Annotated in this window: 104 protein-coding genes, 1 tRNA gene, 1 pseudogene and 1 other annotated feature (2 of these 107 cut by a window edge); of the genes and pseudogenes, 23 read left to right on the top strand and 83 right to left on the bottom strand. The window is 39.6% G+C overall.

The features are described 5' to 3' along the window. Positions 1–553: the 5' portion of a sugar-binding domain-containing protein gene (locus PT278_RS07015; RefSeq protein ID WP_277131250.1), read on the bottom strand. The gene continues 479 nt to the left of window position 1, outside the view; only the first 553 of its 1,032 coding nucleotides appear in the window; its start codon is at positions 551–553; its stop codon lies off the left edge, out of view. A gap of 402 nt (positions 554–955) precedes the next feature. Continuing rightward, positions 956–2,482: an SH3-like domain-containing protein gene (locus tag PT278_RS07010; protein ID WP_277131248.1), complete on the bottom strand. Its 1,527-nt coding sequence runs from the start codon at positions 2,480–2,482 to the stop codon at positions 956–958. Between the two features lie 199 nt (positions 2,483–2,681). Between PT278_RS07010 and PT278_RS07005 the strand changes: the two genes are divergently transcribed. Further along, positions 2,682–4,121 carry an amino acid permease gene (locus PT278_RS07005; protein WP_277131247.1) on the top strand — a complete coding sequence of 480 codons (1,440 nt, stop codon included), beginning with the start codon at positions 2,682–2,684 and terminating at the stop codon, positions 4,119–4,121. A 246-nt stretch (positions 4,122–4,367) separates the two neighbouring features. Beyond that, on the top strand, positions 4,368–4,529 hold the full coding sequence (locus PT278_RS07000) for a hypothetical protein (RefSeq protein ID WP_277131245.1): 162 nt from the start codon (positions 4,368–4,370) through the stop codon (positions 4,527–4,529). 169 nt (positions 4,530–4,698) lie between these two features. Here PT278_RS07000 and PT278_RS06995 read toward each other — a convergent pair whose 3' ends face one another. Next, on the bottom strand, positions 4,699–6,435 hold the full coding sequence (locus tag PT278_RS06995) for an SH3-like domain-containing protein (protein WP_277131244.1): 1,737 nt from the start codon (positions 6,433–6,435) through the stop codon (positions 4,699–4,701). Between the two features lie 171 nt (positions 6,436–6,606). Here PT278_RS06995 and clpP point away from each other — a divergent pair, with 171 nt between their 5' ends. Continuing rightward, positions 6,607–7,191 carry an ATP-dependent Clp endopeptidase proteolytic subunit ClpP gene (clpP, locus tag PT278_RS06990; protein WP_277131243.1) on the top strand — a complete coding sequence of 195 codons (585 nt, stop codon included), beginning with the start codon at positions 6,607–6,609 and terminating at the stop codon, positions 7,189–7,191. A 303-nt stretch (positions 7,192–7,494) separates the two neighbouring features. Here the strand turns inward: clpP and PT278_RS06985 are convergent, their stop codons facing one another. From PT278_RS06985 to PT278_RS06900, 18 genes are all read right to left on the bottom strand, one after another. Further along, positions 7,495–7,827, bottom strand: coding sequence for a type II toxin-antitoxin system HicB family antitoxin (locus tag PT278_RS06985; RefSeq protein ID WP_277131242.1), 333 nt, complete (start codon positions 7,825–7,827; stop codon positions 7,495–7,497). A gap of 41 nt (positions 7,828–7,868) precedes the next feature. After that, the gene (gene whiA, locus PT278_RS06980; RefSeq protein ID WP_277131241.1) at positions 7,869–8,804 is read right to left on the bottom strand and encodes a DNA-binding protein WhiA; all 936 of its coding nucleotides are present in this window, start codon (positions 8,802–8,804) and stop codon (positions 7,869–7,871) included. Further along, a complete protein-coding gene (gene yvcK, locus PT278_RS06975) occupies positions 8,804–9,841 on the bottom strand; it encodes a uridine diphosphate-N-acetylglucosamine-binding protein YvcK (protein ID WP_277131240.1) in 1,038 nt (345 codons plus the stop codon). Before yvcK ends, whiA begins: the two co-directional genes overlap by 1 nt. A 9-nt stretch (positions 9,842–9,850) precedes the next feature. Then, positions 9,851–10,729 (bottom strand): RNase adapter RapZ, encoded by an 879-nt coding sequence (gene rapZ, locus PT278_RS06970; RefSeq protein WP_277131239.1) that lies wholly within the window; start codon positions 10,727–10,729, stop codon positions 9,851–9,853. Between the two features lie 103 nt (positions 10,730–10,832). Beyond that, the gene (locus tag PT278_RS06965) at positions 10,833–11,375 is read right to left on the bottom strand and encodes a DUF308 domain-containing protein (RefSeq protein WP_277131238.1); all 543 of its coding nucleotides are present in this window, start codon (positions 11,373–11,375) and stop codon (positions 10,833–10,835) included. Between the two features lie 51 nt (positions 11,376–11,426). Next, positions 11,427–14,279, bottom strand: a complete 2,853-nt coding sequence (gene uvrA / locus PT278_RS06960) for an excinuclease ABC subunit UvrA (protein ID WP_277131236.1) — start codon at positions 14,277–14,279, stop codon at positions 11,427–11,429. Continuing rightward, positions 14,269–16,311: an excinuclease ABC subunit UvrB gene (gene uvrB / locus PT278_RS06955; RefSeq protein WP_277131234.1), complete on the bottom strand. Its 2,043-nt coding sequence runs from the start codon at positions 16,309–16,311 to the stop codon at positions 14,269–14,271. Before uvrB ends, uvrA begins: the two co-directional genes overlap by 11 nt. 96 nt (positions 16,312–16,407) lie before the next feature. After that, positions 16,408–18,132: a phospho-sugar mutase gene (locus PT278_RS06950; RefSeq protein WP_277131301.1), complete on the bottom strand. Its 1,725-nt coding sequence runs from the start codon at positions 18,130–18,132 to the stop codon at positions 16,408–16,410. A gap of 112 nt (positions 18,133–18,244) precedes the next feature. Then, positions 18,245–19,171 (bottom strand): thioredoxin-disulfide reductase, encoded by a 927-nt coding sequence (gene trxB / locus PT278_RS06945; RefSeq protein ID WP_277131233.1) that lies wholly within the window; start codon positions 19,169–19,171, stop codon positions 18,245–18,247. A 57-nt stretch (positions 19,172–19,228) separates the two neighbouring features. After that, positions 19,229–20,248, bottom strand: a complete 1,020-nt coding sequence (locus PT278_RS06940) for an NAD(P)H-dependent glycerol-3-phosphate dehydrogenase (protein ID WP_277131231.1) — start codon at positions 20,246–20,248, stop codon at positions 19,229–19,231. A gap of 31 nt (positions 20,249–20,279) precedes the next feature. Continuing rightward, positions 20,280–21,116, bottom strand: a complete 837-nt coding sequence (lgt, locus tag PT278_RS06935; protein WP_277131229.1) for a prolipoprotein diacylglyceryl transferase — start codon at positions 21,114–21,116, stop codon at positions 20,280–20,282. Further along, positions 21,113–22,075 carry an HPr(Ser) kinase/phosphatase gene (gene hprK, locus PT278_RS06930; protein ID WP_277131228.1) on the bottom strand — a complete coding sequence of 321 codons (963 nt, stop codon included), beginning with the start codon at positions 22,073–22,075 and terminating at the stop codon, positions 21,113–21,115. Before hprK ends, lgt begins: the two co-directional genes overlap by 4 nt. Before the next feature lie 18 nt (positions 22,076–22,093). Further along, on the bottom strand, positions 22,094–22,363 hold the full coding sequence (locus PT278_RS06925) for a hypothetical protein (RefSeq protein WP_277131226.1): 270 nt from the start codon (positions 22,361–22,363) through the stop codon (positions 22,094–22,096). Between the two features lie 8 nt (positions 22,364–22,371). Next, a protein-coding gene (gene prfB, locus PT278_RS06920) for a peptide chain release factor 2 (RefSeq protein ID WP_277131224.1) occupies positions 22,372–23,488 on the bottom strand; the annotation gives its coding sequence in 2 pieces (ribosomal slippage) (positions 22,372–23,415 and positions 23,417–23,488; 1,116 coding nt in all). Positions 23,489–23,557: 69 nt separating this feature from the next. Further along, positions 23,558–25,957 carry a preprotein translocase subunit SecA gene (gene secA / locus PT278_RS06915; protein ID WP_277131223.1) on the bottom strand — a complete coding sequence of 800 codons (2,400 nt, stop codon included), beginning with the start codon at positions 25,955–25,957 and terminating at the stop codon, positions 23,558–23,560. A gap of 131 nt (positions 25,958–26,088) precedes the next feature. After that, a complete protein-coding gene (gene raiA / locus PT278_RS06910) occupies positions 26,089–26,637 on the bottom strand; it encodes a ribosome-associated translation inhibitor RaiA (RefSeq protein WP_277131221.1) in 549 nt (182 codons plus the stop codon). 84 nt (positions 26,638–26,721) lie between these two features. Continuing rightward, complete coding sequence (locus PT278_RS06905) at positions 26,722–27,411, bottom strand: ComF family protein (protein WP_277131220.1); 690 nt, start codon at positions 27,409–27,411, stop codon at positions 26,722–26,724. Next, positions 27,408–28,691 (bottom strand): helicase-related protein, encoded by a 1,284-nt coding sequence (locus PT278_RS06900; protein WP_277131219.1) that lies wholly within the window; start codon positions 28,689–28,691, stop codon positions 27,408–27,410. The genes PT278_RS06905 and PT278_RS06900 overlap by 4 nt, the downstream gene beginning before the upstream one ends. 45 nt (positions 28,692–28,736) lie before the next feature. Here PT278_RS06900 and PT278_RS06895 point away from each other — a divergent pair, with 45 nt between their 5' ends. Continuing rightward, on the top strand, positions 28,737–29,396 hold the full coding sequence (locus tag PT278_RS06895; RefSeq protein ID WP_277131218.1) for a YigZ family protein: 660 nt from the start codon (positions 28,737–28,739) through the stop codon (positions 29,394–29,396). Positions 29,397–29,414: 18 nt separating this feature from the next. Here PT278_RS06895 and PT278_RS06890 read toward each other — a convergent pair whose 3' ends face one another. The 13 genes from PT278_RS06890 to PT278_RS06830 all read right to left on the bottom strand — a co-directional run bounded on the left by PT278_RS06890 (position 29,415) and on the right by PT278_RS06830 (position 46,537). After that, positions 29,415–30,575 carry an MraY family glycosyltransferase gene (locus PT278_RS06890; protein ID WP_277131216.1) on the bottom strand — a complete coding sequence of 387 codons (1,161 nt, stop codon included), beginning with the start codon at positions 30,573–30,575 and terminating at the stop codon, positions 29,415–29,417. Positions 30,576–30,723: 148 nt separating this feature from the next. Beyond that, complete coding sequence (locus PT278_RS06885; protein WP_277131215.1) at positions 30,724–32,664, bottom strand: BspA family leucine-rich repeat surface protein; 1,941 nt, start codon at positions 32,662–32,664, stop codon at positions 30,724–30,726. A gap of 165 nt (positions 32,665–32,829) precedes the next feature. Beyond that, the gene (rny, locus tag PT278_RS06880) at positions 32,830–34,461 is read right to left on the bottom strand and encodes a ribonuclease Y (protein WP_277131214.1); all 1,632 of its coding nucleotides are present in this window, start codon (positions 34,459–34,461) and stop codon (positions 32,830–32,832) included. Between the two features lie 131 nt (positions 34,462–34,592). Next, positions 34,593–35,699 (bottom strand): recombinase RecA, encoded by a 1,107-nt coding sequence (recA, locus tag PT278_RS06875; RefSeq protein WP_277131213.1) that lies wholly within the window; start codon positions 35,697–35,699, stop codon positions 34,593–34,595. 274 nt (positions 35,700–35,973) lie between these two features. Then, positions 35,974–36,534 carry a CDP-diacylglycerol--glycerol-3-phosphate 3-phosphatidyltransferase gene (gene pgsA, locus PT278_RS06870; RefSeq protein ID WP_277131212.1) on the bottom strand — a complete coding sequence of 187 codons (561 nt, stop codon included), beginning with the start codon at positions 36,532–36,534 and terminating at the stop codon, positions 35,974–35,976. A 28-nt stretch (positions 36,535–36,562) separates the two neighbouring features. Continuing rightward, positions 36,563–37,636: a RodZ family helix-turn-helix domain-containing protein gene (locus PT278_RS06865; RefSeq protein ID WP_277131211.1), complete on the bottom strand. Its 1,074-nt coding sequence runs from the start codon at positions 37,634–37,636 to the stop codon at positions 36,563–36,565. A 67-nt stretch (positions 37,637–37,703) separates the two neighbouring features. Then, on the bottom strand, positions 37,704–38,432 hold the full coding sequence (locus PT278_RS06860) for an SDR family NAD(P)-dependent oxidoreductase (protein WP_277131210.1): 729 nt from the start codon (positions 38,430–38,432) through the stop codon (positions 37,704–37,706). Positions 38,433–38,605: 173 nt separating this feature from the next. After that, a complete protein-coding gene (locus tag PT278_RS06855; protein WP_277131208.1) occupies positions 38,606–41,086 on the bottom strand; it encodes a DNA translocase FtsK in 2,481 nt (826 codons plus the stop codon). Positions 41,087–41,105: 19 nt separating this feature from the next. Further along, complete coding sequence (locus tag PT278_RS06850; protein ID WP_277131207.1) at positions 41,106–41,498, bottom strand: DUF1149 family protein; 393 nt, start codon at positions 41,496–41,498, stop codon at positions 41,106–41,108. Beyond that, on the bottom strand, positions 41,498–42,055 hold the full coding sequence (gene trmL / locus PT278_RS06845) for a tRNA (uridine(34)/cytosine(34)/5-carboxymethylaminomethyluridine(34)-2'-O)-methyltransferase TrmL (protein ID WP_277131206.1): 558 nt from the start codon (positions 42,053–42,055) through the stop codon (positions 41,498–41,500). The genes PT278_RS06850 and trmL overlap by 1 nt, the downstream gene beginning before the upstream one ends. Positions 42,056–42,100: 45 nt before the next feature. Next, positions 42,101–43,303, bottom strand: coding sequence for an AI-2E family transporter (locus PT278_RS06840; protein WP_277131205.1), 1,203 nt, complete (start codon positions 43,301–43,303; stop codon positions 42,101–42,103). Positions 43,304–43,316: 13 nt separating this feature from the next. Then, positions 43,317–43,697: a PTS glucitol/sorbitol transporter subunit IIA gene (locus PT278_RS06835; protein ID WP_277131204.1), complete on the bottom strand. Its 381-nt coding sequence runs from the start codon at positions 43,695–43,697 to the stop codon at positions 43,317–43,319. Positions 43,698–43,771: 74 nt separating this feature from the next. Beyond that, positions 43,772–46,537, bottom strand: coding sequence for a cation-transporting P-type ATPase (locus PT278_RS06830; protein ID WP_277131203.1), 2,766 nt, complete (start codon positions 46,535–46,537; stop codon positions 43,772–43,774). Between the two features lie 126 nt (positions 46,538–46,663). Here PT278_RS06830 and PT278_RS06825 point away from each other — a divergent pair, with 126 nt between their 5' ends. Then, positions 46,664–47,689, top strand: a complete 1,026-nt coding sequence (locus PT278_RS06825) for a lactonase family protein (RefSeq protein ID WP_277131201.1) — start codon at positions 46,664–46,666, stop codon at positions 47,687–47,689. Between the two features lie 34 nt (positions 47,690–47,723). Here the strand turns inward: PT278_RS06825 and PT278_RS06820 are convergent, their stop codons facing one another. From PT278_RS06820 to PT278_RS06810, 3 genes are read right to left on the bottom strand one after another with little or no spacing between them, the layout of a single operon-like run. Next, positions 47,724–48,614 carry an RluA family pseudouridine synthase gene (locus tag PT278_RS06820; protein WP_277131200.1) on the bottom strand — a complete coding sequence of 297 codons (891 nt, stop codon included), beginning with the start codon at positions 48,612–48,614 and terminating at the stop codon, positions 47,724–47,726. Continuing rightward, entirely contained in the window at positions 48,601–49,407 is an 807-nt protein-coding gene (locus tag PT278_RS06815) for an NAD kinase (protein WP_277131198.1), read from the bottom strand. The genes PT278_RS06820 and PT278_RS06815 overlap by 14 nt, the downstream gene beginning before the upstream one ends. Then, the gene (locus PT278_RS06810) at positions 49,404–50,036 is read right to left on the bottom strand and encodes a GTP pyrophosphokinase family protein (RefSeq protein ID WP_277131197.1); all 633 of its coding nucleotides are present in this window, start codon (positions 50,034–50,036) and stop codon (positions 49,404–49,406) included. Before PT278_RS06810 ends, PT278_RS06815 begins: the two co-directional genes overlap by 4 nt. A gap of 73 nt (positions 50,037–50,109) precedes the next feature. On the opposite strand from PT278_RS06810, the gene PT278_RS06805 reads away from it, so the two are divergent. Together PT278_RS06805 and PT278_RS06800 are read left to right on the top strand one after the other, a co-directional pair. Continuing rightward, positions 50,110–50,733 (top strand): CYTH domain-containing protein, encoded by a 624-nt coding sequence (locus tag PT278_RS06805; protein ID WP_277131196.1) that lies wholly within the window; start codon positions 50,110–50,112, stop codon positions 50,731–50,733. A gap of 81 nt (positions 50,734–50,814) precedes the next feature. Further along, positions 50,815–51,453, top strand: a complete 639-nt coding sequence (locus PT278_RS06800; protein ID WP_277131194.1) for a DsbA family protein — start codon at positions 50,815–50,817, stop codon at positions 51,451–51,453. Here PT278_RS06800 and PT278_RS06795 read toward each other — a convergent pair. The 6 genes from PT278_RS06795 to PT278_RS06770 form a co-directional block, all read right to left on the bottom strand. Next, the gene (locus tag PT278_RS06795; protein WP_348636164.1) at positions 51,445–52,281 is read right to left on the bottom strand and encodes a competence protein CoiA family protein; all 837 of its coding nucleotides are present in this window, start codon (positions 52,279–52,281) and stop codon (positions 51,445–51,447) included. The genes PT278_RS06800 and PT278_RS06795 overlap by 9 nt on opposite strands. Positions 52,282–52,328: 47 nt before the next feature. Next, positions 52,329–53,072 (bottom strand): adaptor protein MecA, encoded by a 744-nt coding sequence (locus tag PT278_RS06790; RefSeq protein ID WP_277131191.1) that lies wholly within the window; start codon positions 53,070–53,072, stop codon positions 52,329–52,331. A gap of 107 nt (positions 53,073–53,179) precedes the next feature. Beyond that, positions 53,180–53,578: a transcriptional regulator SpxA gene (spxA, locus tag PT278_RS06785; protein WP_277131190.1), complete on the bottom strand. Its 399-nt coding sequence runs from the start codon at positions 53,576–53,578 to the stop codon at positions 53,180–53,182. Between the two features lie 208 nt (positions 53,579–53,786). Further along, positions 53,787–55,520: a phosphoenolpyruvate--protein phosphotransferase gene (gene ptsP / locus PT278_RS06780; protein WP_277131188.1), complete on the bottom strand. Its 1,734-nt coding sequence runs from the start codon at positions 55,518–55,520 to the stop codon at positions 53,787–53,789. Beyond that, complete coding sequence (locus PT278_RS06775) at positions 55,520–55,786, bottom strand: phosphocarrier protein HPr (RefSeq protein ID WP_277131186.1); 267 nt, start codon at positions 55,784–55,786, stop codon at positions 55,520–55,522. Before PT278_RS06775 ends, ptsP begins: the two co-directional genes overlap by 1 nt. A gap of 113 nt (positions 55,787–55,899) precedes the next feature. Continuing rightward, a complete protein-coding gene (locus PT278_RS06770) occupies positions 55,900–56,082 on the bottom strand; it encodes a hypothetical protein (RefSeq protein ID WP_277131184.1) in 183 nt (60 codons plus the stop codon). A 161-nt stretch (positions 56,083–56,243) separates the two neighbouring features. On the opposite strand from PT278_RS06770, the gene PT278_RS06765 reads away from it, so the two are divergent. From PT278_RS06765 to PT278_RS06755, 3 genes are all read left to right on the top strand, one after another. Further along, positions 56,244–58,436 (top strand): ATP-dependent Clp protease ATP-binding subunit, encoded by a 2,193-nt coding sequence (locus PT278_RS06765; RefSeq protein WP_277131182.1) that lies wholly within the window; start codon positions 56,244–56,246, stop codon positions 58,434–58,436. 123 nt (positions 58,437–58,559) lie between these two features. Further along, complete coding sequence (locus PT278_RS06760) at positions 58,560–58,841, top strand: DUF1827 family protein (RefSeq protein WP_277131179.1); 282 nt, start codon at positions 58,560–58,562, stop codon at positions 58,839–58,841. Positions 58,842–58,997: 156 nt separating this feature from the next. Continuing rightward, complete coding sequence (locus PT278_RS06755; protein WP_277131178.1) at positions 58,998–59,273, top strand: hypothetical protein; 276 nt, start codon at positions 58,998–59,000, stop codon at positions 59,271–59,273. A 27-nt stretch (positions 59,274–59,300) separates the two neighbouring features. On the opposite strand, the gene PT278_RS06750 is transcribed toward PT278_RS06755, so the two are convergent. Next, positions 59,301–60,872 carry a peptide chain release factor 3 gene (locus PT278_RS06750; protein WP_277131176.1) on the bottom strand — a complete coding sequence of 524 codons (1,572 nt, stop codon included), beginning with the start codon at positions 60,870–60,872 and terminating at the stop codon, positions 59,301–59,303. Continuing rightward, positions 60,872–61,741, bottom strand: a complete 870-nt coding sequence (locus PT278_RS06745) for a hemolysin family protein (RefSeq protein ID WP_277131174.1) — start codon at positions 61,739–61,741, stop codon at positions 60,872–60,874. Before PT278_RS06745 ends, PT278_RS06750 begins: the two co-directional genes overlap by 1 nt. Positions 61,742–61,842: 101 nt before the next feature. On the opposite strand from PT278_RS06745, the gene PT278_RS06740 reads away from it, so the two are divergent. Then, positions 61,843–62,304, top strand: a complete 462-nt coding sequence (locus PT278_RS06740; protein ID WP_277131172.1) for a hypothetical protein — start codon at positions 61,843–61,845, stop codon at positions 62,302–62,304. On the opposite strand, the gene PT278_RS06735 is transcribed toward PT278_RS06740, so the two are convergent. Next, positions 62,305–62,784: a hypothetical protein gene (locus PT278_RS06735; RefSeq protein ID WP_277131170.1), complete on the bottom strand. Its 480-nt coding sequence runs from the start codon at positions 62,782–62,784 to the stop codon at positions 62,305–62,307. Positions 62,785–62,794: 10 nt separating this feature from the next. Next, entirely contained in the window at positions 62,795–63,610 is an 816-nt protein-coding gene (gene recX / locus PT278_RS06730; RefSeq protein ID WP_277131168.1) for a recombination regulator RecX, read from the bottom strand. A 130-nt stretch (positions 63,611–63,740) separates the two neighbouring features. Between recX and rlmD (PT278_RS06725) the strand changes: the two genes are divergently transcribed. Then, a complete protein-coding gene (gene rlmD, locus PT278_RS06725) occupies positions 63,741–65,120 on the top strand; it encodes a 23S rRNA (uracil(1939)-C(5))-methyltransferase RlmD (protein WP_277131167.1) in 1,380 nt (459 codons plus the stop codon). 180 nt (positions 65,121–65,300) lie between these two features. Here rlmD (PT278_RS06725) and PT278_RS06720 read toward each other — a convergent pair whose 3' ends face one another. Beyond that, complete coding sequence (locus PT278_RS06720; protein ID WP_277131299.1) at positions 65,301–66,218, bottom strand: alpha/beta hydrolase; 918 nt, start codon at positions 66,216–66,218, stop codon at positions 65,301–65,303. Between the two features lie 113 nt (positions 66,219–66,331). Between PT278_RS06720 and PT278_RS06715 the strand changes: the two genes are divergently transcribed. Then, positions 66,332–66,616 carry a hypothetical protein gene (locus PT278_RS06715; RefSeq protein WP_277131166.1) on the top strand — a complete coding sequence of 95 codons (285 nt, stop codon included), beginning with the start codon at positions 66,332–66,334 and terminating at the stop codon, positions 66,614–66,616. Positions 66,617–66,644: 28 nt separating this feature from the next. Here the strand turns inward: PT278_RS06715 and PT278_RS06710 are convergent, their stop codons facing one another. The 6 genes from PT278_RS06710 to map form a co-directional block, all read right to left on the bottom strand. Continuing rightward, positions 66,645–67,808, bottom strand: a complete 1,164-nt coding sequence (locus tag PT278_RS06710) for a hydroxymethylglutaryl-CoA synthase (protein ID WP_277131164.1) — start codon at positions 67,806–67,808, stop codon at positions 66,645–66,647. Beyond that, positions 67,809–69,023 (bottom strand): hydroxymethylglutaryl-CoA reductase, degradative, encoded by a 1,215-nt coding sequence (locus PT278_RS06705; protein ID WP_277131162.1) that lies wholly within the window; start codon positions 69,021–69,023, stop codon positions 67,809–67,811. It abuts the gene before it with no gap. Continuing rightward, positions 69,024–70,175 (bottom strand): thiolase family protein, encoded by a 1,152-nt coding sequence (locus tag PT278_RS06700; RefSeq protein WP_277131160.1) that lies wholly within the window; start codon positions 70,173–70,175, stop codon positions 69,024–69,026. It lies immediately after the preceding gene. A gap of 170 nt (positions 70,176–70,345) precedes the next feature. Beyond that, positions 70,346–71,245, bottom strand: coding sequence for a UTP--glucose-1-phosphate uridylyltransferase GalU (gene galU, locus PT278_RS06695; RefSeq protein ID WP_277131158.1), 900 nt, complete (start codon positions 71,243–71,245; stop codon positions 70,346–70,348). A 68-nt stretch (positions 71,246–71,313) separates the two neighbouring features. Continuing rightward, a complete protein-coding gene (locus PT278_RS06690) occupies positions 71,314–72,231 on the bottom strand; it encodes a YihY/virulence factor BrkB family protein (RefSeq protein WP_277131156.1) in 918 nt (305 codons plus the stop codon). A gap of 6 nt (positions 72,232–72,237) precedes the next feature. Then, positions 72,238–73,065 (bottom strand): type I methionyl aminopeptidase, encoded by an 828-nt coding sequence (gene map, locus PT278_RS06685; RefSeq protein ID WP_277131154.1) that lies wholly within the window; start codon positions 73,063–73,065, stop codon positions 72,238–72,240. A gap of 135 nt (positions 73,066–73,200) precedes the next feature. Here map and PT278_RS06680 point away from each other — a divergent pair, with 135 nt between their 5' ends. Both PT278_RS06680 and PT278_RS06675 read left to right on the top strand, forming a co-directional pair. Further along, positions 73,201–73,647 (top strand): flavodoxin, encoded by a 447-nt coding sequence (locus PT278_RS06680; protein WP_277131152.1) that lies wholly within the window; start codon positions 73,201–73,203, stop codon positions 73,645–73,647. Beyond that, a complete protein-coding gene (locus tag PT278_RS06675) occupies positions 73,640–74,128 on the top strand; it encodes a GtrA family protein (RefSeq protein WP_277131150.1) in 489 nt (162 codons plus the stop codon). Before PT278_RS06680 ends, PT278_RS06675 begins: the two co-directional genes overlap by 8 nt. 52 nt (positions 74,129–74,180) lie before the next feature. On the opposite strand, the gene wecB is transcribed toward PT278_RS06675, so the two are convergent. Beyond that, a complete protein-coding gene (gene wecB / locus PT278_RS06670) occupies positions 74,181–75,323 on the bottom strand; it encodes a UDP-N-acetylglucosamine 2-epimerase (non-hydrolyzing) (RefSeq protein ID WP_277131148.1) in 1,143 nt (380 codons plus the stop codon). A 98-nt stretch (positions 75,324–75,421) separates the two neighbouring features. Here wecB and PT278_RS06665 point away from each other — a divergent pair, with 98 nt between their 5' ends. Together PT278_RS06665 and PT278_RS06660 are read left to right on the top strand one after the other, a co-directional pair. After that, entirely contained in the window at positions 75,422–75,610 is a 189-nt protein-coding gene (locus PT278_RS06665; RefSeq protein WP_277131146.1) for a hypothetical protein, read from the top strand. Between the two features lie 70 nt (positions 75,611–75,680). Beyond that, positions 75,681–76,037 (top strand): hypothetical protein, encoded by a 357-nt coding sequence (locus PT278_RS06660; protein WP_277131145.1) that lies wholly within the window; start codon positions 75,681–75,683, stop codon positions 76,035–76,037. A 422-nt stretch (positions 76,038–76,459) separates the two neighbouring features. Here PT278_RS06660 and PT278_RS06655 read toward each other — a convergent pair whose 3' ends face one another. Beyond that, positions 76,460–76,582 (bottom strand): hypothetical protein, encoded by a 123-nt coding sequence (locus tag PT278_RS06655; protein WP_277131144.1) that lies wholly within the window; start codon positions 76,580–76,582, stop codon positions 76,460–76,462. A 292-nt stretch (positions 76,583–76,874) separates the two neighbouring features. Between PT278_RS06655 and PT278_RS06650 the strand changes: the two genes are divergently transcribed. Together PT278_RS06650 and PT278_RS06645 are read left to right on the top strand one after the other, a co-directional pair. Next, positions 76,875–77,168 carry a type II toxin-antitoxin system HicB family antitoxin gene (locus PT278_RS06650; protein WP_277131143.1) on the top strand — a complete coding sequence of 98 codons (294 nt, stop codon included), beginning with the start codon at positions 76,875–76,877 and terminating at the stop codon, positions 77,166–77,168. A 21-nt stretch (positions 77,169–77,189) separates the two neighbouring features. Then, positions 77,190–77,447 carry a type II toxin-antitoxin system HicB family antitoxin gene (locus tag PT278_RS06645; RefSeq protein WP_277131142.1) on the top strand — a complete coding sequence of 86 codons (258 nt, stop codon included), beginning with the start codon at positions 77,190–77,192 and terminating at the stop codon, positions 77,445–77,447. Between the two features lie 113 nt (positions 77,448–77,560). On the opposite strand, the gene PT278_RS06640 is transcribed toward PT278_RS06645, so the two are convergent. The 10 genes from PT278_RS06640 to PT278_RS06595 form a co-directional block, all read right to left on the bottom strand. Next, positions 77,561–77,633: transfer RNA gene (locus tag PT278_RS06640), tRNA-Arg, on the bottom strand. Between the two features lie 53 nt (positions 77,634–77,686). Then, complete coding sequence (locus PT278_RS06635) at positions 77,687–79,015, bottom strand: PTS transporter subunit EIIC (RefSeq protein ID WP_277131140.1); 1,329 nt, start codon at positions 79,013–79,015, stop codon at positions 77,687–77,689. Then, complete coding sequence (locus tag PT278_RS06630) at positions 79,012–80,250, bottom strand: DEAD/DEAH box helicase (protein WP_277131297.1); 1,239 nt, start codon at positions 80,248–80,250, stop codon at positions 79,012–79,014. The genes PT278_RS06635 and PT278_RS06630 overlap by 4 nt, the downstream gene beginning before the upstream one ends. Then, positions 80,247–80,957: a GH25 family lysozyme gene (locus tag PT278_RS06625; RefSeq protein ID WP_277131138.1), complete on the bottom strand. Its 711-nt coding sequence runs from the start codon at positions 80,955–80,957 to the stop codon at positions 80,247–80,249. Before PT278_RS06625 ends, PT278_RS06630 begins: the two co-directional genes overlap by 4 nt. A gap of 144 nt (positions 80,958–81,101) precedes the next feature. Beyond that, entirely contained in the window at positions 81,102–82,103 is a 1,002-nt protein-coding gene (locus PT278_RS06620; RefSeq protein WP_277131137.1) for a D-2-hydroxyacid dehydrogenase, read from the bottom strand. Between the two features lie 112 nt (positions 82,104–82,215). Then, positions 82,216–83,694, bottom strand: a complete 1,479-nt coding sequence (locus PT278_RS06615; protein ID WP_277131136.1) for an MFS transporter — start codon at positions 83,692–83,694, stop codon at positions 82,216–82,218. Positions 83,695–83,826: 132 nt separating this feature from the next. Next, complete coding sequence (locus tag PT278_RS06610) at positions 83,827–85,008, bottom strand: amidohydrolase family protein (protein ID WP_277131135.1); 1,182 nt, start codon at positions 85,006–85,008, stop codon at positions 83,827–83,829. 110 nt (positions 85,009–85,118) lie between these two features. Next, on the bottom strand, positions 85,119–86,303 hold the full coding sequence (locus tag PT278_RS06605) for an amidohydrolase family protein (RefSeq protein WP_277131134.1): 1,185 nt from the start codon (positions 86,301–86,303) through the stop codon (positions 85,119–85,121). A gap of 44 nt (positions 86,304–86,347) precedes the next feature. Beyond that, positions 86,348–86,587 (bottom strand) — a binding site (T-box leader). 560 nt (positions 86,588–87,147) lie between these two features. Beyond that, positions 87,148–88,332, bottom strand: a complete 1,185-nt coding sequence (locus PT278_RS06600) for an amidohydrolase family protein (RefSeq protein ID WP_277131133.1) — start codon at positions 88,330–88,332, stop codon at positions 87,148–87,150. Positions 88,333–88,363: 31 nt separating this feature from the next. Beyond that, complete coding sequence (locus tag PT278_RS06595; RefSeq protein ID WP_277131132.1) at positions 88,364–89,563, bottom strand: amidohydrolase family protein; 1,200 nt, start codon at positions 89,561–89,563, stop codon at positions 88,364–88,366. A 184-nt stretch (positions 89,564–89,747) separates the two neighbouring features. Here PT278_RS06595 and PT278_RS06590 point away from each other — a divergent pair, with 184 nt between their 5' ends. Beyond that, a complete protein-coding gene (locus PT278_RS06590; protein WP_277131296.1) occupies positions 89,748–90,935 on the top strand; it encodes a hypothetical protein in 1,188 nt (395 codons plus the stop codon). Between the two features lie 70 nt (positions 90,936–91,005). Here PT278_RS06590 and PT278_RS06585 read toward each other — a convergent pair whose 3' ends face one another. The 12 genes and pseudogenes from PT278_RS06585 to PT278_RS06530 all read right to left on the bottom strand — a co-directional run bounded on the left by PT278_RS06585 (position 91,006) and on the right by PT278_RS06530 (position 99,101). Then, on the bottom strand, positions 91,006–91,482 hold the full coding sequence (locus tag PT278_RS06585; RefSeq protein WP_277131130.1) for a GNAT family N-acetyltransferase: 477 nt from the start codon (positions 91,480–91,482) through the stop codon (positions 91,006–91,008). A gap of 134 nt (positions 91,483–91,616) precedes the next feature. After that, positions 91,617–91,850, bottom strand: a pseudogene (locus PT278_RS06580) (DNA/RNA helicase domain-containing protein); the annotation flags it as partial. Between the two features lie 80 nt (positions 91,851–91,930). Then, positions 91,931–92,410 carry a hypothetical protein gene (locus PT278_RS06575; RefSeq protein ID WP_277131128.1) on the bottom strand — a complete coding sequence of 160 codons (480 nt, stop codon included), beginning with the start codon at positions 92,408–92,410 and terminating at the stop codon, positions 91,931–91,933. 156 nt (positions 92,411–92,566) lie between these two features. After that, the gene (locus tag PT278_RS06570) at positions 92,567–93,301 is read right to left on the bottom strand and encodes a hypothetical protein (protein WP_277131127.1); all 735 of its coding nucleotides are present in this window, start codon (positions 93,299–93,301) and stop codon (positions 92,567–92,569) included. Continuing rightward, positions 93,285–94,226 carry a hypothetical protein gene (locus PT278_RS06565; protein ID WP_277131126.1) on the bottom strand — a complete coding sequence of 314 codons (942 nt, stop codon included), beginning with the start codon at positions 94,224–94,226 and terminating at the stop codon, positions 93,285–93,287. The genes PT278_RS06570 and PT278_RS06565 overlap by 17 nt, the downstream gene beginning before the upstream one ends. Positions 94,227–94,313: 87 nt before the next feature. Further along, positions 94,314–94,586: a type II toxin-antitoxin system mRNA interferase toxin, RelE/StbE family gene (locus PT278_RS06560; RefSeq protein WP_348636163.1), complete on the bottom strand. Its 273-nt coding sequence runs from the start codon at positions 94,584–94,586 to the stop codon at positions 94,314–94,316. 38 nt (positions 94,587–94,624) lie between these two features. Next, positions 94,625–94,930, bottom strand: coding sequence for a hypothetical protein (locus PT278_RS06555; protein WP_277131123.1), 306 nt, complete (start codon positions 94,928–94,930; stop codon positions 94,625–94,627). Positions 94,931–95,048: 118 nt separating this feature from the next. After that, a complete protein-coding gene (locus PT278_RS06550; RefSeq protein WP_277131122.1) occupies positions 95,049–95,354 on the bottom strand; it encodes an addiction module toxin RelE in 306 nt (101 codons plus the stop codon). A gap of 8 nt (positions 95,355–95,362) precedes the next feature. Continuing rightward, positions 95,363–95,704, bottom strand: coding sequence for a type II toxin-antitoxin system Phd/YefM family antitoxin (locus PT278_RS06545; protein WP_277131120.1), 342 nt, complete (start codon positions 95,702–95,704; stop codon positions 95,363–95,365). Between the two features lie 187 nt (positions 95,705–95,891). Continuing rightward, complete coding sequence (locus tag PT278_RS06540) at positions 95,892–97,691, bottom strand: AAA family ATPase (protein WP_277131119.1); 1,800 nt, start codon at positions 97,689–97,691, stop codon at positions 95,892–95,894. Next, positions 97,688–98,125 (bottom strand): ABC-three component system middle component 2, encoded by a 438-nt coding sequence (locus tag PT278_RS06535; protein WP_277131117.1) that lies wholly within the window; start codon positions 98,123–98,125, stop codon positions 97,688–97,690. The genes PT278_RS06540 and PT278_RS06535 overlap by 4 nt, the downstream gene beginning before the upstream one ends. Beyond that, on the bottom strand, positions 98,112–99,101 hold the full coding sequence (locus tag PT278_RS06530) for an ABC-three component system protein (protein ID WP_277131115.1): 990 nt from the start codon (positions 99,099–99,101) through the stop codon (positions 98,112–98,114). Before PT278_RS06530 ends, PT278_RS06535 begins: the two co-directional genes overlap by 14 nt. Before the next feature lie 379 nt (positions 99,102–99,480). Between PT278_RS06530 and PT278_RS06525 the strand changes: the two genes are divergently transcribed. Next, positions 99,481–99,786, top strand: coding sequence for a hypothetical protein (locus PT278_RS06525; RefSeq protein WP_277131113.1), 306 nt, complete (start codon positions 99,481–99,483; stop codon positions 99,784–99,786). Further along, complete coding sequence (locus tag PT278_RS06520) at positions 99,779–100,105, top strand: hypothetical protein (RefSeq protein ID WP_277131111.1); 327 nt, start codon at positions 99,779–99,781, stop codon at positions 100,103–100,105. Before PT278_RS06525 ends, PT278_RS06520 begins: the two co-directional genes overlap by 8 nt. A 283-nt stretch (positions 100,106–100,388) precedes the next feature. On the opposite strand, the gene rlmD (PT278_RS06515) is transcribed toward PT278_RS06520, so the two are convergent. The 3 genes from rlmD (PT278_RS06515) to PT278_RS06505 form a co-directional block, all read right to left on the bottom strand. Continuing rightward, complete coding sequence (rlmD, locus tag PT278_RS06515; RefSeq protein ID WP_277131109.1) at positions 100,389–101,735, bottom strand: 23S rRNA (uracil(1939)-C(5))-methyltransferase RlmD; 1,347 nt, start codon at positions 101,733–101,735, stop codon at positions 100,389–100,391. An 80-nt stretch (positions 101,736–101,815) separates the two neighbouring features. Next, complete coding sequence (locus PT278_RS06510; RefSeq protein ID WP_277131107.1) at positions 101,816–102,082, bottom strand: helix-turn-helix transcriptional regulator; 267 nt, start codon at positions 102,080–102,082, stop codon at positions 101,816–101,818. Next, positions 102,072–102,437: a type II toxin-antitoxin system RelE/ParE family toxin gene (locus PT278_RS06505; protein WP_277131106.1), complete on the bottom strand. Its 366-nt coding sequence runs from the start codon at positions 102,435–102,437 to the stop codon at positions 102,072–102,074. The genes PT278_RS06510 and PT278_RS06505 overlap by 11 nt, the downstream gene beginning before the upstream one ends. A gap of 134 nt (positions 102,438–102,571) precedes the next feature. On the opposite strand from PT278_RS06505, the gene PT278_RS06500 reads away from it, so the two are divergent. Next, positions 102,572–103,279, top strand: a complete 708-nt coding sequence (locus tag PT278_RS06500; RefSeq protein ID WP_277131104.1) for a Bax inhibitor-1/YccA family protein — start codon at positions 102,572–102,574, stop codon at positions 103,277–103,279. A gap of 71 nt (positions 103,280–103,350) precedes the next feature. Here PT278_RS06500 and PT278_RS06495 read toward each other — a convergent pair whose 3' ends face one another. Together PT278_RS06495 and PT278_RS06490 are read right to left on the bottom strand one after the other, a co-directional pair. Then, positions 103,351–114,576 carry a DUF1542 domain-containing protein gene (locus PT278_RS06495; protein ID WP_277131102.1) on the bottom strand — a complete coding sequence of 3,742 codons (11,226 nt, stop codon included), beginning with the start codon at positions 114,574–114,576 and terminating at the stop codon, positions 103,351–103,353. A gap of 252 nt (positions 114,577–114,828) precedes the next feature. Further along, positions 114,829–115,343, bottom strand: the 3' portion of a protein-coding gene (locus tag PT278_RS06490; protein ID WP_277131101.1) for a diacylglycerol kinase family lipid kinase. Its footprint extends 406 nt past the window's final position; the window shows 515 of its 921 coding nt (coding positions 407–921); its start codon lies beyond the right edge, outside the window; the stop codon is at positions 114,829–114,831.

Below are 115,343 nucleotides of genomic sequence, written 5' to 3'. Positions count from 1 at the left end.
CAACATTCTCGCCCAGTGCACCACGTCCCGGTACAAATTCTAACTGCCGGTTATAACTCAAGTTCTTGGACAAATACTTTGCAGATTTAGCAAGGGCAACGCCACCTAAAACGGTAATAATTGACTTACCAAGCGGCAAAAACAAATTCAAAGCCGAACTTAGTTCTTCACCCATTCGCTCATAAACTCGTTCTTGCAAGTCGCTATCACCCGGAACAATAATTGTCCGGTCAATCCCTAACTTCTGAGCCAATTCGACCTCTGTTTGCCGAGCATTGTAGTGCCGGTCAATCAAAGGAGCCACGTCCTGCAAGGTTTTCTTACCCTTTTCTGTCATAAACATGCCAAAACTCTTAATTTCAATCAAGCCGAGATCACGAAGATATTCCGTCTCTGTTCGCACATTTCTTTCAGAAAGTCCCAAAGCCTGCGCTACACTTCTGCGACCAATTGGCGCATTAAGTGAAATCTGCTCAAGAACAAGATACCTCTGTCGAAACACTTTTAAGATATCAGGAACGAGAGCTTCTAGCACGGGGAATTCCGAGTACATAATCTTTTCTCCTCCCTGCTGGGACAATTATGACCCATAGTGTGTCACTTAATGTCCCAGATTGTCTAAAAATATAAGAGAAATATAGACTTGTTATACTAAAATCTCCTATTCCTCCATCGACACTTACAGTATAACAATGCTTTGCAAATAATTCAAGTGAAATATTAATTATTAAAATGGCATAAAATATAAGCATTTTTAGTGACAAGAGAACTTTTTAGCGAATTTTTGCAAAAAAGTTTTTATTTTTGCCTCCTTTCTGGTATACTTGTTGATGTACTTAATTGGGTCCTTAGTGTAATGGATCGCACGTAAGATTCCGGTTCTTAAAATCTGAGTTCGACTCTCAGGGGACCCATATTGAAAAAGCAGCTTCTCATGAAGCTGCTTTTTATTTTTCTATTTTGTTTTTCCTGCCGTTAACTCACCACGTTGGGCAAATTCAACGTAAAGTTTACTCCCAGAAACTGCCAAACCTTCAATTTCTCTTTTGACGTGTAATTTATTTTTTCCTTTATAAGTGCCGTCTTGACCAACACGGAACAGATAATCGTTAAAGCCAATATAAAATTGATTGTGACTTGCATCATAGGTAAAACCTTGGACTGGCGAACCATTGCCAATAAAGTTGCTTTGCGTAGCACCAACTTCAACCGGCGTCCACGTATCACCATCTCTAGTTACTTTCCAATATTCATAGCGACCATTGCTGCCATTATGGAATAAGCAGTACATCGTGTTGTCACCACTAAATGTTGCATTATGGATGTAGCGCGGCGAATTGCCGTTTACAATTCTAAACGACCAAATCTGATTAATCTGCATGTCAGACTTGCGAATTTGTAAGATTTCTTCAGAAGCACTGGAATTATGAAGCTTATTGTTATTAGCCATCACATAAAGATATTTACTGGAAGAGCCAAGCGACTGGCCATGGCCTAATTTAATGTAAGGACTCACCTTAATATGAGAAGCATATTTTTTAAACGTTGACCAACTTAATCCCGGTAAATTTTGAGCGCGATACTTATTAATATGGACTAAGTCATAAGATACCAGGTGCCCCTTGTCATCACTACTATTATTGAAAACCGCAACTGTAAAATTCTTGCCATTTACCGTAATTCCTTCTGGGATTACTCCTACCTGCCCCATCTTATCAGCGGCTTTATTGTAGTCCAAGCTAACAAATCGCGGTTGATAAAGCTGGGTTTTCAGTGTTAAATCACCAGCTTTAAATGTATTAGACTTAGTTTCAAAACCATAATGATGTTTGGCATTCCAATTACGTGATGATGATTTGGAACTACCCTTCCAAGTAGAAACCGGCGTCGGACCACTCTTTGGTATTTGGTCAGCTCGCGCAATTCCTTCATTTTGATTGTCACGCACAGTTACTTCAACGCTTGCCTTGGCACTGCCATATTGAAAATTAATCGTAGTTGTTCCTGGTCTACTTGTATTAATTTTAGCTGGCGAAGCCTTAACATCACTCGGATTAATTGCCGTTCCTTGACTATCTGCAGCAACGCTAATGGCATCCCGCGTTGGAAAATCATAACTGCTATTTTCAACTAGACTAACCTTTTTTGCCACTACAATTTTGTTCTTAGCAAAAAAGTTCTGGTTGACCCAACCGACAGTTCGCCCATCAACAATAATTTGCCAAAACTTCCCCTTTTTAGTTGTCACAGACCGCTTCGACTGCAGATTAGCATGCTTAAAATACTTGGTTGACGTAAATGCACCAGTTGGTCCCTTAGTTGAAGCATGATGATATATCGTATAATTGCCGTCTCCCGCTACTTTTGTCACAGCCTTACTGTAACTCTTGGCATTAACCACGCGATAATTACCATACACAAATAAGCTAGTTGCAGCGATTGCACCAACTAGTAGACGTTTCCCAATCTGGATCTTCTTCATAATTCTCCTACTCTCTAATTAACAGCATAATTACAGTTTTGCACAATTATAAGCTGCATTCAATGGTAACCGGTGTTATATAATTCATAATTTTCTCAGAAAGAATTCCTATACGGCTAACAACTTGCGAAAAACAAGAGATTTTTAATTCATCCTAGTGTACAATATTAATTATTATTTGAAAGGAGAATATTATTTCATGATTGAAACACACGACAATTCTAAGAAAATGTTGTGGACAACCCTAGCAACAATGGCCTTCTCCATCGTTTGGAGCTTTGGTAACGTTGTTAACGGGTTTGTTTATTTTGATGGAACTCACGTTATCTTTAGCTGGATTATGATATTCCTGCTATTCTTTATCCCTTACGCCTTAATGGTTGGTGAGCTCGGTTCCGTCTTCAAAGATTCCGAAGGTGGGGTTGCCTCTTGGGTCAACGCAACAATGGGACCAAAATGGGCCTATTACGCTGGTTGGACCTTCTGGGCCGTCCATATCGTTTATATTTCTAGTAAAGGAACAGGTGGTCTAAGAGGTATGGCCTGGGGTATCTTTGGTAATACCAACTGGTACGACAGCGTGCCAACTGCTTGGACGCAGCTTGCCACACTTGTAGTCTTCCTCTTCTTCTGCTGGGTTGCCAGCCGCGGTGTTCAGGTTATCAAGACCTTATCAACAATCGCTGGTACTTCAATGTTTGTGATGTCAATTTTATTCATCATCATGATGTTTGCAGCACCTTTGATTAACCCACATGCCAGCTACTTCAATATTAGCTGGAACTGGAAGAACTTCATGCCGACATTTAATATGAAGTATTTCACTTCATTGTCAATTCTAGTCTTCGCTGTCGGCGGGGCTGAAAAGATTTCGCCATACGTTAACAAGTTAAAGGACCCAACCAAAAACTTCCCGAAAGCAATGATTGGTCTAGCCGTAATGGTTATGGTTTCAGCAATTTTAGGTACTATTGCAATGGCAATGATGTTTGATCCTAAAGTTGTCAGCAGCAACCTGAATGAATATATTTCAAACGGTCCTTACATGGCCTTCAATAAATTAGGTCAATACTACCACGTTGGTGGTTTGTTCATGTATATTTATTCTTGGTGCAACGTTATCGGTCAGTTCTCAACTTTAGTTATTAGTATTGATGCGCCACTAAGAATGCTCTTGGGCAGTAAGGAAGCCAAAGACTTCATCCCTAAGAAATTGCTCAAATTAAATAAGCACGGTGCGTACATCAACGGTATTTGGTTGATTGTTGCCTTATCTGGTGGTTTAATTCTTCTTCAAGCAGTTATGCCAAACGCTCAAGCTGTTATGGCTCAACTGGTTAAATTAAACTCAATTGTTATGCCAATCCGTTACTTCTGGGTTTTCGCTGCTTACATTGCATTGCGTAAGCAATATAAGAAATTCGTTACCGACAACACTTATCAAATGACAACTCATCAAGGTCTAGCCTTTACGGCTGGTATCTGGTGCTTTGCCGTTACTGCTGCTTGTTGTGTCATGGGAATGTACTCGCCTGATCCATTTACATTAGCACTTAATGTTGCAACGCCAATTGTTTTATTCCTTCTCGGTTTAATCTTACCGGCTATCAAGCACCATCAAGAAGCTAAAATGAATTAATCAAATTATTTAATCGCCCCTTAAAAGGGCGATTTTTTGTTGCCTCAAAATTTGAACACTATCTCAAGCAATTAGCAGACATATATTAAAATTACCGATCCAATTTTAATATTATTTTGCTATAATTAATTAGTATGAGCAAAAGCTAGATTGCGGTGACTAATTTCTAAACTGAGGAAGTGGTATTTATGGTGTAACAACTGTAACGCTTAGAATTTTGCAGAAAGGATTAGTCAGGTATCCACCTTGGATATTGTTATTGCTTTTGGTTTATCATTTGCCGCAACTATTTGGGTGTTAGCAGAAATTATCAGTAGTTTAATTAAATTAACTGATAATGCCATCAAATTAGTCAGCGCACTTAATGAACTAAGAGCTGCTTTAAAGAATTTTAAAGTAAAAAAATAACCGCTCTAGTCTTGACACACTAACGGTTATTATTAACTAATAGTTAAGTCACCGCTTTTATGCGGAAACTCATGTAAGAAGTCCTGATACCAACAGGACTTTTTATTTATACAAGTATTATAACATGTAAAAACAAAAAAATAAGAGCTGTTAGCTCTTATTTTTTCTTTTAATTAATCTTCAGACTGACCAACAATTCTGCGCGTTGGGCCAAGTTAACGTATAATTGATTATCGCTGACTGACATCCCTTCAATTTCGCGACCAGTATCAAACTTATAAGCCTCTTTAATTGCACCGTTGCGGCTCATCTTAAAGATCAGATCATTAAAGCCTAAGTAAAACTTTTGATTAGTAGGATCATAGGCAAAGCCCTGAACAGGGGCACCATTATTAACAAAGTTACCATTGGTCTTACCTACAAGCGTTGGGTACCAATTATCGCCCTTACGCTGTAATTCCCAGTATTCATAACAATTATTCTTGGTATCGTGATAAACCGTGTACATATCATAATCTGACATTACAACACCATTTTGGAAATAACGTGTTTGGGTATCATCACCAATCCAAGTCTTAAAAGTCCAAATCTTGTTAATTTGCATATCGCTCTTACGGATTTGCATCAATTCAACTGAATCGGTACTCTTCTTTTGCGTATGATCGTTATTAATCACGTAAATATACTTCTTGCTTGCACCCATTGCTTGGCCGTGACCAATTGGGATGTATTGACTAACCTTAATGTGCTTTACGTAATTATTAAAATCAGTTTGCGACATATCAAGCAAGTGCTGTGCGTTATACGGATCCTTTAACTTGTTTAAATCATAACCAACAATATGACCAGACATTAAGTTAGTATGGCTCAACAAACTTGTGTAAGCCCAGCCGTTAGAAACCGTCATCCCTTCTGGAATATGGCCGACACGGTTAATATTATCATCCGACGGATCTTTAACACTCAAGAGTACAGGTTGATAAAACTTGGTCTTCAATGTCAAATCACCACTAGTTAACGTATGGGATTCAGTTTCAGGCGTGTATTCAGTTGGACTAATATAGTTAACTGATGAACCGTAATGCTTTTTCCAAGTCTGATAATCATTGGTACCAGGCTCGCCAGTTACAGCAGAAAAGTCATTTGGATCAACGACTCCTTCACTAGTACTCTTTCTCACCGTTATCTTAACTGTCGCCTTGGCTGAACCATAACTGTACTTAACGTTATAAGTCTTGGCCTTGCTGCAAGAAATGTCCGGCTTAGAAATTTTGACACTATCATTATCAATTACTGTTCCCATATCATTAGTTACATAGGAAATTGCATCAGATGAGAAGAAATCATAATTATCATTACGTACTAAAGAAATTGTCTTGGGTACTGAAATTTGATTCTTAGCAAAATAATTTTCGTTGACATAACCAACTTCACGGCCGTCAACATAAATTCTCCAGTAGCGAGCCTTTTTAGTTTCAATTAATTGATCTGATTGAATGTGGTTGTATTGGTAGATTTTACCATCAGCAACCTTAGTATGAACCTTACCATTAGTTACTGTCTTCCAAACCTTGTAATTCTTATTGCCGGCAACCTTGGTCATCATCGAATAACCGGTAACCTTTTGCTTTGGCTTAGCTTTCGGCTTCTTGTCCTTATCAGCATTGGCCGTATCCTGTGTATTATCAGGCTTAGCAGGATTATCTTCTGCCTGATTATCATCAGTTGTAGCGGTATTTGTATTTTGCGTATCGTCAGGCTTAGTCGCTGAATTGGTAGTATCTGAAGCAGGTGCATCAGAGTCAGTTGTAGCGGCCGTAACTACTGCCGCGGATGAGCTGGTTACGACCGATACGCCCAGCATTAAAGTCGTCATAATTGTTGCTATTTTAGTAAAATGCTTCAAAAATCTTTCCTCCAAAATTTAATATACTCCTTATATTGTAATATAAGTTGGGCATTACAAAAAATACAAAATTGATACACTTTCATTGACAGCCTCTCATGTAAGTGATTTAATTAGCACTGTACTTATTAGAGTGCTAATAATTAGAACTTAAATTTAGGAGGCAGAAACATGCTTGTACCTACAGTTATTGAACAAACTGCTCGTGGTGAACGTGCATACGACATTTATTCTCGCTTATTAAAAGACCGAATTATCATGTTAAGCGGTGAAATTAACGACGACATGGCAAATACTATTATTGCGCAATTACTTTTCCTTGATGCTCAAGACAACACCAAAGATATTTCGCTTTACATCAACTCACCTGGTGGTGTAATCACTTCTGGCTTAGCAATTATGGACACAATGAACTTTATCAAGTCCGATGTTTCCACAATCGCTATCGGAATGGCCGCATCAATGGCTTCTATCTTGCTCACCAGTGGTGCCAAGGGTAAACGTTTTGCATTGCCAAACTCAACAGTCTTGATCCACCAACCTTTAGGTGGTGCTCAAGGTCAGCAAACCGATATTCAAATCGCTGCTACTGAAATTTTGAAGAGCCGCGAAAAGATTAACAACATTATTCACGAGACTACCGGTCAACCATTAGACAAGATCCTCAAAGATACTGAACGCGATAACTACATGACCGCGCAAGAAGCTAAGGATTACGGCTTGATTGACGAAATTATGGTCAACAAGAAGAAGTAGTTAGTTGCTACTAAAAAGTTTATTTTTGAAAAACCCCGAAATTAGTTGTTATAATTTCGGGGTTTTACTATGTCCAAATTATCTAAGTGAGACAAAATAAAAAAAGTCTTTGACACCAAAGCCAAAGACTTTAACAAGAAAATATTCACAAGCTGGTTAGTGCTTGTAGGTGAACTATCTTGATATATTCCATAAGATAATTATATCGTATTTACTTTTTTATTACACCCACATTATTCAATTCGTTCCAATTTATCTTCCAGTGCTTCTGTCAGCAATTGTGAAAAATCAATTTTTGCTTCCTCACCTTTTTTCTGCAAGCCTAGCCGGAATTCTAACATTTTTATTAATCATTTTATCTTTTATATACTTTTTTGCTCGTAACATATCAGCAACAACATAATTAACAATTTTACCTGGATTGTTTTGTTGCACCTCATACAAAGAACTGTCCTTATACTCTCCACCAAAGGTTATTAGAAATCCTTCCAGACATTCTTCAGCTCGTATAATAGCTTCCGATATACCAACACCATCAGTAATTGCACCTGGAACATCAGGAAAAGTTACAGTATAAGTTCCTGGTTCATTTTCTGAATCATCAAAAATAGCTGGATAAACATAATACTTTTTCATTATTTTTCCTTTTTATTCTTCAGTTATATCGTATTTATTTTTTATTGTCTTAATTTTTCTGCTAATTCATGCAACTTCTTAAGTCGATGATTAACACCAGACTTAGAAATCGGGCCGTCGGGTACTTGCTCCGCTAATTCTTTTAGCGATAACTCCGGATTAGTTAAGCGCAATTGCGCTAAGTCCCGCAACTTTTCCGGTAAAGAATCCAAGCCCTTTTTTTGCTTAATTAATTCGATATCGTCAACCTGCTTAGCAGCTGCCGTCGCTGTTTTTTTCAAATTGGCTGTATCACAATTGACTAATCGGTTAACCGAATTGCGCATATCCCGCATAATCCGTAAGTCTTCAAAAGCGAGCATCGCATTCAAAGCACCAACAATATGAAGAAAATCGCCGATTTTTTCTGCTTCTTTTAGATAAACAATAAATCCGCGCCGCCGTTTAGTTGTTTTGGCATTTAAGAAAAAATAATGGTTCATTAATTCAAGCAAATCATCATTATGATCCTCATAAGCTGAATAAATCTCCAAATGATAACGGCTGGTCTCGGGATTATTGACACTGCCGCTGGCCAAAAAGGTACCACGCAAATAAGACATTGCCCCTTCTTTAGAGGTAATAATTCGCTTGGGAATGCGCGTGATTAAGCCAGATTCTGACGATAAAATCTCTAAGTTAGTCAGAATTTCGCGCACATGGTTTTGCAGGCGAACGAGGTATTGGTTGTTCTTCTTCAATTTCATCTTACGCGATACAATGAGCAACGGCTCAACTCGATAAGCAGTCTTAATCAAGGAAAAAATTCGTCGCGCAATCGCCGGATTTTCCGTTGTAATATCCAAACTAAATTGGTGATCGTGAAAGTTCAGCACACCGTTCATCCGCAAGAATGCCGCCAGTTCCGCCTTAGCATGTTCCGGATGAATTGGTAATGCTGTCAGTTCTTTTTTAACATTACTAGCATAACTCGCCATTACTTATTGGTCCTCTTTCTGCGGGACATCGCTTCATACGCTAAACTGATAATCTCGCGCGCCACCTTTTTACCATCATGAAAGACTAAGCCGCTGCGCTGATCGATAAAATCATCGGTAATTACGCGACTGCCTTGAGCCCGTAGTCCAGCAAAATCATTTCTAACGGGTTCCAAATAAGCATCATAATCCGCTGGATTAAACTTGCTCATATCAATCTTGGCACCATTAACCAGCGTCGTATCAATATAATGGCCGCCCAGATGATTATTAATCACTTCAACGTGCTCACTATCAGAGAAGTGGTCAGTCTCTCCCAATTGGGTCATGATATTACAAATATAAATTACTTCCGCGCTAGTTTCACGCACTGCTTGACCAAGATTTGGAATCATTAAATTAGGCAAAATCGAAGTAAACAAGCTGCCAGGGCCCAGCACTACCGCATCAGCCTGCATCACAGCAGCCAAAACCGGCAGCACGGCTTCTGGTTCAGCATCTGAATTGGTATCTGTCACCCAAATGCGCTTAATCTGCTTATCCTTATCGGTAATTTCCTTTTCGCCAGCTTGCGTTGTTCCATCAATAAACTCCGCATTCAAAGTTAGCGGTTCGTTAGATGCAGGAAAAACATGCCCGTCAACGTGCATCATTTTGGATAAAGACTGCACCGCGTCAAAGATATTGCCGTGCATTTCGTTTAAAGCCGCAATAATCAAATTGCCAATTGCATGTCCGGAAAAGAATGAGTCTGACGAATCAAACCGATATTGAAAAATGTTCTTCTCCTCTTGCGGAATGTCACTTAAGGCCACCAATACATTGCGAATATCACCAGGTGGCACAACGTTAATAAAGTTACGAATTGAGCCAGACGACCCGCCATCATCTGAAACGGTCACAATTGCCGTAATTTCCGCATTCTGGTCTTTTAATGCGTTTAAAATAACGGGCAAGCCAGTCCCACCGCCGATAACGACGACCTTGGGACGCCTGTTTTTAATTACCCGAATAATCTTTCCTTCTCCATACGCCATTCAATTCACCTATTTTCTAGTGTAGCGGCTGATTTCACGATGTGTAATATCTACTCGATAATCATTTTTAGCTAAGTCGCGAGCTAACTGCTGGGCAATTGCCACACTACGATGTTGTCCACCTGTACAGCCAATCGCAATTGTCAGTTTTTCTTTACCCTCTTTAATATAACCGGGCAAGGCGATCTTTAATAGATCAAGTAATTTGGCATAAAAAGTTTGCGTTTCCTTCTTATCCATCACGTAATCAAACACTCGCTTGTCCAAACCCGTAAACGGGCGCAATTCCGGCAGATAAAATGGATTCGGCAAGAAACGCACGTCCATCACAATATCGGCATCAATCGGCATCCCATACTTAAAGCCGAATGACATCACTTCAATCGAAAACGGCTGCTTTTGCAGGTCGCTAAATTCTTCGAGCAGCTTTTGCTTCAACTGCTTAGTCGTTAATTCAGAAGTATCAATAATGTAGTTTGCCCGATTGCGGATGCCTGTCAAGATCTGCCGCTCTTCCTCAATTCCGTCAAGCAACCGGCCGCTGCTGGCAAGTGGCGGCAATCTACGTGTTTCTTTATACCGAGCCACCAAGGTATCGTTTGATGCATCCAAAAAGACAATCGTCGTCTGCACCGTACCGTTATCTTCCAGCGAATTAACCTCATCAAGTAGGTCCCGGTAAAAATTTTTCACCCGCAAATCAATCACAACCGCGACTTTTGTAAAATCATCGGAACTCACAATCAAATCCCAAAAACTCCCCAGAAGTGTTGGCGGCAAATTATCGACTACAAAATAGCCCATATCCTCTAAGGCATGTGCCGTCACTGTTTTACCAGCACCACTCATCCCCGTGACAATTAACAATTGCTTTTTCTTGTCAGCCATTTTTGCCAGCCTCCTATCATCTAAATTATAACATACCGGGTGTTTCATAACCCTTTTTAGTAATAAAAAAAGCCCTTAACGGACCTTCTTTAATCATTATTAATTATCTGCGTGCAAATGCCGCCACAATTTCGTTAATTCCAAAGATGAGCAGCCACAATGAAATCAGCCAAATTAAAGTCAGCGCTGATAAAGCTGGGTTAAACATTAGACTCACCGCAATCAGTAAGCCAAAAATATTTAAAATTATAGTAAACCAGAAATAGAAACTCGATAGACGGCGCATATGCCACGAAACAATAATTCCCGAAATGGAATCAAATAAAAACCAAATCGCAAACAGGTAAGCAAGCGTCAGTCCACCAGCATCATATGAATACAGGAATAAAATACCGACTAAGATATCTAGCACCCCAGAAACAATCGACATCCAACTAATGGAAATATAATAATGAAAATGACTATAAAAAGCCAGCCACACAAATCCTTGGACAATCGACAAAATGGCAAACAATAAAACAAAGGCATGCAAAGCCCTACCCGGATGACGCAGCAGGAATAACCCCGCTATAATCATTAAAACGCCTGCAAGAAATGCAGCCCAATCAAAGCCGCGATGTTCTCTGTAACTAGAAAAATTATCCATTTTCAGTCCTCCTTGTGCTTTATTGTACACTTCTGAGCAAATAATTAAATGTTATTTAGCTTTCTTTTTAGCCGCTAATTTTGTCAATTCTGTATCGCGAACCAAGACTGGCTTGAGATATTGCCCAGTATAACTGTCTGCAACTTCAGCAACCTGTTCAGGAGTACCCGTGGCAACAATATTGCCGCCGCCTTCGCCGCCTTCAGGGCCAAGATCAATCAGCCAGTCGGCATTTTTAATTACATCAAGGTTGTGCTCAATAATCAGAACAGTGTTACCTTCATCAACTAACCGCTGTAACACTTCAAGCAGCCTTTTAATGTCATCCGTATGCAGACCCGTTGTCGGCTCATCAAGAATATAGAAGTTCTTACCCGTCGACAATTTCTGTAATTCAGCTGCTAGCTTCATTCTTTGGGCTTCACCACCGGACAGGGTTGTTGCTGATTGCCCTAATTTAACATAGCCTAAACCCACATCAACAATTGTTTGTAATTTGCGGGCAATCTTAGGGATATTCTTGAAAAAGTCACAGGCTTCGCTAATCGTCATATCTAATACTTGAGCAATATTCTTCTTGCGGTAAGTAACTTCCAAAGTTTCCGAATTATAACGACTACCATGACAAACTTCACACGGGACGTAAACATCCGGCAAAAAGTTCATTTCAATCTTAATAATTCCGTCACCATGACAGGCTTCACAGCGGCCGCCTTTAACATTAAACGAGAAACGCGCCTTATTATAGCCACGCAATTTGGCCTCATTTGTTTGGGCAAAAAGCGTCCGAATATCATCAAAGACACTGGTATAAGTTGCCGGGTTACTGCGCGGTGTACGTCCAATCGGACTTTGGTCAATATCAATCACTTTTTCAATATTTTGATAACCGCTAATACTCTTATACTTGCCCGGTTTCGTTTGATTGCGATTTAGCTTTTGTGCCAGTACCCGTTTCAAAATCATATTGATTAGAGTAGATTTACCAGAACCTGATACGCCGCTAACCACGATAAACTTGCCCAAAGGAAAATCAACCTTAATATTTTTAAGGTTATTTTCGCTAGCTCCCGTAATCGTGATTTTTTTACCATTGCCCTTGCGCCGCTCTAGCGGAACCGGAACAAACTTTTTACCAGTTAAATATTGACCCGTCAGCGATTTTGGATTAGCCTCAACCTCTTTTGGCGTACCAGCAGCCATTACCTCGCCACCATAAATACCAGCTCCAGGCCCCATGTCAATCAGATAATCTGCCTGCCGCATCGTTTCATCATCGTGCTCAACCACAATTAATGAATTGCCTAAATCGCGCATCCGTTTTAAGGCAGTAATTAAGCGGTCATTGTCACGCTGATGCAAGCCAATTGACGGTTCATCTAAGACATACATGACACCTGACAAGTTTGAACCAATTTGAGTTGCCAGCCTAATTCGCTGTGCTTCCCCACCGGATAAAGTATTAGCTGATCGCGATAAAGTTAAATAATCTAAACCAACACTATTTAAGAAATTCAATCGATCACGGACTTCTTTTAAGATTGGTTTGGCAATTATTGTTTCTTGTTCATCCAGCTTAACTCCATTAAAGAAGTCTAAGGCTTTATTAATTGCCAGTTCCGAAGCCTCAGCAATATCCTTACCCATTACCTTAACAGCCAGCGCCTTTTCGTTAAGCCGTTTACCATGACAAGTTGAGCAGGTCAGTTCGGTCATATACTTACCCATCACATCGCGCATAAATTTTGACATTGGGTGCTGATAGCGCCGTTCAACGTTTTCCATTGCGCCTTCAAATGGAGCGGTAGTATCATTAACGCCAAAATCACCGGTAACGTGAAATTTAATTTCTTTCGTTGAACCGTGTAAAATCGTTTCTTGCTGCTTTTTAGTTAATTTAGCAAATGGCTTGTCTAACGGAATTTTTAATACTGCACAGGCTTGTGCCAGCATTTCACCGTAATACTTGGAATTTTTCCACGGCGCAACTGCACCTTCAGCCAAGGTTTTGCTCTTATCGGGAATAACCAGATCCTCATCAACTGATAGCTTCATTCCTAAACCATCACAATCAGGACAGGCACCAAACGGCGCGTTAAAAGAAAAGAGCCGCGGTTCCATTTCGCCAACCGTAAAACCACACTTAGGACAAGCGTAATATTCCGAAAAGTTTAACATCTCGTCCCCAATGACATCAACGTTCATATAGCCGTCTGATAATCTGAGAGCTGCCTCAACAGAATCAAACAGTCGTGAGCGAATGCCCTCTTTGACAATTAGCCGGTCGACCACAATATCAATTGTGTGCCGCTTATTCTTAGCTAACTTGAAGCCCTCGCTAATTTCGTGCATCTCACCGTCAACAATCACCCGCACATAGCCAGCTCGTTGAACACGCTTGAACACTTCTTTGTGCTCACCACGTTTTGCCCTAATAACCGGTGCCAATAATTGAATTTTGGTCCGCTCGGGTAATGCCAAAATGCGGTCAACCATCTGCTGTGCAGATTGGCGCTCAATCAACGTCCCATCATTAGGACAGATTGGGTGACCAACACGCGCCCACAACAAACGCAGATAATCATTGATTTCCGTAACTGTTCCGACAGTTGAGCGCGGATTATGAGACGTCGTCTTTTGGTCAATCGAAATCGCTGGATTTAGGCCATCAATCGAATCAACATCAGGTTTATCCATTTGTCCCAAAAATTGCCGGGCATAACTAGACAATGACTGCACATAACGTCTGCGCCCCTCGGCATAGAGGGTATCAAAGGCCAGCGAACTCTTGCCAGAACCTGATAGGCCAGTGATGACCACCATTTTATCTTTTGGAATTGTTAAATTAATATCCTTGAGGTTGTGCTCACGCGCCCCCCGAATAACGATTTTATCATTTGCCATTTAATGTTTTTCCCTTTTTCTTAATCGGTTTTCTCGTTGAATTTTCTAATTCCATAATTGCATCCCGCAAGGTAGCTGCCCCCTCGAAGTCCAACTTCTTAGCAGCATCCTGCATTTGCTCACGCAAATCAGAAATCATGGTCTTCTTCTGCTTAGCAGTCAGCTCATCAAAGTTAAGGTCGGCAAAACTATCACTGTTAGGTTCATCGTCTGCCGTTTTAGTTGCCGAAATTGTATCCCGAATCGGTTTGACAATTGTTGTTGGGGTTATCCCGTGTTCCTCATTAAAGGCAATCTGCAACTTACGTCTACGCTGCGTTGCCTCGATTGCTTCCCGCATTGAATCTGTAATCGAATCCGCATACATGATAACTTCACCGTTCTGATTACGTGAAGCCCGACCCATCGTCTGTACTAGCGGTCGATATGCCCGCAAAAAGCCTTCCTTATCCGCATCCAGAATTGCTACCAAAGAAACTTCCGGCACATCAATTCCTTCACGCAAGAGGTTAATACCAATCAATACATCATACTTGCCTAAGCGTAAATCTCGTAAAATCTGCATTCGTTCCAGCGTTTTAACATCCGAATGCAGGTACTGGACTTTAATTCCCAGGTCCTTGAGGTAATCGGTTAAGTCTTCCGCCATCTTTTTGGTTAGCGTGGTCACAAAAACTCGTTCATTCTGGTCAATGCGCTTGTTAATTTCTGCGACCAAATCATCAATCTGACCTTCAATTGGTCGGACGTCAATCTTGGGGTCCAGCAGACCGGTCGGCCTGATAATTTGCTCAACCTTATGATCTGTTCGTTCCAACTCATAATCACCAGGAGTAGCTGACACATATAAAATTTGGTTAACGTGTTTTTCAAATTCCTGCAATTTTAACGGTCGGTTATCTAAGGCTGATGGCAGACGAAAACCATAGTCAATCAGCGTCTTCTTCCGATTACGGTCACCATTGTACATTGCCCGGATTTCCGGCATTGTGGCATGTGACTCATCAATCAGAATTAAAAAATCATCGGGGAAGAAATCAAGCAGCGTATAAGGTGGTTCACCTTCCTTGCGCCCTTCCATGTGACGCGAATAGTTTTCAATTCCGTTAGTGTAGCCAACCTCACCCATCATTTCCATGTCATAGGTCGTCCGCTGCTTAATCCGTTCAGCCTCCAGTAATTTGCCTTCACCTTCAAATTCCTTGACCTGTAATTTCATTTCTTGAGAAATTAATTTCAGTGCTCGCCGCATCTGCTCATCATTAGTCATAAAGTGGGTGGCAGGAAACAGTGAAATACTCTCACGCTCACTAATTACCTCACCGGTTAGCGAATCAACTTCCACAATCCGATCAATTTCGTCACCGAAAAATTCAATTCGATAAGCATGATTGGAGTTCCCCGCTGGAAAAACTTCCACGCTATCGCCGCGCACACGAAAACGCCCACGCTGAAAGTCAATATCATTGCGGTCATACTGAATATTAACTAGGTCACGCAGTAAAGTATTGCGGTCGTATTCTTCACCTTCATGCACAGTAATCACACTGGCCGCGTACTCATGCGGGTCACCTAACCCATAAATACAGGAAACCGAGGCCACGACAATCACATCGTTGCGTTCCATCAAGTCACTGGTGGCTTGGTGGCGCAACTGGTCAATCTCGTCATTAATCGCTGAATCCTTTTCAATATAAGTATCAGACTGCGGCACGTAGGCCTCAGGCTGGTAGTAATCATAGTAGGACACGAAGTAGTCAACGGCATTATGCGGAAAAAATTCTTTAAATTCGCCATAAAGCTGCCCAACCAATGTTTTATTGTGAGAAATAACTAAGGTGGGTTTATTTAAATTAGCAATAATGTTGGCCATGGTAAAGGTCTTCCCCGTACCAGTTGCCCCTTCAAGAATTTGTTCCTTATTGCCAGCTTTAAAGCCTTTAGTTAGCTCCTGGATCGCCTGTTCTTGGTCACCAGCAGGCTGAAATTTAGATACAAGTTCAAATTTACGCTTTTCTTGTCGCTTAATCATAAAAAGACTCCTCGTAAAAAAGTTGGACAAAAAGCCCAACTTTTATTAATGTATTCCATTTTACTACAGCGAACATATTTTCGCACGCTATTTAACTTATTTTAACAGTTCTGCTAAAGCCGTTTGATAATCCTCTGCGGCACTTTCAGCAATCTTAATATCAGGCTTGTTCACCCCAACATAGGCTTTAATAACCGGTTCAGTACCAGATGGTCTCAAAGCAAGCCAAGTCTCGTCAGCCAAGAAGTATTTTAAGACGTTAGACTTCGGCAAGTCCGTCATCGACTGCGTTTGCCCATTAACTGTTTCTTCCTGCAATAAAAAGTCCTGCGTTTTAATTACTGACACCCCATTAATCTCAGTTAAGTGCTCGTCACGCAGCTTACTCATTAACGATGCCATCTTCTTTTGGCCGCCAATTCCCGGCATTTCAATTGCACGCGTAATTTCATAAGACGTACCGTACTTTTGCCAAATTTCTTTTAAGCCATCTAAAACCGTCATCCCGCGCGAAGCATAATATGATGCAACTTCCGCAAACATCAACGCGCCCTGCATGGCATCCTTATCACGAGCAAACGGCTTAAACAGGTAACCATAGCTCTCTTCAAAGCCCATCAGGAACTGTCCGTCATGCTCTTTGTTCATCCGGTCGACTTCTTCACCAATAAACTTAAAACCAGTCAAAACTGATTTGGTTTTAATGCCAAAATTACGGGCAATCTTCAACGGCATTTGACTGGAAACAATTGAGGTAATCAATTCATAATCACTAGTCAACTTGCCGCTGTTTTTCAAATTAACCAGCAAATAATACGCCATTAACGTCGCAATTTGATTACCTGTCAAAACTTGAAAATTGTCATTTTCATCACGCACACATGCCCCCATCCTGTCAGCATCAGGATCGGTTGCAATAATCAAATCTGCTTGCTTCTGGTTGGCCAAAGCCACACCAGGATCAAACACATCACGATATTCTGGGTTAGGCTTCTTAGTAGTTGGGAACTCCGGATCAATAATCGACTGACTGGGAACAGGAATAATATTGGTAAACCCGCCCTGACGAAATGCCCGGTCGTAAATCATTTTTCCGGTACCGTGCAGCGGTGAGTAGATAATGGTTAACTTAGCGGCATTTTCCTTAATCATCTGCGGATTAACATTAACGTTTTTTAATTCAGCCAAGTAAGCTTCATCAAGGTCTTCACCAATTAACTTTAATAATTCTTGTGCACGCAATTGCGCTACTGGTGCTGCCTTAATCGCAAACATATCGTTAACTTGCTGTGCATGGGCAAATACTCGCGCTGCATTCTCTGGACCCATTTGAGCACCATCTGCACCATAAACCTTGTAGCCATTATACTGCTTGGCATTGTGGGAAGCCGTGATATTAATCCCAGCAAAAGTGTGCAGATAGCGTACCGCAAATGAGAGTTCTGGTGTCGGCCGCAAGTCATCAAACAAGTAAACCTGTATACCGTGTGCACCTAGAACACGTGCAGCAATTTCCGCAAACTCCCGCGAATGGTATCGGGAATCAAATGAAATAACTACACCGCGTTTTTGCGCATCATGACCATTTTCATCAATTAATCGCGCCAAGCCCTCAGTAACCCGCTCAATTGTGAACAGATTTATCCGGTTTGTCCCTGGCTCCAGTCTCCCCCGCATCCCCGCGGTACCAAAATTAATCTCTTGACCAAAAGCATCTTCAACCCATTTCGGATCCTGACCCAAAGTCGCCAGCTGCTGTTTTAAATAATCCGGCATATTTTGAACTTGTTGCCAATCCTTGAAAGTCTGCTCTGCATTCATTACTGTCATGTACCTCAATTTCCACACAATAAATTCGTTTTCATCTAGTCTATTTTAGCATTTATTACCATTGGTAAATAAAAAGAATTCATCTTCCGATGAATTCTTAAGATTAATCATTTAAATTTTGTAAGTAGTTGTATGCTTCTTGTCCAGCTACACTGCCTTCACCAACTGCATTAGCAATCTGGCGCAGGTCCTTTGCCCGAACATCACCTAAAGCAAATACCCCAGGAACCTTAGTCTGCATGTGTTCATCGGTTGGGATCCAACCCTTATCGTCTAAAACACCTAAGTCTTTAAATGCGGCAGTTTGCGGCAGCATCCCGACATAAATAAATACGCCGCGGGTAGCTAGCTCCTTTTGTTCACCAGTTTCCTTGTCCTTATAAGTTACACCAGTGACCTTTTGTCCGTCACCAACGATTGATTCAGTATCAGCATTCCAAATAAAATGCATCTTATCGTTAGCAAAAGCACGTTTTTGTAAAGTCGCTTGTGCCCGCAATTGGTCGCGGCGGTGAATAACTGTCACTGACTTTGCAGACTGCGCTAAGTAAATACCTTCTTCGATTGCGGAGTCACCCCCACCGATGACTGCAATATCTTCATCTTTGAAGAATGCGGCATCACAAACGGCACAATAAGAAACACCCTTACCCGAATATTCTTCTTCACCCGGGACACCTAAGTGACGGTGATCTGCACCGGTTGCAATAATTAAGGCCTGAGTAGTATATTCGCCAGCATCAGTTTTAACAATCTTAGTGTTGCCATCAAGTTCAACTGACTGCACATCACCATATTCAAATTCAGTACCAAAACGCATGATTGAATTGTACATCTTTTCGCCTAGTTCAGGACCCTTAATGTCACTGAAGCCAGGATAGTTGTCAATCGCATCAGTATTGTTCATTTGACCGCCATAAAGTCCGCGGTCAAGTAGCAACACTGACAAGTTGGCACGTGAAGCATAAAGAGCGGCAGTCATCCCGCCAGGGCCTGCACCAATAATAATTACATCATAATTCTTTGCCATAATTTCACCTCAAGTAGTTTCTTATTTTTAGTAAGTAAATTATACAACGGAAACCGCTTAAAGTCTAATTTCCTGCTTTGGACTTCGACCCATCATCTTGGTAATTTCATCATCCACGTTGGTATTTTCATATAAAACCCGGTAGATTGCCTCACTAATTGGCATGTCAATTTGCTTTTCTACACATAATTCGTGGACTGCTTTAACTGTTGTAGCACCTTCAACCACTTGTCCCATATTTTCAAGAACGTAATCTAAGCTCTTACCCTCACCAATTTGCTTACCGCAGCGCCAGTTACGAGAATTGACAGAAGTACAAGTAACAATCAGGTCGCCAATACCAGCCAGGCCGCTAAAAGTTAGCGGCTTAGCGCCAAAATAATTAACGCCAAGTCGTGTGATTTCTGCTAAACCTCTTGTCATTAGGGCTGCCTTGGCATCATCACCGTAATGCTTACCGACCAAAATTCCGGCGGCGATAGCAATAACGTTCTTAACGGCGCCAGCAACTTCAACACCAACTAAATCATCATTGGTGTAAAAGCGGACGTAATCATTAGACATCATCTTTTGCACTTTTTGGGCATTTTCCATACTGGTTGAAGCACAAGAAATTGCCGTTAGGTCCTTCTGCGCAACACTTTCGGCATGACTAGGACCAGAAATCGCAACAATTTTATCGGTATCATCTGGATAAACTTCTTCAGTCAAAATCTCCGAAATCAATTTTTTGGTTCCTGGTTCAATTCCCTTAGTTGCAGTAACTAATAATGGCTTATTGCCAGTTGCCGTCAAAACTTGGTGGACGTTCTTGGCAACACTGCGGATTGCACTAGTTGGCAAAACAAACAAAACAACTTCAGCGCCAGCCAAAGCTGCTTCAAGATCACCAGTTGCCGTAGCTGTTTCATTAACTTGCCAATTCTTCATGTAATGCAAGTTAGTGTGCTGCTCATTAATTTCGCGAATGACCTGTTCGTTATTGCCGAATAAGACAACTTCATTTCCATTATCAGCAAGCATTGAACCCAAAACGGTTCCCCATGAACCTGCTCCTAAAACTGCAACTTTTGTCATTTTTATTCCTAACTTTCTTTAATAATAACTTTTAATCTCGTGAATATGGGTACTTAAGGCCGCTGCCGTCAAGGTACCATTTGGGCTCAACTTTTACTCGGCGATAAATAAATAATGCCACCACCACTAAAAATAGCACCAAACTTAATAGTTGCGAAACGCGAATACCGCCTGCTAAATACAGACTATCAGTGCGCAGTCCCTCAACAAAAAAGCGGACAATTGCATACCAGCCAAGATAAAACATGAAAACTTCGCCCTGTTTAAAGAGGTGCTTGCGATGACGCAAACTTAAAAGGATTACCAGACCAACTAAGTTGAAAAATGATTCATACAAAAAGGTTGGCTGGTAATACACCCCATTAATTTTCATTTGCGTAATGATAAATTGCGGCAAATGAAGACTTTGTAAAAAGGCCAAGGTTGTTGGTCCGCCATGAGCTTCTTGGTTCATGAAGTTCCCCCACCGACCCAAAATTTGAGCCGCAAGAACTCCCGGAGTAATTACGTCAAGCATCAAAAACGGTGGCAAATTTCGCTTATGGCAAAAAATCAACAGGACAACTGCCCCAGCAATTAAGCCGCCATAGATAGCAATTCCGCCGTTCCAAATGGCAATAATCTGATCTGGATGCTGCGAATAATAGCCCCATTCAAAAATCACATAGTAAATGCGGGCACCAACATACCCCAGCGGCACGCCCCATAGCAGCAGGTCAATAAAGTCATCACTTGCAATTTGCCGACGCTTGCCTTCAATTATCGCCATTGAAGCTGCAAGCACAATTGCAACTGCCATGATAACGCCATACCACTTAATACTAATCCCACCCAATTGAAGGGCAACTGGATTAATTGCTAATGTCATTTATCTTTATCTCCTGACATATTTTTTTGGGAATTTTCGGCAATTAGGGCTGTTAAATTATTATCAAAAGTTTGCGTGGCATCATAACCCCACTTTTTAGCACGGAAATTCATGGTTGCAATTTCAATAATATCTTCCATGTTCCGGCCAACTTTAACTGGAATGGTAATTTGGGGGATTTCGACATTACAAATCTCGCGCTTGCTCTCCTCAAAGCCAAGACGATCATAATTCTCGTTATTGTCCCAATTAACCAGCTTAATTACCAAGCTAATGCTGGCGCGCCGTTTTACCGCGCCGACACCGAACAGATCCATCACGTCAATAATACCGATACCGCGGATTTCCATTAAATGCTTCAAAATCTTTGGCGCCTCGCCCACTACGGTTTCAACGTCTTTTTGGTAAACATCAACCCGGTCATCAGCAATTAGCCGGTGCCCGCGATGAATTAAACCTAAGGCGGTCTCCGACTTACCAACACCGGAATCACCGGTCAATAACACACCTAAGCCCTTAACTTCAACCAAAACGCCATGAATTGTATCACGCACAGCTAACCGCTCACGCAGATATTCAGTCAAAATACTCGAAACGTATGTCGTTGATTCCGGCGACGTTAAGATGGGAATTTGCGCCTTATCTGCAGCTTCAACAAGTTCTCGTGGAATCCGCAGCGACCGCGAAATGAAAAAGCAGGGCGTTTGCGGCGTGCACATTTTAGTAAAAACCCGCACAAGGCTCTCATGATCTAGCCTTGCTGAATAAGAAATCTCTGTTCGCCCTAACAGCTGAATCCGCTGCTTAGGATAAAAGTCAAAATAACCCGTTAACTCTAATCCCGGCCGGTAAATATCCGACACAGTAATTTCTGTATTCGCGACATACTGCTTACCATGAGCAACATGAATAATCTTGTTATCTCGAATTAACTTTTCTAATTTAACAGCATTTACCATTTTAACTGCCTCGATAGTTTATTTATCAACATCCTTGGTCTTGACATTGCGCGCTTTTTTTCGTTTAGTCTGATTCTGATTATCACGCCAGCCTGTCCAATTACTGCTAGTACCACTTGGCTTATCTTCATTATCATCGTTTTTAGTAAAATGATTAATCAGCCAAATAATCAAAGCAATTACAATAATTGCCGGCAGAAGCATAAATAAAATATGAAAGAATGCAAATAGCAGAATCAGGATGATTGCTGCACCTAATACTAAACCAACTATTCCCCAAAAACTCATTTTTTCACCTATTCTGGATTGTCTTGACTAAGCAGCCACTGCAAATATGCATAGACAAATGGCTGCAGCTTTCCATCCATTACACCACTAGTATCGGCAGTTTCATAGCCAGTACGCAAATCCTTAACTAAATTATAAGGATGAAAAACGTAGGAACGAATTTGTGAGCCCCAACCAATTTCTTTTTGGTCGCCTTTAAGCTCCTGTTTGTGCTGACGCTTCTTTTCTTCTTCTAGGTGAAAAAGCTTGGCACGTAATTCGTTCATCGCCGTTTCGCGGTTTTGCAGCTGTGAACGCTGTGCTTGTGAAGTTGTTACAAAGCCCGTAGGCAGGTGGGTAATCCGGACAGCACTAGAAGTCTTATTGATGTGCTGACCACCAGCACCACTTGAACGGTAAACATCAATTCGCAAATCTTTAGGATTAATGTCGATTTTGATACTGTCATCAATTTCTGGAATAACTTCAACTGAGGCAAACGAAGTGTGCCGGCGCTTAGCCGAGTCAAACGGGGAAATCCGCACTAAACGATGAACACCATTTTCGGACTTCAATAGCCCGTAGGCATTCTTCCCTGTTATTCGAACACTGACGCTTTTGACACCAGCTTCTTCACCTGGTTCATAATTATTGATTTCAAATTTAAAATCACGTGAATCGGCATACCGCTGATACATCCTGAGCAGCATTGCCGCCCAATCCATTGCTTCCGTACCACCCGCACCCGGATGAATTTCTAATAAAGCATTGTGATTGTCATATTTACCCGATAAGAGCAGATCCATTTCATAATCATGAAACTCATCCTGCAGTTTAACTAAGTCAGTTTCAACTTCTTCTTGCAAATCCTGATCGGGCTCAAGCCGCAATAATTCTAGAGCAGTTACTTCATTTTGGTAATTTTCTTGTAAATGAATAAATGAGTCACGCTTTTCCTTGAGCAGATTATTCTCAGCAATTAATTGCTGGGCCTTTTCTTGATTATCCCAAAAATCCGGCTCCTGCATCTTGCTTTCATTTACGGCAATACTTTCATCAATTGATTCAAGGTCAAAGAGACCCCCTAAAGTGATCTAGCCGCTTTTTTAATTCGTCTAGCGCACTTTGAATTTCGCTAATTTCCATTGTCTAGTCCTTTTCTTTTGTTTACCAGCAAAAAAGAGAAAGCACCTTTGCTTTCTCTTAAACCTGATATTACCGGCTAAGATTTTGTCTAATTTCAGCTTTCAGGAACAACCGAGTTACGTCAAATTCAATATTTGAAATCATTTCTTCAAACATGTTGTAACCTGAATCTTGATATTCAACTAACGGGTTAAGTTGACCATAACCACGCAAACTAATTGATTGCCGTAATTGATCCATGGCATCAATGTGGTCAGTCCAGCGGTCATCAACAACTCGCAGAATAACAACCTTTTCAAATTCAAGCATTTCTGATGGATCAGCTAAAGCCCGTTCCTTTTCTTCAAAGTTGGCTTCTACAATATCATAGAGTTTTTGCTTCAATTCCGGCACTGTCACAGTCTTAAAGTTAAACTTATCAGCCACTTCTTCACTGGTGATGCTAGAAACGATAAAGTCACGTAATGAATCCAGACGCCACTTCTTACGGTCACCCTGCGTGAACATATCAACTTGACTGTTAATTGTCCGCTTAATCATTGGCACCAAAACATCCTTCAGGGATTTTTCTTCACCAATTACCTGCATCCGTTCACCGTAAATAATTTCACGCTGAATCCGCATTACGTCATCATATTGCAGAGTTTGCTTACGCGTATCGTAGTTGTTACCTTCAACCCGCTTTTGCGCAGACTCAACTTGCCGTGTAATCAAACGGCTTTCGATTACCTTCTCGTCATCATTATCTGACAAGCGGTCCAAGAAGTCCTTAACTCGGTCGCCACCAAAGCGCTTCATTAAGTCATCTTCAAGTGATAGGTAAAATCTCGTTACACCAGGATCACCCTGACGACCTGAACGACCACGAAGCTGGTTATCAATTCTTCGTGATTCATGCCGTTCAGTTCCGATAACAGCCAGACCGCCTAATTCTTTAACGCCAGGCCCCAATTTAATATCAGTACCACGACCGGCCATGTTCGTCGCAATGGTTACGGCACCACGTTGACCAGCATTCATGATAATTTGGGCTTCTTTAGCGTGGTTCTTCGCATTCAACACTGCATGCGGAATACCAGCGCGATTCAGAAGATTACTCAAGCGTTCTGAACTTTCAACAGCTACCGTACCAACCAAAACAGGCTGTCCCTTTTCATGACGCTGTTGAATATCAGTAACAACGGCGCTGAATTTTGAATCTAAAGTTGGATACAAAATATCTGACTTATCAATTCTGGCAATTGGCCGGTTGGTTGGAATCGTGATTACCTGCATGTTGTAAATTTCACGGAATTCTTCTTCTTCGGTCTTAGCAGTACCAGTCATTCCTGACAGTTTTTTGTACATTCTGAAAAAGTTCTGGTAAGTAATCGTTGCCTGTGTCTTTGATTCTTCTTGAATCTTAACGCCTTCCTTGGCTTCGATTGCTTGGTGCAGGCCATCAGAATAACGCCGACCCTGCATTACCCGACCAGTAAATGAATCAACGATTAAAACTTCGCCTTCTTGAACAACATAGTCAATATCCTTGAGCATGATGTAGTTAGCTCGTAATGCTTGGTCAAGATGGTGAACCAATTTTTGATTTTCGACATCATACAAGTTCTTCAAGCCGAAATGCTCACAAGCCTTTTCAATTCCTGTCCGTGTCAGTGAAATTGTCTTGGTTGGCCAATCAATCTTGTAATCGCCGTAATCTTTGTCATCATCAGCGTCGTCATCACTTTTATCTTCTTGAAGCGTCTTAACAAACCTGTCGGCACGAATATAATCACCATTGGCTTGTTCAGCTTCACCGGAAATAATCAGCGGTGTTCTGGCTTCATCAATTAAAATTGAGTCGACCTCATCAATAATTGCGTAATTAAGCGGTCTTTGAACCATCTGTTCCTTGTAAACAACCATGTTGTCACGCAAGTAATCAAAGCCTAGTTCAGAGTTAGTTGAATAAGTAACATCGCAATTATAAGCAGCCCGCTTTTCATCTGGCGCCATTGAGTTCAGATTCAAGCCTACTGTCAGACCCAGCCACTTGTATAATTGACCCATTTCTTCTTCGTCACGGCTTGACAAGTATTCGTTAACCGTAACTACGTGAACTCCCTTACCAGTCAAGGCATTCAAATAAACTGGCATGGTGGCAGTTAAAGTCTTACCTTCACCAGTCATCATCTCGGAAATATTACCAAAATGTAAGGCAATCCCACCCAAAATTTGAACGTGGAACGGATATAAGCCCAAGACTCTCTTAGCACCTTCTCTGGCAACTGCAAAGGCTTCTGGCAAAATTGCATCTAGGTCTTCGCCCTTCTTCAGCCGTTCTTGAAATTCTGGCGTCTTAGCCTTTAATTGCTCATCAGAAAGTTTGTCGTATTCATCGGCGTGACTTTCAACTTGGCTTGCTATCTTTTCGAACTTTTTTAGTTCTCGTTTATCATTGTTATATAGTTTCTTTAAAATGTTTACCATTAAATCGATCCTTAAATTGTACTTAAGTATAAAAACACATGATAATTTTACCATGATTAACGCAAAATGAAAAATAAACAAAACAAAGACCTCACATTAAATGTGGGGCCCTCGCCAACAAATTATTATTTTTATTTAGTTTCAATTAAACCGTATCGACCATCATTTCTGCGGTAAACAACGCTTGTACCGTTAGTTTCGGCATCCTGAAAGACAAAGAAGTCATGTTCCAGCATGTTCATTTGCAAAATTGCTTCTTCAGGACTCATTGGTTTTAAGCCAATTTGCTTATTACGGACAATATCAAACTCGCTGACTGACTTTTCTTTTTGCTCTTCTTCTGGAGTTTCGACAAAGAAATCACTAATTCCTTTTTCACGGCCTTTACGGTTTACCCGTGTCTTGTATTTTCTAATTTGCCGCTCCAATTTTTCGGAAACAAAGTCGATACTGCGATACATATCATCGGTTGTATCTTCAGCTCTCAATACTAAGTATGGCAGTGGAATAGTAACTTCAACTTTAGCCGTATGGTCGCGATAAACTTTTAGATTAACATGAGCGACCATGTCTTGATTTAATTCAAAATATTTTTCTAATTTCTTCAGCCGCTTTTCCACGTAACTTCTTAAAGCGTCAGTTACCTCGATATTTTCACCACGAACATTATACTTTAACATAATGAGATTCTCCTTTCGAGCTGCTTAGCAGCCTTTCGTTATTTATATTATAACAAAACTTGAAAGCGCTAAACAAGAAATAACCTACCTGTAAATTGAAAAACTTTCAATCCTAGCTGCCGGAAAAACAGCCGACAGTGCATCCCGCGCATGATACAAGGTTCTCCCGGTAGTATAAATATCATCCAAAAGTAAAATTTTGCACTGATTAAAATCAAACGCCAAATCATGGTTAACTCCAAAAGTTTGCCCGCTTCTTAACCGTTCTATTCGATTTTTGGACCCTTGAGCACCACAATCACTAACTTTAAGCAAAGCTGGCGTTAATGGAACTATGTCACCATAAATGGCGCTAATTGTATCAAACTGGCGCTTGACAAGATGTGTGGCAGAGGTCGGAATCGAAACGTAATAATCTGCTTTAATTTGCCTTAGTTCTTGATAGCACAATTCCTGAAGTACAGCTCGTAAAGCATAATCGCCATAACGTTTATAATTAACCATCAGGTCATGAGCAGCACTGTTATAGCGTAAAACAGCATGGTGGTGCAGCAAGCTAGAGCCATAAATTTTTCGCCAAGTACGGCAATTTAGGCATACGTCATTTTGCGCTAATTCACCAGCACAAACTGAGCACCTGTGATCTGTTAAAGCTTGAAATTTAGCGCGGCACTGCATGCAGATGCGCTGCGCGTGCACTTTTCGCCATGAAAAAACCTGCCGTAAAGATATAGCTGGGGCAAATTGTTGTCCGCATAATAAGCAGCTGTTCATCGATTCATTTCCTTAATTTGTTTCATTGCACTGCGCAAATTTGCTGTATATTTGTGATAACAAAATAGCACTAAGCCATCAGTATCATCTTGTGCTCGCCCAACACGGCCAGCTATTTGCACAAGACTAGCCGGGGTGTAAATTTGGTCATCCGCGGCAAGAATAATTACCCAAACATGTTTAAATGTCACCCCGCGCTCCAAAATTGTTGTAGTTACCAAAATCTGCAGTTGCTGCTGGCGAAATTGCTCTACCTTTTCCAGCCGTTTTTTATCGGCAGCATAAACCCCCGCAATTGCAACATCAGCTAATTCTGTTTCGCATTTAAGCGCTGCTAGATAAAGGGAAATTTGCTCAATTCTGGGAACAAATACTAGCAAAGGATGTCCTTCTTCAATTACCGTCAAAATTGCCGCCAACAATTTAGTATGCAGCTTACCCCGATTTAAAAATGGCCGTAAAAACAATTTTTCTTTGGGGACTGGAAGTTTCCCGCCATGAAAACGCTGGTTTAATTTTAAAATTTGCAGCTGTCCTAACTTTACTTGTGTTAATAAATCTGCAGTTGGCGTTGCGGTCAAATAAACCCGCACGCCACTTTCTTTTACCGCCTTTTGTGCACCAAAATGAAGTTGGTCATTACCAGCATAAGGAAAGGAATCCACTTCATCAATCACTAACAAATCGAAGGCTTGATAAAACTTTAATAATTGGTGCGTCGTACAAATCGTCAACTGCTCTAGTCCCGGTTCTTGATACTTGCGGCCGTGATACACACCGATTTTGACTTGGGCAAATGCCGCCTGCAATCTGGGATACAACTCATTTACAACATCAATCCGCGGCGTAGCAATACACGCCCGCTGACCCAACTTCAAACATTCAGCCAATAGTGCAAATAGCATTTCCGTCTTACCCGCACCAGTTACAGCGTGAACTAAGGTATTTTGATGCCCATTAAAATTATTAACTAACTGCTGTGAAATTTGTGCCTGCAGACTAGTCAACTCACCAGTCCAAGTTAAGCCGCCAGTTTTGGAAACAGGAAAATCCACTTTCATCTGATTACGCCACAAATAATCGCCTTCAACAATTCGCCCAATATTTAAGCATTCGCGGCAGTATTTTTTACCGTTGGGCAATCGCGCCTCGACCTTTGCCCCGCAGCGATTACACCGACCAGCTGTGATTGCCGCAATTTTCGTCAATGCCGTATTTGTGCTAAAATCCTCTTGACCGCCAACCCATTGGCGACCCGCGAGGTTCGTTAAATCTTCCATTTCGCTGCCTCCATTAATAATTACGCAAAAAGAAGGTAAAATTTTTTGACTAACGAAAATTATTTAACAATTAAAGAAAACGGCGACCATGAAATTATTATCAAAAAAAGCCGCTTTATCGCCAGTTTAGCAAGAACAACGTCAGTTGATGAAGCCGAAGAATTCATCGCGGCAACCAGTAAAAAATACCATGATGCCACCCACAATACCTTTGCTTACACAATCGGTCTAAATGATGACCACGTCAAAGCCAGCGACAATGGCGAGCCGTCTGGAACTGCCGGAGTACCTGAATTAAAGGCACTGCAGCTAATGAACTTAAAAAACGTCACCGTTGTTGTCACCCGTTATTTTGGTGGTATCAAGCTTGGCGCCGGCGGCTTAATCAGAGCTTATTCCAACAGTGTCAGTGAAGGCGCCCAAGCAATCGGGGTTGTGAAACGCGTTCGCCAGCAAGAAGTGATTTTTCATGTTGCCTACAACCGTTTTGATGAAGTAGACCATTTTTTGAAACAAAAAGAGATTTATGTTGCTAAAATCGACTATGGTGTTGACATTGCTATTCATCTTTTTATCGACGAGCACGACCAAGCTAATTTAGAAAAAGCATTAACTAATCTGCTTGCTGGCAAAGTAACCTTTACTAATGGCGAAAAACGTTACAACGAACTACTAATTAATGCACATAATTATCATGAAAAATAAAAAAGACTAGATTCAATTCTAGTCTTTTTTGTCGTTTTGATGTTTTAATTGTTCCGGCTTATCCTGTCCCAGATGCCAAACCTCGACTGTTGGATCCTTAGTACTGCGCGCACTAATTATCTTTTGCGTCAAATGCAAGAACGGTTTATATTTCTCGCCCAATAGCCCAATTGATTCCACAAACAATTCTAGGGCAAGCAGTAGGCCAATAATTAGCAGCCACGTTCCCCAAGTCGGTGACAGAAGAAACAGCAGCGAAATAAAGGAAAAAATCAGCGACAAAGCATAAATTGTTAACACTGTTTGCCGGTGCGTTAATCCCATCCGCATTAACTGATGGTGCAAATGGTGCTTATCAGCCTGAGAAACTGGCCGCTTATTTAATTTGCGCCGGATCATTGCATAAATCGTGTCAGTAATCGGTACTCCCAAAATAATAATTGGCACCAGCAAAGAAATAAAGGTGACATTTTTTAATCCTTTAAGTGACAAAACTGCAATCATGAAGCCAATGTACAGCGCGCCTGTATCACCCAAGAACATTTTTGCCGGATGAAAATTATACGGTAAAAAGCCTAATAAACACGCCGCAAGCATAAAGCACGCAATTGGAATATATAACTGACGAGTATGCAAGAAGAAGTAGCCAACAATTCCCATTGTGAACAAGGAGATCATTGAAACCCCATCGGCTAGACCATCTAAGCCATCAATCAAATTGACGGCATTAGTCAAAGCTAAAATCCAAAAAATTGTAATCGGCAGGCTCCACCAGCCCAAATTAATTTGCTTATTGATAAACGGAACGTTAAGGACATTCATCTTAATACCGCCCAAAAAGTAAATTACTAGCGCGCCAACAAAAATACCAAACATTTTTTGCCGGGGTTTTAATTCTAAAATATCATCAATCATCCCGGTCAATACAACCACACTTGATGCCAGCAAAATGCTGAATGACTCATGAGTGGGAAATTGTTCCCGCAATAGCACGAAAACCCCAATATTAAAGGTTACAAAAATACCGAGCCCGCCTAAAGTTGGCATTGGAGTTTTATTTACGCGTCTGGCATTAGGATTATCAACCGCACCAAGCACAAAGGCCAATCTTCTGATGAACGGCGTAATGGCTGCCTGAATGATTACCAAAAAGAATAATTCAACAATAATTTTAAACATAATTTGGCTACTTTCATAATTTAGTTGCTTTTAATTATACAGGCTTGGGCAAAAATGCACAAATTAGGCTATCCAACGAAAAAAGCAAAAAATCTCTATTAGAAAAATTTTCTAATAGAGATTTGTATTTAAGCTAAAGATAAAAAAACTAATCGTTAGCTATTACCGTATTAAACATGTTGTAATGGTTACTTGCATTACCATTCAAACCATCATTAATTGAGCTAAAGTCAAAATGATCGATCCCAGAAATTGGACCTGGTACCTTATGGAACATTGCAACCATGCTCGTAACATTATGTGTATTAAAATTGCTGACATCAAGATTTCTTAAACTAATGTCATCATGGAACATACTTGCCATCGAAGTAACCTTACTAGTATTAAAACTACTTACATCAACACTAGTTAAGCTCTCATTAAACGCAAACATTTGATGCATATCAGTTACATTTGAAGTATCAAAGTTGCTTACATCTAAATTGGAAACCTGTTGATCATTAGCAAACATATCTGACATATCAGTTACATTACTGGTATTGAAATGACTTACATCTATATTAGTTACATGAATATTATCCACAAACATATGATCCATATCAGTTACATTACTAGTATCAAAACTGCTTAAATCTAAATTCTTAGAAGCTTTATACCCACAAAACATATAAGACATGTCTCTTACTTTACCAGTATTAAACTTGCTTACATCTAAACTAGTTAACGAATGATCAAAAGTAAACATGCTTGCCATATTAGTTACATTTTTTGTATCAAAGCTACTAATGCTTAAATTCCTCAAGCTTGTATCATGAGCAAACATATACGCCATATCAGTTACATTACTAGTATCGAAATTACTTAGATCTAGATTTGTTAAACTACCATTAATTGTACGATCATCATAATCAGCACCATTATCGGAATCCACCATATCAAACATACTGGACATATCTGTTACATTACTAGTATTAAAATTACTCAAGTCCAAACTTTGCAGACTAATATCTCCACCAAACATGTAGGACATGTCCGTTGTCTTACTAGTATCAACTTTATTTAAGCCTTTGATTTCAGTAACATTTTCTAAGCCTTCAAACATTTGACTTGCATCTGAAGGAAAGCTAACTTTTGAATCAATACTTATTGTTTGAATATCATTAGGATCAATTTTCATATTACTTACTGAGGTTGTAATAGTATCTTCATTAGACAAAGTATTGCCATCTTTGCCAGCAGCAATATGCAAGGCCTTGGTACTTGGATCATAAGTTAGATCACACTGACCACTTACACCCTTTTTAATATCAGAAGATGTTGAACTACTGCTATTTGATGAGCTCGAACTACTTGAACCACCGTTGTTTACTGGTGGTTGCGGCTTAGAATTATCTGACGAACCTGAACTAATTGATGAACCAGTACCTGTTGAACTACCATCATTTGTTACGTTTGAACTATTGGAACTACTTGAGCTAGGTGTATTACTTGGCTTCGAAGAATCAGTCTCAGCAGGATTTTGTGTAGACGTGTTGCTATTGCTTAATATTACATTCTCCATCAAAACATACTTACCATTTCCTAATGCATAGTATGTCTTTCCTTTAATCGTTTTAGTACCGTAAGTATAAACGGTCTTACCAGATTTTAAAACTGTTTTATCAGCACGCTTACCATTCTTAGTGTATAAATATGAATCTTTTGCAACTTTGGCACTCTTAGCTATTTTTACATGACTTGCTAGTACATACTTGCCATGACCTAAAGAATAGTATGCTTTTCCTTTAATAGTTTTATTCCCATAAATTTTAACCGTTTTACCATTCTTTAGAGCTTTTTTATTAGCACGTTTCCCCGACTTATTGTAAAGATAAGTTTTCTTGGTTACTTTCGCAATTTGAACCGAACTTGTAGCCTTTTTAGTACTTGCTTGTGTACTTGTTGGCACTGCTGCATGAACCTGATTAATTGTTGTCAGACCACCAATCGTACTGGCAATTACTGCTGCACCAACCATTAAGTTACGGCTAGACTTTTTACTATTCTTCAAAAAAGCCTTAATTAACCGTTTCCTATTATTAAACTGCATATTAGCATCCTCCTAAATTAAATTATTTTCTACATATTTAATAATAATCTTTTTTTTTTTTAATCAACAAGAATTAAGACTTTCATATAGCAAAATAATGAAAATAACAAATAAATAATTAATAGCACGAAAAAAGCTAGGTTCTTACGAATCTAGCTTTTAACTTTATTTTGCAACTGCTACAACCCGTTTTTCACGGATCACGGTAATTTTAATATTACCAGGATAATCGAGTTCTTTTTCAACTTGATTCCGAATATCACGTGCCAAAACGGTAATTCGATCATCTGAAATCTTCTCTGGCTCTACCATGACCCGAACTTCACGTCCAGCCTGAATGGCATAAGCCTGTTTGACTCCATCGTACCGTTTAGCAATCTGCTCAAGTTCGGTCAACCGTCTAATATAGTTTTCCAAACTTTCGCTTCTAGCACCTGGTCTTGCCGAAGAAAGCGTATCTGCTGCAACAACTAGTTCAGCAATAAACGACAACTTCGGCACATCCCCGTGGTGGGCTGCAATTGCGTTAACAACAACATCTGATTCATGATACTTCCGTGCTAATTCCACACCAATTTCAACGTGTGAACCTTCAATATCATGATCGATGGCTTTTCCAATATCGTGTAATAATCCCGCGCGTACCGCTAATTTTTCATTTAATCCCAATTCTGCTGCCATTGTGCCGGCAAGCTTAGCTACCTCAATTGAGTGACCCAGTACATTCTGTCCGTATGAAGTACGATACTTCAAGCGTCCAAGCGTCTTAACCAATTCAGGATTCATTCTGTGAATCCCAAGTTCCATTAATGCGCTTTCACCAGCCTCATAAATATCGTCATTGACTTCTTTACGCGCCTTGTCGACTGTTTCCTCAATGCGAGCAGGATGAATCCGACCGTCTTTAACCAGCCGTTCCATTGCCCGTTTAGCAATCTCACGTCTAATCGCGTCAAACCCACTAAGAGTAACAACCTTTGGTGTATCATCAATAATTAAATCAATTCCTGTTAGCGCTTCAAATGAACGAATATTCCGACCTTCACGTCCGATAATTCGTCCCTTCATCTCCTCATTAGGCAAATCAACCACAGATACAGTAGTCTCGGCAACTGTATCTGCCGAACTACTCTGAATCGCATCAATGATTATTTGACGAGCATAATGGTCAGCTTTAGCAGCCACCTCTTCATTACTGGTCTTAATCATTGTTGCCCGCTCCTTGACTAGCTGATCGGCTAATTGGTCCAAAACCAACTTCTTAGCCTGTTGCTTGTCCAGGTGCGCAACTTCATACAATTTCTGTTGTCTTTGATCGACTAATTCAGCAGCAGCCTTAACTTTGACATCAAGTTCTTCCTGCTGCTTCTGCAATTGATCCTTTTTTTGATTGAGTCCATCCTCTTGCTCTTTAAGTAAAGAATTCCGGTGATCGAGGGTATCTTCTCGTTGTTTCAAACGATTATTGTCACGCGCAATCTCATCACGCTTAACATTTAATTCGTCTTCTACTTTTTGCCGATAATCCTGAATTTTTTCTTGAGCTTCGAGAATTTTCTCTTTTTTAGAGTTTTCAGCACTCTGCTTTAAGGCTTCTGTTGCCTGCTTTTGGGCATTAACTTCAGTCCTTGCAGCAGCAACCTGTGCTTTTGCATCGGTTAAAATATGGTCGGCATCATTTTGCGCATTTTGGGCATTTTTCTCCCAAATGTTCTTACGAATTGCGTAACCAATTCCTAACCCAATTATAATTGAAATAATAGCAACCGCGACGGGAATCAAAATTATATTTGTCATGATTACTATCGCCTTTTTTATTTTTTAGATTATTCACACAATATTAATGATAAAGAACCACGGCACACATGTCAATGAACAAGAAAAAAACCTTGCCTCAAATTCCGAGGTCAAGGTCAATTTCTTCAACTCTATTCGCTTTTGTTATCGGCTTCTTTTTGAGAAGAATCCTTAGTTGCAGTTTCATCTTTTGGCTTGTTAGCCTTAACTTTTTCTGGATCTTCACGATCAGCGATTGATTTTTCATCAATACCATAAGCTTCTCGAACCTGATGTTGAATATCATCATAAATATCTTGGTGTTCTTCAAGATATTTTTTGGCATTTTCGCGACCTTGGCCGATCCGCTCATTATTGTATGAATACCACGAACCCGCCTTAGCAATAATGTCCTTATCAGCTGCCATATCAAGTAATTCCCCACTTTGAGAAATCCCTTGACCATACATCATGTCGACTTCAGCAACTTTAAATGGCGGCGCAACCTTATTCTTAACCACCTTAATTTTTACCCGGTTACCAGTAATGTCGCCGCCAGTCTGTTTAATCTTTTCAGCCCGTCTAATTTCCAAACGAATGGTTGAATAAAACTTCAGGGCGCGACCACCAGGCGTAGTTTCAGGATTACCGAACATAATACCAACTTTTTCCCGAATTTGATTAATAAAAATCGCAATGGTCTTGGTCTTATTAATATTACCGGAAAGCTTCCGCAATGCCTGACTCATTAATCGTGCCTGCAAGCCCACGTGACTGTCCCCAATGTCACCATCAATTTCAGCTTGTGGTACCAATGCAGCAACAGAATCGACAATTAAAATATCAATTGCCCCACTGGCGATTAAAGTATCCGCAATCTGCAAGCCTTCTTCACCAGTATTTGGCTGTGACAAAATAAGCGCGTCAACGTCAACACCTAAAGCTTGGGCATAAGCTGGGTCCATTGCGTTTTCAGCATCAATATAAGCAGCCGTACCGCCGCGTTTTTGCACTTCGGCAACAGCATGCAAAGCAACCGTCGTCTTACCAGAAGATTCAGGTCCATAAATTTCAATAATTCTTCCTCGTGGGTAACCGCCAACACCTAAAGCCGCATCAAGTGCCAGCGAACCGGACGGAACCGTCGAAATTTCAGTATCAGCCTTGTCGCCCATCCGCATTACGGCGCCTTTACCAAAATTCTTTTCAATTTTTTTCAATGCACTTTCCAGTGCTTTTTGTTTTTCGTCTTTGGCCAAGCGATTTTCCTCCTCTAATTAATACCCATTAATTATACTTTGATTTCTTGTTTATTTGCAAGGAAAACCGAACAAATGTTTATTCTTTTATCCCGCATTATTAAATACGCCAAAATTATCTTTTTTTGCGAAAAAAGTTGCCATTTTTACCAGTTCTAGTAATTTAATGCTAACAAGTAAGAATTAATTAAGCAAAAATGTTGCATCCTTAGGCGATTTTAAAAGCATACAAAAAGACGCTAACCAAGTCAGCGTCTTTTAAATTTATTTATAATTACATTGAGCCCTTAAAAACGCCCCATGAACTATGGAAGTAATCCCAACCTGAATAGATTGTAAAGATTAATGCCAAGTAGAGCAGAATCGTTCCAATATGGTAAAAATCACCAATCAGTAAGAAAATAACTGACAGCATTTGGCAAGTTGTCTTGATCTTACCAGGCATTGCCGCAGCCATTACCTGACCCTTGTTTTCTGCCAAAATCAACCGCAAACCAGTAACTGCAAGCTCACGACAAACAATAATAACTACCACCCAAGCTGGTGCTAATTTTAATTCAACCAGCATAATAAAGGCAGTCATTGTTAACATTTTGTCGGCTAACGGATCAGCAAACTTACCAAAGTTGGTTACCATATTACGCGAACGGGCAATGTGACCATCAAACCAATCAGTTGCTGAAGCTATGGCAAACACAACTGCGGCGATTACTAACCGCCAATAGACTGTACTGCCGGCAACTTGGACACTTGCATCACCGCCAAACATGACGATTAACACGAAGACTGGGATTAAAAATATTCTAAAAACAGTTAATTTATTGGGTAAATTCATTCTCTACTACTTCTCCTATATTCGATAATTATCTGCCATTGTTAGTGGTTGAAGAGTGAGTTGAACTATCAGACTGACTGCCATTATTAGTAGTATTAGTCTGGTTATTGCTCTGACCATTATTTTGGGTAGTTTGATTATGCTCTGCAGTATTATTAGTAGTCGTACTATGTGTAGTCTGATTGTTTGAACTATTAGTAGATTGACTAGAATTAGAACTTGAACCAGTTGTACCGCTATTGGTATTTGTCCGGTTACTTTGAGTTGAATTTGATTGACTTGTAGTTTGACTACGTTGTTTGCCAATCAATAATGTCAAACTCAAACTGCCATTTTGGGCATCATATGGTACTTTCTTGCCGCCAACAGTTACCTTAGTTCCTGACGCATTGCTCAGCGTAACGCTAACATTTTGGGCATCAGTAGGAATGGCAATTGTTTGCTTTTGTCCAGCTGCTAAAGTTTGAGATGCTTGTCTAACACCATTAACAGAAATCGTGACTGTAATACTTTGGTCACCAGCACGCACAACTAAATTACGATTATTCTTCAAGCCAGTAACTTGGAATTGGTTGGCAGCTAATTCCTTAATCTTGACTGGATTAACTGCAACTGGCTTCTTTTTCTTAGCTTTATTGGTATTTTCTGAAGAAATCGAAACCCCATTATCTGGGTTAGTAGTTTGATTATGACTTGCTGAAAAATGGGCGTACACCACATAACAAACCAAAATCACAACAATTACTCCCAGACCAACAATAATCCGTGGTAAATAATTCTTCCACAATTTCTTTTTGTTGCTGGTTGTCTTACGAACTTCTTCGCTCTTATTATCAATCGAATCTTCAACGTATTCGTCTGGTTGGGCTGCAGGAACTTCTTGATGGTATTCGCTTAATAACTGTTTACCATCCAAGCCGACAATCTGTGCATATTGTCTAATAAAGGCCCGCACATAAAAATCACCAGGGAGTTTATCAAAATCATTCTGTTCAATTGCCGTCAGATATCTACCTTGAATTTTGGTTGCTTTTTCAATATCTGCAATTGAAAGTCCCTTTGCCTCTCTGGCACTGCGTAATTTATCTCCGATATCTGCCATAGTTACCTCTTCAAAAATTCTCCACTAACAACTAGAGTATAACATATACTACTACTTTTTTTCACACTTATAACAGCCAGCCACCGCTGACATAAATCGTCTGACCTGTTAAATAGCCAGAACGAAGACTGAGTAAAGTCTTGACCCAAAATGAAATATCACTGCCTTCAGCTAGTCGGCCAGCAGGAATTTCACCTTTGACTTCCTCCATGGTTTCCGGCGCAAACATTGCATTCATCGGTGTATTAACCGCGCCGGGAGCAATTACATTAACTGTCAAATTAGCTGATGCCACTTCACGCGCGTAGCTTTGAGCAAAGCGTGTTAAGCCAGCCTTTGAACTGCTGTAAACAGACTCCATTGCACTGCCTTGACCGCCATAAACCGAACCGATATAGACAATGCGGCTAAAATCATTTTTAATCAAAAGCGGCTCAAGCAAGCTAGTCAACTTAATTGGCACTGATAGATTTACACGCATAATTTGGTCAATCTTATGTAAGTCTTGCCCACTGACAAAGTTGTAATCGGTAATGCCTTGGGCAAAAACAACCGCATTAATTGGCAGTAATCCTTTTACAAAAGTTTGTAACTCCCGATCATCAGCCAAAAAACTAAGTTTAATTGGAATAAAATCTTGCTGGGGATACTGCTTAGTCAAGTTTTCGCTTAACTCGCAAGCCACTTGCCAATTTTGACTGCAATGAATATAAAGCGACCAGCCATCTTGTGCCAAATCCGCACAAATAGCTTGTCCAATTCCACCAGTAGCGCCAAACACAATTGCTCGCTGCATTCTAACATTCCTTTTCTGCCCAATTCTGGGCCATTAATTTGTACAGTATTACAAATTATATAACAATTACTTGTCCAATTCTACACTTTTACAATCACAATGTTCGAGTTAATTTTAACATTATTCAACCGTAAAATTAGCTAAAATTGCCACATGCTAAACTTTCTTAAAAATTACTTCTCAGATGCATCTTCTGGCGGCAATAGAACCTGCCGCGGCTTTGAACCCTCAGAAGGCCCAACGACACCTTTAGCTTCCATGTCATCCACAATTCTAGCAGCTCGATTATAACCAATTCTAAAACGGCGTTGCAACATTGACACACTGGCTGTCTGCTGACGTCTAACCAGATCAACCGCCTGAGAATAAAATTCATCTTCTGGTTCATCGTCATCTGACGCATTATCACTACTCTTTTGCGGAATCATTTCTTCATCATATATTGGCTTCTGCTGGTCCTTAACCCAGGAGATAACTCGTTCCACTTCACTAGAAGCAACATAAGCTCCTTGAATTCGTTCCGGCTTTGAAGCACCGACTGGCATATACAGCATGTCGCCGCGACCCAATAATTTTTCCGCTCCTGTTTGGTCCAAAATTGTGCGCGAATCAACACCACTAGATACGGCAAAAGAAATCCGCGACGGCACATTCGCCTTAATCAGGCCGGTAATTACGTCGACACTCGGCCTTTGCGTTGCCAAGATCATGTGGATTCCGGCAGCACGCGCCATTTGTCCTAAGCGGACAATTGCACCTTCGACATCATGGCCGCCAACCATCATTAGGTCACTCAATTCGTCAACGACAACCAAAATATAAGGTAACGGCTTCATTGCTGGCTTAGTTTTATCTTGATTGTTCAGTCGAACCTTTTCGTTAAATTCCGCCATATTGCGCGCGCCACTAGCCGCAAATAATTTATAACGCCGCTCCATTTCTTTAACGGCCTTGCTTAACGCGTTAGCGGCTAGTTTAGCATCCGTTACAACTGGAATCAGCAAATGCGGTACCCCATTATAAACGGATAATTCGACCATTTTTGGGTCAATTAAAATCAATTTAACTTGGTCAGGCATTGCCTTCATCAAAATACTGGTTAGGATCGTGTTAATTGCCACGGACTTCCCAGAACCAGTCGAACCAGCAATCAATAAGTGCGGCATCTTAGCCAAATTAACCGAAATTGTCTGCCCTGTAACATCCTTACCAAGAGGCACGACCATTGGTTCCTGTTGCGCCTTGGCATCCTGGTTCTGCATTACATCCTTAAACGCAACAACAGACGTTGTTCGGTTAGGCACCTCAATCCCAATAAATGGCTTACCGGGAATTGGCGCCTCAATTCTAATATCTTTAGCAGCTAACGCTAAGGCCAAGTCATCAGCCAAATTGACAATGCGGCTGACTTTAACCCCAACTGCAGGCTGAACTTCATACCGAGTAATCGTTGGCCCCAAAATTGCCTTCTTAATGATGACATTAACGCCAAAACTCTTAAAAGTTGTCTGCAAAGTCTGGGTATTCTGCCGGATTAATGTTTTATCTGAACTCTGATCCGCATTCTTAACTGTATCAAGCAGCGAAAGCGGCGGCTTCCGATATTTAGGATTAGGTTCTTGTTTCTGCTTGGTTTCTAGTTCGCCGTGGTCCACATCTGCCAATTCCTGCAGCATTTTCTTATCCTGATCGGCAAAAGAATGTGACTTTGGCAACGTCGTTTCTTCTTTTTCGTCATCTTCTGATTCTGTCTGTTGGTCAAACTCTGCTTCCGGCTCATTTGAGTTAGGCTCTTCTTGACTAGCAATTTGAATTTGCGGCTCGGCATTCTGCTCATCCTCAACTGGTGCTTCAAACTCTGCTTCTGTTTCAGGAGGATTTTCTTGTGAAGTTGTCTCTTCTTCAATAGTATCTTTTTTAACCGCAAAATCATTAACATTAGGAAAAATCGGCGACGTCGAGTTTAACGGATCATTCAGATCACGTGCCTGCTGCTCCGCTATTTTCTGTAATTGTTTCTCGCGTAGAACTTCATATTTATCTTTGATTTTGGTTCCCGCTGCCTGATTTTTGACAATAAACAGCTGACTAAAGGACTGAAACTTTTCAATAATTGTTCTAAATTTAACATCGAAAAACATTAACAGGCCAATTGGTATCAACAAAACTGCGATCACGCGCAGACCAATATGGCCAAGTAGTTGGTAAAACAATTGATAGCAGATGGCGCCAATAATCCCGCCACCAACTGGCAGAGTCACCGCCGCACGAGCAAATTCAGCGGTCATTTCGTGCCAAAAGGCATTCATAAAAGCATTATTAACCAGCTCATGCTCAAAATAAATACTGCTCTGAATTACTAATACCCCTAAAATTGCCAAAAACAAGCCGCAACTGCGCTTAAACTTAAAGTGCATCGGCTTGTTATAAATTAGCATTACTAGACCGAACAGGCCGAACAAACCCGCTGCCAGTAAATAAGAATCGCCAAAAAACAAACGAAAACAGTTGGCAATCTGTCTGCCCAAGATACCAAATTTCACAAATGCCCAAACAGCAATAATAAGTTGAATCAGACCAATAACCGCCCAAGTTATCCCAGTATTCTGCGCCTTCTTACGTTTTTTAGTTGTCTTTCTCTTTTTCTTAGGCATAATTGCACCTAATTAGGAGCTAAAAATTAGCTTGGAAGTTCAAATTAACTGGTTGATCCAAGGTAATTTGCGTAACTTCATAAGTTAAGGTCTCAATATATTCAACTAATGGCCGGCTGAGTAATTTATAGTCAGTCTTATCAAGATCGCTGCCATCGCCAAAGTAATCCTTAATTTGCACAATTTGGCTAATCATCCCGCTAACAGAAAATTCTCCGGGATCTGGGGCAACATCAAAAATTACCGTGACATCAAAGTAGCTGCCATCTTGACCAGCATCAGTTGTACCGTCATCATTTTGTTTTTCAACTTTTTTCAAGCCAAAATTAACTTGATCTTTTGTTTCTGGTTCTTCATTAATGTCATAGTGAAAATTTTTAACCATGACTGGTGTTTCTTTAACAAAATCCATTATTCTTCTCCTAAATTTCTTTCATAACGTTCAGGGCGATTATAATCATCCTTTAACTTGTCATTTTCATAATGGTGCGCTGTTTCCATATTTGGAAAGCCCTGTTGGCGCAATGCCTCAAGCAAAACCATCGCTACAGAATTGGAAAGATTATAGCAGCGAATGTTAACAGACATTGGGATGCGCAAGTTGCGGTCATAGTATTCACGCATAAAAGTTTCCGGCAAACCTGTTGTTTCTTTTCCGAAAACAAAATAGTAATCTTTATCCTCATCAGTGTAATCAACTTCGGCATAATTTTTCGCTGAAAACTTCGAAATTAAGTACATTTCATCCTGCGGACCCAGTGTTTTCAAAAATGCCTCAAGGTCATCATGGCGACGGACGTCTACTTTATCCCAATAATCAAGTCCGGCACGCTTCATCTTCTTATCATCAATTTGAAAGCCCAATGGTTCAATCAAATCTAGCACTGTATTCGTTCCGGCACAAGTCCGAGCAATATTACCAGTATTAGCTGGCATCAGTGGTTCATACAATACAACATGGTTTGTCATTATTTTCTCCTTAACAAAAAAGTGCGGCCTATAACCACACTTCTTCTATTCTTTTGTTATTTTTTCTTTCTTAGGTGCAGCTTCTGTGGTTAAAGCAGCATTCTTATCCTCCGCAAAAACCTGCGAAACCTTACGGTAATAATTGTACACGCGCATGATAATAATTTTCAAGATTGCATAGATTGGAATCCCAAAAATCACGCCCCAAAGGCCCCAAACAGAACTGGCACCGATTAAGAGCAAAATCGTGGTAACTGGATGCATTGCCATCTTGTTGCCCAATACAAGTGGGCTAATTACCCGTGATTCAATTGTCTGCTCAACCGCAAACACAATGAGCACCTTGACTAACATTGGCACCGAGGTCATCACCGCAATCACTACAGCAGGTATAAAGGCAATAAACGTTCCAAAATACGGAATCAAGTTTAACACACCACTTAAAACCGCCAGAGCAATTGCGTATGGCTGCCCAATAATAGTGTAGCCAATTGCAAACATAATGCCCACCCAAAAAGCAACGGTAATCTGACCTCGAATATATGAAGCTAAGGCAGCATTGATTTCATATAATAATTTACTAAAACTTTTTTGCCAGCGTTTAGGCGCGAATTCTGTAATATATGGCCGCAATCGGTGTCCATCTTTAAGCATGAAGAACAAGATGAACGGCGCGGTAACGACCGTCATGAAAATAATCGTAATGATACTAATTGCTGATGAAATATTGTCTAGAGCCGCGTTAATTGCCGTTTGACTAGACTTAAATAACATGCTTTGTGCACGATTAATCGCATCATTAATATTATTTTTAACGCTATGAAATTGTGGGTCGCTTAACTTATCCTGCACGGCAACACTTGCTTCACGCCAAATGCGCGGCCAATGCTTAATTAGTGAATTAATTTGGGTTTGAACAATCGGCAAAAGCGTATTGATAATCCAGACAAGTAGTAAGGCTACTATAATAAACAGCCCAGCAATTGTAACAACCCGCGGCACTTTAAACTTGCGCTCAAGCGTGTCTACCAGCGGATTCATAATGTAAAATTGGATCACTGCCAACAAAAGCGGTGGCAAAATAGCACTAAAAAATAACCGCGCTGGATTCAAAACAAAAGAAATCTTATTGAACAACCAAATCACAAGGAAGAACAATAAGATATTAAGCAGTACAATACTAAAGCGATTATTCAAAAACCATTTTTCAAAAATACTGCGCTTCGAGTGTTTTCGTTGATTTTCCATTAAACCATCCTAATTATCTGTGTTCATAAACAATGTCATCATCTACCCTGAATTCCGGCAGCGTTTGCTTAGTGCCCAATTCAAGATAAATACCATTGGCTAGCGGATTTTGAAGTTTCTTCTGGTCAAAAAATAAAGTTGCATGTCCCAAAACCCGCATATTACTTTCAACCATGCTCCCGACAAAAGAGGCAACATAGGTTTGACCATCAATTGTGATTGTATCACCTTTTTTAAAAACAAACGTGCTAGCAGGTGTCTGCGAACCAAATTTTTGCAGAACCGATACATCTACTAAGCCTTTAGTAACATTTTCACCAAATAAAATAACCATCTTATCTTCGGGCTTAATTGCTTGTTGACCAATTTGCGTTATTGTAGATATCCATTTCATTTTTCTATGCTCCCTAATAATTAATTTTAGCATAATAAAAACCGCTTACCCAATATATAAGCGGCTTTTTATTTTCACTCTTTAACTTTTTTGTGGAAAAAGAGCCATTTACGTAATTCATCAATCAAGACCAGCGGAATTGGCAGGCAGAATAAGAATAACCAATCTGTCGGCAATAATCTCGTTGTGTTGAATAATTGCTGTAGTCCCGGAGTTACCGTCAAGACAAAGAACAGTAAGATTTCAAAAATAATCCCGTACCAAATGTTGTGGTTACTGAACAAACCCTTCTTGAAAATCGAAACCTTGTTGGTCCGGCAGTTCAAAACATTGGCAACCTGAGTAAAGACAATTGCACCTAGTACCATTGTCGTTGCCCGCATGTAAACAGGTCCACTAGCAGCTAAGGCAGCTTGCGGCCAGCCGTTCTGAGCATTGACAAAGAAGTATGCGCCAATCGAAATAATACTTGAGATAAGACCGTACCATAAGAAGGCATGAAGAATGACACTGCGGTTAAGCAAGTGCTCACTGCGCTTTCTCGGCGCCTGTTTCATCACATCTGGATCAACAGCTTCGCCGCCAAGCCCTAATGCCGGCAACATATCCGTACCTAAGTCAACCGTTAAAATCTGCATAACAGTCATTGGCAGTGGAATTAGACCACCAGAGAACAGGAACAAAATTGACGGAAAGGCTTCAGGGACATTGGAAGTCAAAATATATGTTAAGAACTTCCGGATGTTACTGTAAACGGCCCGACCTTCTTCAATTGCGGCAACAATCGAAGCAAAGTTATCATCGGTTAAGATAATGTTGGCAGCGTCTTTAGCAACGTCCGTACCGGTCATTCCCATTGCAATCCCGATATCAGCTTGCTTCAAGGCTGGCGCATCATTAACCCCATCACCAGTTGAGGCCACAATTTCACCATTTTCTTGCAATGTCTTAACAACTTTGTACTTTTGTTCTGGCGCAACCCGAGCAAAAATAACTTCACCCTTCAAGGCCTCACGTAAATCGTTATCGCTCATTTCTTCAAGTTCTGTTCCAGAAATAACGCGCGCTTTATCAGAAGTCAAGCCAATCTGAACCGCAACTGACTTGGCAGTCAATTTAGAATCACCAGTGACCATGATAATCTTAATCTTAGCTTCATGGCAGCGTTTAACAGCGTTGTAAATTTCTGGCCGCGGCGGATCACTCATTGTTGTTAGCCCAACAAAGACCAAATGCGTTTCAGCATCAGCGATTGTTAACTTAGAAACGTCAGTATCATCGCGGTCAACAATCCGGTAAGCCATCGCCATACTTCTCAATCCTTGAGCGGCATATTGAGCATTACTCTTATTAGCCCGATCAATATCATCTTGGGTTATTGACCGTACTTGACCATCAACTTGAACCTGGTCACACTGCTTAATCACGTCACTAAATGAACCTTTAGTGAAAATTATATACTGCTGATCGTTCCAGCGGTGAATGGTTGACATCCGTTTTCTGTCAGAATCAAACGGCAATTCCCGCATTCTTGGGTACTTCACCAGCACCTTTTGCCGGTCAAAGCCTGCCTTTTGCGCCATAATGATTAACGAAGCCTCGGTTGGCGTACCTAAAATCTTCGGCTTACCGCCCTTAACCTTGCTTGGCTGTACCGCGGTATCATTATCAAGAGAAGCAATCTGAATTAACTTATGCAAGTCTGGATTTTCTTCATACCATAATTGCTTACCGTTTAATTCAACTTGACCATTGTTAACATATCCATTACCCGTAACTTTGTATTCATTTTTCAAGGTCCAGATGTAATGGATTGTCATTTGGTTTTGCGTTAATGTCCCTGTCTTATCCGAACAGATAACGGTCGTCTCACCCAAGGTTTCAACTGAATTTAATTCTTTGACCAAGGCGTGCTTTTTCGCCATTCGACGAACACCTTGCGCCAAACTCAAGGTAACTGTTGGCAATAACCCTTCTGGGATAAAGGCAACAATCATTCCTAACGCAAAGATAAAGGCCTTAGCAAACGGATACTTAACAAAGAAAATCGCGGCAATTAAGAACAAGACCCCAATCGAAACCGCAATAATTGATAATTGCTTAGTCAAGCGGTTAAGTTCCTGCGTTAACGGACTATCAACCTCGTCCTGCTTTTGCGTCAATTGCGCAATTCGGCCAAACTCGGTATTCATCCCCGTCGCAAAGGCAATTGCCCGTGCTGTTCCAGCACCGACTGTCGTCCCAGAATAAACCAAGTTAGTTTCGGCATAACTGCCTTCACCAGGATCATACTTCGTTGTCTTTGATTCTGGCACTGACTCGCCGTTTAAGGCACTCTGATCGACCTGCATTGAACTAGCCGAGATTAGCCGCGCATCAGCAGGAATTGCATTCCCAGCCTGCAGGACAAATACATCACCCGGAACTAATTCCTTAGAATCGATCTGCACCTTTTTGCCATCACGAATGACCTGCACATAAGTCGGCAGCATATTATTTAACGCATCTGTTGCCCGTTTAGCCGCACGTTCTTGCCAGTAACTAAACAAGCCGTTGATAATATTCACCATCCAGATTGCAATTCCCAGCTCAAGTGTGCCGCTGAACATTGCAATTGCACCTGAAATCCACAACAAAATTGCCATCATACTGATAAAGTTTTTAAAAAATACTTTCCATTGTGATTCTTCTTGAGATTTTTTAATCTCATTAGGACCATATTTTTGCAGTCTTTTGGCAGCTTCTTGCGAACTCAGACCATCAGATGAAGAATTTAAATTGGTAAAAACTTCTGCAACGTCATTTTTTGCATAAAGTTCACGAATTTTATTTTCGTCCATTAACGGTACCTTCTTAACTAAAATTTTCTGCTTTTAATAAAGCTAACTACTCAAATTTAAATATAACACTTCGTGCTATACTTATTAAGAGTAATTATATTACAAAATTTAACTGGAGGTTAAAAAATGAGGCTATTAATTGGCGGCTACACTAAAAACACAGCCACCGGAATTTACGAATTACCGCTTGAAATCACGGATTCTACAGCTAAAATAGGTCAAGCAAAGGAAATCATTAAAGTTGGTGGACCAACTTATTTTGTCCAAGATCATGACCTGATTTTTACGATTAACAATGCAGGTGACAAAGGCGGAATTAGTGCCTACAAATTAATTAATGGTGCATACCAAGAAACTGATTCTTATTTAACAGCTGGCTCATCTCCTGCCTATATTGGCATCAATAAAGAGCAAAAGCTGCTCTATACAGCCAATTATCACACAGCTCAATTGGCAGTCTTTTCTTATACTGCAGACGGCAAATTAACCTTGCTGGATTCAGTCACCCATACGGCTGACACATTGGGACCGCAACCTGAACAAGTTGACGGCCCGCACCCCCACTTCTTTGACGAAACGCCTAATGGCAATTTAGTTAGCTGTGATTTGGGTAATGATCGTGTTGACTTTTACAGTTTTAACGACCAAAAATTAGCACACCTAGCAAGTTACCAAAATGAACCAGGATTTGGCAGTCGCCACATTGTTTTCAGTCCCGATGGCAAGTACTTCTACGTTGCCGGTGAATTATCCAGCAAAGTTAATGTTGTGAAGTTCGACGAAGATAACTGGACGTTTGAAAATATTGCAACTTATTCGACCATTCCTGAAGACTACACTGAACATAACGGTGCAGCAGCAATTCGAATGAGCAGCGACGGCAAATATCTTTATGTTTCTAACCGTGGTCATAATTCAATTACTGTCTTTGGTATTAAGCCTGACCATACTTTGCAATTGACCCAACGAGTTTCCACGTTCGGTGAGTTCCCACGTGACTTTAACTGGGACGAAAATGAACAATACATGGTGGTCGCCAACCAAAATACGGATAATGCGACACTCTACACTCGGGACGCTGAAAATGGTTGTCTTACCCCTGTGCAAAAAGACATTGCCGTACCAGAAGGTACTTGTGTCTTATTTGAATAATTAAAAAAGTTGTGTGTACACACAACTTTTTTGTTTATCCTTGTAAATTCTGCCACAATTCTTGCATATCAAGCGGCTCCGGAATTTTAATTTCTACTTGCTGATCCAAGAAGGGATCCGTAAAAGCCAAATAGTAGCAATTCAAGGCTTGTCTTGTAAAATTATCCGCTACACCATACAACGGATCGCCAAATAATGGGTGTCCAATCGACTGCAGATGAACGCGAATTTGGTGCGTGCGGCCAGTAAACAAGCGTAATTCGACTAAACTTGCACCTTTGACTTGGTCCAAAACACGATATTCTGTTGCTGCCGACTGACCATTGGCATCAATTTGACGGACGACGGTTCCTTCTTTTTGCGCAATTGGCGCCTTAATCATTCCGGTTAGCTCATCTGACGCAAAATTACCGTGAACCACAGCATGATATTTTTTTACAAAGTCATTCTTACTTAACTTAGCAAAGCGGGCATGGGCAATCGGATTCTTACCGATTAACACTAACCCTGAAGTATCACGGTCAAGACGGGTAATTACGTGCGGCTTAACTTCCTCCTGCTTGCTCTTAGCAAAGTATCCTAAAGCGCGATTAACAAGCGCATCATCGTCTTCATAACGTGAGGGAATTGACAAGACGCCAACTGGCTTGTTCACCACCAAATAGTTAGCTGTTTCCTTAACTCGCACTAGCGGCTTATCAGAAGGTCGCAGCCACGGATTGGCCTTTTCTTGACCCGGTACAAAAATAATTTCGTCACCATTATGCAGTTGGTAGCTAGTGTAGCGGCGCTTATGATTAACCAGAATTAGGCCATCATGATTTTTAGCATTATTAACCGCCTGCTTTGAAAAACCATGCTTCATTAAAAAAGCCCCTAACTTCTGGGGGCTGTTACTTGTAAACTTTAACTTAAATAGTGTCATTTTTATCACCAATGAAGGCACTCTGAACTCGCGACCAGAATCGCGTGTGGCCAAAGCGGTCAAACTGAATTACCTTTTGCGAAATCCGGTAAGTAATCTTTTTGGCATTGTAGACATCAATGTGCTGACCATCAACTGTCATTACCAAATGATTAGCATCTGGCACAATTGTAATCCACTGGTCAGGGGCAATAACAATTGGCGAAGAGAGAGTGCGAAACACACGATTATTAATCGAAGCAATCTCAGCCATTTGCAACGCCTTTAACCGCGGATGAATTACCGCACCGCCAAGTGACTTGTTGTAGGCAGTTGAGCCAGTTGGCGTTGAGACGCACAAGCCATCGCCGCGAAAGTTTTCAAATAATTTACCTTCAATATAGACGTTAGCTTCCAAGGTATGTGAAACCCGTTTGACTGCCGATTCATTCAGAGCCAAAAAATGCCGCTTTTCTCCTGCTTCAGTCTCAAGTTCAACTTCCAATAACGGATAGTTGGTCGACTCCGGCTGCCGCAAAAAGAGTGCATCCACCATCTTATCAACATCGTCACTGCGCCAATCAGTATAAAAGCCCAAATGTCCCGTATGAATTCCAATAAACCTGATTGAGCTAATCTGGGTTTCATAACGATGAAAAGCATTAATTAATGTACCATCGCCGCCCACTGTAATTACTACATCCGGATACTTGGCATCAAAGACAACATCATCTTTTTGCTGCAATAATTTTTTTAAATGCGCGACAACCCGCAACGTTTCCTCATTAGTATTATGAGCAATCGTTATTTTCATGATTTTTCCTTGCCCTTATTCTTGGTAAAAATCTTCTGCGCTTCCTGAACTTCATCCTTAATTAAAGACATTTCCTCGTCTAACTTGTATGCTGTTTCCGCTGTTGACTTTAGACGCTTGGAAATATCATCTGGATAAGAACCTTGATACTTATAATTTAGAGTATGCTCAACTGTTGCCCAAAAGTTCATTGCTAATGTCCGCACCTGAATTTCGGCCAGCAATTTTTTAGCACCTTCTGGCAAATAAACAGTATAGGAAATCACCATGTGGTAAGAACGATAACCTGATGGCTTGGCGTTTTGCACATAATCGCGCTCTTCCAAGACTTCCATATCTTGCCGCTCATGGATTAAGTCCACTACCTTATAAATGTCGTCAACAAACTGACACACGATTCGAATGCCAGCAATGTCCTGCATGTCAGTCTCAATCACGTCGGGACTGATTACCCGCCGGGTCATTTTTTCTTTAATCGAATCAACTGTTTTTACTCGGCCAACGACAAATTCAATTGGCGAGTGTTCTCCCTTAGTTAAAAAACTCTGTCTAAGGGCCCGAAATTTTACTTTTAATTCATTAACGGCCTCTGTATATGGCCATAAAAAGTTGTCCCAATCTATTTCCATTGAAATAATTCCTTTCTCAAACAGCAACTTCATTTTACCATATAATAAGAGTAAACAGATTGGAGTAATGATAATGACTAAAAATACTGAAATTGAAGCTAAAACATTGTTAACTGAGGCAACTTATCAACAATTATGTGCTGCCTTCCCTGTTAAAAGTGACTTTTTGCAGGCTAATTATTATTTTGATACGCCCGATGGCTTATTAAAGCAGCACCAAATCAGCTGCCGCGTGCGAATATTCAAAGACCACGCCGAGCAAACACTCAAAGTCCCCCACTCACAACTTATCCAGCATAACTTTCATGAAGCAGTTGAAATTAACGACGATTTAGAACTAGCTGCCGCGCAAAAGTTTGTCCAGCAGACAGAAAAGGGTACAGTTGCCGCATTTAATGGTAATGTTGAACAATACTTGAAGACTAACTTTGGTACACAGCTTGAGCTGTACCTCCAAACTTTTAGCAAAACGCGCCGCATTTTAGCTGTTGGCCCTGAAAATTGCGAATTGACATTTGACGCAACTACCTATCCAGATTCTTATGTCGATTACGAATTAGAAATCGAAAATTCTAATCCTACTTTAATCAAAAAGGTCCTGTTTTCCCTTGAAAACAGCTATAATTTTAAGCAAACTAAAACTAATACTAACCAGCCTAAAATCGCTCGTGCATACGCTCATCGTGTTAGAAGATAATTATGTGAGCGTATTCTTTGCCTATATATCAGTTATTTGGTACAGTAGTATTTAATTGGTAATTTGAAGGAAGGATTAAAGATGTTTGAGATTTTCCTCTTTGTCAATCCGATTGGCATCTACTGTTATGATACAGAACTTTTAATCAAACAAGCCACTAACGAACTTAATATTGATACTTGTTTTAATTACATTCCAATTACTAACACAAAAGTAATTTCAGCGGACATTGTCCGCCGCCGCAAAGACGGTCAGAAACTAACCGATATTTCAAAATATTCAATGGCTTCTTTCCAGACATTGCGGATCTATCACGCAATTAAGCTCGAATATGGTAACAAAAAAGCCCGTGCTTATATAGTTGAGCTGCAACAGGCATTGAACGTTAACTTTAATCTCTACTCTGAAAATTTACAACAAAAAATTGCCAAAAAATTGAATTTAGATTTCAAAAAAATCAATAATCCTAAAGCCGATAAGTACATTGATAAATCTATTAAGCAAGACATGGACCTTGCTGATAAGATGAATGTTCGCAACACACCAACAACAATCATTTATAACGAAAGCGGCAATTACAACGGTATTTTACTAGAAGGTACTGTTGCTCACGACAAATTAATCAATGTTTTAAAGCATGATTCCTGCTTTATCGAAAACTTTGAAGAGGAAACCAAGAATTGCAACTTACGCAAGACTAATCATTTGCGCTTAATTTAAATAGGTCAAAACATTATTTGGTTGACCTACATGGCGCATTTTACTAAAAATCTCATCAGGCAGATCATTAACAGTAATTTGCCTATTATACAGGGCAGTCGCAATTGACTGGCCTGTTTTTGTTTGTTGCATTAACTGCCGGGCCAAATATTCACGTTGGCCTATCGGATTAATCTGATATTTTTGAATTTGCGGCTGAAAGTGCCACAACTGCCTCAATCCTTGGGCGTTTATCGCAAACGTCATCTTTTGATAATGAACCCGTGTAGTAATCGGCTCAAGTAAGACATTATACTTGAGAATTAATTGCTGCTTTGCAGGATCAATTTCTAAATAATAGTCACGCCACAGTTTATTTTCACGGAAAAAAAGCAGCTGTGACTTTTTTATTTGCCTGCGTAAATAATGTCTCTGGCCCACAACCCAGACATCAACAATCCCAATTTCAGAATATAATTGATGCCTATGATTAAATTCTGCCAAACTTAATGGCGCGCACTGCACCTCAAAAGATAATCGCGGACTTGCCAGAACATCTGCTCGCAACTGCCCTTGCGCCAGCGGAATTTCAACCCGTGCATCAAAGCCGGCCGACCTCAATGCTTCTTTAAGCAGTAACTTGCTCTGTGCATGTTCTGCCCTTTCTCCCATCATATTAGCTGTCTTAGCTACATGCTTAAAATACGCGCCATCTGCCTTACTAATGAGCTGCACACGTTTATGACATCGAGGACATAAATAGTTTTTTACTACTTTACTTTTTTGCGCCGCTTCTGCTGTTGCCAATACTAACCGATTATTCAATAATGCTGCGTACAAATTTATCACCTAAATTTACATACGCAAAAAGGCAAGTAACCTACTTGCCTTTTTAATTAACGATTATTTTTATCAAAATACTTACGCAGTTGTCCTAGTGCATCACAGGCAATTAGACATTTACCCGTTGTGCGTACCCGCGCCATTTCACTGGTTTTGACTTTAATGCCATATTCATTGGCAATTGCCCAAGCATCTGCGGGTTTAATTTCTGCATAATTTTCATTATTGAATGTTAACTCTAAGAAGAATTCTCCCCGTTCAAAGTAAAGACTTGAAGACAGATCACTAGCTCGCAAATTATCGGCTAATTCAGTTAACGGATCAAGATCCTTAAAGCTATATGCCTGCTTCTTTTGAAACTTCCAAAACGGCTTCTTAACATGCGGCTGTGAATCATCTTGAGAACTGCTGACAGGCTCTTCTTCAGCTTCAGGGTCATCTGATTCATCCAGTTCCTCATCAGAATCCAAATCAATAAACGTTTTGCGCGAATCTTCCGTTTCTTCCTCGTCTTCAGCTTCGCCGCCAAACATTTGCGTCAAATTATCACGGTCCTTGTTCGTTACCTTGCTAATCAACAAATCTAAACCGCCATTATTCGGCATTACCTGGAAGGTTACTGGCGCATCCTGACTAAAAGAATGATCGGTATCAACTTCATCCAAAATCGAATAAAAGAAATGCTGGATCTTATCCCGATCACCCAATAAATCTAAAACTTTTAAGCCGCGACTAGCTAACTCATTTTTATCTATTCGGACGCGAATAGTATTTTCATTAATATGATCAACTTGCACGAGTTTTCACCTCCATTGGATTCTTTTATCCATTGTAGCGTACTTTGTAGATAAAATAAAAGCGTTAGTCTAAAAAACTAACGCTTTTTATTAAAAATATAGCCTGATTATAAGTCTGCAATCTTTTGCATTTCCTCTAGCTCAAGCCGACGAACTTTCCGCGGCAAGAACCGACGAATTTCATCTTCATTGTAGCCAACTTGCAAGCGCCGATCATCCATAATGATTGGCCGTCTTAACAAACTTGGATTCTTCTCAACCAAATTAAGCAGTTGGTCGATTGATAAATCATCAAGGTTAACTTTTAACTGTTGAAAAGCTCTTGAACGCGTTGAAATAATTTCTTCGGTACCATTTTCTGTCATCCGCAAGATTTGAATAAGCTCGTCCTTAGTAAGAGGTTCAGAAAAAATATTTCTTTCTTTGAAAGCAATGTCATGTTTCTTTAACCAAGCCTTAGCTTTACGACATGAGGTACAACTTGGAGATATATATAAATTAACCATATATTTCACGCTCCTTTGAACAAATACTACTTCTATCTATAATCTATTATAGCATATTACTTCTTTTTTGTAAGTAGTATTTTGTAATTATCTATATTTTTATCTTACAAATAAAAAGTGAATAAATTATGACTTTTTTATCAAGAAAGATTAAAGGTAAATAAAAAATAGTACATCACCTATGATAATGCACTATTTTTTTATTCTATTACTTGTCAACTTGATTCATCAAGTCAGCAACTAATTGTTCATTTTCTTCAGCAGTTTCGGAAATATAACATGCCTTATTTGCCAATTCCTTGAGATCCTCTGTGTTAAGCTTCTTCATTAAGCTTCTAATCCGCAAAATGGAAGTTGCACTCATTGAGTATTCATCAAGACCCATTGACAATAAGATTGGGAACATGGTGCTGTCGCCAGCGGCTTCACCACACATACCACACCAAATACCATTTTCATGAGCTGCATCAATTGTATGCTTAATTAACCGCAATACTGATGGGTTAGCGGGTTGATACAGATAAGAAACATTGTCGTTGCCACGGTCGGCAGCCATTGTATATTGGATCAAGTCATTAGTTCCAATTGAGAAGAAATCAACTTCTTTGGCAAATTGGTCGGCCAAAACTGCAGCAGCCGGAACTTCAATCATCATCCCAACTTCTAAGTTATCGCCAACTTTGACACCATCATTAGTTAATTTAGTCTTTTCTTCAGCTAAGATTGCCTTGGCCTTGCGTAATTCATTCAAGGTACCAATCATTGGGAACATAATGCCCAACTTACCATAAGCAGAAGCTCTAAGCAATGCTCTTAATTGGGTCCGGAAAATGTCTTCATTCTTCAATGACAGTCTGATGGCACGAATACCCAAGAATGGGTTCATTTCGTCTGGTAAGTCCCAATAATCAAGGTGCTTATCGCCACCGATATCCATTGTCCGAATGATTACTTGCTTGCCATGCATTCCTTCGATAACTTCTTTATAAGCCTCGAATTGTTGGTCTTCTGTTGGGAAGTCCTTAGAATCCATGTACAAGAATTCGGTCCGGTACAAACCAATAGCTTCGGCACCATTGTCATTAACACCTTGCATGTCGTTTGGTGTACCAATGTTAGCTGCGATTGTGAACTTCTTACCATCAGCAGTAACTGAAGGTTCGTTCTTCAACTTTTCCCATTCAGCCTTTTGTGCCAAGAATGCTTCGCTCTTTTGCTTGTAATCAGCTACTTGAGCGTCGCTTGGCTCAATAACAGCATCGCCATTTAAGCCGTCGACTACTAAAAGTTGACCATTCTCAACATCAGTAGTAATTGACTCGGTACCAACAACAGCTGGCAATTCAAGTGAACGAGCCATAATTGCTGAGTGCGCAGTCCGACCACCAATATCGGTCACAAAGCCCTTAACAAATTGCTTGTTTAATTGAGCAGTGTCACTAGGGGTCAAGTCGTGCGCAACTACAATAACTTCATGGTCAATTGCAGCTGGATTAGGCAATTCTTTATTTAAAAGGTGGGCCATGATCCGCTTAGAAACATCACGTACATCAGCAGCACGTTGTTGCATATAAGCGTTGTCGGTCATTCCTTCAAAAATTGCAATAAACTTTTGTGCAGTTTCATCAAGTGCGGCTTCACTATTAATTTTTTGGTCTTTGATTTCAGTTTCAATTGCTCCTGTAAATTCAGGATCATTTAAAATCATCAAATGGGCTTCAAATACTTGAGCTTCGTCCTCGCCTAAACTCTCTTTAGCACTGTCACGAATTGCTTCAACTTCAGAAGTCGAAGCAGCGATCGCATCTTTAAAGCGGTCTAATTCACTAGCAGCATCGGAAACAGTGGTCTTCGTAAATGAAAGATCTGGTTCTACCAAGAGATAAGCGGGTGCTACAGCGATACCATCACTTGCAGCAATTCCTTTTAAAGTCTTGGTCATTATTCAGCTAAACCCTCTTTTTTCATTGTTTCTGAAATAGCAGCAATAGCGTCTTTTTCATCATCACCGTCAGCAGTAATTGTAACATCGGCACCCTTGCCAACACCAAGTGACATTACACCCATGATTGACTTCAAGTTAACTGACTTGCCGTTATACTCCAAATTAATATCTGAACCAAACTTCGAAGCAGCTTGTACTAAAAGTGTAGCTGGACGAGCATGAATACCTGTTTCTGCAACAACGTGAAAATCGCATTTTTCCATTATAATTATCTCCTTTTAAAATTGAAAAATCAAAACGGTAGTAAATACCTACTCGAGTATTAGACTATCATTTTTTTGTGAATTAGACAACATAAATGTAACAGTTTACATCATTAATTTTCAGACTTTGACTGTGAATAAACTATTTTTCCACCACGCAAAGCGCGGCCAGTAATATTTTGCCGTTTGCCGAACGCGCGCAAGGCCGCTTGAAAATCAAAGGCATCCTGGGGAGCAACTTCATATTGGTCAAGTTCCCCTTCTGCCAACTGTTCAAGAATTTTTTGATAATCCACTAAATATCACCGTCTTTTTCATCTTTTTTATTTAATGACCACTGTTATTTTAACATATTTATTGAGCTTACAAAAAATAAGTTTTCAAGTTTTAGCACTTGATTATTGAGAGTGCTAATTATATAATTTAGTAAACTTGAAATGAAAGGCGGTAAGTATAATTGCTTTGTCAAAACTGTCAAAAGCGGCCTGCTTCCATTCACCTTTACGCCAAGGTCAATGGTCAAAGTCGCGAAATTAATTTATGTGGACAATGTTATCAACAACTTAAACAACAAGGAAATATTAATATGAATAATGACAACAACGGTTTCTTCGGAGACTTTGATGACTTATTTAATAGTATGAACGCAAATAACGCTGCATTTAATAATGCTAATCATGAACAACCGCAACGGCCAAATAATGGTGCCGGCGGCGGCCGTTCACTACTTAACCAATATGGTACTGACTTAACAGCACTAGCTAAAAAGGGCAAAATCGACCCAGTTATTGGTCGAGATAAGGAAATTGCGCGCGTAATTGAGATATTAAATAGAAGAACTAAAAATAATCCAGTATTAATTGGTGAAGCCGGTGTTGGTAAAACAGCGGTTGTCGAAGGACTGGCGCAACAAATTGTCGACGGCTCAGTACCTGCTAAATTACAGGACAAGCGCATTATTTCACTAAACGTCGTTTCACTTGTTCAAGGAACTGGCATCCGTGGTCAATTCGAACAGCGCATGCAGCAATTAATTAAAGAATTGCAACAGCACGACGATATTATCTTATTTATTGATGAAATTCACGAAATTGTCGGTGCTGGTAACGCTGAAGGCGGCATGGATGCAGGTAATATTATTAAGCCTGCCCTAGCCCGCGGCGACTTACAACTGGTCGGTGCAACAACCTTAAAAGAATACCGTGAAATCGAAAAAGATTCCGCACTTGCTCGGCGATTCCAACCTGTTGACGTTAAAGAACCATCAGTTGCGGAAACTATTCGCATCTTAAAAGGCATTCAAAAACGTTACGAAGATTACCACCACGTTCACTATACTGATGATGCAATCAAGTCGGCAGCCGAATTATCAGAACGCTATATCCAAGATCGCTTCTTGCCTGACAAGGCCATTGACCTGCTTGACGAGGCTGGTTCAAGAATGAACTTAACCATTCCTTATGTTGACAAGGACAAGCTCAAGGAACGCATCACTGCTGCTCAAGAATTAAAGCAGGAATCATTAAAAAATGAGGACTACGAAAAGGCCGCATATTACCGTGACCAGATTGAGAAGTACAACAAGGTAAAAGACCAAAAGATTGATCCCGATAAGTCACCAGTTATCACCAGCAAAATCATGAACAAGATTGTTGAAGAAAAGACTGGTATTCCTGTTGGCGACCTGCAAAAGCAAGAAGAAAATCAATTACAAACTTTGGCCCCTACTTTAAAGGCTCACGTCATTGGTCAAGACCAGGCCGTTGATAAGGTTGCCCGCGCAATTCGCCGCAACCGAATTGGCTTTAACAAGTCCGGTCGTCCAATTGGCTCCTTCCTCTTTGTTGGTCCAACTGGGGTTGGTAAGACAGAACTAGCTAAGCAATTAGCTAAGCAAATGTTTGGTTCAGAAAATGCCATGATTCGTTTTGATATGTCAGAATTTATGGAATCCTACTCTGTTTCCAAATTAATCGGTTCTGCTCCCGGCTATGTTGGCTATGAAGAAGCAGGTCAATTAACTGAACAGGTCCGTCGTCACCCTTACAGTCTAATTTTACTTGATGAAATCGAAAAGGCTGACCCATCAGTAATGAACTTATTCTTACAAATATTAGACGATGGTCGCTTGACTGACTCACAAGGTCGGACAGTTTCCTTTAAAGATACGATTATCATCATGACTTCTAATGCCGGTCAAGGTATTAAGAACACCAGCGTTGGCTTTGCGGCTGAAAATACAGATGAAGAAAAAGATTCTGCAAGAAGCTCAATGAGTCAATTCTTCAAGCCTGAATTTTTAAACCGGCTTGATGATGTCATTGAATTCAACGAGTTATCAAAGGAAGACTTAGTTAAGATTGTTAACTTGATGCTTGATGAAACCAACAACATGGTTAAGAACCAAGGTTTGCAAATTACGGTAACTGATGATGCCAAGAAGAAGTTAATCGAGGAAGGTTACAATCCAGCAATGGGTGCGCGGCCTTTACGCAGAATTATCCAAGAAGAAATTGAAGATCGGGTAGCTGACTTCAAACTTGACCATCCAGATGCCAAGAATTTAACTGCCAGTGTTGCTGGCGACCAGATTGTAATTAATGAGCAACCTGCCACTATTGAAACAACTGATGCAGACACTGAACTTTAATTAAAATATGAAGAAAGCATGATTACTGTAAATTACGATAATCATGCTTTTATGTTGGGAAAAAATGATAATTTAGCGTTATACTAGAGTTAATAAAACTACTACAAGAAACGGGTGAAATCCATGCATTTAATAGATGTAACCAATAGCTATCGGGATTTAGTTCACAGTCAGCTTAACTCAACTGATGTGAACTATGTCAAAGTTTATTCTTTAGGTAATACTTCTGTTATTTATACTGAGAGTGATAAGGCAATCGGGATTGCGATCGAGAACCATGACCGCCGCGTCCGTAAGGATGAGGTCGAGTTCATTATCAAACGCTTGATTAAAGAGAACGATCCTTCATATTTGCTAACCTTTGATAAAGATCAACGCGTGGTCGAAATTCACGTTGATAAATAAGATAGTTATTGCTAGTAAACAGCACTTTAAGATGATTCTTAAAGTGCTGTTTTTATTTATTCTAACTTAGTGCAAAATCCAATTAACAATTACAATAAATAATGCTAATATTGTTTTAATTTTTAAATAAATAAATTTAACTATAGGTAACGACAAATGAAAAAGAAAGAAATCAAAAATTTAAGTGAAGGTAGATTTTTCCACTTGATTAATCTTGAACGCAAGATTAGCAGAATTGTTGGTGTTATTTCGTCATGTTATGTCTGCTTCTTAATCTGGACAGTCATGACTAACTTCGGCGTTTTTGCCAAAGCAATTTCCGTTACTTTTGTTGTTTTAGCTATTTATTTTTCAATCTGCGCCATATTAGACATTAAAGATAGAATTAACCGCCGTAAACAAGAAAAATTAGAACGTAAGAAAAATGGTTGACATTAATTGCCAACCATTTTTTGAATTTTAAAGTTTTTCAGTTAATTTAACATCCGGATACTTGTCCTCAAAGAAGCGTTCCGCAAATTGATTTTCAAATAAGAAGAGCGGCTGATCGTAGCGGTCCTTAACCAGCAGATTACGGCTGTTCGACATTGCCGGATCAAGCTGGTCTGGATCAATCCAGCGAGCTACCCGATGACCAATACTGGTCATTTCAACATCTGAATTGTATTCATTCTTCATTCTGAATTTAAATACTTCAAATTGCAATTGACCAACCGCACCTAAGATATATTCATCAGTCTGGTAATTGCGGTAAAGCTGAATGGCGCCTTCCTGAACCAATTGCGTCATCCCCTTATGGAACGACTTCTGCTTCATCACGTTTTTGGCAGTTACCCGCACAAACAATTCCGGCGTAAATTCCGGCAGCGCAGGATAGACAACTTTGCGCTTACCCGCGTAGATACTGTCCCCAATTTGAAAATTACCGGTATCGTATAACCCAACGATATCACCAGCAACGGCATCAGTAACTTGAACACGTTCACTAGACATAAATTCCGTAGCGTTATTCAGCCGAATTGGCTTGTCTGTCCGTGCTAAAGTAACATCAAGTCCCTTCTTGAACTCGCCGCTGCCTACTCTGACAAAGGCAATCCGGTCACGGTGATGGGGATTCATGTTAGCTTGGATTTTAAAGACAAAACCAGAAAATTCTGAATCATCAGGACTTAACTCTTCATCCCCATTAACCAAATGACTTTCAGGAGCCGGAGCTAATTGCACAAAACTCTTTAGGAAGGTTTCCACACCGAAATTAGTTAAAGCTGAACCAAAGAAAACTGGTGTCTGGTCACCTTTGATAACTTTATCAAGGTCGAAGGTGTTGCCGGCTTCCTTAATCAAGTCAATCTCATCCAAAGTATCTTGGAATTGTGAATTTTGACTAAATGGTTCACTTGCTGGCAGTTTTCCGTCCTTATCTAATGGCAAAAAGCGGTCTTCGCCATCTTTACGGTACAATTCAACCTGATTATTGGCAATATCATATAGTCCTTGCAGAGTTTGACCTGAACCAATCGGCCAGTTCATTGCGACCCCTTCAATACCAAGTAAGTCTTCTAACTCCGCAATTAAGTCTAACGGCGGGCGGCCATCACGGTCAAGCTTGTTCATAAAGGTAAAAATCGGAATTCCTCGCTGCTTAACAACCTTGAACAGCTTTTTAGTCTGCGGTTCGATACCTTTAGCAGAATCGATAACCATTACGGCTGAATCGACAGCCATTAATGTCCGGTATGTATCTTCTGAGAAGTCTTGGTGTCCTGGGGTATCAAGAATATTAATTCGTTTGCCCTGATATTCAAACTGCATTACGGAACTGGTAACGGAAATCCCACGTTGCTTTTCAATTTCCATCCAGTCACTGGTTGCATAATGACCAGTCTTACGTGCCTTAACCGTTCCGGCATTGCGGATTACCCCACCAAAAAGAAGCATTTGTTCCGTAATCGTCGTCTTCCCGGCATCGGGGTGCGAAATAATCGCAAATGTTCTTCTTCTTTTTACTTTATCTAAAAGTCCTTCACTCATTAATTACTTTGCTCTTCTTCCTTTTGTTTTTCATTTGGAATTGTCAATAATACCGTCAATAGCCGTGACCGCATCATTCTCCTAGTTGTTAATACCATTCCGTTATCAAGTTTAACCGATAACTTTTCACCCTTAGCTGGGATAATCCCTAACTTGGTAATCATAAAGCCAGCAACAGTATCAACATCCTCCATCTCAAGGTCAGTGCCGAATTGTTCATTAAAATCAACCAGCGGCATCTTCCCATAAATGACGTACTTATTGGGGGCAAGCTGGTTAAACAAGACTTCGGCGTGATCGACCTCATCGTCAATATTACCGACAATTTCTTCAATCAAATCTTCAATCGTGGCAATCCCAACCACACCACCGTATTCGTCCGTCAAAATAGCTAGTTGCTGCTGCGTCTGCTGCATTTCAACTAGTAGTTCACTCAGATCAGTTGTTTCCGGTGCAAATAACGGCGGGTTCATCACATCATCATAATCAATGTTGTCAAAACCCTTCTCTCTTGCCTTACGCAACACCGTCCGAATATGGATTACACCGATGATTTTATCCTTGTCCTGCTGATACACAGGAATGCGCGAATAAGGCTCACGCAAAATGTCATCAAGATTATCCTGAAAGCTATCACAGCAATCCACCATATACGCGTCAATCCGCGGGACCATTACCTCGCGGACCATCCGCCCTTGAAAATCCAAAACATTGTTTAACATGGAAGATTCCGTCTCACTGATTTGCTGATGCTCAAGCAGTGTCGTAACTTCCTTAGCTAAATGTTCTTTGGTTTCTTCATCACTTGCAGGGGAAAATTTATTCTTAAATCGCTTAAATAAATTCCCCTTGGCAGGGTCGCTAGTCATAATTTTTGCTCTCTTTCTTAAAACATCAATATAAATAATAACATTATATCATGTACGCCCGTGATATGTTAGAATAGCACGTAAGAAACGAGGTTAATTTAATGAAAAAAAGTCACGTTCTACTTGTTTTTACGTTTTTACTGTTAATTCCCTACCTATGCAGTCTCTTAATTATCGGTATCGGCTACGATGCGCTAGTTCTGCATTCTGCTGACTTATTCAGAACAACTATCGGCGCACTAGTTGGCGCGATTATCATGTTTGCCATCAAGGCAACAATCCAACGTCCCGTTGACTTATTAGCAGTAGCCGTTGATGACGGCTTCTTCAAACAATTACTGCGTTTTTTCAGTATTAGGCGGCGCTACTTGCTACTGTTTGCCAACATGGTTCTTGACTTTATTCTCTGCTTTGCGGCAACATTTTTAGTCCGCAATTGCCTCACGCTTGACCAGATTGTCGGCAAATCTGTCGGCATCGTCTTTTTGATTATGCTTTTGTCAACCTGTCTTGGCGCATACGTCGAATACGATAACTTATCCATCGACCCCAAGCAGCATTAATTAGATACTGTCCTCGAGATACAAGTCTTGGGACAGTTTTTTTGTGTCTAAATCCAGACTTTGCAAAATGTATGGCGTGGTACTATCACCCATATTTTCATAAACCTGAATCCCTTCTTCTGTTACTTCCTGAATTAATTTCGGTAAGACAAAGTTAAGCGGCTGATTGAAAAAGGCTAGACTTTGCTTAGGCAATTCAACTCGGGCAACCTGAGTTTGTGGCAGGACAAACTTCATTAAGGTAGCTGGGACTTCAACTCCCTCAGGAACAATTACACCGTACCAATACATAAAGTTTTCTGGGCCAAACACGACTAAGCTGCTGCGCTTATTGCTTAAATGGTTAGCCTTCAAAAACTTCCGAAAAACAGGATCATTTTCCATTTTTAAGTTACAGCCAGAGAACGATTTTTCCTGATCCATCATTGCGTCAGGAAATGGTCTTCCAACAAAAGTTAATTCTTCTTGTGCTTGTTTCATTATTCTTCTCCTAATATTCAGCTAATTCAGCCAGTGGAATAATTTCACCAGCTAAAAATGCATCAATTTCATTACTGGCAAAGCCATGAGTAAACAGATAATTGCGAATTTTGCGGTCACGTTCACTTTCTGGCAGCCTGCGAAAACGTTTATATGCTTTAACACCCTGCTTTTTGAGTGCTTCGACCTGTGCTTCATCGTCTGGCTCTAAATCAATTTCGGCAATAACTAGTGAGGCGATACCACTAGAAAAGCCATGACTCATGAGCTTGGAATTCATCTTACGCTGCAATTCACGCTCGGATACCTTGCCGACCTGACTTTTCAAGGACTTTAATACCCGCAAGCCCGTGTCCAGCCAATCCTCATCGGCTATTGCAGATAGTTCTTCTTGAATAATTGCCGGATCAATTCCCTTCTGGGTCAACTTACGCGTTAAGGTTAACGGGCCGTCAGTCCCGCTGCGCAGACTTTGCTTAATTGACAAGGCGGTATACTTGCGATCATCCAAAAAGCCCATTGCACTCAATTGCGTGACCGCACTTTGCGCAGCTTCATCATCAATCTCGTGCTTTTTTAAATACTGTAAGACCTCATAAACCGTACGTGCTTGGTAACTTAGATAATTTGAAGCTAAATTTGTCGCCTTGCTGTCGGCATCAAACTTTTTAACCGTCGCTAATTTTTCAGGCGTTAATTCTTGCCCTTTTAATAACATAAATTCGGCAACGGTCTGCTCACTAGCTGAAAAAGCATACTGCCCATCTAAAAAAATATTGTAGCGTCCCGGTCGTTTTTGACTGCTGACTTTAGTAATGACTGGCATTTTAACCTCACCTTTCTAATTCTTAACCTTACCTTATATGCTAGCAAATTTTCGTGTTTCTTGCTAAAAACTTTTTCTGAGGAGTACAATAAATTATTAATAGTTAATTATTTATTGTAGAAAGAACATTATGTACAAAAATTTCAAACGAAACCAACCAAAAGAAAAAGACGTAATTATTACCATTAAACGTCTTGGTATCAACGGCGAAGGCATCGGCTACTACCGTAAGAAGATTATTTTTATTCCCGGAGCTTTACCAGATGAGGTAGTAGTTGCCAAAATCATCAAAGATTTTCCGCACTATATTCAAGCTGAGCTTGTCCGCGTTAAAGAACAAAGTCCTGATCGCGTTGCCTTTCCGAAAGGCGTTAATCCCGCAATCGGCGGCCTTGAGCTGGCACATCTAGCCTACCCTAAGCAATTAGAGTTTAAGCGTGACAACGTGCTCGAGGCTTTAGAAAAATTCCATCCCCGCGGCTATCGCAAATACAAAGTTAAGCCGACCATCCCAGCACCAAATGAATGGCACTACCGCAACAAGGCCCAATACCAAATTGAGCAGGATCACGGTAAAACTAACTTAGGTCTGTTTGCACCCAATTCACATCATCTTTATGACTTGCCAAACATGCCAACCCAAAGTGAGGCTACTCAAAAAGTTGAACGGCAAATCAAGGCTTTAGTTGAAAAAATGCACGTGGCTATTGCCAATCCATACCGGCATACTCCCGGTTTAAAGACCATCGTTGTTCGCGAAGCCGAGGCAACCAAAGAAATTCAGGTGACCTTAATTACCGTTGGTCATGAAATCAAGAATTTGTTGCCGCTAAGCCAAGAAATCATGAAATTACCTGGCGTAATGAGCGTTTATCAAAATGAAACTGACTGGCGTAACCCACAAGTTTGGGGGAACAAAACCGAAAAACTTGCCGGTAAAAATAAGATTACTGAAGAAATCTTAGGTAAAAAGTTTGCCTTGTCACCGCGGGCCTTCTTCCAATTAAATCCGCAGCAAACCACTAATTTATATTCGGAAGCACTGAAATTTTTAGATCTTGACCAAGATGCAACCTTAATTGACGCCTACAGCGGTGTTGGTACCTTAGGTATCTTAGCCGCAGAACACGTTAAACAGGTAATCGGCATTGAGACCATTCCAGAGGCCGTTGACGACGCTAAGCACAATGTCGAACTCAACCACATCAAGAACGCCGATTATCTTCAAGGCAGTGTCGAAAAAGTTTTGCCGCGCTTACAAGAGACTGGCGTAGCAATTGATGCCTTAATCGTTGATCCGCCAAGAACCGGCTTAGCCAAAAGCCTAATTAAAACCCTGCTCAAGATTAAGCCTCAGACTTTTGTTTACATTTCTTGTAACCCATCAACTTTGGCCCAAGACCTCGTCTTACTATCGGAAGTCTATGATGTTCGCTTAATTGAAAACGTTGATATGCTGCCGCAGACACCACGGTGTGAATGTATTGCCAAATTAACTTTGCGTAAATAAAAAACAGTTGCCGTGATTGGCAACTGTTTTTTTGTTTGCGGATAAGGTATATTTCTACTATTTACTACATTATTAGCAGAGCATTTTGACAATATACAATTTTAGAGATTAAATTTTTGCTGATACGCTATCCACGTAGTTATCATAGCAATTATTGTAATCGCTTGCAAATATTAGATATTATTTGATATATTGCGCTAAGAACTGACTAACGTGAGCTTTGTAAGCTGCGGGATGATCCTCATAAGAATGAGCGTGCTTCGATTTTGGTGCAATCCAGAGCTGCTTAGGACCTTTAGTCGCACGATAGTTACGATAAACCATCTTAGTTGGCACAAAAGTATCATTACCGCCGTGAATAAACAGCATTGGCCGGTGATTTTTGTGCAGCTGGTTGATACTTGACCCATCCTTAAGGAAATAACCAACCTTGACGCGGTTAATTCCACTTAAGATTTCAACTAATGGGAACCTTGGGAAGGCTGGCATATTATATAAGACGCCAGCTTCATGCTCAATTTCATCTTTGACACTAGTATAACCGCAGTCTTCGACAAAGGCCTTAACCTGCTTAGGTAGTTGCAAGCCGCTGACCATCATTGTCGTGGCCCCACCCATACTGACGCCAAAGACAACAATTTGCTGGTTAGGGCCGTTTTTAGCAAGTACGCGGTTAATCCATTTCTTGATATCTGCTTTTTCGACCCAGCCGTAGCCAATATATTTACCTTGGCTCTTTCCTTGAGCACGCGGATCTGGAGTCAAAGTGTTATAGCCTAACTCATGAAACAGCGCGTCGTACTTGCCCATATCTTCCTTAACATTCATGTAGCCCGGCAGAATGATTGCCGTCTTGTGTGAATTTTTGCTAGGAATATAATTAGCATCCAGACGATACTTGTCATCAGCGGATTGCATGTACCATTTTTCTTTATCAACCTGCTTGAACCATTTCTTTTGCTTGTAAAGTGGGTCAGACTTCTTTAAGACCTTGCTTGAGGAAGATAAAAAACTCTTATGTCCGGGAACACAGGCAACCTTAAAGAAATAAAAGCCTGCACCAGTAAATATCAGGCAAATTAACACAACAACGGTAATTAATGAAAGCCATAACTTTTTATGTTTTAATTGTTTCAAGGAATATAGCCAACTTTCTATCAAAAATACAATATCATTAGTATAACATCTTGGCTTTTGTATAGGTTAATAATATGAGACTGACAGATTTACTACAATTAACTAACGACTTAAATGCCCAAACAAATTTTTATTTAACAATCAAGGAGCAAGTGCTGCCGCTCGGGCAATTAAAGATTACGAGCAGCAATTGTTTGCTTTACCCAGGCAAAGTTCCAATGACTAAAGCAAAAATTACCCACTTGGTCAAGCACCTGCACGGTCGCGCCATCCCGCTATGGATACAATACGATAGCGAACGGTTGCCTATTTATGGTATCCAAATTTTACCGGAAACTAATTCGGTCAGATTAACTTAAAAAGCAGACTGTTACCAGTCTGCTTTTATTATTTTTGCCGATATTGGCGAATATGATTTTTCGTGCCGGAAAAGTACCAGTAACCCTTAGCTTCATCACTAACTAAGATTAAATCATCGACTGGATCACTAAGAGCCATTGTAAAAATTTGCTCATATTCCGGAATAGTTAATTTTTGTTGCCTGTTTAGCAACTTTTGCGTTGCCGTAGGATTAAGCATTTTTTGATAATCCGTAACCGTTCGTCCCGAGAAGAACTCGCCCATTGCACCAGAACCATACGAAAAAAGACCGACTAAGGCATTGCCTGTTAACGAACCATTTTCTAATAAACTCAATAAGCTTAAATAAAGTGACGCCGTGTAAATATTCCCTACCACTCTGCCATATTGCGCCCCAGCCGTAAAATTAGCTGCCAAACGATTACTCGTTGCTTCATCTTGATTGGCAATTGCTAGCCGGTTAGCCTTCAATCCCATCTTGGTAAAGGGCAAATGATAGATTAGCGCCGCAAAATCACTTGTCTGCCAATTTTTCAATTTTTGATAATCCGTAAACGTTCTTTGAAAAAAGTCCAAGTAGACCTGAGTCGAGTACTTACCGTCAACTAACGCGGTCGCAGAATTATTAGGCCGCCAAAAGTCATTGATGTCCTGACTAAAGGTACTGTGACCGTCATTTAAGGTCAAAATACGCGGCTGTGCCTTAATCAACAAACTAACACTGCCTGCGCCCTGGGTAACTTCTCCTGCAGTCGCAATGCCGTAGCGTGCAAGATCGCTGCCGATTACAATCGCGCTATGATGGGGATGCAGGCGAACATAATCGCGGGCAATCATCACACCAGCAGTCATGCCAAAACAAGCTTCCTTCACCTCAAAAGTTCGAACTTCTGGGGGTAAATTCAAAGCACTTTTGACAAATAAGGAAGCAGACTTTGATTGATCGACACCACTCTCAGTCCCAAAAACCAGCAGTCCAACCTGCTCGCGATCAATTTGCGCCAGATAACTCTGAGTGGCATTAATCCCCATTGAAACGGCGTCTTGCGTCTGATCGGCAACGCTCATCTGACTTTGGCCAATGCCAATTAAATATTTATTGGGATCCTCATTACGCGCGTGGGCCAAATCCACCATGTCAACATACTTATTGGGCGTATAAAACCCTATCTGGTCAATTCCAATCTGCATTTAGTCTTCCCTTTCTCTAACTTGATGCAAAAACTTACTGGCTGCAGCTTCTGAATACTCACGATTTTGCGTCAATAAATGCAAAACCTGCTTTTTTTCTTGCGCAGTCGCGGATAAATTAGCTACTAAATTGCGAGCCTGCAGCTTCATGTGGCCCTCTTGAATGCCGTCAGTTGTAATTGCCAATAAGGCGGCCAAATTATTGGCCAGCCCCACTGCCGCAATTACATCAGCTAATTCCGCCGCGGTAATCTTTTCTCCTAAAATCCGATAATTTTGTTGGACATCGGCGCGTGTCTTAATTGAGCCGCCAACCGTCCCAATTGCTAGGGGTAAAGTCAATTCACCAGATAAATAATCACCTTGAACTTCCCACTTGCTTAAGCTTGTGTACTGACCAGACTGGCTAGCGAGAACGCCAGAAGCAGCCGCAACCGCACGTTCATCATTGCCCGTTGCCATTAAGACGGCATTAACCCCGTTCATAATCCCTTTATTGTTAGTTACGGCGCGATACACATCATGTTGGCCAATCTTGCTTAACAATGCAATCTTGTCGGCAACTTCTGCTCCGCCAACCGCATTTACTGGCAGTTTAACTTGGGCCGTCGTTAATTGGCTGGGATAATTTGATAAAATCGCAAATAATTTCGAATTAACTTCCGGCATTTTTGCCAATTGGTCCGCTAAGAATTCCACAATTGCATTTACCTTGTTGGCTCCCATGGCTTCAGCAGGGTCAACTAATACTTGCAAATAGACCAATTCGTCCTCCTGCCGCATCTCAATCTCTTTCACGCCGCCGCCATGCTTAACCAAGCTCGCAAATTCTCGGTTAGCTAAGTTAATCAATTGGGGAAACTGCTCGCGTAAACTTTCTGGCCTAAAGTCAGTTGTGACTTGTAAAACGATTTGACCATATATCCCCTGACGTTTGCTTTGAGCAATAACACCGCCGCATTTACTAAAAATATTACTGCCGTGATTGGCAGCTGCCACAACTGAAGGTTCCTCTGTTGCCATTGGCACCCAATAGGAGTGTCCATTAACCAGCAGATTTTGCACTAAGCCCACTGGCAAACGCAATTCGCCTACAACGTTTTCACTTAATTGATTAAGCTGATTTAATGTTGCCGCGTCAATTTTATCCAATTCTATCCCTTGTTTTACAAGTACGTCCCGCCGCTGCTGCGGCGTTAATCGATAAAACTTCATTTAATTCATCCCGATTAATTCACAGGCGATTGCTTGACCGCCGCCAATACACAACGTTACCAGTGCCCGCTTGCCATTAACATGATTGAGTGCATTAATTGCGGTTGTCACTAACCGCGTGCCTGTAGCTGCTAGGGGGTGCCCTAACGCAATGGCACCGCCGAAAATGTTTAACCGCGCCATTGGAATTGCCAATTCCCGAGCTAAGGCAACACTCGGTGCCGCAAATGCTTCGTTGACTTCAATCACATCATAATCCGTAATTTGACTAGCCGTTTGCTTCAATAACTTTTGCACAGCATAATACGGTGCATAACCCATATAAGCCGGATCAGTCCCCGACTCCGCAAATGCGCCGAGGCTAGCTAATGGCTTAAGCTGCAGTTCTTTTACTTTTTCAGCCGTTGCCAAAAGCACCATGCTGGCACCATCGCTGAGCGGCGAAGCATTCCCCGCCGTCACTTGCCCGTCTAGAGTAAAAGCAGGCTTGAGCTTACCCAATACTTCAAGGTTAGTATCCGGACGAATATTTTCATCTTGGGCAATTTGGTGCCCATTAATATTGGTTGTAATCAGTTCCGATGCAAAATACCCCTGTTGAACAGCTTTTAGAGCCTTTTGATGTGACTGGTAACTATACTCATCCATTTCTTGGCGAGAAACATGGTATTTTTCGGCAACATTTTCGGCAGTTATCCCCATGTGCTGCCCAGAAAAGGCATCAGTCAAGCCATCAGTCAACATGATGCTCTCAACTGCCGGCGTATCTTTGGTGCTACTAAAATATGCGGCATTAGTCATGCTTTCACTACCGCCAACGGCAACCAAGCCAAAGTCCCCCAATTCCATCTGCCCTTGAGCTAGACGTAGAGCCTTCAAGCTCGAACCGCAGACTTCATTCACAGTCACACTGCTGCTGGTAGGCTTCATCCCAGCATTGAGCGCTACCTGCCGCGCCATATTTTGTCCTAAGCCGCTTCCTAAAACATTACCCATAAATAAGGCATCAAGTTCGCTTGCTTCAAGATTAATACTACGCAAAGTCTCAGTGAGTGCCAATTGTCCCAAAAAAACTGCATTCTGGTCAGCCCACTGTCCGCAATAACGACCAAATGGTGTCCTTTTTGCGGCAACAACAAAAATCTCTTTCATTAACAGATTCTCCTACTAAAAGATTTATTTCCAAACCTTAGCAAATTTCGCCAAGTTTAACTAGCAGTTTGAATGCTGTTAAGAAAAAGTTTAAAGTCGTTTTCACAAAATTTAGACAAAATTAAAAGCATCCTAAGTCTAATGCTTAGAATGCTTTCAAATCATCTTGCTTATTTCTTTTTCTTATCCTGAGTCGCTAATTTTTGTCCCAAATTAATAATATATTTGCGCAAATCGTCCTTAATTTCAGGATGATTAAGACCATATTCGATAGACGTTTCCAGGTAACTTTCCTTATTGCCCACATCGTGGCGTTCACCCTTAAAGACGTGAGCAAAAACGCGCTGCGTCTTATTCATCGTATCAATGGCGTCAGTCAACTGGATTTCACCACCGCGGCCCGGCTCTTGCTTAGCCAAAATATCAAAAATTTCTGGGGTTAACAAGTACCGGCCAATAATTGCGTAATCGCTAGGAGCCTTATCAATATCCGGCTTTTCCACAAAGGACTTAACATTAATCAATCCCGGCATAATTTCATTTTCCGGCTCAATAACACCGTATTTAGAAACTTCCTTGTGTGGCACTGGCATTACTGCAATTGTTGAAGCATGGGTTTCATTATAGCGGTTGATTAATTGCTGGGTCAGCGGCACTTTGTCCAACATCAAGTCATCACCCAGCATGACAACAAAGGGTTCATCCCCAACAAAACTGCGCCCGCGAGCAATCGCATCACCTAAGCCAAGAGGATGGGGCTGTCTTGTGTAGTAAATATTAATCCCCAATTGCGTAATTTCTCGCGACATCTCAAGCAAGCTGGTTTTACCTGTTTCTTGCAAGTTCTGTTCAAGTTCGGGATTAGAATCAAAATGATCTTCAATTGTCCGCTTGTTTTTACCAGTAACAATCAAAATGTCTTCAATTCCTGAATTCTTAGCTTCCTCAACAATAAATTGAATGGTTGGCTTATCAACAATTGGCAACATTTCCTTGGGCATTGCCTTAGTTACAGGCATAAATCTCGTCCCAAGACCAGCTGCTGGTATAATTGCTTTCCTTACTTTCATTTTTTACACTTTCTTTTATCTATGTTTTAAAATCCAATATAACAGATTTTGTACAATTGTGCTAATTTTTACTGGTGGCGTTTTCTTTGGATATATTCTGCCAAATGACCGGCAGAATACTGCACTTTACCAACACGCAATGAAACAATTGCTGAATTGACACAGGTACCAAGTAACAACAAAACCGAAGAAATGTTGAGCCATAACATGAAAATAATAAAGGTACCGATGATGCCATAATTTTCCCAACTAATATGGAAATGATGCAAATAAAAACTAAATAAATAAGATAATAGCAGCCAGCCAATTAAGGTTGTAAAGACTCCTGGCCAGATTACCCGCTTTTTTAGCTTGATATTAGGTAACACATAGTTCAAATAAAACAATGTTCCAAGCAAAATAATCCCAACAACTGGATAACGGTAACTGAAGATCTTTTCAATTTCACCAACCGAAAAAGAAAAAATCGGCCGTAAAAATTCCAACACCTGCTGCCCAAAAATCAAGGTTAAACTGAGCAAAGTGAAAATTATAATCATTAAGTTAGTTAACAAAATTGTGATTGACCGTGTCCAAACCGTTACCTGCCACTTTTGCTTTAATTCTGTGGTCCGCACCCCATAAATCCGATTCATACCAATTCGAATCGCATTGACCAACGATGACACCGACCATAAAGCCAAAATAATACCAAAGGAAATATAGCCAGTTGACTTACGCCTTAACAGCGAGTCAATAATCGGCATAATAAATTTAGCAATCTTATCTGGAAAAATTAGGTCAAGGTAGCTGGCGATCGGCGTTGTATCAATATGGAACAGTGGCAAAATGTTTCCGATAATAATAATTAATGGAAAAATCGAAAACAAAACATAATAAGCGATGACAATCGCGCTAGTTAATACTTCACCTTGGGAGAATTTGAGTGATAGTGTTTTATAAAATAAGGCAACACGATTCGGTGCTGCCTCTTTTTTTCTATTCATGCAACCTTAATCATCCATTTCATCAAAATGTGGTAGGTATTTTTCATAGCCAGCGTAAGGTTTTTGCAAAGTTAAAATCTTGGGACCATCCTTGGTAATGGCAAAAGTATGTTCAAACTGTGCCGACTTAGAACCATCTGGTGTCGCATAATAAACCCAATCATCGTTAGGATCACTAACTGTCTTTTGTTCAATGCGCCAGTCGCCGCCGGCTTCAACCATTGGCTCAACAGTGATTGTCATGCCTTCACGCAAGCGTAAACCATGACCAGCCTTGCCCCAATGCGGTACTTCTGGATCTTCATGGATACTTGGCTGGATGCCGTGGCCAACTAACTCTTTAACATCGCCGTAGCCGTGTTCGTCTTCGACAAAATGTTGGATTACTGCACCAATATCACCAATTCGGTTACCCAAAACCGCTTGATCGATTCCGAGGTACATTGCCTTTTTGGTTGTTTCCATCAAATCACGGTCGACATCCGAAATTTTACCAACTGGGTAAGTGGTACAAGAATCAGTTTCATAACCATTGAGATTGCAAGTGACGTCAACTTTAACAAGGTCGCCTTCATTTAAAATTGTATCTTTACGCGGTGTTGCGTGGGCAATTTGGTCATTTACTGAAATACACGTCCCATACTTATAACCTTCAAAGCCCTGCTCAGATAGACGGCCGCCGCGGCTTTTGACAAACTTTTGACAAAACTCTTCAATATCCCATGTTGTAATTCCTGGCTTAATCACATCACGTAAGCCTTCAAACATCGATGCCAGTAACCGACCCGAAGCCTGCATCCCTTTAAGTTCTCGAACGGATTTTATTGTAATCAAAACTAAACTCTCCTCTTAAAAATCATCTTTAGTTTACATTATAGCGTTTTTTAAAAGTTTACTAAAGAATTTCATCAATCTGCCTAAATTATGTATAATAATATGATGAATTAAAATAGGAAAGGTATGAAAAGCATGAAGGCAAGGATTGTCTACGCTAGTATGACTGGCAATGATGCGGATATGGCAGAAATTCTAGAAGAAGATCTGCAGGATTATGATTTTGATGTAGAAACTAGCGAGGCCGAATTTACAGACGCTAGCGACTATTTGGCAAGTGACCTATGCATCTTTGTGACCTACACTTACGGTGAAGGTAAGATGACCGACGATGTTGCTGACTTCTATGAACAATTGCAAGAACTAGATTTAAGCGGCAAATATTTTGCGGTAATGGGCAGCGGCGATAAGACTTACAACGATCATTTTTGTGAGAATGTTTTTGACTTTGAAAAGATGTTCAAGCAAGTTGGCGCTAAAGAAGTTGTCTCACCAGTGACAATTGAAAATGCACCAGATGATGACGCAATCGCCGCAATAGATAAGGCAGCAGAAGAAATGGCTGATCGGTTAAATGGCTAACAGGATTAATCCATGGCGTCACCCCATAAAGTTTGTTAAACGACACCGCAATCTTTTCGTTTACATGGTTTTCGGGTTTATCGCTGCACTAATTAATACGGTTGTCTTCATGGCTCTGCACAAGTGGTGGCGTGGAGCCGTTTTCTTTTCTAATATTATCGCGTTTGTAATTTCTAACTTGGCTTCTTACTTCTTTAACCAAAAAGCCGTCTTTATCAACAATGTTGACCAAGATCACTCAACATGGCATAAGTTGATTGTCTTTTTCACTTACAGGATTATCAGCTTAATCCCTGACCAGATGATTATGTCGGTTGGTATTTCATGGCTGCACCTTAGTCCCTTGCCGGTTAAGATTATCGATCAAGTATTAGTAGGAATTTTCAATTACTTAACCACACGGTCGGTTTTCCAAGCACAGGAAACAACATTGATTGAACGCGCTAAACAGCGAATTCAAAAACATAAGAATAATAAATAAAAAAGCCAAAAATTCTTAATTGAATTTTTGGTTTTTTGTTTTGACTAGTTTTTTATTCAAAATCTGCTGGCTTCTGTCCCTGCGGCTTCGCAAAATAATAAGCAATATCATCCATAATTCGGTCGGAAGCATGACCATCACCATATGGATTTTTAGCACTAGCCATTTTTTGATATGCCGTTTTATTTTCAAGCAAATCAAGCATCGCCTCACGAACCGCGTCAACTTCAGTTCCCACAAGCTTAAGTGTACCAGCCTTAACCCCCTCAGGACGTTCGGTTGTATCACGCAACACTAAGACGGGCTTATTAAGTGAAGGTGCTTCTTCTTGCACACCTCCAGAATCCGTCATAATAAAGTAACTGCGCTTAGCTAGATTATGAAAATCGACCACATCTAATGGAGCAATCAAATGAATGCGTGGATCATTACCCAAAATTTCTTGAGCAACTTGTTGAACGCGCGGCGACAAGTGGACAGGATAGATAATTTCCACATCTTCATGACTGTCAACTACCTGCTTCATCACCTTAAACACGCGCCGCATCGGTTCACCCTGATTCTCACGGCGGTGCATCGTTACTAAAATAATTTTGTGATCTGGTTCAATTAAGTCAAGAACATCATGATGATAATCTTTTTGGACCGTTTGCTTAAGTGCATCAATTGCGGTATTTCCCGTGACAAAAATATTATCGGCACGATGATTTTCTTTTAATAAATTCGCTTTACTTAATTCAGTTGGCGCAAAGTATAAGTCAGCTAAATCGTCAGTCATTTGCCGGTTCATTTCTTCAGGATAAGGTGAATACTTATTCCACGTCCGCAAACCTGCTTCGACATGCCCGATTGTGCTCTGCTCATAAAAACTAGCCAAACCAGCCGCAAAACTGGTCGTCGTATCGCCATGTACCAATACAATATCCGGCTTTTCTTTTTTAATTACCTTAGCTAAGTCAATCATTACCTTGGCCGTAATTTCTTCGAGTGTTTGGTTCTGCTTCATAATATTAAAGTCGTAATCCGGTTTGATTTTAAAAATTTCCAGAACTTGGTCAAGCATTTCACGGTGCTGCGCGCTAACCACTGTCACTTCATCAAAGCGCTCATCAGCCTGTAATTTCAACACCAGTGGTGCCATTTTAATTGCTTCAGGTCTAGTGCCAAAAACCGTCATTACCTTAATTTTCGTCATAAATGCCTCCATCTTGATATAATCATACCCGATTTAATAGGCGAAAAACAAGTTCGTATGGTTTAATTAAGACAGAATTTAGAAAAGGTGTCGTTTAAATGAATCACAGTTTTATTCTCTTATTAATTGCTGGCCTGCTAATTGTTTTTGCTAGCTTTAGTCTAGTTTACAGCTTCGATAAAAAGCAAAGTCAAAAAACCAAACAAATTTTGCTCATAATTGGAATTATTTGTCTGTTAATTGTTGCCTTTTTAGCAGTACAGATTATTAAAAATCCGTTGAATTAAAAAATAAGCATTCTACATACTAGCAACTTCAACATTATTTATTTTTAGATTTTATCATGGAGAAAAATAAATGAGAAAAAAGAGCAAATGTATTCTGCTAACCATTGGAATATTAATCATTGTTGGAATATGTTTATCAAAATTAATAATAGACTATCATAGCAACAATTTAACAGAATCTTTGCACTCAGGGTTAATAAATAATAAAAATAAATATAGCGCCAACAAAGAAACTTATTATAGGCTCAAGAAAAGTCCTGGAAAAATTGTACAAATAACTACAGATAATCAAGGTTCTGACAATGATCTATATTATGCTGCTAGAATTGATAATTCATACTATGGAATATCATTTAAATATGCAGGATTATTGCAACGTCCAAAATTAAAGTCAATAACTTATATTAGCCATGTAAATTATAATTAAAAAATATTCCATAATAATTAGTAACTATTATGGAATACCTCAATTAATTCAGCTAGGTCTTCTAATAACTCTAGCGCTCTATTAGATAAAAGTAATTAAAGTTGGAGCTTAATAGCACTCTCCTTAATTCAAGATACTATAATTCTTAAATATTTTATTTAATCAATTAGCCTTTTGCAATTATTTTTCTAATTATATCTAATATGATTGCCAATACAATTGCTATAACAGCAGATCTATAATATTTCTTTTCTTTTTTAGTCAATTTTCAAAAGTACCTTTCTAATATATGTAAGAACTTTACGGTAACAGTCTAAAAATTATTGTTATTATTGAACAAACGAATATTATTGTCTGAGCCATACATTTACTCATTGTTTTCTCCTTTACTAAAATTTTAGATGCTCAATGACTTTCTTTAGTTAGGGTTTAATATTGAAGTGCATAAGAATTGCAATTACTGCTGAAATAATTGATGCAATTGCGGCAGCCATATCTAACACCGATGCTTTATCTTTTTGTTTTTTCATGTTTTTACTTTTCATTTTTCTTTGCTCTAGTTATTTTAATATTTTTATTACTCCTGCAATTACCACAATCATTAACCCTGCTAAAACTAATTTTTTAGGTCTTAAATCAATTGTTGTATTAATGATGACATTGCCTTTTTTATTTCGGTAGTGATATTTGTATATTTTCACTTGTTTATTTTCCTCATCATTCTTAGACTACTCACATATTATCAAGAATTATTATTAGCTAAAAATAATAAATACTTTCATTACTTAATCATTATACACGTTTATTGTATATAATGATTAGGAAAGGGTGATAGATATGAAGAAATTAATTTATCCAGTTATTATTACTGAAGTAACTGATGAAGATGGTCATTATTTTTGTGTAAGCTCGCCAAATATAAAAGGTATGGTTACTCAAGGAGACACTTTCGAAGATGCAGTGTATTGGACAGAGGACGCCATTGCTACTATGATTGAGGGTGAAGAATATCCTAAACCTCAAGACCCAAAGAATTGGGAATTGGAGCCTAATGAAAGCATAGTGTACGTTACTGTTGATATGGAACGATGGTTACAGGATAAGTCATATAAAAGCATAAACCGTACCTAAAAGTTAAGAAGGGTCGTATATATGCAGAATTTATTAACTTATCCAGTAATTATTTGGCCAGCTGAAAACGGCTATAATGTTCTAGTACCTGACTTGGGCAAAAATGGCTTAGCTACTCAAGGAACTGACTTAGATAATGCTATCTATATGGCGCACGACTTAATTGGTTGCATGCTATCCGACACTACTAATTATCCTGAAGCTACGCCGCTTGATAAGGTTGTAATTCCCCATGAAGCTAAAAACGCTATTACAATGATGGTGGCGATTAATGTTTAAAAACAGATTATTAGAAAACTAACCTAAATTCCCTATAGCTAAGAGTAAAACCCAGAAGCTAGAACAACTAACTTCTGGGTTTTACTATATTCTTAAAATTATTCATATTCCAATGACCCCGGTGAGATTCGAACTCACCTCTACGGTTTAGGAGACCATTGTTCTATCCAGATGAACTACGGGGTCATAACAAATTAACTTTACCAAATTTACGTGATAAAAGCCAATTTTTTTAGTAATTAATATTGTCTTGTATAATATGGGCGCGGGCCATTAGCATCTGCCAATTTATCCGCCGCAAAGACAAACGGCGTCCAGATTGCCAAGGCAATCAACATATTAACAACACACAGGACGATAGCTCGCCAATCATAATTGCAGGCTAAAAATGGTCCAATAATCGGCGGCAAAATTCCCGGCACAGCAGCCTGAACAGGATTAACCAATCCCAACACACTCACCCAATACGAAAAGGCAACATTAACTAACGGTGCCACAATAAATGGAATAAAATACACAGGATTAAGAACAACTGGCAAGCCCAAGACAACCGGCTCATTAATGTTAAAGATAGCTGGTGCTAAGGCTACTTTGGCAATTGTTCGATAATCACTGCGCTTAGAAAAGAGCAAGATTGCAACAATCAACATCAGCGTTCCGCCAGCACCACCAAACCAGGCAAACACATCAAATGACCCCCGCACCCACAACATTGGTGCTGGTTTACCATTACGCACGGCCGTAATATTAACATTTTGTGCTGTCATCCAGATTGAATCCAAGATGGGGGCCATCACACTTAACCCGTTAATGCCAAAGAACCAAAAGATTTGAACAAGCAGAGTCACGAGCATTACCATCCCGAACCCCTGCCCCATCTTGACTAATGGCCATTGAATTGTATGCAGCAGCCAGTTGCCAAAGTAAGTACCGGTTACTACTTGAAAGATAAAATTAATTGCCCCAACAACAAAAATTGCAATCGTTGCTGGTACCAATGAATCAAAAGCCCTTTGCTCGGCATAAGGTAGATTAGTCGAAAGATGAATCATTATTCGTGCCTTAACACAAAAGGCATAAATCAAAACACCAATCGTCCCAAACAAAATTGCGGTAAAAATCCCGGTAGTTGAAAATTGCTGAATGTTAAAGACATGACTCATGACAACTTCATGACCAGCAACCTGCACTTTCGTCAAATTAGCAATACTCATGGCTAATGACGACAATGCAACTAACGCTCCAGCAAGCGGGTCAACCTCTAAGCTTTTCGCAAAATGATAGCCAAGTGATAATGCCAAAAAGAGCGCAAACAAGGCAAAGGTACCACGCCAAACCACATTACAAATTAAGACCAGCGGCTGCATCGTCCAAGCAAAAGTTGTCCAACCCAAGTTAATCTTCGCTGCTGCAATCAGGCTTTTAATCAATACAGCAGCTGAGCCAGCAATTGTAATTGGCATGACAGAGATAAATGCATCCCGCAATGCCACAAGCCAGCCCACTTGACCAATTTTATTGGCCACCGGCAGTACATAATCTTCCAGCCAAGCTACTAATCGACTCATTGCTCCCCCTTTTGCTTTAAATAATGTGGGTGATAGCCCTTGTTTTTATTCTTCTGTTTTTTATGTTTTTTCTTCTTGCTTGGTGCCAACACACTATTTTCTTCGGTAACTGCTTTTTTAGCCTTTTTCTTACGTGGTAATTGCGTTACCAACTTATATCCAGCAAAGTAAACTCGTTCCAAAGTAGCACTATCACCAAGCAGCTTCTTCAAATCGCGAAAATCATGGTCGTCGCCAAGCGTTACTACATAACCATTTGCACCCATGCGACCCGTCCGGCCAGCACGATGCAAGTAAGTGTTAACTTCGCTCGGAATATCAAAGTTAATGACGTAAGTCACACCAGGAATATCCAAACCGCGAGCTGCCAAATCCGTTGCCAGAAGCAATTTAGTTTTTCCGACCTTCAAATCATGGAGTGCCTGCTCACGCTTTTCCTTGCCAAATTCATTTGCCAACAAAGTAAACTTAGTTTTAGTATGTGCAAAAATCCCGGCAAACCGCATCATTGTTTGGTTAGAATCAAAGAACAAAATTCCTTTAAAATGATCCAACCGCGTCAAACGCTGCACAAAGTCAATCTTATGTGTATTGTCAATTTGCAAGAAATAATTCTTAACGGTTGTTGTCTGCTGCGAGCGCACATCAACCAATAAAAATACGCGCCCGAAAATTTCTTCGGCTTTTTGTGTAATTTCTGATTCCGTCGCACCAAACAATAGAATTTGCGCGTCAGAAGACAGGTTTTGTCCTAAGGAACTAAGCAATTCCATCTTGCTAAACTCTAAAATATCGTCAGCCTCGTCAATGACCAAGGTTTTAATCTGCTCTATCTTGATGCGATTACTGGAAAAGAAGTCAAAAAAGCGTCCTGGAGTAGCAACAACTACTTCTGGGTGCTTCTTCTTTAAATTATCTTCCTGCCGCTGTCTATTACCTGCACCGACTAAACTAACCCCCTTCAAGCCTAACGCATGAATAAAAGGATTAATCGCGTGCCGAATTTGCACCGCCAATTCAGTCGTTGGCGCAATGATTACTAAGCTATTCGGCATGCCCTTCTCGACACGCTCTAGAGCTGGCAACGCATAAGCCAGCGTCTTGCCCGTTCCTGTCTTAGCAAGCGCTACCAGACTAGCTCCATTTAAAATCGCGGCGCGTGTTTCTTTTTGAATTAACGTCGGCTGTTTCAAGCCGAGTTTAGTTAAAACTGTTTCAATTTCTTGTTTCATTATTGTGTTAACTGCCCATATTTCTGTTTATACTGTGTTACTGTGCCGTTATAAGCCAGCATGATAACTCCGCCGTCTTCCAATTCGCGAACATTTTTAACCCGACCATTGGTCGTGTACTGCCAAAAGGCATATTGAAGTTTATTAGGCTCACGTTTGCTGGCCGTAATAAATAAAACACCAGCTGGAAAATACTTTTTATACTTAACTGGCAGGTCAATCATTACCCGTTTACCCGTATTTACAAGCATACCCGTGAACTGCGCCATCTGCTTAATGTAGCCTAGTCGGCGCTCACTCACTGCTGGTACCACCATAATTGGTAAACTGCCCATGTTAGTCCCTACTTTTTTCATAAAATAAGCATAATGCTGCTGCGGTGTCGATTCATCACTATACGCCACACTTGTGCCAAACGCCAGCTTGGTTCCTAAGATCTGATCACGATAAGACAGGTAATCATCATCAAAATATGACCGTCCCTGCGTACTGCGCAAGTAGACAAAGGATATTCCGTTTGCCTGCAATTCATGCATTGAGACATAACCATAATTTTGATTTAATTCCACACCAATTGCACTTGAATTAGCATCTGGTGGCAGCGTCGTTTGTTTTTTTAAGTTAAACAGCCCATTAAACAAGAGCGCGAGCGCAATTGCCAGCATAAGCAAAATCGCCGGCAATGTGTACTTATGATGAAATCGTTTCATCTAATTCTCCATCATTTTTATCAACGCCATCAATTATACCAATACTCTCATTATAAGCGAATAAACCGAATTTTGATAATTTTACCGCAAAAATAAGCGATTAACTTTTTTAAGTTAATCGCTTATTCAATCTAAAATTCACAATTACATTTCAACAGGATAAATTGGCTTTTGCCCGTTCAAAACCCGCTTAACATCAGTCATACTATGCTCAATCATATTCTTAACTGATGTCTTCGTGTAGTAAGCAGAGTGCGGTGTAATTATAACATTTGGCATCTTTGCTAATTCTTGATAAGTCTCTGGCAATTCAGCAAGATCATCAAATTTTTTCATGAAGAAATCATTTTCTTCTGTCAAAACATCTAATGCTGCACCAGCAATTTCATGATTCTTCAAAGCATCGACCAGCTCTTCGGTATTAACCAGTGGTCCCCGGGCATCATTAATAATAATTGCCGTATCTTTCATTTGCTTAAATTGCTTGGCACCAATCATATTCACAATTGATGGATCAAGCGGCGTGTGCAAAGTCAAAATGTCAGATTCCTTAATAACTGTATCAAAATCTGTATATTCCATGAAAGCTTCATTGGCCGGATTTTCAATCAAATCATTACCGATAACTCTAGCACCCAAAGCACTAAAAATTTCCGCAGTTGCCGAACCAATTCGGCCCACACCAATAATCCCAACGGTCTTATTATAGATTTCGTCACTCATCAGATTTTCTTCACGGACAAAGTTCAGGTCACATTTTTCATTGTGCAGAATTTGTCCCCAGTTACGCAACAAGTACATGGCTGACGTCAACGTATTTTCCGCAACGGCTCTTGGCGAATATGCTGGCGTGTTGGTAACAAACATATCATATTTATGAACATAATCCCAATTGATAATATTATAGCCAACTGACCGCAAAGCTAATTGCTTAATCCCAAAGGAAGCCAACTTTTTATAGACCTCTTCCTGGTCTATATTCTCGGACTGTAACATGCTAACACAGTCAAAGCCCTTAGCGAGATCAACTGTTGACGCATCCAAAATATCCTCACTTGTCTGTAAGTCATCTTCTGGATGGTTTTTGCGCCACTTGTCAACGTAAACCATTTGTTCAGGTGTCATATTGTATAGTAAAACTTTCATTTAGGATAAATCCTCCTTTAAACCAAAAAATCTTTGCTTATATTTTAACTAATATTAACAAAGAATTAAAGATTATTTTAGAATTTATTTAAAATTAAATTAGATTTATTCACTATTCACTAACTTCGACTGATTCTCGTACATCAGTATGCCAATTAAAGTAAAAGTTAAGTCCAAATGCAATTACCAGTAATAGCAGTGATACCAACATAATTTCCTTGATGCCATTATGGAAAATTATCCGCATTGTCGGCAATAATTTTGCTGGTAAATGTTTTGCCGTTTGTGCATCACTTAGCTCATTCATCATGTGCATGGTAATGCCTGGATGTTGCTCTACTCCACGTGCTAGTGCCATGTTCATAATGACACCATACACAGCTGACATTACTGTCTGCGCCAAAATCCTAATTAAATATGAAGTTGATGTGGCGGTTGCCATGTTGGCCATACCCGCGTCGACTTGTACTTTGACTTGCAGTGCCACGAAAATAAAGCCAACACCAATCCCTGAAAAGGCACAGACAAAAGTTAACCATTGCAAGGGCGTCTGTAAATCAGCTAAAAATACCCCACCTACTGAAACGGTCATCCCTAAAATGCCGATTAGCACTAGCATAAAAGTACGCACCCGATCACTAATAAAGAAAACACTCTGTGAAGCAGTAATATCAACAATTGAGTTGGGTACTAGAGTTACCCCACCAATAAGTGCTGTCGTTCCTAAGAGTGCTTGTGCCCACATCGGCAAGTAAGTATTAACCGCTAAATAAGCTCCCCAAGTAAATGCGAAGAGCAAAAAGTCACCATTTAACGCCTTATTTTTGAAAATTGACAGCGGAATAATTGGGTTAGTCGCCCGCTTCTCTCGCCATAAAAAGCCACCAATTAAAATCAGACTAACCGTAATTAGTAACGCGACAACTAAGTTACTGGTCAAGCCCAGCAGCTGGATGCCCATTAAAAATGTTAATAAACCTAACGCCAATAATAATGCGCCAGAAAAATCAAACTTACGTGTCGATTTAGGTGTTATTGGCCGGAAGTAAAGCATGCTCAAGATAACCGCAATAATACCAATCGGTACATTAAGGTAAAAGACCCAGTGCCACGACATCGTATCAATAATGGTGCCGCCAACAAGTGGTCCCGTAATCGCTGCAACGTTAAAGCTCGCGGTCAAATAACCCAAAATTCGCGTCCGTGTTTTAATATTAGGATAAATATAACCAACAATGATATACGGCAGCGACCCCATTCCACCGGCACCGATGCCCATCACTAGCCGAGCAGCCAAAAAGAAGAAGATATTTGGTGCTAATCCTTCAAAAATCGAACCGATAATGAACAAAACTAATGACAATTCAAAGGCTAATTTGTTAGTAATCTTTTCACCGATTTTTGTCCACAAGGGAATTGAAATTGACATCCCTAATAAAAAAATGGCAACAATCCACCCCATAAACTGAATACCATGCAATGCCGCGACAATTGCCGGAATCGCGGTATTAATTATCGTCCCATCCAATCCCGACATAATGTTACCCAGCATCAATGCCAGCGTGACATACTTAATCTGCTTCTTAGTCATTCTTACTCCTCAAAATTAAATCACACAAAAATTCCTATCACTGCAGAGTGATAGGAATTTATTTTTCTTGTTACAATTATGAAACTATCTGCTAAAAAAGCAAGGGGTATAAATACAGTTTTTTAATTAAATTTAATATGCCCGATGGCCCTTCTTATAAACAGCCTTATCTTCTTGGGCAACTGCTTTAATATCAGCTAACGGATCGTTATCCAAAACCAAGAAGTCGGCATATTTGCCAGCTGCTAACGTGCCGTATTCATCATCAATTTGCATCAACTTGGCTGAATTAACACTGGTTTGTAAGGCTTCAAAAGTACTAAAACCATCGTCAACCAATAGTTGCAATTCGACAGGAGTCTTCGAAAAATCGTTAAAGGTGGTCCCGGCGTCTGTTCCCAATGTGATTTTGACACCGCGGTCCTTGGCATGAGCGATATTTTGGCGTAAATCAGCCAAAGCCTTCTTGGCCTTGTTCATTTCCCAGTCTGGTGCAATTCCAGCCGCATATTCAGGAAAGGCCCAAGCCGCAATAATTGTTGGTGTTAGGTAGGTCCCTTTTTCTAGCATCAAATCAATGGCTTCATCATTAACGTAAAATCCATGTTCAATCGAATCGACACCAGCTTCAATTGCATTCATAATACCGGCAATTCCTTCCGCATGAGCCGCAACCGTGATCCCTTTGTGGTGCGCTTCATCAACTGCTGCCTTAATTTCAGCAACACTAAGTTGGGGATCATCCATGAAGTCACGCTCGGTCATAATCCCACCAGTGGTCATCACCTTGATTACCTTGGCGCCGCGCTTTAAGCCTTGACGAACTGCCTTGCGCATTTCATCTGGTGAATCAACAACATAGCCAAAATTAGGAATATCCCCGTGACCACCAGTCATTGAATATGGCCGTCCTGATGGCATTACTTCAGGCACATCCGTAATTTTGCCTTCATTAATCATTTGCGCAATTGTTAAATCAATGTCAAAAGTTGAGCCGCATTCACGCACATATGTAACGCCGGACTTGAGCATTTCATGTAAATGCTTAACAGAATCAACTGTCGTCTCCACAACGTTAAAGTCAGTTACCCCGCGTGGGTCAGTTGGATCCATCACCATGTGGTCGTGACAATTAATCAGCCCCGGCATAACATACTTGCCTTGCAGATCGACTACTTTATCAGCTTGCGGTGCGTCGCCGCTGCCTAGAGCCACAATTTTACCAGTTTGCTCATCAACTTCCAACCAAGAATTTGCTTGGATACTATCTTGCTCACCATCGAATAAATTTAAATTTTGATATAGAACCTTCATGCTGTTCTCCTTTTTCTTTATTAAATACATATATTTTATGCCCTTTTAGATGCGAGAACAACTCCAACATAAAAACGCCTTTTCTTCCGAAAAAAGACGTTTTTAAAAATTTAATATGTGCGTTGACCCTTCTTGTAGACAGCCTTATCTTCTTGAACAACTGCAGTAATGTCAGTCAACGGGTTTTTATCTAAAACCAAGAAGTCCGCATACTTCTCAGCCTCTAGCGTGCCGTATTCATTATCAATCTTCATCAACTTGGCATCATTGAGGCTTGTTTGCAGAGCTTCAAAATTGGTGAACCCTTGCTCAACTAACAGCGGCAATTCTTGCGGTGTCATCGTGAAATCATTGAATGGCGTGCCGGCATCAGTACCCAAAGTAATCTTAACACCGGCGTTTTTGGCTTTAGTAATATTGCCCCGCAAGTCTTTCCAAGCGGCAGAAATTTTAGCCATTTCCCAATCAGGAATCTTACCCGGAGCATATTCAATAAAGGCCCATGCACCAACAATTGTTGGCGTTAAGTATGTTCCCTTTTCCAGCATCAATTCAATTTCTTCATCATTAACATAAAAACCATGTTCGATTGAATCAACGCCTGCCTTAATCGCGTTCAAAATTCCCGGATTACCTTCAGCGTGTGCCGCAACAATCAAGCCCTTATGATGAGCTTCCTCAACTGCTACATGCATTTCAGCTTCACTTAATTGCGGCTGATCTAGTGCATCACTTTCGGTCATGACACCACCAGTTGCCATGATCTTAATTGCTTTTGCCCCTTCTTTAATTCCCTGACGAACGGCCTTGCGCATTTCATCAGGCGAATCAACCAGACGACCAAAGTTTGGCATATCACCATGGCCGCCAGTCATTGAAAAAGGATGGCCTGCAGGCATAATTTCAGGCACCTTGCTCAACTTGCCTGCCCTAATCAATTTATCTAATTCAATATCAATATTATAAGTGCTGCCGCATTCACGAATATAAGTAACACCGGACTTCAATAAGTCATGTAAATGCTGGACGGCACGAACAGTTGAGGGAACGACACCAGCACTCGAGCCGCCATCGGGAGTTGTCGGATCCATAAAAATATGTGTATGACAATTCATTAATCCCGGCATCACATACTTACCGCCCAGATCAACAATCTTATCAGCTTGTGGCAGCTCACCAGAACCAACTTGGACAAGTTTGCCCGTTTTGTCATCGACCAACAAGTAACTATCTTCTTTAATTTCATTATCCTTGCCATTAAATAAATTAATATTGGTAAAAATCGTCTTACTCATCAAAATACCTCCTATTTTGGCAATTAAAAAAGCACCCGTCCTAATTCAAGGACGAGTGCTCGTGTTACCACCTTTAATTTGTTCGCCATTCACACGGCAAACCTTACTAGCTATCTAACAATAGCTTGCATTGATAACGGCTGCAGCACCGCTGCTGGCTAAATATCACCAGCAGTCACCAATTCAAAGCCCATGTTCACTATCGCAAGCCTAACGACTTTCATCATAACATCGTCTCGCTTTAAAGACTGGCAAATAGTTACTCTGCTTTTCAAGATGTTTTATCTTTATTTATAATTAATTTATCATCATGATTTAATCATGTCAACCTGAAATTGCAAAAAGGCTGAAGAGGAACTCGATTACTAACTTACTTTTTTATATACAAAAAGTAGTTAAACCATATTAGGTTTAGCTACTTTCATAGTTGCTCAATCCGTGTTATCATACCAATGAAGATATTAATAATGATAGTCTATGAGATTGAACTTTTAGGCACTGCGTTCCGAGGTACATGCCAGTGTACCCCATAGCCAGTGCCAAACACCAAAAGGTTTGTCAAAATAAGACTTCCTTTCATAATAAAAATAATAGACATCTGCTTTAGTGGCAGGTGTCTATTTTGTTTAATTCATTTTTTCATTCTGAGACAGATTACCCAATTAATCTTAAGTTATCAACAGCTGCAAATTTAATGAAAACTTGTGATTTAGCCGTGATGTATTATTTTTCATTTTACTCACAATTTATGTATCAATTGATATAAATATCTGTCCCAAAAACTTCAAGCCATAAAAAACGTCTTTTTACATTATAGTAAGAAGACGTTTTTATTCAATTAAGCTTAATATGCACGTTGCCCCTTCTTGTAAACAGCCTTGTCTTCTTGGGCAACGGCCTTAATATCCTCCAGTGGATTGCCATCAAGTACTAAGAAGTCAGCGTACTTGCCCTCTGCCAAAGTGCCGTATTCATCATCAATCTTCATTAATTGTGCAGAATGGACACTAGTTCTCAAAGCTTCATAGTTAGTGAAGCCTTGCTCTGCCAACAGTTGCAATTCAACTGGCGTCATTGAAAAGTCATTAAATGGCGTACCGGCATCAGTACCCAAAGTAATCTTAACACCGCGATCTTTGGCATGAGTAATATTCTTACGTAAATCACTGAGTGCATCGCTGGCCTTCTTGATTTCCCAATCAGGGACCTTGCCTTCAGCGTAAGTTGGAAAGGCCCAGTCTGCAATAACTGTTGGTGTCAAGTAGGTACCTTGCTTGAGCATCAGGTCAATTTCTTCATCATTAACGTAAAAGCCATGTTCGATTGAATCAACGCCAGCCTTAATCGCATTCATGATTCCAGGATTGCCTTCGGCATGCGCTGCAACAATCAAGCCCTTGTGGTGAGCTTCTTCAACTGCAGCGTGAATTTCAGCAACACTCAATTGTGGGTCGGTCATAAAGTCGTTCTTGGTCATAACACCACCAGTGGCCATGACTTTAATTGACTTAGCACCCTTCTTCAAACCTTGACGAACTGCCTTACGCATCTCGTCTGGTGAATCAACCAAATGACCAAAGTTTGGCATGTCACCGTGACCACCAGTCATTGAATATGGGCGACCAGATGGCATAACTTCTGGCACCTTGGTAATTTTACCTTCATCAATCATGTGAGCGATTGTAATATCGACGTCATAAGTTGAACCACATTCACGAACGTAAGTAACACCGGATTTAAGCATCGTGTGCAGGTTTTTGACAGAATTAACAGTCGTCCGGACAACATCAGTTGCCGTACCACCGGTTGGATCATCTGGATCCATTACCATATGATCGTGGCAGTTAATCAATCCTGGCATGACGTATTTGCCAGCTAGATCAACTGTCTTGTCGGCAGCAGGAGCAACTCCTGTCCCTATTTCTGTAATCTTGCCGGTTTCATCATCGACAACCAAATAACTATCGGTGGTAACTGCTTCTTGTTCACCATCATAAAGGTTCATGTTAGTATATGCGGTTTTAGTCATTTAAAAGACCTCCCAAAAATTACTTCTTTAATTATTTTATTAATTTACCATTCTGGTAAACTTGCTTATCTTCTTGAGCAACTGCCTTAATGTCAACCAGCGGATTATCCTTCAAAACAAGGAAGCTAGCCTTCTTGCCGGCAGTCAAAGTACCATAATCCTCACTAAGTTGGATTAATTCTGCAGCATACTTAGTTGCACCAAGCAAGGCTTGCAGTGGTGTTTCACCAGCCTCAACCAGCAATTCCATTTCTGTAGTTGTCCCATTGTCAAAACGGTTAAATGGCGTCCCAGCATCAGTACCGACAACAATTCTGACGCCCTTCTTGATGGCTTTGCCAATATTCTTAAAGAAAATATCCTTAACTTCAATATCCTTTTTAATCATGTAATCAGGAATTGAACCCTTTGGCGCATCAAAGATACATTGGCAGGCATTCAAGGTTGGTACTAGGCAGGTACCCTGCTTAATCATCAGATCCATCTGTTGTTCGTCAACGTAGATCCCGTGTTCAATCGAGTCAACACCAGCTTCAAGTGACAATTGGATGCCGCGGTTGCCTTGGGCATGTGAAGCTACCGTCATGTGCTTAGAGTGGGCTTCCTCAACTGCCGCATTTAATTCCTCAGCTGTTAATTCAGTGTCATCGACACGATCAGTTGGCGACATAACACCACCAGTAGCCATAACCTTGATATTCTTAGCACCATGCTTGAATTCTTCCCGCACACTTTGGCGCATATCAGCGGCACAAGTAGTCAAATGACCCCAAACTTCCTTACCATCATCACCTTCTGGGAAATCACCATGACCACCCAAAATACTCATTGGTCTGCCGGAAGGAACAATTTCTGGGCCTTCAACTCGACCTTGGTGCATTAACTTCATTAATTTAACGTCCGTGTCACTAACCGCACCACAATCACGAATGGCCACAACACCATTACATAACAACGTCTTCAAGTTTTTAATTGCATTAACAGTCGCTTCAGTTTCCGTTAAGTAAGCTGTCCGGTTGTCCATTGGATCCATCATAATGTGGGTATGGGCATTAATTAATCCAGGAATGACATATTGTCCCTGCAAGTCTACTGTTTGATCGGCTTTAGGAGCAGAACCTGTGCCGCTAGCTCCGACTAAACCCTCATCGTCTACTAATAACCAGGCATTATTTTGCAATTCTTCATTTTCTGCATCGAACAAGTTGCAGTTTGTGTATAAAGTTGTCATCTTCTACTCCTCACTTAAATCTTTTTATTTATTTTTAATTTAATGAGTATATTCTATGATTATTTTCGATGTTTGACAACATTATTTTCGCAAAAGTTGTTGCGAAATTTGAAAATCTCTTTTATAATCTATCTCATACAAATTTAATTTATTTTTTAGGAGTGAAAAATTTATGAGTCCAGCAATGTATGCATCAATTTCTTTCGCAGTTGTTATGCTGTTTATTATGATCGGTGAGTGGGTCTCCTCTTTGACTAACGCTTATGTGCCGTCTGTCTTTATTACGGCGGTCCTGTTTGCCATTGGCTTCTGGACTTTTCTGCCTAAAAATACCGTTGCTAAGGCATCATTTGGTCCTGACTTCGCTAACATTTGTATTTCATTGCTGCTGGTTCACCTTGGTACTCTAATGAACTTGAAGGAATTAATCCAACAATGGAAGGCAGTATGTATCTCCTTGTTGGGAGTTGCAGGGACACTCTTGTTAACCTTGACTATTGGTACTAAAATCTTTGACTGGCACACAGTTATCGCTGCTGTCCCGCCATTAACTGGTGGTCTTGTTTCCGCACTGCTGATGACTAACGGATTAAAGGCCGCTGGCATCACTACTTTAGTCGCACTGCCAATTGCCATGTTTGTTATGCACTCAGTTGTCGGTTACCCACTAACAGCTTGGATGCTTAAACGTGAAGGTCGCCGGGTTGCTGGTGAATACCACAAAGGCAATATTCAAGCACCAGTTTCTGTTGAAGAAATTAAGGAAGAAAAAGGCAAAAAAGGCGGCTTCAAATTGCCAGAAGAATACCATACTGCTGCCTTTATCTTGGTTAAGGTTGCACTTGTTGCTTTACTAGCTAACTGGTTCTCTTCCTTCTTAAAGACAACCTTCAATTTTGACTTGAACGCTAACGTCGTTTGCTTAATCTTCGGTGTTATCGCCCACCAATTAGGCTTCTTGGAAGACAGCGCCTTAAACAAAGCTAACGTCTTCCAATGGTTAATGTACGGTCTGCTTGCTTATGTCTTCTCTCAATTAAGCATCACCACACCACAGATTATTGGTAAAGTTTTCGTTCAGATCATTGTCTTAATGTTACTCGGATTATTAGGAATGTTCCTTGCATCTATCATCTTGGCTAAACCATTCGGCATGAGCCCAGAAATGGCCTTCGCCTGTTCGTTAACTTCGCTGTTCGGCTTCCCAGCTGACTACATTTTGACAACAGAAATTTGCCATAATGTAGCTAAAGATAAGGAAGAAGAAGCAGTTCTAGTTGACCAAATCTTACCTAAGATGCTGGTTGGCGGTTTCGCAACTGTATCCGTTGCTTCAGTTATTATTGCATCAATCTTCTTGAAGCTACTGTAATTTTGAATAATACCAATTTATTAAAAAACGACTTTCCACAAATTTGTGAAAAGTCGTTTTTGTTATGTCATTAATATTCAACTTTGAAATGGTAAAAGCCTGAACTCATCTGTTTTAATGTTGCAATCACAGATGCAGTGTTGAGCTTTTTACCCGTTGTTAAAATCTGAAATTCGCCGTCAGCATCCATTAATTTGGCTGATGTCTGGTGAAAACCATTCCGCTCATAAAAGTGCAGTCGGCGGACACGCTGTGAATAATTTTTAGCAGTCTTAGTTACCGGCTCAATATCCAGCGTTAATTGCTTATCTGGAAACTTAGCTTGAAGATGCTGCAAAATCTGCGTGCCATACCCTTGCGCGCGCAAGTCAGGATTAACCGCCAAGTAAAGCAGATAAACAGTTTGCCTGCCGACAGTATAATAGACCAAGCCGCAAAACTTTTCATTATCATAAAGTGCTTGAAAATGCACATTCTTATGCAGTGCCATCAAGTTAAGCTGCCACAATGGAAATCGTTCCCACTTGGGAAATGCTAATAAATACAAACTTTTGGCTTCACGATAAGCTTGATTAGGATAAATAGCAGATTTAGAAATTAAAATAAATAGTCACCTTCACTGAGAAAATAATACTATTTAATAGTATAACTTACTTGGTCGGTAATGCCAGAGACTTATTTCTAACTTTCTGCTCGTTTCAAGGCTTCTCTTAATTCCTCATCTACTGCATAAATATACAAGCCATGCACTCCACGCGTCATTAAAACATTGAACTCATTTCTTAAAAGCTTTTCTGCATAACTTTGCGTTGAATGTAATTTATTAGTAGCTTTACTATTTTCACTAGCACTGGAATCATGAATTATTTTGCCATCACGATATTTAACAGATGGTCCTAAAACCACGCCAACATAGACAGAATAGGTCTTCTTCGTCTGTGACAAAGGAGAATTAATTTTCTTACTTAATAGGCTCCTACAAATATTATCAATTATTACTTACCTAGTTGTTCTAGATATTTACTGCCATTAACTTCATAGTTATATTTATGTTTCAATTTGTTACGTGTATAAACTTGAAAATATCCCATATTATAGTAGCTCTTCATTACCCGTTTACCGTGTATCTTTCGTTTTGACAGCCAATTAGCGCCAACTTCCTGATAATGAGAGTTAAATTTATTGAAATCATAAACTTTACCGCCTTGTTCTTGGCTTTGGGTTACGTATAACTTTTTAACACCCTTTTTATTACTGCTACAAATTGTTTTTCCATTTATTATATAAGCATGCTTAGTAATTTTTATATGAATCCATTTATTGTTACCTTCATATTGATACCAGTTCCCTCTTAATTCAGTTGGTGTAGCATAATGTCCTACATACTTAGCCTGAACCTTTGTCAGATTTGCTGATCCAATAATTACCAGCACTATTGCTGCGATCATTACACTCAATAATTTTCTGACTTTCATTGTAAAACCCACTTTCATAATAAGTTATTCAACTAATTATACTTTTTTAAGCAAGCGCTAGCAATATTGATTAATAAGGAAATTAGCAGAAAATCACCTTACTATTATAGACCAACCTAGCCGATCCTTATTATTTAGTCATAACTAATAACTAATTTAAATTAATCCACACTTTTCAAAGTAGGCATACAATTCCTCGCAAAAATTAGAACTAGCAATACTTTCTGCTCTTTCTTCAATCATCTTTGTCATTCTAAAAATAATTTCTTCAGGATTTTTACTAGAGCTGTAATTATTAACTTGATAATTTTCTTTTATATAACTTTTATAAAGAAAATGCTGATTAACAAAATCTTGCCAACTAGTAAATTGGTCAAAATATTCTTCTCTCTTTAAAGTATCCCAATTTTCATAAAGATAATTCAAATACTGATCCATATAATCCTGATAACGTCTATTTCCTTTAGAATATCGAGTAATTGTTCTACCTACTTTCATAGGAACAAGCCAAAAATTAGCCAAACAGTGATAATTATTATAGTAGTTTAACAAATATTTCTGCCAGTTATTTTCTAATTCCCCTAATTTGTTTTTCTCCTCAATAATTTGATTAGCAATATATTTAAAGCTATTCATTGTATCACCATCAAAATTTTCATTTATTAATTGCCCATTACTAGTTAATAGATGATTTTCAGGAATAATATTTTTATACAAAATTTCATAAAAGCCCACAGCAAAATCAGACATATCAGGATCAAAGCCAGAACTATAGCTCTGACCTGAATAAATTTTGTTTTGATACTTACAAATAAAATTACTATGTGATATCACTTCTATTGGCATTAACAATATTTTTCGCACTTGATTCTTTTTATTTATTGCCTTCATAATTATCCTTATTTTTTATTTCAATAGCAGAATTAATAATTCCAATCAAAAAATTAATGAGATCACTCTCTAATTTCGACAAAATATATCTTTTAATAAACACAATAAGAATACAAATAAGAAAATAAATAACATAAGTAGCCAAAACATTTTCTGCTTTAAAAGAAATATGTTTTAGTATCTTAACAATATAATTTAATGCATAACTAACAATAGGTGTTACTATATAGCTTAATACATAAGATATTAATCCGTTTAAATATGATTTCAGCTCAAATAAAAAAGAAATTACTCCTTTTTTATTATTTTCATATGACAATAATTCTCTTAACTTAATTAGCTTATCTAATTTTACCTCTTTTGCTTTGTCAACTTCTGAAAAAAGTAATATTCTCTTTGGTTGAGTTCTATCAAAAAAGTTTTTTCTAAATTTATTTAACCATTTCCTTTCATTATCCGTAATAAATACAGAATCTAATTTACTTTTGTAATTTCTTGAAAGGTACTCAATTGATGCTGAATATGGCTCTCTTCTACTATTATCATCATTAAAATAATATTTATTATTAGAATTTATAACATGCTCATACAATTTGATAATACCAAATGTAATGAATAATGGGCAAATCACTAATGAACAATATAAAGCTAAAGACATGATTATATAATTTGCTATATTATTAGCTAATAGCCTAACAGAAATTATTGATGATAATACAAGTAATCCATAACAAGTAAAGTTCAACTTTTCGATAATTACTCGAAATAATGGGATTTGTAATACTATGCTCATTAATAAGATACCAACTTGAATCATCCCAATTTTAGGGGAAATTTTATAAAATAATAAAAGCCCAATAATCAATGAAATTATTGAGCAAATTAATATATAGTTACTTTTTATAAATCTAATAAAATATTTCATTCTTACTCCAAATTCTAAATTAATATCTTATATTTTTTACCAAATAAAAAATACTAACCTAAATTATTATAATCTAGATTAGCATCTCTATAAATATCCTGCAGACAGTTCTGAATGGTTAGTAATAGTCACCATTCTAATACGCCGCTTGCGATCGATTTTATAATAAACTACCAGTAAATCTGACAAAACATGAAATTCATGAAAATCACGCCAAGGTTCTCTTTGTAAAATATGATCATCAAATTCAACCGGTAAAATCTGATTTTCACTTAACATTTCAATCGCATCAATTATTGTATTTCTAACTTCAACAGCTTCTGAATGTGTCAATTTGAAAATACTCTGTAGGTCATCCATTCGCTTAACAAATCTTTTCTCAAGTCGAACTTCATACTTCATTTATTTTCCCAGCGTTTACGCAAATCCTCAATACTTGTAACAGATTCACTAGTATCATCAATCAATCCTAATTCTTCTGCTTTAGCAATAATCATTGCATTTTCTACTTCTTTAGGTAATCTATCTGCAGAGTTTAAATTATCTTCTGCCGTAATTGGATAACTAAAGCCCTTATCATGATTAAACTTAGCAATAAAAACTTTTAGAGCTGCCGATGCTGTTAATCCTATTGCTTTTGCATTATTTTCAAATTCATTTTTTTCTTTTTCACTTAATCTAACGCCAATTTGTACTGTTGCCATAATTCCACCTTCTTTTAATATCATTTTATCACTAATTATCAGCATATTGCCATCAAATTAAATCAATTAGCAAGCTTTTAGCAATTTTTACAAAGTACATATGCAATCATCTTTACTTTTAGAGTAATCCTAATAGTTTAGCTGCTGTCTCAAATACTTCCTCATCCGACCGTTTACCAACACAAACAATATCGATGATTTGAATTGACTTATTACTTTCTTTAAAGATAATCCTCAAGCCAAGTCGACGCATTTTTATTTCTCGACACATTGATAAATCATATTTCTTCTTTGTGAGTGGTTTGCCAGCTTGTAAACCTCGCTCTTTAATTTTAACTAAACCTTTTTTAACTTGAATTTTTTGTGAACCGTCAAGTTTGCGATATTCTTCAGCTGCTTTTTTAAACCAAGATAATTGATACATTCCTAAGATTACTCCCATTCATCTGAAAGTTGTTCTAGACCTTGCTCCCAATCTTTGCCAAGAACGTCTTCATCAGATAAATGTTGTTCATTATTTTTCGCCAAACGTTGAGCGATCTTTTCCTGATATTTTTCTTCAGCCGCATTATCAACAATCTGTCCAGCCTTTTCAACTAGATCAATAATTTTGTTATATTGGTCAATATCCAGCATGACACCAACTTTTTTATTATTATTTAGCACATAGACTGGTACCTGATTGTCTTTTGACAATGAAAAAGCCTTCATTGGTGCCTTTTTGACATCAGAAATCGAAGTTAAAGGTACATTTATTTTTTTGGCTAACATCATTATCCATCCCTTCTTGGTACTATTTATAGCACTAAGTATAACACGAAAAATAAACGCTCAGATAGTAAAAAATGCTATAAAAATTTTTACTCCTATAGCACTCTTTAATTCTATTTTTTATGTCTTAGATTATTATAAACAACAATCTAATTTGCAAAATAATCAGTAGTCCACAAATATCGAATACCTAGACTTTCTTTAAGAAACCCTCATCATTTTCATAGCTAATGACATTTATATTCCCTTTTTTGAAATCGAAATCTTTTGGTAAATGATCGGGGTTTTCTACAACAATTGTTTGATAATTGTTACCTAGCTTCTTAAAGAGCTCAAAAATTCCATATCTCATACTATCGTCTGGATGGTCGCTATCCTTTTCTGATAGCCCTTCTAAAGGAGTATCAATAATTAAAAATCCTGGTTTAAACAAAGCATTCTTATTTACATATTCACTCAAAGCCATAAAGGTTATTGAATTTAAGTACGATCTGAAACCCTTTCCATGACTAACAGCTTTTTTCTTACCATTAATCATTATGTCAAACGAAGCATTTCCAAATGTAGCAACATGATGCCTAGGATAATTGCCAATTTCAAGAAAGTCATTTAGGATTTTGCCCATTGAATCATAAAATTCATCTCCTAATTCATTCTTAGGGTTGAACTTTATATTACTCTCAGGAATTCCCTCTGCATTGAGTTCGTTAATTCTTGAAGTCCAATCATCTAGTAAATTATCTAAAATTCTACTTTGAGAGATACTCTCAACTTGCTCACGATACGATCTCTCAGCTTCTTTAATTTCATTCAATCGCGGATAAAGTGTTTCACTTAGTTCTGTTTGAATATTTTTATAGTTACTTTCCAAATCTAAATATTGTGCTTTTAGAGATGATTCATTTTCAGTAATATCTTTAATTGCTTGATTCAAGTCAGCTAACAATGAAATCGTTCTGGATAACTCTACCTTTGCTGCTTCAATATGGCCGTCATCTTTCTCATTATTTGGCACTGGTTGTCCACATACTGGACAAAGTAATGGTTCTTCAATATTTCTAAAAGCCACCTCACCATCAGCAATAAAACTTAAACGTTTAATATCGGAAGCATACTGTTCCTTCAAAGAATTATAACGGGATAGAGTTGTATCGCTTGTCATTAACTCATTGTTAACATCCCTCATTTGCCTGAAATATTCTTTACTTTGGTTCACCTTTTCAGTAACCATTCCTGACATTTCATTCAATTGCTTTGTTAAATTATCAAGCTCAATTTGTAGTTCAGTCTCACTTTTACTATTGCTAATATTTAGATGATTTTTCTTACTTACAACTTTCTCAACTTGTACCGAAATATAATCACGAACCGCTCTTCTTTTTTCAACTGCTGACCAGTCATAGGTTTTTATCCGCTCACCCTTTAATAAATACAATAATGAGCTAAGAAATAATCCTGACCCGCTAGAGGGAATTAAAACCGATTCTGCCTTCGGCATATCATTTTCATTTAGTAACCACAATGGTTTTAAAACATTAAATGAAACATGTCCAGGATCACATTTTTTGTTTTTAGGTAGAATCAGATCAGTTGGCACATTAATTAATTGAAGTAATGCAATCCCAATATTCATTTTTTTATCGTTGCTGCTACTTGATGTATATTCGCCGCTAAGCAACCGACTATCTTTACTTACAACTCGAACTGTGTTTTTATTTTTCTTTAGGTTTCTGGATAGACTAATCTCACCTTGATCAGTTTCAAGCGTAACTATTACGGTGTTATATCTAGTAGTATCAATATTTAAGGTTAGCGAATCTTTTCCATTTCTCCCACCGAAAGCGTATTCAATAAACTGCACAATCATTGTTTTACCATGATTTGAATGCCCTTCAATTAGATTAAAGCCATTTTCAAAATTAACCACCGCATCTTCAACTTCGAAGCCTTGAACTCTAACTGACTTTATAAATAGGGACAAGTTTCTCACCTCAATTCCTTCATTAAGTAGCGATTTACCATAGTAAATAACTCATTATGATCAATCCCATGTGATTTTGAAACTGCTTTATGGAGTACGCTTTGATACTCATTTGAATAGTCATCGTCTACTTTTTTAATAGTTTGTTTACCGCTTTTTGTAAGTCTATATATGTATCCGCGATCAGAATCATAAACTTCTTCTACCAAATTATGCAAGCGTAAATAAGCAATACCTATTCTAATCATTTGTTTTCGTGTGGCAATTTCTGAGAAGGCAAATTGGTTAGTCCCATGCAAATTATTCTTTGCAACCCCAAAGGATTTACCATAAGTAGCCACTAGATCAAAAGCTGAAATATCGTTTTCTGTGGCTTCATTAAGTACTTCAAGAACCAACATTACTCTTAAGGCCATTTCAAATTTTCCATTAAATAATTTCATCGTAATCTACGTTAACCCATGACTTGATCTTCTTATCATTTACCAGTACATGGCACAATCCTTTCTTCGTATCATTTCCAAGAATATTGTCAATATTCTTTAAGTTCGAGCGATCTAACTGTATAAGAACCACCTGTTTATGAACTTCCTTAAGTCTCTTAAGGCCATTTGTTCCAAGATCCTCGTCACTATAAACAGGTTCTATTCCATCATAAATATCTTGCTTTAATAGTTCATACTGATTATCAAAATCAAGTACATTATCCCTTAAAGAGTGTTCATACCATGCAGCTTCATTGAAAAACCTTTGCTGACTCCTATAGTGCTTTGCATAATCACTTGAATCAACATTATCAGCATTGATACTCTCTTGTAATTTTTCAGAATATGCCTCAAAAAGAGCATTACTATATAGTAAGCCTTCTGATTTTTCTGATACATTACTTTGTAAATGCGGAGAGATTTTGTATGTGGTCCCATCCACAACAATTACATTTTTATTATTTTCATATTCAATGAATTGATGTGCACCACTGCGAACATCAAATTTTTGCTTCTCATTCTTTAAGGAGCTTTTTTTGCTTTTTTGTCCAGTAGCTTCATTAATCGATTCAACAAATAAGTCGGTACATACTTTAGCAACTGTATTACGGTCTACACGAACTCCTTTAGTATAATTTCCAGCTTTTATTTGTTTAGCTAACCTTCCACGGGCATCACCTGAGGCATCATCAATAAAATTTCTAAACTTTAGTTCATCTAAGTTTCTATAAATAAGTTTTGAAATCCTTCTGATGTTCCCATTATTAAAATACGATCTAAAGGTTTCATCCGCAAAATCATAAAAAGGACTATCTGTATCTGATTTATAGTCCGTAATTAAACAAAACATCTGACGTGCTGTTCTAGCTTTTGACGTGCTGATTTCTGAATCAAAGAAAGGAAGAACCAATGGTGCTAATTCATTAAACCTCATTTGCTAGATACTCCTCTATAAAAATATCATTGCTTAGCATTTCATACCATTACGTAGCAGAACTGAATTCATTAAATTGCTAGTATTAATATAGCAGCTAAAAAAACATGTATTTAATTTATTATATCAATTTTAAGACACTTACGTCTATTAAAAATTAATGTATGCACACTTTTTAGCTGTTCAGCATGTGTTGTCTGATCAACAACTTTTACTAGCATGTACCAATTTAATAATTTTCTGTAACCCAGCCACTAGTAAAGCAACGTTACAGTACCCAAGCAATTTTTATTGTTTAGGTCTGTTTAACTTGTCCTATTAGTGGCTTTTTACATACCTTCGATTTCTTTGCTTGGGATATTCAAAAAAAGGAATTTTTATGTTTTTCAAAAACCCAGACTACAAGTTTATCTTTGAAAGCAATGATGAAATTGTCGTTAAAGTCAAAACTACTGGAAAAATAATCACTGTTACCAAAGACATCGTTGACATCATCTTGGATACATATAATGACCAATATAATTCTGATCATCGATATGTCCGTCACCAGGATCAGTTTTTTGCCTTTCAAGATACAGATTCAAATACCACCTCTATCAATGAAATCGCTGATCGTTCATCCATAGAAACAACTTCAACTTATTTTAATATTTATCAAATCAAGGAGATTTCCAATAATGAGTAAAACTAAAGAATACATTGAAAAATTGCGTGAATTTCATGAAGACATCATTCGCCTAGAAGATTCTACCCGCACTTTAAGCGAGACTATTTCTAAGATTGATTGTGAATCAAAACAAATGATCATTATTCCCGAAAAAAATAAGCATAATATTAAAGCTGACCTGGAAGCTGTCCGTTACATGCTTGCAAAGCAGACCAGTAAGGGGCTCACTCAAGAAATCAAGGAATTATTTAAGAAATTTGGAGCAAACAAACTGTCTGACATAGATCCAAAGCACTACAAAGATCTCTATTACAGCTTAGAGAGTTTAGATAAATAAGTTTTTCACTAGCCCATTCATTACACCCTGCTTTCAGCGATCATGGCATATTAGACACTCTAGTTATTATCAAGATTTGAACGATTCTTTTTACACCCTATTTCCAAGAAATCACAGCCAAGTAAAATTTACAAGTTGATAATCTTTACCTTGTTATTATTTTCTTTTGTTATCAATACTTTGCCCTTTTTAAGACTCAAACAAAAAATGTATCTCTTTTGAATTACTCTTCAAAAAAGATACATTTTTGATTTTAATCAATCCTAGTCTAACACGACTTAACTTATTTTCTTGTCAACACCGCTACAGCTTCGACATGTGGCGTTTGTGGGAACATGTCAACGGGATCAATCCGGTTGAAGTCGTAACCAAGCTTTTGGAATTCCTGCAGGTCGCGCACAAGCGTGGCGGGATTACAGGAGATATAAACAATCTTCTTCGGGCCAGTCTTAACTGCGCCGGCAATAAATTCTGGGGTTAGACCTTTTCTTGGCGGATCAACGAAAATCACATCGCTGGTAATACCCTTGTCAGCCCAACGCGGCATCAACTCTTCGGCCTTGCCCACAAAGTACTTGGCATTGTGAATGTCGTTCATTTCGGCATTATCATTGGCATCCTTGACGGCATCCCGCACAACTTCAATTCCGCGCACACTCTTGACGTGCTTAGCAACGCTCAAACCAATTGTTCCGATACCAGAATAAGCATCAATCACCGTATCTGTTTCCTTTAAGTCAGCTTGTTTAATTGCCAAGTCATACAATCTTGGCGTTTGCAGCGAGTTAATTTGGAAGAAACTCTCCGGCGAAATTCTGAACTTAACATCGCCAATTTGGTCAACAATCTGCGGCTTACCAAAGATTAAGTAGTCAGCTTTACCCAAAATAACATTGGTCTTCTTCGGGTTATAATTCAATACTAAGCTTGTAACACCCTCAATCTTCTTGATTTCTGTGGCAATTTTTTCTAATTGTGGGAAATCCTTGTGCAGACAAACCAAGATGACCATGATTTCGCCATTAGCCTTGCTGCGGCGCACATCAAGATAACGTACCTCGCCTTTATTATGAATTTCATCATAAGCTGGCACCTTGCTGGCACGTAAAATGTCACGCACGGCAACTAAGACGCGGTCAATCTCGGGATCAGTCGTAAAGAAATTCGTCAATGGCACCAAATCGTGTGAATGCCGTCTGAAAAAGCCAATCTCCAATTGGCCATTGACTGTTCGCACTGGCACTTGCGCCTTATTACGATAACCTGTTTCTTCTGGGCTTGGCAAAGTCTGACCAACTTCCACATTATCTAAGTGCGCCTTTTGCAGTAAGTTAACGACCTGATTGCGCTTAAATTCCAGCTGCTTGTCATACTTAATGTGTGCTAGCGATGCCAGGCCTGTTTGCACCCATTGATTAAGCTCAATATTTACTCGGTCGGGACTTTCCTTAATAATCTTTTCGATTTTAGCAAAAGCAAACCGCTTCTTGACCTTTAAAATTTTAGCACTGACTGTTTCACCCGGCAGCGCATTGGTAACGAAAATCGTCATGCCTTCATAATGCGCTACTCCCATTGCCTCATAAGACAAGTCGGTGATTTCTAAGTCGATAATTTGATTTTTTTCCATCTTTCGTCCTTTTTTACAAACACTGTTTAACATTTCTATTTTACAGGAAAATGCGAGAAAAGTATTGTCAAAAAGAATTCCTATAAAAATTCCACTTTAATAGTTTTACCCATTGCATGAGCAATCTTAGCTAATTTATCAAAAGTTACATTACCGCCGCTCTCAATCCTTGCGATTGTTGATTGCGGAACACCAGCCCGTTCCGCCAAATCTGCTTGTGTCAATCCTGCATCTTCTCTTGCATAATATAGTGCAATTGCGCTTGCAGAGCGCTCTTTTTCAGAATAATAGCCTTCTGCAAATTCAGGATCTTTTAATTTTTGTTTTAAAATATCGTCAATTTTCATTTTGTTCATACCATTCCTTTCTTAAACTAATCGCATGTTTAATTTCAAAAATAGGAGTTTTCTGAGTTTTTTTGGTAAAACCATGAGTAATAACATATCGTTCATCTTCAACATGAAAATATAGTGCTCTCTGAATGTTTTTTCCTACTTTACTTCGTAATTCATATAAATTCCTAGTGACGCCAACTTTTTTCACCCAATTCATCCTTTGAGCAACGAGCAGCCCCTGTTCTTCTGTATCCGTGATTACCTGTAATAGTTTTTGCTGATCTTTAATAGATAATTTATCTAGCCATTCGACAAATTCATCGTGACCATTAGGTCTCTGATATGATTCAAATTCTGGATTTTTCATAGTCTAATTATATCATTAATGCATTGTAAATTCACTTATATAATATTAAACAAATTTTCCCTATTTCTTCACTCTCTACACCAAATGTGTTACCGTATTATCTAACATCTAATAAAAAGAAAGGATGTCATTAAATGAATAATTTTGATACTAATCAAGAACGGCGGCAAATCCGCAGCATTTCTGATACCAACAGTTTTTTAACCAAAATGTACGCATTAATGGGTATCGCAGTGTTGGTTTCCGCCCTTACTTCTTACTTAACAATGACTGTCTTCAGAAGTGCCGTCATGCAAATGCCGGTCGCAATGATGTGGCTCATCCTGCTGGTGCCTTTCGCCTTATCAATGGGGATCAGCTTTAAGGCCAACCGCAATCCTGCTGCTAGCTTCATTATGTTGATGATTTTAGCAGTCATTTATGGCTTCGAATTTGCCCTAATTGCTGGCTTTTACACGGGAACCCAGCTCACAACCGCGTTTGTTTCTTCAAGTGCGGTCTTCATTGCGATGGCTGCTTTTGGGACTTTTACCAAGAAGGATTTAACTAACTGGGGTTCTTACTTCAGCGCCGCTCTATTCGGCTTTTTCATCGCTTGGATTGTTAACATGTTTTTGCACAACCCAACGATTACCTACATCTTTTCCTTTATTGGCGTGATTATCTTTACCGGCTTAGTTGCCAGTGATGCCAACAAGATGAAGATGATTTACAACAATTATGGCAATCAGGTTTCAACTAATGGTTTGGCAATCTTAGGCGCCTTACAGCTCTACTTGGACTTCATTAACATTTTTCTGTTTATCCTTGAGATTTTCGGATACGGCAACAACAATAATTAACAGCATAATTTTGCAAGCAAAAACGCTAGGCTTTTCAGCTTAGCGTTTTTTGTTAGGTCTAAATAATTTTATTAAAAATTATTGACCTGCAAATATTGGTTGCGACCAATAATGTAATACTGGTTTCCCTTAATTGTAACTGGATCACCATAAACAGTGACCTGCTTGCCCTTAGCAATAAGCTTGTTGCCAATTTGCTTACCTGATCGGTTGTAAATAGCGGCATTGTGAACCAACTCTTGCTCAATACCAGTTATGTTAGCAGAAGCTACATAATAGCCGTTGGTCAACTTAGTAAACTCACGGCCATTAATAACGGTAGTTCCACTAACTTCAACAATTGAATTATCGGTTAGAACCACTTTACCGACGCGTTCACCATGCTCATTATACAAATAAGCATTATGCATTAACGGTTGTTCATTAGGTCCTAAAGTTGCTGGCTGACCTGATGGCTCAGCATCCGTTGCGGTATTGACATTAGCAGCCTTGATATATTCGCCAGCACCAATAATGTAGTACATTTTACCGGCAATCTTAACTGGACTGCCATAAATTGTAATTGCCTTGCTCTTCTTAAGAAGCGCCTTGTTACCAATGCGCTTGCCAACACGATTATAAACATAAGCATTATGGTTCAACTTAGCCGATTTACCAGTGACATTGGTGTCAATTAGGTAATATTCTTGACCTTGACTGTGTAAAATCAAATAAGTTTGACCAGCGATTTCCTTAGTGCCATAAGTCTTGACCTTTGAGCCAGCTTTTAGAACCAACTTATTAGCCCGCTTGCCGCTTGCATCATAAATATAAGCATTATGTAGTAAAGTTTGTTCTTTAGCTGACACATCATTAGCCGGTAAAGTTGGCGTCAGCGCTGAAATTGAACTGCTGCTGTCACTATCATGCAAAACATGATTAATTGTTGACTTATCAGTGTAATGCTTGATAATTTCATCGATTGCCTTATCACGTTCAGCAATTACACTTTCATGATCTGTTGCCGAGCTAATTGCACCCTGATCCTTGATTGCTTCGTTTAGCAGTTCATTAACCTTGGCCTTAAGTTTAGTCTTGTCAGTCTGACTATAGGCAGGATTACTATCAATTGCCTGATTTGCCGCATTTGCCGTATCTTGAACAGCTGCCGTAGCAATGTCACGCAGCCAGCTAACCAAGTTATTATTAATATCATCACTAGTTGCAGTGTCATTCAAGTTAGCCAGTACTTTTTGCTTAGCAGCGGCTAGTTGAGTTGGACTAATTTGACCTGTCGTCAATTTGTCCTTAGCGGTTGTATAGGCATGGTCAATCTTATTAATCGCATCCTGTCTAGCAGTAAGCAAAGCTTTGCCATTAGTCAATTCACTTGTGACACCAGCTGCATCAGTTGCGTGGTTAATCCTATCCTTAGCTGTTGTTAAAATCTCCTCCAGCTTTTGCTTTTGTTCTGTCTTTTCTTGCGTAGACAAGCCTGACTGTTCAATTGCATTATTGGCTTGATCTATGGCATCTTGTAAATCACTGATAGCTTGGTTCTTATCAAGTAAGATTTCTGTATCCTTGGAAACATCATCAATCTTTGCCTTGCCGTCTGTTACAGCTGCACTAATCCCAGCTTGGTCAGTGGCTTCATCTACTTTACCTTGAGCAGCAGTCAAAGCAGCTTGCACTTTTTGCTTCTGTGCTTCTTTTTGCTCATCTGTCAAACTTGAATTATCAATTGCCGTATTGGCAGCATCAGCTGCGGCAGCCAAGTCTTGTTTGGCTTCATTCTTAGCATGTTGTAAGTTGATATCGGTTACTATTTCGTCAATCTTTGCCTTACCGTCTGTTACAGCTGTACTAATTCCAGCTTGGTCAGTGGCTTCATCAACCTTGCCTTGAGCAGCTGTCAACGCAGCTTGTACTTTTTGCTTCTGTTCTGCCTTTTGTTCATCTGTCAAACTTGAATTATCGATTGCCGTATTGGCAGCATCAGCTGCTAACTGTAATTCCTGTTTAGCCTTGTTTTGAACATCAAGAAGTGATGTATTAGCTGTTACGTCATTAATTGCTGTCTTACCGTTAGCCAATTCAGTTGCAACATCTGTACTATTAGTTGCAGCGTCTACCTTGCCTTGAGCAACAGTCAAAGCAGCTTGCACTTTTTGCTTCTGTTCTGCCTTTTGTTCATCTGTCAAACTTGAATTATCAATTGCTGTATTGGCAGCATCAGCTGCGGCAGCTAACTCTTGCTTGGCTTCATTCTTAGCTTGTTGTAAATCAACATCGGCAATTATTTCGTTAATCTTTGCCTTGCCATCTGTTACAACTGCACTAATCTCAGCTTGGTCAGTGACTTCATCTACCTTCCCTTGAGCAGCAGTCAAAGCAGCTTGGACTTTCTCCTTCTGTTCTACCTTTTGCTCATCCGTCAAACTTGAATTATCAATAGCTTCATTAGCATTATCAGCCGCTGTTGCCAAGTCTTGTTTGGCTTCATTTTTAGCATGTTCCAAGTTAACATCAGCAACTATTTGACCAATGTATTCCTTACCATCTGTTAAGGCAGTTTGAATATCATCACTAGTTGTAGCTTGGTTAATTTTGGCCTGAGCATCACTTACAGCAGCAATAATGTTACCTTTTTCTGTGGTTTTCTCCTCATCAGATAAGTTAGAACTATCAATCAAAGTCGTTGCTTCATCTGCGGCATTTTGCAGATCTTGAATAGCTTGATTCTTATCAAGTAAAAGTTCTATAGTCTTTGAAACATCATCGATGTCTTGCTTGCCATCTGTCAAAGCGGTATTAACTCCATTTTGATCAGTTGCATTATCCACTTCCTCTTTGGCAGCAGTCAAGGCAGCCTGGACTTTTTGCTTTTGTTCTGCCTTTTGCTCATCTGTCAAACTTGAATTATCAATTGCTGTATTAGCAGTATTTGCTTCTTGGTCCAACTTATCCTTGGCAGCAGTTTGAGAATGAGTTAATGCTTGAGTATCATAAGCATTAATATCACTCATACCAGCCGTCATAATTTCATTAATCTTTTCAGCCTTAGCGCTAACATCTCCATTCGGCTCAACAACTTCATTAATGGCATTCGTCGTCTTCTTGGCAGCAGCATCAACTTGCTCTTTCAAGTTTGCCTTATCTGTCTTGCTTAAAACGTCATCCGGAATTTGATCGATCTTGTCTTTTGCTGCCTTAGCTGCATCATTAATTTGTTTATCGGCAATTAGCTTATTCAAAGCAGTTCTGCCGCGATCATAAGCTTCAACTGCTGAACCAAGATCAGCCGCAGTATCAAGATCGCTAATTCCATTTTCCACTTCTGTAATTAAAGAACTGTACTGCGCCTTTTCCTCATCAGTTAATGCCAAATTATGATAATCAGTTGCCAAATCCTTAGTATTATCAATTTCATTAGCAAAATGAGGATGATTATTTCCTTCGTTTAAAACCGACTTAATCTTATCAATACCATCTGCCTTAGCACTATCAAGAGCAGTATCATCAGTTGCGGCTTCAACTGACGCCTTAGCGCCATCATAAGAACTATTAATATCTGCAATTGCAGCTTGCTTTTGCTCTGATGTCAAACTCGACTTATTAACAATTGCAATTGCCTTGGCTTGCTCATCTTTAATAGCATCAAGGGCTACACTCTTTTGACCAGCAAGTTGAGCAGCCGTAACAACTTCATCAATGTTGCCCTTACCTGTACTCAATTCAGCATCAACTGCATTTGCATCAGCTGCTGCCGTGATCTTTGCCTTAGCAGTATCAAATGCAGCATCAATCAGGACTTTTTGTTCCTGCTGCTTGTCTGCTGGCAAGCCAGATTGTTCAATCTTGTATTTTGCATCTGTGGCGTATTGCTCTAAATCTGCAATCTTATTAGCCTTATAATTCAATGTTTCTTGATCTTTAGCTGCACTAACAATCGCGGCAATTCCTGCTTCACCAAAGTCAGCTGCGCCATCTTGCACTGTTCCTTTTTCAGCATCAGAAATAGCAGTTGTTGCCGTCGTCAAATCATCTGGCAGCGGGTTAGCAGGCAATTGAACATTATTAATCTTGTCCACAGCCTTCTTTCTTGCGGCCTCAATTTGCGCTTCCAGCATTGCCTTTTGCTCAGCAGTTAAGTTAGAAGCTTCTATTGCACCCTTGCCATTTGGTCCAGCAGCATAAGCATTAATCGCGGCAATTTGCTTATTCTTCTCAGCAGTTAATTGTGCCGGCAAAGTTGAATTAGTAATTGCTGTCTCGCCAGCCGTTTGTGCTGCAGTAATTCCAGCTTGGTCTGATGCGGCATTAATTGCAGAAATAGCATCACTTAGGGCAGCATCAACAGCCGCGTTAGCTGCGGCAACTTCACTCACACTTAAGTATGGACTTGCGGCAGCAGCTGGATTATTAGCAGCTGCGGCGATTTGGGCTTTAGCTGCGGCCGCTTTTTGCTTCAAATCTTTAATCGCGGTATCTTTCTCATCATAAAGTTGAGAAATATTGGCAATTGTTGTTATTCCTTGATCTTTAGCTGCTGCCATATTGGTAATTGGGTCTGAAGTTTCTTTGGCCTCCTTTATTTTGTCTGCAGCCTTAACTCGCTCAGCCTCAATTACTGCTTTCATCTGCTCTTTTTGTTCAGAAGTTGCCGATGATGCGTCAATTGCCTGAGTTGCCTGATCTGCAGCAGCTTGTAAAGCTGCCAAATTTGTATTCAAGGTCTCTTCTACATCTTTAGCAGAAGCAACTGCGGCAATGTTTGTGGCACCAGTAGCTGCAGCTTGGGTAACTTCAGCTGGATTATTAGCCCGATTAATTGCCGTAATTGCATTATCTAGGGCAGTTTGAACCTGCTCATTCAAGTCATTATATTGATCTTGATCTAGCTTTCCATCTTGATATGACTTAGCAATTTGCGCCTTTACATCAGCTGCTTGACTTTGCAAATTATTCTTGGCATTAGTTGCAGCTTGGGTCAACTCCTCATCAGTAGCGTTGCTACCAATATTATTAATTGCGGCTTTTCCTTCAGTTACAGCGGCATTAATTCCGACTTCATCAGTTGCGGCATTAACCTTATTCTTAGCTTTTTCCAATTCACTAGCAACTAGACTATGTAGGTTATCCTTCTTGGTTTGGTCCAAGTTTAATTGGTCAATCGCTGCATCCGCATCTTTAGCAGCTTGATCCAATTCACTATTAGCTGCATTCTTTTTGCCTTGCAAAGTTGCATCGACTAAGGCTTGGTCAATCGCCAAAATTCCCGCACGTTCTTTAGCTGAAAGCGACGACTCATCTTGAGAGCCATTAATTGTAGCCACGGCATTGGTGTAATCATTCCTAGCTTGATCTTGGTATTTTGCTATTTCATCAGAAGTTAAGTTAGAATTATTAGCAATTTGGTTTAAAATTCCCGGATTTTCAGGAGTGCCATCACCATTCAATTCCTTATCAAGAGCAGCAATTGCCTTATCCTTAGCATCGTTCAAATCCGCTGCTGTCTTAACATTAGCAATCGCATCTAGAGCCAATTGCTTCTGCTCGTCAACTTTCGCAGAAGTAGTTGCCGCATCAATTGCATTATTAGCAGCTGTCTGAATTGATTCAGCCCGCTGTCTATCTTCTTCATTGAATTGGGCATTATCGATTGCGGCTTGAATTGCTTCCTTAGCTTGCCGCTTATTGGCAGCTAATCCAGCCTTGGCAACTTCTTGATAAATTGCGGTTTCACCCAAGTTTTCAGCAGTAGTAACTGCTGCTTCACTCGTAGCACCATTGATAGCATTATGAGCAGTAGCGGCAGCAGTATTAATTGCGGCTTCAGCAGCAGCTATTTCATCAGCTGATAATCCCCTAACAGAATCACGAAGCTGCTGCTTAGCAATGGCAACTGCATCGTCAATCTTTTGATTGGCAGCCGCCTTAGACGCAGTTAAGCTAGTTTCTTTTTCTGCTTCTAAAATTGCTGCTTCACCTGCAGTTTCAGCGGTTTTAATATCAGCTAAATTATCTTGAGCTGCAATCTGTTCCTTACCATGATCGCGTGCAGCGTTAATTGCAGTAATTGCTGTCTCTTTAGCATCAGCTGTCATTGCCGACTTATTGACGCGATCTACCGCAGCTTGTGCTACTTGGTCAAGCTTATCTTGATATTCCTTGATTGAGCTGTCCAAATCGCCGGCATTAATCAACACATTTTGCATGTTATCAATCCCCGCATCACGGTCGCTATTGACTTGAGCAATTGTTGCTGGCGCAGGATTATCAACCTTAGCTAGAGCAGCATTATATGCACTTTCAACTTGGGCAATTAAAGCTGCTTTACCATCATTGTCAATATTGGCCTTTTGATTAATCGCCGCAATAACAGCATCATGTTTGGCTAGTAATGCTCTTTCAGCAGCAATTTGAGCTGAGTTCAAATCAGCTGCGGCTTTAATCAGCAACATTGCATCCCGGCCGTTAGTTGCCGCTTGTGCAACCTGATCTGTTGTTTTCGCCGCAGCGACATCAGCCTTTGCCTTGTTCAAAGCCGCATCAACTTGGGCTTGATAAGCTAACTTTTGGTTAGGACCCAAATTGTTATCTTGTTCAATATGCTCCTTAATCTCGGCAGCCAAATTGTTCAAACCAATTGGATTCCCTGTGTTATCTAGGGCATTATCTTTAGCAGTCGTCAATTCTTGATTAGCGGTATCGGTAGCATCAGTCGCCACACCGTTCATCGCATTAATGCCAGCTGTCTTATCAATTACGATTTGGTTAGTTGTAGTGTCATCCGTTACTTTTTCAACTGCATTATTGTAAAAGTCATCAATTTTACCCTTTAATTCAACTTGCTTATCAGCGTCAATCTTGCCAGCTGTAAACAAATCATCAATTGCCTGCTTGTTATTTGTCTGAGCAGTTGTCAACTCTTTTAATGCCTTGGCTTTAGCGGCGGCTAAATCAGCAGCTACTTGAATCGAATCAATATTCGTCTTACCAATTGTCTTAGCGCTAGTTACATCTGTTGGAGTTGTGGCCGCATTAATAGCATTAGTTGCTGCAGTAACAGCCTGATCGATCTGTTCCTTATAAGCTTCTTTTTCACTTGGACTCAATTGATCTGCTGGTAAATTATCAATGGTTGTCTTAGCAGTTTGCGCATATTGCGTTAGTTCACTAATTGCTGCTGCTTGAGCAGATTGCAATGCAGTATTTTGCGTCCTCGCGTTAGTAACAATCCCATTAATACCATTCTCGGCAGCCACTTCCGCATCATTAATTGTATCTATCGCAGTTGCCGTGTTAATATTGCTAATTCCTTGATCGACCTGATTCTGAATATCTTGCTTGAATTTAGCCTTGTCGGCAGCACTTAAGCCAGTTGCGTCAATTTGTGCATTAGCGGCAGTTTGGGCAGCCTGCAGCTTGGCAATGGCATTATTTCTTTCAGACGCTAATGTCTGATCTGCAAGCAAATTGTTCAATGCAGTCAGACCTGCAGTAGTTAACGTATTAACCGCATCTTGACTAGTTGCCGCATCAATTTGATCTTGATAACCAGTATGGTCATCATTAGTCATCAAATCCTTGACGGCCTGAATCTGTTCGTCACGCTCGCCAGCACTTAACCCTGGTAAATTGTTAATCTGTTCTTCGATTTCCAGTGCCTTTTGCCCAAGTTGCGCCTTAGCACCAACACGATCAATAGCAACTACGCCAGTAGTCTGCACTTCTGCCAAATTATCTTTAGTTGTCGAACCAGCTGTGACATTATCAATCCCCGTTGCTAGTGCGGCATCAATATCAGTATTAATTTGATTAGTAACTGCGCCGTTACTTGGATACATTGCGGCATACTTTGCCTTTTCACTAGTAGCCTCATTTTGCAGTGCAATTAATGCGTTTAGTTTATCAATGGTAGTTTGGGCAGCTTCTTTTTTAGCTGTCATATCATCTTCACTATTAGCTGTACCTACTGCCGTTATTGCATCTTGGGCAGCTGTCAACGCATCCTGCACCTTCTGGTTAGAGCTGCCTTCCAGCTGCGGCTTAGCGGCATCATAAGCTGCCTGCAAGTCACTAACTGCAGCGGTATTGTGCCCAGCAACAATTTGATCTAGTGCAGCTTTACCTGCAGCTAAATCACTAGTACCATTATCAATTTGTGCTTCGTAAGTTGCCGACTCACTCTCAAGCTGGTCAGCCAAACTTGGATAATTGTGTTTCAAAGTATTCTTATACTTACGCAAGTCTGAAACCGTATTGGCCGTTGCATAAACTTTATCTGTATCATTCTTAGCTGTTTGATAAGCTGTTCCGGCTGTATCCAAGTCAGCAGCTGCATCAATGGCAGTTTTACCAGCATCAGCTGCAGATTCTAATTCTGTCTGATATTTTTCCTTTTGTTCAGACGACAATGCCAAGACACTAGTAATTTTGTGCGTATTAGTAGTCGTTGTAGTTGTAATCTTGCCTTCTGCCTTGGTCTTGAATGAAGCCAAAATATTAGCTTTAGCAGTCGCCAGTGCAGTATTAATCTCATCACTAGTGCTATTTTCATCATCAAAGACATCATTAGCAGTACTTACCAAATCAGCAATGTCAGAATCATCCGTCGTGCCTAAATATTGGTTGGCTTTTTGTGCATACGCAGCTAATTCATTTTTAGCAGCAGTCCTTAATTCATTTACGTTAGCTGCCTCAGCCTTAGTTACTTCGTCATTAATTCCCGCAATCGCTGTATCACGCCGGTTAACTATTTCCGCACTATCACTTGTCCCATAAACAGAATCGGCTGAAGCCGGATCATTAGCTGTCGACTTAGTAACCCACTCATTAATCGCATCAACATATGGTTGTGCCTTAGCAGTATCCGAACCAAATAAATTGGTCAGTTTTTGCTTGGCAGCAGTAGCGGCATCATTAATTGCTCTGACTGCATCCTCTTGTTTTTTAACCGCAATTTCACTAGCAGAATACAATTTAGCTGATTGGGGATTTTGCGGATCTTCTAGTGACGGATCACCTTGGACAAAATTCTTAGTCGCTGTTAATGTCACCGTACTGCCGGCCGTGATACTAGCAAGTTGAGCTTTAGGTATAGTGATCGTAAACTTGAATTTACCTTGATGGGCCCCACTAGTTTCCGCACTATCAGCAGAAACAGCCGCATATTTAATATTTTGTGCTGCTTCCTTATAATACGGACTAGTTATATTTCCTAAGCGGCTATTATCCGGCATTACGGCAGAAATATAGGCGCCGCCCTCATTCGCATAACCAGTGATTACTTGATTATCGCCGTCATCAATAATAATATCGTCATCACTAATTGGATCAATTGTTAAAAAGCCCTCGTTAGCACTAACAAACTCAAGTACCGCCAAATCTTTACCATTAATGAGGTCAATAGCCGCTGTTTCGTCACTTGGACTAATTCCTTCAATTGCCGTACTAATCGTAGAGAGTGTTCCATTGCTATTCCCCTTAAAGCCAAAAGTTCTAAAGGCATTCGACGTACTTGCTCCCGGTTGCTTTAACCTAACACTATTAAGTGTAAAATTACCCGTCGACAAAATATTGGCCGCGTCGTTAGCCCCAGTATCCAGCAAAAAGTCGTGAGGATTATTAATTTGCGTATTCGAACTAGGATTAAGTAACGTTAGCTTGCCAGTCCCTGGATTATCAGTTAACTGGATTTTGAAGTTGCTACCAGTAATATCTGACGAACCGCCGATATTCATTAACGTTCCGGCAAAATTACCCATATTCTTCCCAGTAATATTAAAGTTGGCTGCCTTACCAACCGTTAAGTTACCGCCAATATTAACTAACACATTCGCTGGTCCCTTACCACTGCGATCACTAATATTACCGTTAGTTACAATGTTTAAATTACCGCCATCGCCAACCGTTAAGCTTGAGCCACTATCAGACAAGTTAATTGCTTTGGCCTTGCGGTTATTAATCGTGCCCGCATAATCGGTCGTACCACCGACATTAATGTTGACAGTACCGCCACCTTGAATATCAACTGATCCTTGACCACTATAAATAACAATCCCATTAGCCGAATTAGTATTTTCAACTGTATTCGGCGTGTCTGGCATGGCACCACCCTTAGGATTTAGGGTTACAACCGCACCGTTTTTAACAATAACTTGATTATTATTCGCTAAAGAAATGCCGTCAATTATATCTGCACCTGTTTTACCACCGGACATTTCAACTACATTGCCGCTGTATGTCGTCCCCGTAAATTGAGTACCATCTTCAAAAATTAAGCGTCCACCTTCTTGAGTAAACTCAAACAGCTGCTGACTAGTTGATTGTGTTGTTGAGGTGCCAAAGACGTTAGTGTATGTTTTGACCGTTTGAGCGGTGTTGGTACCATAAAAATGAATTTCTGTATGTTCACCAACATACATCATCTGTGAACCAGTGAAGTTAACGTTCTTAAAGTTGACAATTGCCCGCTTATTGCTACTGGTCTGCATTAAGCCATAATACGTACAACTATAAATATCCAAATTTTCATAAGTTATATTAACTTTAGTTGACGATGTCTTATCGCGCGGACGATATCTTTGAAAGTCAATAATATACCGACCGTCTTCCGCAGACTTGATTACCAAGTCTCTAGTTTTAACGTCTACGTCCGCATCGCTAGTTCCTGCCTTAATATTATTAATAATATTAATTTCGTGAATATTAACATTGGAAAAAGCATCAGTCAGCCCTTTCCACGAACCAACATTAACCGAAGACTCCGTGGTAGTTGCCAAATTAGCTGTTTCTACTAAGTCTTGAGCCTGCGGCTTTTGCTGCTGAGTGGCAGTTGCTGCTACAGAATTATCTCCAGCTGTAATATTGACTGTTGCGGCATAATTAGCATCTGCTTGGTGGCCATTCTCATCTGGCTTAACTGCAGGTTGGTTGTTATCTTGATCGGGTTTTGCAGGTTCAGTTTGATGTTCATTAGTAGTACTTGATGTAGTCTGGTTGTCCTGCTCCGGAGTTTTAACAGTTGTATCAGTCTTAGTATCTTCTGGCAGCTCATCTCTTAAAAATGATTTTAATCCAGCATAAGTTGCTAACTTGTCATTATTAGTAGGCTTATCGGCCTTAGTCGTCGTTTTATCTTTTTTAGCAGCTATTTGCGTAGTTTCAGTTTGGTTTTGGTCTGATTGCAATGTATCAGCCTTAACAGTTTGCCCCTTAACACCCATGAAGGTAAAGCCAAGCAAAACCGATGCAACACCAATTGTTAGTTTTCTAATTGAAAAACGATCCTTTTTTGATTCCAGATTCATTTTCCGTAATCTCTCTTTAAAATTGTTTTGTCCTAACATTTTTTGCTCCTATGATAGATATATAAAATTATATATTTAAACACTTTATAAATTTATCATAAAGCTTAAAAAATCCTCAGTCAATTAAAGCGCTTTACTCAGTGTAATAAATAACATGTAAGCTGACTTTAAGCCAATTACTTTCGCCTAAGACTTATTATTAGGCATAAAAATAGTGTTATCTTTCTCTTCAGAAAAATAACACTATTATTTTTATTCGCCAACGTAAAATTCAATGCGTTGTTGTAAATTCTTAAAAGTAACTGGGCAGTAATCGCCGATTTCACCATCAAGATTAACCGGTAATTTTTGACCTTCGCTCTTGCCAATCAGATCAATTTTTAAACTGCGCGTCTTGGTATAAATAATATCTGGATCATCAACATGCTTACCATTCAATGCCAAAGCCATTAGGCGCAGCAATTTCACTGGATCAGATGGCTTAACAATAATTAACTGAAACAAGCCATCGCTTAATTCGGCATCCGGCATTATCTGTTCAAAGCCACCAATCGAATTGGTCATCCCTAAAAGAAGCATTGATAATTTACCTTCATAAACACCAGCATCATAGGTCAGGCGCAGTTCGTTTTCAGTCAAGTGCGGCAACATTTCCGCACCCTTAATCAAATACGCAGCATAGCCTAAGGCCGACTTAACCTCTGATGGTACACCATAAGTTAGTTCAGTCAAAGATCCACAAGCAGCAATATTAACGAAGTATTGGT

This window comes from Lactobacillus sp. ESL0703 (assembly GCF_029433435.1).
Taxonomy (GTDB): domain Bacteria; phylum Bacillota; class Bacilli; order Lactobacillales; family Lactobacillaceae; genus Lactobacillus.
This window is presented reverse-complemented; position numbering and strand designations above follow the sequence as displayed.

What these genes read in the sequence shown, in the direction of transcription:
- PT278_RS07010 (WP_277131248.1), bottom strand. Translation starts at nt 2,482, where the DNA reads ATGAAGAAGATCCAGATTGGGAAACGTCTACTAGTTGGTGCAATCGCT.
- PT278_RS07005 (WP_277131247.1), top strand. Translation starts at nt 2,682, where the DNA reads ATGATTGAAACACACGACAATTCTAAGAAAATGTTGTGGACAACCCTA.
- clpP (WP_277131243.1), top strand. Translation starts at nt 6,607, where the DNA reads ATGCTTGTACCTACAGTTATTGAACAAACTGCTCGTGGTGAACGTGCA.
- PT278_RS06985 (WP_277131242.1), bottom strand. Translation starts at nt 7,827, where the DNA reads ATGAAAAAGTATTATGTTTATCCAGCTATTTTTGATGATTCAGAAAAT.
- whiA (WP_277131241.1), bottom strand. Translation starts at nt 8,804, where the DNA reads ATGGCGAGTTATGCTAGTAATGTTAAAAAAGAACTGACAGCATTACCA.
- yvcK (WP_277131240.1), bottom strand. Translation starts at nt 9,841, where the DNA reads ATGGCGTATGGAGAAGGAAAGATTATTCGGGTAATTAAAAACAGGCGT.
- rapZ (WP_277131239.1), bottom strand. Translation starts at nt 10,729, where the DNA reads ATGGCTGACAAGAAAAAGCAATTGTTAATTGTCACGGGGATGAGTGGT.
- PT278_RS06965 (WP_277131238.1), bottom strand. Translation starts at nt 11,375, where the DNA reads ATGGATAATTTTTCTAGTTACAGAGAACATCGCGGCTTTGATTGGGCT.
- uvrA (WP_277131236.1), bottom strand. Translation starts at nt 14,279, where the DNA reads ATGGCAAATGATAAAATCGTTATTCGGGGGGCGCGTGAGCACAACCTC.
- uvrB (WP_277131234.1), bottom strand. Translation starts at nt 16,311, where the DNA reads ATGATTAAGCGACAAGAAAAGCGTAAATTTGAACTTGTATCTAAATTT.
- PT278_RS06950 (WP_277131301.1), bottom strand. Translation starts at nt 18,132, where the DNA reads ATGAATGCAGAGCAGACTTTCAAGGATTGGCAACAAGTTCAAAATATG.
- trxB (WP_277131233.1), bottom strand. Translation starts at nt 19,171, where the DNA reads ATGGCAAAGAATTATGATGTAATTATTATTGGTGCAGGCCCTGGCGGG.
- PT278_RS06940 (WP_277131231.1), bottom strand. Translation starts at nt 20,248, where the DNA reads ATGACAAAAGTTGCAGTTTTAGGAGCAGGTTCATGGGGAACCGTTTTG.
- lgt (WP_277131229.1), bottom strand. Translation starts at nt 21,116, where the DNA reads ATGACATTAGCAATTAATCCAGTTGCCCTTCAATTGGGTGGGATTAGT.
- hprK (WP_277131228.1), bottom strand. Translation starts at nt 22,075, where the DNA reads ATGGTAAATGCTGTTAAATTAGAAAAGTTAATTCGAGATAACAAGATT.
- PT278_RS06925 (WP_277131226.1), bottom strand. Translation starts at nt 22,363, where the DNA reads ATGAGTTTTTGGGGAATAGTTGGTTTAGTATTAGGTGCAGCAATCATC.
- secA (WP_277131223.1), bottom strand. Translation starts at nt 25,957, where the DNA reads ATGGTAAACATTTTAAAGAAACTATATAACAATGATAAACGAGAACTA.
- raiA (WP_277131221.1), bottom strand. Translation starts at nt 26,637, where the DNA reads ATGTTAAAGTATAATGTTCGTGGTGAAAATATCGAGGTAACTGACGCT.
- PT278_RS06905 (WP_277131220.1), bottom strand. Translation starts at nt 27,411, where the DNA reads ATGAACAGCTGCTTATTATGCGGACAACAATTTGCCCCAGCTATATCT.
- PT278_RS06900 (WP_277131219.1), bottom strand. Translation starts at nt 28,691, where the DNA reads ATGGAAGATTTAACGAACCTCGCGGGTCGCCAATGGGTTGGCGGTCAA.
- PT278_RS06890 (WP_277131216.1), bottom strand. Translation starts at nt 30,575, where the DNA reads ATGTTTAAAATTATTGTTGAATTATTCTTTTTGGTAATCATTCAGGCA.
- PT278_RS06885 (WP_277131215.1), bottom strand. Translation starts at nt 32,664, where the DNA reads ATGCAGTTTAATAATAGGAAACGGTTAATTAAGGCTTTTTTGAAGAAT.
- rny (WP_277131214.1), bottom strand. Translation starts at nt 34,461, where the DNA reads ATGACAAATATAATTTTGATTCCCGTCGCGGTTGCTATTATTTCAATT.
- pgsA (WP_277131212.1), bottom strand. Translation starts at nt 36,534, where the DNA reads ATGAATTTACCCAATAAATTAACTGTTTTTAGAATATTTTTAATCCCA.
- PT278_RS06865 (WP_277131211.1), bottom strand. Translation starts at nt 37,636, where the DNA reads ATGGCAGATATCGGAGATAAATTACGCAGTGCCAGAGAGGCAAAGGGA.
- PT278_RS06860 (WP_277131210.1), bottom strand. Translation starts at nt 38,432, where the DNA reads ATGCAGCGAGCAATTGTGTTTGGCGCTACTGGTGGAATTGGACAAGCT.
- PT278_RS06855 (WP_277131208.1), bottom strand. Translation starts at nt 41,086, where the DNA reads ATGCCTAAGAAAAAGAGAAAGACAACTAAAAAACGTAAGAAGGCGCAG.
- PT278_RS06850 (WP_277131207.1), bottom strand. Translation starts at nt 41,498, where the DNA reads ATGGATTTTGTTAAAGAAACACCAGTCATGGTTAAAAATTTTCACTAT.
- trmL (WP_277131206.1), bottom strand. Translation starts at nt 42,055, where the DNA reads ATGACAAACCATGTTGTATTGTATGAACCACTGATGCCAGCTAATACT.
- PT278_RS06840 (WP_277131205.1), bottom strand. Translation starts at nt 43,303, where the DNA reads ATGGAAAATCAACGAAAACACTCGAAGCGCAGTATTTTTGAAAAATGG.
- PT278_RS06835 (WP_277131204.1), bottom strand. Translation starts at nt 43,697, where the DNA reads ATGAAATGGATATCTACAATAACGCAAATTGGTCAACAAGCAATTAAG.
- PT278_RS06830 (WP_277131203.1), bottom strand. Translation starts at nt 46,537, where the DNA reads ATGGACGAAAATAAAATTCGTGAACTTTATGCAAAAAATGACGTTGCA.
- PT278_RS06825 (WP_277131201.1), top strand. Translation starts at nt 46,664, where the DNA reads ATGAGGCTATTAATTGGCGGCTACACTAAAAACACAGCCACCGGAATT.
- PT278_RS06820 (WP_277131200.1), bottom strand. Translation starts at nt 48,614, where the DNA reads ATGACACTATTTAAGTTAAAGTTTACAAGTAACAGCCCCCAGAAGTTA.
- PT278_RS06815 (WP_277131198.1), bottom strand. Translation starts at nt 49,407, where the DNA reads ATGAAAATAACGATTGCTCATAATACTAATGAGGAAACGTTGCGGGTT.
- PT278_RS06810 (WP_277131197.1), bottom strand. Translation starts at nt 50,036, where the DNA reads ATGGAAATAGATTGGGACAACTTTTTATGGCCATATACAGAGGCCGTT.
- PT278_RS06805 (WP_277131196.1), top strand. Translation starts at nt 50,110, where the DNA reads ATGACTAAAAATACTGAAATTGAAGCTAAAACATTGTTAACTGAGGCA.
- PT278_RS06800 (WP_277131194.1), top strand. Translation starts at nt 50,815, where the DNA reads ATGTTTGAGATTTTCCTCTTTGTCAATCCGATTGGCATCTACTGTTAT.
- spxA (WP_277131190.1), bottom strand. Translation starts at nt 53,578, where the DNA reads ATGGTTAATTTATATATATCTCCAAGTTGTACCTCATGTCGTAAAGCT.
- ptsP (WP_277131188.1), bottom strand. Translation starts at nt 55,520, where the DNA reads ATGACCAAGACTTTAAAAGGAATTGCTGCAAGTGATGGTATCGCTGTA.
- PT278_RS06775 (WP_277131186.1), bottom strand. Translation starts at nt 55,786, where the DNA reads ATGGAAAAATGCGATTTTCACGTTGTTGCAGAAACAGGTATTCATGCT.
- PT278_RS06760 (WP_277131179.1), top strand. Translation starts at nt 58,560, where the DNA reads ATGCATTTAATAGATGTAACCAATAGCTATCGGGATTTAGTTCACAGT.
- PT278_RS06755 (WP_277131178.1), top strand. Translation starts at nt 58,998, where the DNA reads ATGAAAAAGAAAGAAATCAAAAATTTAAGTGAAGGTAGATTTTTCCAC.
- PT278_RS06750 (WP_277131176.1), bottom strand. Translation starts at nt 60,872, where the DNA reads ATGAGTGAAGGACTTTTAGATAAAGTAAAAAGAAGAAGAACATTTGCG.
- PT278_RS06745 (WP_277131174.1), bottom strand. Translation starts at nt 61,741, where the DNA reads ATGACTAGCGACCCTGCCAAGGGGAATTTATTTAAGCGATTTAAGAAT.
- PT278_RS06740 (WP_277131172.1), top strand. Translation starts at nt 61,843, where the DNA reads ATGAAAAAAAGTCACGTTCTACTTGTTTTTACGTTTTTACTGTTAATT.
- PT278_RS06735 (WP_277131170.1), bottom strand. Translation starts at nt 62,784, where the DNA reads ATGAAACAAGCACAAGAAGAATTAACTTTTGTTGGAAGACCATTTCCT.
- recX (WP_277131168.1), bottom strand. Translation starts at nt 63,610, where the DNA reads ATGCCAGTCATTACTAAAGTCAGCAGTCAAAAACGACCGGGACGCTAC.
- rlmD (WP_277131167.1), top strand. Translation starts at nt 63,741, where the DNA reads ATGTACAAAAATTTCAAACGAAACCAACCAAAAGAAAAAGACGTAATT.
- PT278_RS06715 (WP_277131166.1), top strand. Translation starts at nt 66,332, where the DNA reads ATGAGACTGACAGATTTACTACAATTAACTAACGACTTAAATGCCCAA.
- PT278_RS06710 (WP_277131164.1), bottom strand. Translation starts at nt 67,808, where the DNA reads ATGCAGATTGGAATTGACCAGATAGGGTTTTATACGCCCAATAAGTAT.
- PT278_RS06705 (WP_277131162.1), bottom strand. Translation starts at nt 69,023, where the DNA reads ATGAAGTTTTATCGATTAACGCCGCAGCAGCGGCGGGACGTACTTGTA.
- PT278_RS06700 (WP_277131160.1), bottom strand. Translation starts at nt 70,175, where the DNA reads ATGAAAGAGATTTTTGTTGTTGCCGCAAAAAGGACACCATTTGGTCGT.
- galU (WP_277131158.1), bottom strand. Translation starts at nt 71,245, where the DNA reads ATGAAAGTAAGGAAAGCAATTATACCAGCAGCTGGTCTTGGGACGAGA.
- PT278_RS06690 (WP_277131156.1), bottom strand. Translation starts at nt 72,231, where the DNA reads ATGAATAGAAAAAAAGAGGCAGCACCGAATCGTGTTGCCTTATTTTAT.
- PT278_RS06680 (WP_277131152.1), top strand. Translation starts at nt 73,201, where the DNA reads ATGAAGGCAAGGATTGTCTACGCTAGTATGACTGGCAATGATGCGGAT.
- PT278_RS06675 (WP_277131150.1), top strand. Translation starts at nt 73,640, where the DNA reads ATGGCTAACAGGATTAATCCATGGCGTCACCCCATAAAGTTTGTTAAA.
- wecB (WP_277131148.1), bottom strand. Translation starts at nt 75,323, where the DNA reads ATGACGAAAATTAAGGTAATGACGGTTTTTGGCACTAGACCTGAAGCA.
- PT278_RS06665 (WP_277131146.1), top strand. Translation starts at nt 75,422, where the DNA reads ATGAATCACAGTTTTATTCTCTTATTAATTGCTGGCCTGCTAATTGTT.
- PT278_RS06660 (WP_277131145.1), top strand. Translation starts at nt 75,681, where the DNA reads ATGAGAAAAAAGAGCAAATGTATTCTGCTAACCATTGGAATATTAATC.
- PT278_RS06655 (WP_277131144.1), bottom strand. Translation starts at nt 76,582, where the DNA reads ATGAAAAGTAAAAACATGAAAAAACAAAAAGATAAAGCATCGGTGTTA.
- PT278_RS06650 (WP_277131143.1), top strand. Translation starts at nt 76,875, where the DNA reads ATGAAGAAATTAATTTATCCAGTTATTATTACTGAAGTAACTGATGAA.
- PT278_RS06645 (WP_277131142.1), top strand. Translation starts at nt 77,190, where the DNA reads ATGCAGAATTTATTAACTTATCCAGTAATTATTTGGCCAGCTGAAAAC.
- PT278_RS06635 (WP_277131140.1), bottom strand. Translation starts at nt 79,015, where the DNA reads ATGAGTCGATTAGTAGCTTGGCTGGAAGATTATGTACTGCCGGTGGCC.
- PT278_RS06625 (WP_277131138.1), bottom strand. Translation starts at nt 80,957, where the DNA reads ATGAAACGATTTCATCATAAGTACACATTGCCGGCGATTTTGCTTATG.
- PT278_RS06620 (WP_277131137.1), bottom strand. Translation starts at nt 82,103, where the DNA reads ATGAAAGTTTTACTATACAATATGACACCTGAACAAATGGTTTACGTT.
- PT278_RS06615 (WP_277131136.1), bottom strand. Translation starts at nt 83,694, where the DNA reads ATGACTAAGAAGCAGATTAAGTATGTCACGCTGGCATTGATGCTGGGT.
- PT278_RS06610 (WP_277131135.1), bottom strand. Translation starts at nt 85,008, where the DNA reads ATGAAGGTTCTATATCAAAATTTAAATTTATTCGATGGTGAGCAAGAT.
- PT278_RS06605 (WP_277131134.1), bottom strand. Translation starts at nt 86,303, where the DNA reads ATGAGTAAGACGATTTTTACCAATATTAATTTATTTAATGGCAAGGAT.
- PT278_RS06600 (WP_277131133.1), bottom strand. Translation starts at nt 88,332, where the DNA reads ATGACTAAAACCGCATATACTAACATGAACCTTTATGATGGTGAACAA.
- PT278_RS06595 (WP_277131132.1), bottom strand. Translation starts at nt 89,563, where the DNA reads ATGACAACTTTATACACAAACTGCAACTTGTTCGATGCAGAAAATGAA.
- PT278_RS06590 (WP_277131296.1), top strand. Translation starts at nt 89,748, where the DNA reads ATGTATGCATCAATTTCTTTCGCAGTTGTTATGCTGTTTATTATGATC.
- PT278_RS06575 (WP_277131128.1), bottom strand. Translation starts at nt 92,410, where the DNA reads ATGAAAGTCAGAAAATTATTGAGTGTAATGATCGCAGCAATAGTGCTG.
- PT278_RS06570 (WP_277131127.1), bottom strand. Translation starts at nt 93,301, where the DNA reads ATGAAGGCAATAAATAAAAAGAATCAAGTGCGAAAAATATTGTTAATG.
- PT278_RS06565 (WP_277131126.1), bottom strand. Translation starts at nt 94,226, where the DNA reads ATGAAATATTTTATTAGATTTATAAAAAGTAACTATATATTAATTTGC.
- PT278_RS06560 (WP_348636163.1), bottom strand. Translation starts at nt 94,586, where the DNA reads ATGGATGACCTACAGAGTATTTTCAAATTGACACATTCAGAAGCTGTT.
- PT278_RS06555 (WP_277131123.1), bottom strand. Translation starts at nt 94,930, where the DNA reads ATGGCAACAGTACAAATTGGCGTTAGATTAAGTGAAAAAGAAAAAAAT.
- PT278_RS06550 (WP_277131122.1), bottom strand. Translation starts at nt 95,354, where the DNA reads ATGTATCAATTATCTTGGTTTAAAAAAGCAGCTGAAGAATATCGCAAA.
- PT278_RS06545 (WP_277131120.1), bottom strand. Translation starts at nt 95,704, where the DNA reads ATGATGTTAGCCAAAAAAATAAATGTACCTTTAACTTCGATTTCTGAT.
- PT278_RS06535 (WP_277131117.1), bottom strand. Translation starts at nt 98,125, where the DNA reads ATGAAATTATTTAATGGAAAATTTGAAATGGCCTTAAGAGTAATGTTG.
- PT278_RS06530 (WP_277131115.1), bottom strand. Translation starts at nt 99,101, where the DNA reads ATGAGGTTTAATGAATTAGCACCATTGGTTCTTCCTTTCTTTGATTCA.
- PT278_RS06525 (WP_277131113.1), top strand. Translation starts at nt 99,481, where the DNA reads ATGTTTTTCAAAAACCCAGACTACAAGTTTATCTTTGAAAGCAATGAT.
- PT278_RS06520 (WP_277131111.1), top strand. Translation starts at nt 99,779, where the DNA reads ATGAGTAAAACTAAAGAATACATTGAAAAATTGCGTGAATTTCATGAA.
- rlmD (WP_277131109.1), bottom strand. Translation starts at nt 101,735, where the DNA reads ATGGAAAAAAATCAAATTATCGACTTAGAAATCACCGACTTGTCTTAT.
- PT278_RS06510 (WP_277131107.1), bottom strand. Translation starts at nt 102,082, where the DNA reads ATGAAAATTGACGATATTTTAAAACAAAAATTAAAAGATCCTGAATTT.
- PT278_RS06505 (WP_277131106.1), bottom strand. Translation starts at nt 102,437, where the DNA reads ATGAAAAATCCAGAATTTGAATCATATCAGAGACCTAATGGTCACGAT.
- PT278_RS06500 (WP_277131104.1), top strand. Translation starts at nt 102,572, where the DNA reads ATGAATAATTTTGATACTAATCAAGAACGGCGGCAAATCCGCAGCATT.
- PT278_RS06495 (WP_277131102.1), bottom strand. Translation starts at nt 114,576, where the DNA reads ATGAATCTGGAATCAAAAAAGGATCGTTTTTCAATTAGAAAACTAACA.